This is a genomic window from Chryseobacterium sp. MHB01 (genome assembly GCF_034651565.1).
Lineage (GTDB): Bacteria > Bacteroidota > Bacteroidia > Flavobacteriales > Weeksellaceae > Chryseobacterium > Chryseobacterium nepalense.
Genome location: NZ_JAYEDA010000010.1, coordinates 57,672 through 173,014 on the forward strand (window position 1 = coordinate 57,672; position 115,343 = coordinate 173,014).

At 36.9% G+C, this 115,343-nt stretch carries 104 protein-coding genes and 2 tRNA genes (2 of these 106 cut by a window edge); 47 read left to right on the top strand and 59 right to left on the bottom strand.

The window, feature by feature from the left end; all coding sequences use genetic code 11:
- Window positions 1-102: the 3' end of a hypothetical protein gene (locus U9K52_RS15860; protein ID WP_322927326.1), read on the top strand. It extends 675 nt beyond the left edge of the window; only the last 102 of its 777 coding nucleotides appear in the window; the start codon falls outside the window, past its left edge; the stop codon is at window positions 100-102.
- Window positions 103-162: 60 nt separating this feature from the next.
- Here the strand turns inward: U9K52_RS15860 and U9K52_RS15865 are convergent, their stop codons facing one another.
- Complete coding sequence (locus tag U9K52_RS15865) at window positions 163-3,867, bottom strand: metallophosphoesterase (protein ID WP_322927327.1); 3,705 nt, start codon at window positions 3,865-3,867, stop codon at window positions 163-165.
- A 38-nt stretch (window positions 3,868-3,905) separates the two neighbouring features.
- On the opposite strand from U9K52_RS15865, the gene U9K52_RS15870 reads away from it, so the two are divergent.
- Window positions 3,906-5,078, top strand: coding sequence for a Pycsar system effector family protein (locus tag U9K52_RS15870; RefSeq protein ID WP_263601493.1), 1,173 nt, complete (start codon window positions 3,906-3,908; stop codon window positions 5,076-5,078).
- Window positions 5,079-5,125: 47 nt separating this feature from the next.
- Here the strand turns inward: U9K52_RS15870 and U9K52_RS15875 are convergent, their stop codons facing one another.
- The 18 genes from U9K52_RS15875 to U9K52_RS15960 form a co-directional block, all read right to left on the bottom strand.
- Window positions 5,126-7,426, bottom strand: coding sequence for a hypothetical protein (locus tag U9K52_RS15875; protein WP_322927328.1), 2,301 nt, complete (start codon window positions 7,424-7,426; stop codon window positions 5,126-5,128).
- 62 nt (window positions 7,427-7,488) lie between these two features.
- The gene (locus tag U9K52_RS15880) at window positions 7,489-8,874 is read right to left on the bottom strand and encodes an NADH-quinone oxidoreductase subunit N (protein WP_263601491.1); all 1,386 of its coding nucleotides are present in this window, start codon (window positions 8,872-8,874) and stop codon (window positions 7,489-7,491) included.
- A gap of 101 nt (window positions 8,875-8,975) precedes the next feature.
- Window positions 8,976-10,469, bottom strand: coding sequence for a complex I subunit 4 family protein (locus U9K52_RS15885; RefSeq protein WP_263601490.1), 1,494 nt, complete (start codon window positions 10,467-10,469; stop codon window positions 8,976-8,978).
- 2 nt (window positions 10,470-10,471) lie between these two features.
- Window positions 10,472-12,385 (bottom strand): NADH-quinone oxidoreductase subunit L, encoded by a 1,914-nt coding sequence (nuoL, locus tag U9K52_RS15890; RefSeq protein ID WP_248390899.1) that lies wholly within the window; start codon window positions 12,383-12,385, stop codon window positions 10,472-10,474.
- Window positions 12,386-12,387: 2 nt separating this feature from the next.
- Complete coding sequence (gene nuoK, locus U9K52_RS15895; RefSeq protein WP_029298757.1) at window positions 12,388-12,717, bottom strand: NADH-quinone oxidoreductase subunit NuoK; 330 nt, start codon at window positions 12,715-12,717, stop codon at window positions 12,388-12,390.
- Between the two features lie 3 nt (window positions 12,718-12,720).
- Window positions 12,721-13,218: an NADH-quinone oxidoreductase subunit J gene (locus tag U9K52_RS15900; RefSeq protein ID WP_029298759.1), complete on the bottom strand. Its 498-nt coding sequence runs from the start codon at window positions 13,216-13,218 to the stop codon at window positions 12,721-12,723.
- On the bottom strand, window positions 13,218-13,775 hold the full coding sequence (locus U9K52_RS15905) for a NuoI/complex I 23 kDa subunit family protein (protein WP_062160095.1): 558 nt from the start codon (window positions 13,773-13,775) through the stop codon (window positions 13,218-13,220). Before U9K52_RS15905 ends, U9K52_RS15900 begins: the two co-directional genes overlap by 1 nt.
- A gap of 161 nt (window positions 13,776-13,936) precedes the next feature.
- The gene (nuoH, locus tag U9K52_RS15910) at window positions 13,937-15,001 is read right to left on the bottom strand and encodes an NADH-quinone oxidoreductase subunit NuoH (protein WP_248390902.1); all 1,065 of its coding nucleotides are present in this window, start codon (window positions 14,999-15,001) and stop codon (window positions 13,937-13,939) included.
- A gap of 178 nt (window positions 15,002-15,179) precedes the next feature.
- Window positions 15,180-16,178 carry a 2Fe-2S iron-sulfur cluster-binding protein gene (locus U9K52_RS15915; RefSeq protein WP_248390905.1) on the bottom strand — a complete coding sequence of 333 codons (999 nt, stop codon included), beginning with the start codon at window positions 16,176-16,178 and terminating at the stop codon, window positions 15,180-15,182.
- A gap of 42 nt (window positions 16,179-16,220) precedes the next feature.
- On the bottom strand, window positions 16,221-16,997 hold the full coding sequence (locus tag U9K52_RS15920) for a hypothetical protein (RefSeq protein WP_263603837.1): 777 nt from the start codon (window positions 16,995-16,997) through the stop codon (window positions 16,221-16,223).
- 73 nt (window positions 16,998-17,070) lie between these two features.
- On the bottom strand, window positions 17,071-18,423 hold the full coding sequence (gene nuoF, locus U9K52_RS15925; protein ID WP_248390908.1) for an NADH-quinone oxidoreductase subunit NuoF: 1,353 nt from the start codon (window positions 18,421-18,423) through the stop codon (window positions 17,071-17,073).
- A gap of 68 nt (window positions 18,424-18,491) precedes the next feature.
- Window positions 18,492-19,001 (bottom strand): complex I 24 kDa subunit family protein, encoded by a 510-nt coding sequence (gene nuoE / locus U9K52_RS15930; protein WP_263601488.1) that lies wholly within the window; start codon window positions 18,999-19,001, stop codon window positions 18,492-18,494.
- Between the two features lie 121 nt (window positions 19,002-19,122).
- Entirely contained in the window at window positions 19,123-20,346 is a 1,224-nt protein-coding gene (nuoD, locus tag U9K52_RS15935; protein WP_066440999.1) for an NADH dehydrogenase (quinone) subunit D, read from the bottom strand.
- A 67-nt stretch (window positions 20,347-20,413) separates the two neighbouring features.
- On the bottom strand, window positions 20,414-20,908 hold the full coding sequence (locus U9K52_RS15940) for an NADH-quinone oxidoreductase subunit C (RefSeq protein WP_248390913.1): 495 nt from the start codon (window positions 20,906-20,908) through the stop codon (window positions 20,414-20,416).
- A gap of 5 nt (window positions 20,909-20,913) precedes the next feature.
- Window positions 20,914-21,474 (bottom strand): NADH-quinone oxidoreductase subunit B, encoded by a 561-nt coding sequence (locus U9K52_RS15945; RefSeq protein ID WP_066441001.1) that lies wholly within the window; start codon window positions 21,472-21,474, stop codon window positions 20,914-20,916.
- Between the two features lie 104 nt (window positions 21,475-21,578).
- Window positions 21,579-21,950 carry an NADH-quinone oxidoreductase subunit A gene (locus tag U9K52_RS15950; protein WP_029298774.1) on the bottom strand — a complete coding sequence of 124 codons (372 nt, stop codon included), beginning with the start codon at window positions 21,948-21,950 and terminating at the stop codon, window positions 21,579-21,581.
- 120 nt (window positions 21,951-22,070) lie between these two features.
- Entirely contained in the window at window positions 22,071-22,247 is a 177-nt protein-coding gene (locus tag U9K52_RS15955; RefSeq protein WP_322927332.1) for a hypothetical protein, read from the bottom strand.
- A gap of 34 nt (window positions 22,248-22,281) precedes the next feature.
- A complete protein-coding gene (locus U9K52_RS15960) occupies window positions 22,282-23,409 on the bottom strand; it encodes a GNAT family N-acetyltransferase (protein WP_248390917.1) in 1,128 nt (375 codons plus the stop codon).
- Window positions 23,410-23,512: 103 nt separating this feature from the next.
- Here U9K52_RS15960 and U9K52_RS15965 point away from each other — a divergent pair, with 103 nt between their 5' ends.
- Window positions 23,513-24,223, top strand: a complete 711-nt coding sequence (locus U9K52_RS15965; RefSeq protein ID WP_322927333.1) for a zinc metallopeptidase — start codon at window positions 23,513-23,515, stop codon at window positions 24,221-24,223.
- Here U9K52_RS15965 and U9K52_RS15970 read toward each other — a convergent pair.
- The 6 genes from U9K52_RS15970 to U9K52_RS15995 all read right to left on the bottom strand — a co-directional run bounded on the left by U9K52_RS15970 (window position 24,220) and on the right by U9K52_RS15995 (window position 30,313).
- Entirely contained in the window at window positions 24,220-24,825 is a 606-nt protein-coding gene (locus U9K52_RS15970; protein ID WP_322927334.1) for a YigZ family protein, read from the bottom strand. The two genes, U9K52_RS15965 and U9K52_RS15970, sit on opposite strands and share 4 nt — an antisense overlap.
- Window positions 24,815-25,846: a bifunctional diaminohydroxyphosphoribosylaminopyrimidine deaminase/5-amino-6-(5-phosphoribosylamino)uracil reductase RibD gene (gene ribD, locus U9K52_RS15975; RefSeq protein WP_322927335.1), complete on the bottom strand. Its 1,032-nt coding sequence runs from the start codon at window positions 25,844-25,846 to the stop codon at window positions 24,815-24,817. Before ribD ends, U9K52_RS15970 begins: the two co-directional genes overlap by 11 nt.
- A 60-nt stretch (window positions 25,847-25,906) precedes the next feature.
- Window positions 25,907-27,712 (bottom strand): DUF349 domain-containing protein, encoded by a 1,806-nt coding sequence (locus U9K52_RS15980; RefSeq protein ID WP_248390937.1) that lies wholly within the window; start codon window positions 27,710-27,712, stop codon window positions 25,907-25,909.
- Window positions 27,713-27,791: 79 nt separating this feature from the next.
- Window positions 27,792-28,529: a hypothetical protein gene (locus U9K52_RS15985; protein WP_322927336.1), complete on the bottom strand. Its 738-nt coding sequence runs from the start codon at window positions 28,527-28,529 to the stop codon at window positions 27,792-27,794.
- A gap of 215 nt (window positions 28,530-28,744) precedes the next feature.
- Complete coding sequence (locus U9K52_RS15990; protein ID WP_323673807.1) at window positions 28,745-29,950, bottom strand: ABC transporter permease; 1,206 nt, start codon at window positions 29,948-29,950, stop codon at window positions 28,745-28,747.
- Between the two features lie 3 nt (window positions 29,951-29,953).
- Complete coding sequence (locus U9K52_RS15995) at window positions 29,954-30,313, bottom strand: ribosome-binding factor A (protein WP_248390957.1); 360 nt, start codon at window positions 30,311-30,313, stop codon at window positions 29,954-29,956.
- An 85-nt stretch (window positions 30,314-30,398) separates the two neighbouring features.
- Here U9K52_RS15995 and mce point away from each other — a divergent pair, with 85 nt between their 5' ends.
- From mce to U9K52_RS16030, 7 genes are all read left to right on the top strand, one after another.
- Window positions 30,399-30,797 carry a methylmalonyl-CoA epimerase gene (gene mce, locus U9K52_RS16000; RefSeq protein WP_263601483.1) on the top strand — a complete coding sequence of 133 codons (399 nt, stop codon included), beginning with the start codon at window positions 30,399-30,401 and terminating at the stop codon, window positions 30,795-30,797.
- A gap of 61 nt (window positions 30,798-30,858) precedes the next feature.
- Window positions 30,859-30,932, top strand: a tRNA-Ile gene (locus tag U9K52_RS16005).
- Between the two features lie 539 nt (window positions 30,933-31,471).
- Window positions 31,472-32,551, top strand: coding sequence for an endonuclease (locus U9K52_RS16010; protein WP_322927338.1), 1,080 nt, complete (start codon window positions 31,472-31,474; stop codon window positions 32,549-32,551).
- Between the two features lie 400 nt (window positions 32,552-32,951).
- Entirely contained in the window at window positions 32,952-34,493 is a 1,542-nt protein-coding gene (locus tag U9K52_RS16015; protein ID WP_322927339.1) for a T9SS type A sorting domain-containing protein, read from the top strand.
- 9 nt (window positions 34,494-34,502) lie between these two features.
- Window positions 34,503-38,144: a DUF5977 domain-containing protein gene (locus U9K52_RS16020; RefSeq protein WP_322927340.1), complete on the top strand. Its 3,642-nt coding sequence runs from the start codon at window positions 34,503-34,505 to the stop codon at window positions 38,142-38,144.
- Window position 38,145: 1 nt separating this feature from the next.
- Window positions 38,146-41,640, top strand: a complete 3,495-nt coding sequence (locus tag U9K52_RS16025) for a DUF6443 domain-containing protein (protein ID WP_322927341.1) — start codon at window positions 38,146-38,148, stop codon at window positions 41,638-41,640.
- A 2-nt stretch (window positions 41,641-41,642) separates the two neighbouring features.
- Complete coding sequence (locus U9K52_RS16030; RefSeq protein ID WP_263601478.1) at window positions 41,643-42,158, top strand: hypothetical protein; 516 nt, start codon at window positions 41,643-41,645, stop codon at window positions 42,156-42,158.
- A gap of 151 nt (window positions 42,159-42,309) precedes the next feature.
- Here the strand turns inward: U9K52_RS16030 and U9K52_RS16035 are convergent, their stop codons facing one another.
- Entirely contained in the window at window positions 42,310-42,951 is a 642-nt protein-coding gene (locus U9K52_RS16035) for an MBL fold metallo-hydrolase (RefSeq protein ID WP_322927342.1), read from the bottom strand.
- A 143-nt stretch (window positions 42,952-43,094) separates the two neighbouring features.
- Between U9K52_RS16035 and U9K52_RS16040 the strand changes: the two genes are divergently transcribed.
- Window positions 43,095-44,306, top strand: coding sequence for a DUF5103 domain-containing protein (locus tag U9K52_RS16040; protein ID WP_263601476.1), 1,212 nt, complete (start codon window positions 43,095-43,097; stop codon window positions 44,304-44,306).
- A 147-nt stretch (window positions 44,307-44,453) separates the two neighbouring features.
- On the opposite strand, the gene U9K52_RS16045 is transcribed toward U9K52_RS16040, so the two are convergent.
- The 4 genes from U9K52_RS16045 to U9K52_RS16060 form a co-directional block, all read right to left on the bottom strand.
- The gene (locus U9K52_RS16045; RefSeq protein ID WP_263601475.1) at window positions 44,454-44,705 is read right to left on the bottom strand and encodes a hypothetical protein; all 252 of its coding nucleotides are present in this window, start codon (window positions 44,703-44,705) and stop codon (window positions 44,454-44,456) included.
- Complete coding sequence (locus tag U9K52_RS16050; protein WP_248391094.1) at window positions 44,706-44,936, bottom strand: hypothetical protein; 231 nt, start codon at window positions 44,934-44,936, stop codon at window positions 44,706-44,708.
- A 212-nt stretch (window positions 44,937-45,148) separates the two neighbouring features.
- Window positions 45,149-46,195 (bottom strand): ferrochelatase, encoded by a 1,047-nt coding sequence (gene hemH / locus U9K52_RS16055; protein WP_322927344.1) that lies wholly within the window; start codon window positions 46,193-46,195, stop codon window positions 45,149-45,151.
- A 56-nt stretch (window positions 46,196-46,251) separates the two neighbouring features.
- Window positions 46,252-47,130 (bottom strand): NifU family protein, encoded by an 879-nt coding sequence (locus U9K52_RS16060; RefSeq protein WP_248391097.1) that lies wholly within the window; start codon window positions 47,128-47,130, stop codon window positions 46,252-46,254.
- 144 nt (window positions 47,131-47,274) lie between these two features.
- On the opposite strand from U9K52_RS16060, the gene U9K52_RS16065 reads away from it, so the two are divergent.
- Window positions 47,275-47,811 carry a gamma carbonic anhydrase family protein gene (locus U9K52_RS16065; protein ID WP_248391100.1) on the top strand — a complete coding sequence of 179 codons (537 nt, stop codon included), beginning with the start codon at window positions 47,275-47,277 and terminating at the stop codon, window positions 47,809-47,811.
- A gap of 128 nt (window positions 47,812-47,939) precedes the next feature.
- On the opposite strand, the gene U9K52_RS16070 is transcribed toward U9K52_RS16065, so the two are convergent.
- Window positions 47,940-48,368 carry a hypothetical protein gene (locus U9K52_RS16070; protein ID WP_248391102.1) on the bottom strand — a complete coding sequence of 143 codons (429 nt, stop codon included), beginning with the start codon at window positions 48,366-48,368 and terminating at the stop codon, window positions 47,940-47,942.
- An 89-nt stretch (window positions 48,369-48,457) separates the two neighbouring features.
- Between U9K52_RS16070 and U9K52_RS16075 the strand changes: the two genes are divergently transcribed.
- The 4 genes from U9K52_RS16075 to ribB all read left to right on the top strand — a co-directional run bounded on the left by U9K52_RS16075 (window position 48,458) and on the right by ribB (window position 53,456).
- Window positions 48,458-50,587, top strand: a complete 2,130-nt coding sequence (locus tag U9K52_RS16075) for a helix-turn-helix domain-containing protein (RefSeq protein ID WP_322927345.1) — start codon at window positions 48,458-48,460, stop codon at window positions 50,585-50,587.
- A gap of 67 nt (window positions 50,588-50,654) precedes the next feature.
- A complete protein-coding gene (locus tag U9K52_RS16080) occupies window positions 50,655-51,026 on the top strand; it encodes a hypothetical protein (RefSeq protein WP_322927346.1) in 372 nt (123 codons plus the stop codon).
- Between the two features lie 238 nt (window positions 51,027-51,264).
- Complete coding sequence (locus U9K52_RS16085) at window positions 51,265-52,269, top strand: LLM class flavin-dependent oxidoreductase (protein ID WP_322927347.1); 1,005 nt, start codon at window positions 51,265-51,267, stop codon at window positions 52,267-52,269.
- Window positions 52,270-52,334: 65 nt separating this feature from the next.
- Entirely contained in the window at window positions 52,335-53,456 is a 1,122-nt protein-coding gene (gene ribB, locus U9K52_RS16090; RefSeq protein WP_322927348.1) for a 3,4-dihydroxy-2-butanone-4-phosphate synthase, read from the top strand.
- Window positions 53,457-53,570: 114 nt separating this feature from the next.
- On the opposite strand, the gene fmt is transcribed toward ribB, so the two are convergent.
- From fmt to folK, 5 genes are all read right to left on the bottom strand, one after another.
- Window positions 53,571-54,518, bottom strand: a complete 948-nt coding sequence (gene fmt, locus U9K52_RS16095) for a methionyl-tRNA formyltransferase (protein WP_322927349.1) — start codon at window positions 54,516-54,518, stop codon at window positions 53,571-53,573.
- Window positions 54,519-54,559: 41 nt separating this feature from the next.
- Window positions 54,560-56,461, bottom strand: a complete 1,902-nt coding sequence (locus U9K52_RS16100; RefSeq protein ID WP_322927350.1) for an ATP-dependent DNA helicase RecQ — start codon at window positions 56,459-56,461, stop codon at window positions 54,560-54,562.
- Window positions 56,462-56,541: 80 nt separating this feature from the next.
- Window positions 56,542-58,005: an OmpA family protein gene (locus U9K52_RS16105; protein ID WP_322927351.1), complete on the bottom strand. Its 1,464-nt coding sequence runs from the start codon at window positions 58,003-58,005 to the stop codon at window positions 56,542-56,544.
- Between the two features lie 29 nt (window positions 58,006-58,034).
- Window positions 58,035-59,147, bottom strand: a complete 1,113-nt coding sequence (locus U9K52_RS16110; RefSeq protein ID WP_322927352.1) for a hypothetical protein — start codon at window positions 59,145-59,147, stop codon at window positions 58,035-58,037.
- A gap of 19 nt (window positions 59,148-59,166) precedes the next feature.
- The gene (gene folK / locus U9K52_RS16115; protein ID WP_248391119.1) at window positions 59,167-59,583 is read right to left on the bottom strand and encodes a 2-amino-4-hydroxy-6-hydroxymethyldihydropteridine diphosphokinase; all 417 of its coding nucleotides are present in this window, start codon (window positions 59,581-59,583) and stop codon (window positions 59,167-59,169) included.
- 19 nt (window positions 59,584-59,602) lie between these two features.
- On the opposite strand from folK, the gene sppA reads away from it, so the two are divergent.
- Entirely contained in the window at window positions 59,603-61,360 is a 1,758-nt protein-coding gene (gene sppA / locus U9K52_RS16120) for a signal peptide peptidase SppA (RefSeq protein ID WP_322927353.1), read from the top strand.
- A gap of 64 nt (window positions 61,361-61,424) precedes the next feature.
- Here sppA and U9K52_RS16125 read toward each other — a convergent pair whose 3' ends face one another.
- From U9K52_RS16125 to U9K52_RS16165, 9 genes are all read right to left on the bottom strand, one after another.
- Window positions 61,425-61,691 carry a GlsB/YeaQ/YmgE family stress response membrane protein gene (locus U9K52_RS16125; RefSeq protein WP_248391128.1) on the bottom strand — a complete coding sequence of 89 codons (267 nt, stop codon included), beginning with the start codon at window positions 61,689-61,691 and terminating at the stop codon, window positions 61,425-61,427.
- Window positions 61,692-61,761: 70 nt separating this feature from the next.
- Complete coding sequence (gene ftsY / locus U9K52_RS16130) at window positions 61,762-62,715, bottom strand: signal recognition particle-docking protein FtsY (RefSeq protein ID WP_066440877.1); 954 nt, start codon at window positions 62,713-62,715, stop codon at window positions 61,762-61,764.
- Window positions 62,716-62,894: 179 nt separating this feature from the next.
- Window positions 62,895-63,047: a DUF4295 domain-containing protein gene (locus tag U9K52_RS16135; RefSeq protein WP_002976755.1), complete on the bottom strand. Its 153-nt coding sequence runs from the start codon at window positions 63,045-63,047 to the stop codon at window positions 62,895-62,897.
- A gap of 20 nt (window positions 63,048-63,067) precedes the next feature.
- Window positions 63,068-63,250: a 50S ribosomal protein L33 gene (rpmG, locus tag U9K52_RS16140; protein WP_027379950.1), complete on the bottom strand. Its 183-nt coding sequence runs from the start codon at window positions 63,248-63,250 to the stop codon at window positions 63,068-63,070.
- A gap of 7 nt (window positions 63,251-63,257) precedes the next feature.
- Window positions 63,258-63,497, bottom strand: a complete 240-nt coding sequence (gene rpmB / locus U9K52_RS16145) for a 50S ribosomal protein L28 (RefSeq protein WP_029294538.1) — start codon at window positions 63,495-63,497, stop codon at window positions 63,258-63,260.
- A 141-nt stretch (window positions 63,498-63,638) separates the two neighbouring features.
- Window positions 63,639-65,282, bottom strand: a complete 1,644-nt coding sequence (gene lnt / locus U9K52_RS16150) for an apolipoprotein N-acyltransferase (protein ID WP_322927356.1) — start codon at window positions 65,280-65,282, stop codon at window positions 63,639-63,641.
- Between the two features lie 127 nt (window positions 65,283-65,409).
- On the bottom strand, window positions 65,410-66,213 hold the full coding sequence (proC, locus tag U9K52_RS16155) for a pyrroline-5-carboxylate reductase (RefSeq protein ID WP_312171370.1): 804 nt from the start codon (window positions 66,211-66,213) through the stop codon (window positions 65,410-65,412).
- A gap of 72 nt (window positions 66,214-66,285) precedes the next feature.
- Window positions 66,286-67,305, bottom strand: a complete 1,020-nt coding sequence (gene murB, locus U9K52_RS16160) for a UDP-N-acetylmuramate dehydrogenase (protein WP_323673810.1) — start codon at window positions 67,303-67,305, stop codon at window positions 66,286-66,288.
- A gap of 105 nt (window positions 67,306-67,410) precedes the next feature.
- On the bottom strand, window positions 67,411-68,616 hold the full coding sequence (locus U9K52_RS16165; RefSeq protein WP_248391136.1) for a pyridoxal phosphate-dependent aminotransferase: 1,206 nt from the start codon (window positions 68,614-68,616) through the stop codon (window positions 67,411-67,413).
- Between the two features lie 176 nt (window positions 68,617-68,792).
- On the opposite strand from U9K52_RS16165, the gene U9K52_RS16170 reads away from it, so the two are divergent.
- The 5 genes from U9K52_RS16170 (at window position 68,793) to U9K52_RS16190 (ending at window position 73,140) form a co-directional block, all read left to right on the top strand.
- Entirely contained in the window at window positions 68,793-69,977 is a 1,185-nt protein-coding gene (locus U9K52_RS16170; RefSeq protein ID WP_263601462.1) for a hypothetical protein, read from the top strand.
- Between the two features lie 10 nt (window positions 69,978-69,987).
- On the top strand, window positions 69,988-71,412 hold the full coding sequence (locus U9K52_RS16175) for a hypothetical protein (protein ID WP_322927358.1): 1,425 nt from the start codon (window positions 69,988-69,990) through the stop codon (window positions 71,410-71,412).
- Window positions 71,413-71,531: 119 nt separating this feature from the next.
- Window positions 71,532-71,987 carry a DUF1801 domain-containing protein gene (locus U9K52_RS16180; protein WP_263601460.1) on the top strand — a complete coding sequence of 152 codons (456 nt, stop codon included), beginning with the start codon at window positions 71,532-71,534 and terminating at the stop codon, window positions 71,985-71,987.
- A gap of 91 nt (window positions 71,988-72,078) precedes the next feature.
- Window positions 72,079-72,621: a YiiX/YebB-like N1pC/P60 family cysteine hydrolase gene (locus U9K52_RS16185; protein ID WP_322927359.1), complete on the top strand. Its 543-nt coding sequence runs from the start codon at window positions 72,079-72,081 to the stop codon at window positions 72,619-72,621.
- 207 nt (window positions 72,622-72,828) lie between these two features.
- Window positions 72,829-73,140 carry an NIL domain-containing protein gene (locus U9K52_RS16190; protein WP_322927360.1) on the top strand — a complete coding sequence of 104 codons (312 nt, stop codon included), beginning with the start codon at window positions 72,829-72,831 and terminating at the stop codon, window positions 73,138-73,140.
- Window positions 73,141-73,213: 73 nt separating this feature from the next.
- Here U9K52_RS16190 and murA read toward each other — a convergent pair whose 3' ends face one another.
- Window positions 73,214-74,521, bottom strand: coding sequence for a UDP-N-acetylglucosamine 1-carboxyvinyltransferase (murA, locus tag U9K52_RS16195; RefSeq protein ID WP_248391146.1), 1,308 nt, complete (start codon window positions 74,519-74,521; stop codon window positions 73,214-73,216).
- Between the two features lie 2 nt (window positions 74,522-74,523).
- Entirely contained in the window at window positions 74,524-75,192 is a 669-nt protein-coding gene (locus U9K52_RS16200) for a DUF4290 domain-containing protein (RefSeq protein WP_322927361.1), read from the bottom strand.
- A 178-nt stretch (window positions 75,193-75,370) separates the two neighbouring features.
- On the opposite strand from U9K52_RS16200, the gene U9K52_RS16205 reads away from it, so the two are divergent.
- Window positions 75,371-76,801, top strand: coding sequence for an alpha-amylase (locus U9K52_RS16205; RefSeq protein WP_322927362.1), 1,431 nt, complete (start codon window positions 75,371-75,373; stop codon window positions 76,799-76,801).
- A gap of 69 nt (window positions 76,802-76,870) precedes the next feature.
- On the opposite strand, the gene U9K52_RS16210 is transcribed toward U9K52_RS16205, so the two are convergent.
- A complete protein-coding gene (locus U9K52_RS16210; protein WP_248391152.1) occupies window positions 76,871-77,284 on the bottom strand; it encodes a thiol-disulfide oxidoreductase DCC family protein in 414 nt (137 codons plus the stop codon).
- Between the two features lie 11 nt (window positions 77,285-77,295).
- Entirely contained in the window at window positions 77,296-77,757 is a 462-nt protein-coding gene (locus U9K52_RS16215) for a heme-binding domain-containing protein (protein ID WP_263601456.1), read from the bottom strand.
- A gap of 289 nt (window positions 77,758-78,046) precedes the next feature.
- On the opposite strand from U9K52_RS16215, the gene katG reads away from it, so the two are divergent.
- Entirely contained in the window at window positions 78,047-80,326 is a 2,280-nt protein-coding gene (gene katG / locus U9K52_RS16220; protein ID WP_322927363.1) for a catalase/peroxidase HPI, read from the top strand.
- 176 nt (window positions 80,327-80,502) lie between these two features.
- Here katG and U9K52_RS16225 read toward each other — a convergent pair.
- A tRNA-Gln gene (locus tag U9K52_RS16225) sits at window positions 80,503-80,573 on the bottom strand.
- A 253-nt stretch (window positions 80,574-80,826) separates the two neighbouring features.
- Between U9K52_RS16225 and der the strand changes: the two genes are divergently transcribed.
- A complete protein-coding gene (gene der, locus U9K52_RS16230) occupies window positions 80,827-82,137 on the top strand; it encodes a ribosome biogenesis GTPase Der (protein ID WP_248391157.1) in 1,311 nt (436 codons plus the stop codon).
- A 78-nt stretch (window positions 82,138-82,215) separates the two neighbouring features.
- The gene (gene upp, locus U9K52_RS16235; RefSeq protein WP_312171347.1) at window positions 82,216-82,869 is read left to right on the top strand and encodes a uracil phosphoribosyltransferase; all 654 of its coding nucleotides are present in this window, start codon (window positions 82,216-82,218) and stop codon (window positions 82,867-82,869) included.
- On the opposite strand, the gene U9K52_RS16240 is transcribed toward upp, so the two are convergent.
- The 3 genes from U9K52_RS16240 to U9K52_RS16250 all read right to left on the bottom strand — a co-directional run bounded on the left by U9K52_RS16240 (window position 82,858) and on the right by U9K52_RS16250 (window position 84,791).
- Entirely contained in the window at window positions 82,858-83,547 is a 690-nt protein-coding gene (locus tag U9K52_RS16240) for an alpha/beta hydrolase (RefSeq protein WP_322927364.1), read from the bottom strand. The two genes, upp and U9K52_RS16240, sit on opposite strands and share 12 nt — an antisense overlap.
- A gap of 83 nt (window positions 83,548-83,630) precedes the next feature.
- A complete protein-coding gene (locus tag U9K52_RS16245) occupies window positions 83,631-84,056 on the bottom strand; it encodes a hypothetical protein (protein WP_248391164.1) in 426 nt (141 codons plus the stop codon).
- An 81-nt stretch (window positions 84,057-84,137) separates the two neighbouring features.
- Window positions 84,138-84,791, bottom strand: a complete 654-nt coding sequence (locus U9K52_RS16250; protein ID WP_322927365.1) for a ComF family protein — start codon at window positions 84,789-84,791, stop codon at window positions 84,138-84,140.
- Window positions 84,792-84,895: 104 nt separating this feature from the next.
- Here U9K52_RS16250 and U9K52_RS16255 point away from each other — a divergent pair, with 104 nt between their 5' ends.
- From U9K52_RS16255 to U9K52_RS16275, 5 genes are all read left to right on the top strand, one after another.
- Window positions 84,896-85,279 carry an acyl-CoA thioesterase gene (locus U9K52_RS16255; RefSeq protein ID WP_322927366.1) on the top strand — a complete coding sequence of 128 codons (384 nt, stop codon included), beginning with the start codon at window positions 84,896-84,898 and terminating at the stop codon, window positions 85,277-85,279.
- Window positions 85,280-85,327: 48 nt separating this feature from the next.
- The gene (locus tag U9K52_RS16260; protein WP_066433447.1) at window positions 85,328-85,774 is read left to right on the top strand and encodes a 6-pyruvoyl trahydropterin synthase family protein; all 447 of its coding nucleotides are present in this window, start codon (window positions 85,328-85,330) and stop codon (window positions 85,772-85,774) included.
- A 23-nt stretch (window positions 85,775-85,797) separates the two neighbouring features.
- Window positions 85,798-86,589 (top strand): UDP-2,3-diacylglucosamine diphosphatase, encoded by a 792-nt coding sequence (locus U9K52_RS16265; protein ID WP_248391170.1) that lies wholly within the window; start codon window positions 85,798-85,800, stop codon window positions 86,587-86,589.
- 175 nt (window positions 86,590-86,764) lie between these two features.
- Complete coding sequence (locus U9K52_RS16270; RefSeq protein WP_322927367.1) at window positions 86,765-87,751, top strand: hypothetical protein; 987 nt, start codon at window positions 86,765-86,767, stop codon at window positions 87,749-87,751.
- A gap of 205 nt (window positions 87,752-87,956) precedes the next feature.
- Window positions 87,957-88,502: a hypothetical protein gene (locus U9K52_RS16275; protein ID WP_312171325.1), complete on the top strand. Its 546-nt coding sequence runs from the start codon at window positions 87,957-87,959 to the stop codon at window positions 88,500-88,502.
- Between the two features lie 56 nt (window positions 88,503-88,558).
- Here U9K52_RS16275 and aqpZ read toward each other — a convergent pair whose 3' ends face one another.
- Window positions 88,559-89,287, bottom strand: coding sequence for an aquaporin Z (gene aqpZ / locus U9K52_RS16280; RefSeq protein ID WP_323673811.1), 729 nt, complete (start codon window positions 89,285-89,287; stop codon window positions 88,559-88,561).
- Between the two features lie 216 nt (window positions 89,288-89,503).
- Here aqpZ and U9K52_RS16285 point away from each other — a divergent pair, with 216 nt between their 5' ends.
- The 13 genes from U9K52_RS16285 to U9K52_RS16345 all read left to right on the top strand — a co-directional run bounded on the left by U9K52_RS16285 (window position 89,504) and on the right by U9K52_RS16345 (window position 105,868).
- Entirely contained in the window at window positions 89,504-90,124 is a 621-nt protein-coding gene (locus U9K52_RS16285; RefSeq protein ID WP_263601449.1) for a DUF5715 family protein, read from the top strand.
- An 80-nt stretch (window positions 90,125-90,204) separates the two neighbouring features.
- A complete protein-coding gene (locus tag U9K52_RS16290) occupies window positions 90,205-90,945 on the top strand; it encodes a hypothetical protein (protein ID WP_248391183.1) in 741 nt (246 codons plus the stop codon).
- A 7-nt stretch (window positions 90,946-90,952) separates the two neighbouring features.
- Window positions 90,953-91,561, top strand: coding sequence for a hypothetical protein (locus tag U9K52_RS16295; protein ID WP_322927369.1), 609 nt, complete (start codon window positions 90,953-90,955; stop codon window positions 91,559-91,561).
- Between the two features lie 50 nt (window positions 91,562-91,611).
- A complete protein-coding gene (locus U9K52_RS16300) occupies window positions 91,612-92,340 on the top strand; it encodes a sensor histidine kinase (protein ID WP_322927370.1) in 729 nt (242 codons plus the stop codon).
- Window positions 92,309-92,986 (top strand): response regulator transcription factor, encoded by a 678-nt coding sequence (locus U9K52_RS16305; protein WP_322927371.1) that lies wholly within the window; start codon window positions 92,309-92,311, stop codon window positions 92,984-92,986. The genes U9K52_RS16300 and U9K52_RS16305 overlap by 32 nt, the downstream gene beginning before the upstream one ends.
- Window positions 92,987-93,121: 135 nt before the next feature.
- Entirely contained in the window at window positions 93,122-94,462 is a 1,341-nt protein-coding gene (locus U9K52_RS16310; RefSeq protein ID WP_322927373.1) for a DUF2235 domain-containing protein, read from the top strand.
- Between the two features lie 184 nt (window positions 94,463-94,646).
- Window positions 94,647-96,575 carry an ABC-F family ATP-binding cassette domain-containing protein gene (locus U9K52_RS16315; RefSeq protein WP_248391188.1) on the top strand — a complete coding sequence of 643 codons (1,929 nt, stop codon included), beginning with the start codon at window positions 94,647-94,649 and terminating at the stop codon, window positions 96,573-96,575.
- A gap of 156 nt (window positions 96,576-96,731) precedes the next feature.
- Entirely contained in the window at window positions 96,732-97,088 is a 357-nt protein-coding gene (locus U9K52_RS16320; RefSeq protein WP_263601444.1) for a hypothetical protein, read from the top strand.
- Window positions 97,089-97,312: 224 nt separating this feature from the next.
- Window positions 97,313-99,697, top strand: a complete 2,385-nt coding sequence (locus tag U9K52_RS16325) for a TonB-dependent receptor (protein WP_322927374.1) — start codon at window positions 97,313-97,315, stop codon at window positions 99,695-99,697.
- Between the two features lie 48 nt (window positions 99,698-99,745).
- Window positions 99,746-100,333 carry a hypothetical protein gene (locus tag U9K52_RS16330; RefSeq protein ID WP_263601442.1) on the top strand — a complete coding sequence of 196 codons (588 nt, stop codon included), beginning with the start codon at window positions 99,746-99,748 and terminating at the stop codon, window positions 100,331-100,333.
- 254 nt (window positions 100,334-100,587) lie between these two features.
- The gene (locus U9K52_RS16335) at window positions 100,588-101,922 is read left to right on the top strand and encodes a trigger factor (RefSeq protein WP_248391196.1); all 1,335 of its coding nucleotides are present in this window, start codon (window positions 100,588-100,590) and stop codon (window positions 101,920-101,922) included.
- A gap of 111 nt (window positions 101,923-102,033) precedes the next feature.
- Entirely contained in the window at window positions 102,034-102,717 is a 684-nt protein-coding gene (locus U9K52_RS16340; RefSeq protein ID WP_263601441.1) for a hypothetical protein, read from the top strand.
- A 289-nt stretch (window positions 102,718-103,006) separates the two neighbouring features.
- The gene (locus U9K52_RS16345) at window positions 103,007-105,868 is read left to right on the top strand and encodes an insulinase family protein (RefSeq protein ID WP_322927375.1); all 2,862 of its coding nucleotides are present in this window, start codon (window positions 103,007-103,009) and stop codon (window positions 105,866-105,868) included.
- A gap of 163 nt (window positions 105,869-106,031) precedes the next feature.
- Here the strand turns inward: U9K52_RS16345 and U9K52_RS16350 are convergent, their stop codons facing one another.
- Window positions 106,032-106,616 (bottom strand): DUF3109 family protein, encoded by a 585-nt coding sequence (locus tag U9K52_RS16350; RefSeq protein ID WP_248391202.1) that lies wholly within the window; start codon window positions 106,614-106,616, stop codon window positions 106,032-106,034.
- 5 nt (window positions 106,617-106,621) lie between these two features.
- Window positions 106,622-107,527, bottom strand: a complete 906-nt coding sequence (locus U9K52_RS16355) for a DUF6427 family protein (protein WP_263601439.1) — start codon at window positions 107,525-107,527, stop codon at window positions 106,622-106,624.
- Window positions 107,528-107,569: 42 nt separating this feature from the next.
- Between U9K52_RS16355 and U9K52_RS16360 the strand changes: the two genes are divergently transcribed.
- On the top strand, window positions 107,570-107,803 hold the full coding sequence (locus U9K52_RS16360) for a DUF6341 family protein (protein WP_248391206.1): 234 nt from the start codon (window positions 107,570-107,572) through the stop codon (window positions 107,801-107,803).
- Between the two features lie 78 nt (window positions 107,804-107,881).
- Here U9K52_RS16360 and U9K52_RS16365 read toward each other — a convergent pair whose 3' ends face one another.
- The 3 genes from U9K52_RS16365 to U9K52_RS16375 form a co-directional block, all read right to left on the bottom strand.
- The gene (locus U9K52_RS16365; protein WP_248391208.1) at window positions 107,882-108,319 is read right to left on the bottom strand and encodes a universal stress protein; all 438 of its coding nucleotides are present in this window, start codon (window positions 108,317-108,319) and stop codon (window positions 107,882-107,884) included.
- A gap of 60 nt (window positions 108,320-108,379) precedes the next feature.
- Window positions 108,380-108,985, bottom strand: a complete 606-nt coding sequence (locus tag U9K52_RS16370) for a fumarylacetoacetate hydrolase family protein (RefSeq protein WP_248391210.1) — start codon at window positions 108,983-108,985, stop codon at window positions 108,380-108,382.
- A 529-nt stretch (window positions 108,986-109,514) separates the two neighbouring features.
- Window positions 109,515-109,913, bottom strand: a complete 399-nt coding sequence (locus tag U9K52_RS16375; RefSeq protein ID WP_263601437.1) for a DUF2007 domain-containing protein — start codon at window positions 109,911-109,913, stop codon at window positions 109,515-109,517.
- Between the two features lie 239 nt (window positions 109,914-110,152).
- Between U9K52_RS16375 and U9K52_RS16380 the strand changes: the two genes are divergently transcribed.
- Both U9K52_RS16380 and U9K52_RS16385 read left to right on the top strand, forming a co-directional pair.
- Window positions 110,153-110,611, top strand: a complete 459-nt coding sequence (locus U9K52_RS16380; protein WP_263601436.1) for a hypothetical protein — start codon at window positions 110,153-110,155, stop codon at window positions 110,609-110,611.
- Between the two features lie 9 nt (window positions 110,612-110,620).
- On the top strand, window positions 110,621-115,343 hold the 5' portion of the coding sequence (locus U9K52_RS16385) for an RHS repeat-associated core domain-containing protein (RefSeq protein WP_322927378.1). 1,760 nt of this gene lie beyond the right edge of the window; the window shows 4,723 of its 6,483 coding nt (coding positions 1-4,723); it begins with the start codon at window positions 110,621-110,623; its stop codon lies beyond the right edge, outside the window.

Genomic DNA, 115,343 nt, shown 5'->3' on the forward strand with positions numbered 1-115,343 from the left:
GTTCAGGACCTTCAGAATCTACAGTTTCCTCCCGGAAGTGGTCATTCAGATTGGACCTATTTTTATGATTCGGACGGACAGGTAATCCTGACATGGCAATAAAACAGAAAACCGCAGATATCCTCTGCGGTTTTGTTATAATACAGTTTCTTAATCAATATTTTAAAACACCAATCCTACACCTCCTGAAATTCGTCCGCCGTCTTCACCGGTGAAATAGTCGATGCGGGCAGAGAACATTTCCAGAATATTCATCCAGAATCCTGCGCCCACGCCCTGGTGCCATTTGTCAGAAGATTCACGGTCTATCCATACTCTTCCAAGATCATAGCCTACCAAAATTCCCATATTAACAGGCACAATGTTGTTTTTAACACGGCCAAAATCCCATCGCACTTCGGCATTATTCACGAAATACGATTTTCCTGCAAACCGCTCATTTCTGTAAGCACGCATCGCGTTATTACCACCAATTGCCGCGGCCTGATAAAATTCAAAATTATTATTGTTGATGATCATCGCATTCGTGGAATTGGCAAATACGAAACGCCCTCTTTTATCGATTCTGTGGAAAACATTCAGTGTTCCCTGGAACGTTGCAAAATTTTGGTCAAATTCTGAGATGTTTGCTTTCCAGCCTGCGTTTAAGAGGAATTCCATTCCTAAAGTCGGAAATGCATTATTATCAACATTTTTGAAACTGAATGTATAATTGGCTCCTGCAAACTGCTGCCCATCAAAAACTTCAGGATTTACATCCGGGGAAACCGCTACAAAACGGTCGTCAGTCTGCTGCACTTTAGCATGCTCAAAACTCAGCTGAAACTGGTTTTTTATACCGCGCCAGCTTGTTGTTGATAAAGATGGTGCAAATTTAAATTGCGAAATTCTTACCCGGTTGTAGTCTCTCTCTACGGCTTCCTTGTCATATTGCGTTTCGTTACCCAGACCGAAGAATGTTCTTGCAAAAAACGGAGTGGTATACAATGCATCAATACCGGCGTCCCAATTTCCGACCACTTTTTTGAAAATCCCTTTATATCCTAGATTAAACCCTCCCGTAGCTGTATAAACATTAGCTCTCAAGCTGTGTTTCTGGGTAAAAGGATCACGGATAAAATTATTTACCGTATAGTTGGCAACAAATCCTAAAATTACCCCATCATCCGGATTGAAATTGGCATTCGGATAGCCTGCAATAAAGTTGTATTTCGGATGTTTGTAATTGTAGGTATTAATGTCGTAATCGTCTGAAATATTTTTTGAAGCACCATTTGTGTTGTAGGTATTGTTTTGTGATTTAAAATCATAAATTTTAACCTTCTTCCCGTCGGCAATAGTATAGGTGTCGTGGTTATACCCTCCGATCAGCCTGATGTTCATTTTAGGTCTTCCTTCTCCTGAAACTTCGTAAATATCATCATCTTCAAGTCCGTAGATCCATAGCTCTTTGGTTTTGGAATCATCATAGGTCTTTTCAAAAACCAGTTCAGGATTTTCTTTCTTTTTATCTAATTTATATTGTTTAACGTTAACTGAGTTTCCGGTTTTAGTAATAACGAATTTATCAGGATTTACCGTTCCTGCCAATGGAACTTTTTTCTGCAGTACATCGTAGTACTGTGAAGCATAGGTTTCCAGTTTCGTTTTTCTCAATTTCAGCTTTCTTTGTATATCTGCAATGGTTTCGTCCTGCACTTCCTTCGGAAGGTTGCTGAATGCATTGTCAATATCCTGATCCGTAAGATGCTCCTGGATGTATTTTGCCTGGGCAATCCATTGTTCTTCAGTAGCGCCTTTCAAAAAAACAAGATCAAGAGGGTAGGGTTCCATAGAAAGCCATTTTACGCTCTTGATGTCATCTTTAAACGTTTTCATGTGGCGGATCGCCGGAATATTCATAATAATTTTGAAAGCATTTCCGTCATACTTACTGAATGCCTGGTCCCTGTCCCGCGGAATGGGTTTGTAAAGTACTTTGTCACCTTGCTGATATTCGGCCCATTTCCACTGGTCGGAATGTCTGTCCCAGTCACCAATCAGCATATCAAAAAGCCTGGCCCTGATATACAGTTCCTGGTCTACGGAATATTTGTAGTTTTTATTAAAATTTTTCAGAACATCATCTGTTGAAACAATATCCTTTGCATTATCCAGAGAAGCAAGGGTTTTAGGATCTGCAGAAAACCGCTCTTCAATCATGTACATTTCATCTCCGTAGTTGATATTATATTCTCCCAGAGCCTTTTGTTTCGGGATATAAAATAATCTGGGATTGCTGTGATAAAGATCAATCTTATCCGCCATATTTCCCACCGCAAAAGGTGTAAAAGGATGATTGGTAGTATAAAAGTCCAAAAGGAACCTGTCAGGGAAAGTATTATTCAGCTCATTTCCGAAAGTGCTTTTCCGGAATGCCATATTGTTGAGAAAACGGACGGCACTTTTTTTAACACCTCTCATCACGAATTCCTGTCCGTCCTGCGCTCTCAGCCGGAGGCTGTTCGATTGATTTCCGCCGCCCTCCCTGAAAGGTGTATAGCCGCCATCCAGCGTTGAAATGTTCGCTGTAGGAGCTTCAACGGGCATTCTGTAATATTTTCGGTAATGCTCTCCCCAAAGCCACCTGTAAAATTTTCTTTTTTCTGTTAATTTTTTAGGATAAATGGTTGATGTTACTGTTGAAGGAAAAGAATCTGGGTAATTGTTTATGAAATCCACAGGCTTTTCAGTGACCTGAATATGCGAAAGTTGTTCTAAAGAATTATCTTTTGTAGAAAAATATTCTACGTCCGAACTTTTATCTTTTCTGATATTCAGTATAGCAAAGCCGCTTCCTCCGTAAGAAAAATCAGTTTTCTCCCTGATGGTAGCGGGATCAACTTTGGAGCCCGCGCCGCTGATAATCTGTCTGATATTTCTTAATTCGTGATATTGAAGATTATGATCGTGTCCCGAAACAAAAATAATATTTTCCTTTTCCTGGACAATACTTTTAATTCGGTTGGCCAGGTCTGCGTAATGCTTGTTTGTAATGTCTTCAGGGCTCGCTCCCGAAGAACTTCTTACAACATTAATGAGACTTGCAACGCCCGGAGCCGGAATTTTGCTTTTTAAAGGGAAAAGGTGGGATTTTGCAGAGGTAAATCCTGCATGTGTTCCGCTGCTGATAATAGGATGATGAAGCGCAACAATAATTCTTTTATCCTGATTTTTATTAATTAAATCTTTAAATTCGGTGAAAAGATCTTCACGGGTTTTGATGTCGCAGTTTTTGTTGATTCCCGGATGCTTGTCCCAGTTTAGCAATGCCCATTCCGAATCAATCACAATTAATTTGATATCTTTTGTGAGGCTGATATCATCAATAGGACAGGAATTTTTAGGAAGAAAAGCTTTTTTATCGTTCAAATAATTTTTTACGAAATCTTCCTGAGCTTTTAACCCGTCCAGTCCGCTGTACCAGTCGTGATTTCCGGGAATAACCAGTGTTTTACCTTTAAAGTTCTTTACAATGGCTAGCTGGTCTTCCAGTTTCTTTTTGGCTTGCGGATAATCTTTATCAGACTCTTTCGGCATTCCGTGCGGATAAATATTATCGCCCAGAAATAGGAGCATCGAGTTGCTTCCTGCAGATTCCAGCCGGTTTTTCAATAATTGTAAAGTTTGCTGTGACTGAGGCTCATCTGCATTGCCTGCATCTCCTACAAGAAATAGGGTAAAGTCATTTTCGGATTTTACATCAGAATTGCTGACTTCAGATAAGTTTTTACCCTTTTTTACGTTATATGTTGCGCAGGAATACAAAACTCCGGCGGACAATACGAATCTAAGAGCAAGAGAAGTATTTTTTAGATGAGTTTTCAAGTATAAATTCATAAATTTACATTAACAAAATTTCGGTGATGGACATTTTACAAAAAGCCAAAGATTATGTTGAAACCTTATTCAAAGATAAGCTATCTTCGGTATATTTTTATCATAATTTTATACATACAACATTTACGGTAAATAAGGCTGAAGAGATCCTGAAAAACACACCTGTTTCTGAAAAAGATCAGGAAAAGGTATTGCTTGCACTTTGGTTTCATGATACAGGATACATAGAATGTGCCAAAGACCATGAAGAAAACGGAGCCGAGATCGCAAAAAGCTTCCTTCAGAAAGAAAATTATCCCGAAAACGATATCAATGATATTGTACAGTTAATTTTGGCGACAAAAATTACGTATGTCCCCCAAAATCTTCTGGAGAAAATTGTAAAGGATGCGGACTGCAGCCATTTTGCAAGCCACGATTACAATGATATTTCTGATGCACTGCGAAAAGAGTGGGAGCTTACCAACGTAAGATGTTTTTCTAATGACGAGTGGAATGCCGGTAACCTGGATATGCTGAAAAACAAGCATCAGTTTTATACCGATTATGCAAAAAATGCGTGGCAGCCTTTGAAAGAGAAAAATATTAAGAAAATCGAAAAAAAATTAGAGAAAGAGGAAGGTAAAAAAGATAATTCCGAAAATAAAAAAGACAAGGATAAAGATCCGAAGCCGGACAGAAGTGTGGATACGCTTTTCAGGGTTACGCTGAGCAATCACACGAGATTAAGCGATATTGCAGACAGCAAGGCCAATATTCTTCTTTCCGTAAATGCGATTATTATTTCGGTTTGTCTTTCGGTATTGGTTCCGAAGCTTGACACCCCGAAAAATTCGCATCTGATTATTCCTAGTTTTATTTTGCTTTTATCGGCGGTACTAACCATTATTTTTGCCATTTTATCAACAAAACCAAACGTTACAAAAGCGAAATTCAGCATGCAGGATGTTGCCGACAGAAAAGTAAACCTGCTGTTCTTTGGGAATTTTAACAGGATGCTGTTCGATGATTACCAGAGTGCAATGAATATTCTCATCAAAGACCGGGATTATATTTATGATTCTATGGTAAAGGATTTATATTTCCTGGGAAAAGTACTGGACCGGAAATACAGGCTCTTATCCATTACTTACCAGATTTTTATGGCAGGAATCGTGATTTCCGTTTTGTCTTTCGGATATGCTTTTTTAAGTCTTTAAAAGATACAAATAAGAAAAAACTCATCCAGACAGGATGAGTTTTTATTTTAAGCTAATGAAACTCTCAGGGCAAGAAGTCCTGTAATTCCCTGCAGATCTTCCACACGAAGCAGCTCGACATCATTTTTCAGAACGCCTTTTTTCTGCAGTTTATTAACATAGTCAAGATATTCTCTCTGGTTTTCCATACCAAAATATACAATTGTTATTTTTCCGGGGCAGGTAATCCTGTCTGTAGAATCTTTTATATGTGCTTTGTCTAAACGCTTTTTAATAATTTCATAGTAAGAATTATAGGCTCCGTCTACATCAAATCTTTTTTCATCCATCCTGAAACGGATATCAATTTTTTCATTGTAGACAAAGATCAGTGAGGCAATGTCCAGGCAAATAGGAAGATCTTGTTTAAAATTCCGAAACTCATGTTCCATATTGCATATGGTTTTCAGCTGCCAGTATCTTAATTTATGAACTACTTTTGAATGGTAATGCAGATCCGGCGCAATATTGCGGCCGATGTACAGATTATGTTCTACACCGTCCGATTTAAACCTTTCATAATAATGAGGAAAAATCTGCTGGGCTTCTATTTGTGCCTCATCCAAAACGTCTGCCAATTTCCTGTTCACCAATGTTATTGAGTCGTCAAGGCTCTTTCTGTTGTTGTAAAAAAGGTCATTCTGATTTGATACCTGTGCAAAATAATCTTTAATTTTTGCCTTTACTTCACTGGAAGATTTGATTTCTAATTTAGCCTGTAAATATGGGTGAATTTCGTCCCTTAACAATCTCTGGAAACGCTGTTCGCTGTCTGCTTTAATTTCATTATTCAATTCATTCTCGAAAATCTCAAGTGCCAGAAGATATTTTTCTGACTCCGAATTGGTTAATGAAAAGATTTCATGAAGACATTCAATCTGCTGGTTGAGATCTTCCAGCATTAAGTTGAAACGTTTTTCAGATGATGAACGAATATCGGAAAATCCAAAAAGCGGCGTAAGGTTTTTAAATGAAATCTGCTTTAAGGTATATATTTTTTTTGCCAGTGATGCGTTGAAATATTTCTCGGCTTCATTTCTGAATTTCCAAACCACACTGTCGTGGATACTGGTGTATTCGCGCTGGATAATGGCTTCGATCTGATAATTCTTCTCAAAACTGAATCGGTTCAGGGAAAACAAAATCATATCTGAAAAAAACTCCATTTTTTTGAGTTTTAATCCGTTGAAACTGTTTATTATCGGTGAAGTAAATTCCATCATGGCCAATAATTCATTATCTTTTACGATAGGAATCACCATGAAACTGTTGATTTTGTTGTCTCTCAGTATTCTGAAAGAAGGCAGGGATTTCACTTCGTCATCCAGATTTTCAATGTTGGAAACAACAATGGGTTTAGAATTGTGATTTAAATTGGTAAAAGTGGTTTTCCTGGTTTCCTCATCAAAAGTATTGATCCAGAAGTCCAGGATATGATTGGTAAAAAGATTTTCATAAATCGGAAGCTTTTCCAGCCTCTGATCTTTTTTATTAAAAAGCATCAGTCCGAAATTTAACTCGGAAACATCAAAATACGATTTGAAAATTTCGATGAGGTTTTCATCCGGTGCAAGGTTTTCCGGATCAATACTGATCATGCTTGATTTCAGGTCGGACAATGCTACTTCAGAGGTGCAGTCAACCAGAGAGATGATGGTAAAACCTTTCAATACCCAAGATTCTGAAGGGAAGTATCTTTTCCACAGCTTAAAATCATCAAGGTTTTCAAGCAGCATATCGACGACCTCCTCAGAAGGGATCTTTGCATCTTCAGTAGGATATACTTCTGCAAAATCCGCGTTCACAATAATTTTGTAATGTTTCATGATTCCCTGTCTGTTCGGGATGTCATAGTAAAACGGAAGCGAACTTTTGATGTCTCTTTTGTAATAAGTCTGCAGAATAAGACAGCAGCAAAATACATAAAATTCGTCATCATCAATATTCCGGAGCTCTATTTCAAAATCTTTTCCTGCGTCTTTAAGAATATTTTTAAATCTTTCCGTATAGTTGAATGTGATATTGGAAAGTGGGATACTGGCAGCTTTTATTTCATTATTGGTAAGCCCTGTGGGAAATAGATCAGAAAGCAGGAGTTTGATCAGTTCTTCATGTTTTTCCAGCAGTGATACATCCTGAAAGCCGTTTCTCAGCTCCCGGAAATTTTTGGTTTTATCTAATAACGATTTGGCATAGTTCACACGATATTCAAGACGGTCGTTGTAGCGGATATGCTCCAGCACATCCAAATACTTTTTGAAAGATATGTAAACCTGAAATGGAGCGTCTTTTTTATAAAGATTTGCCATGAAGTAAAGTTATAAAAAAACCACAACTTTGAGGTTGTGGTCTTATATTTTTATGAGGACTTTTACAGTCCGAACTGTTTTGCAAAAAGATCAGGGAAAACACCTAGAACAATGATTGAAGCGATTACAAATACGGCAACAATATTATACGTTAAGGTTACTTTCTCTGAAGATTTGAATGTACTTTCCTTAAAGAAAAACATAGAGATAATTAATCTCAGATAATAGGCAATGGATAAAGCGGATCCTAATACGGCCACCAATACAAGGAAAACACCGTGGTCAGAATTCATCGCCTGGGAAAATAATGCAAATTTACCCATGAAACCAGCTGTTAAAGGAATTCCGGCCATAGAAAGCATAGAGATTGCAGCGGCCGTGGCCAATAAAGGTTCTGTTTTTGCCAAACCTTTGAATGCTCCGAAAGAAGTTTCTCTTTTTAATTTTTCAACATAAATCAGGCACATGAAAACACCTACCGTTGACAATGCATAGGCAAATAAATAGAATGCCAAATTATAAGTGGAAAGGCTTGTCATCCCGAAGAATACCAACCCGATATATCCTGCGTGAGAAACTGATGAATACGCCAACATTCTTTTCGCGTTGGTTTGTGCAAGACCCATAACGTTTGCCAAAAGCAAGGTAATGATCAGGAATACACCAAAAATATTGATCCATTCTTCCGTAACGCCACCAAACCCGATAGTCATTAGTCTGAATAACGCGAAAAAACCTGAAATTTTTACAACACTCGCCATGAAAGCCGTGATCAATGAAGGCGAACCGTAATATACATCAGGACTCCACATATGGAACGGTGCCAATGCTACCTTGAATGCCAATGCACAAAGAATCAAGAGAACTCCTAAAATAAACATGACATCTTTCGGGTTTGAAACTCCGAAATCCTGGATTTTATATAAATCGAAACTTCCGGCATTTCCATAAATAAATGCGATCCCGAACAGAAGGAAACCTGTTGCAAATGCACCCATCAGGAAATATTTAATAGAAGCCTCATTTGATCTTAAATCGGTTTTGTTTGCTCCCGCCATTACATACAATGGAATAGAGAGAATCTCAACTCCCAGGAACAATGTTACCAAATTCTGGAATCCGAAAAGGATAATTCCACCGCATAATGCAAAAAGCATCAAAGCGTATAATTCAGACTGGTGGGTTCTGTGATTGCTGAATGCAAAACCTCCCAAAAAGAATAATAATAATGTAGTTACGATTGATATTTTAGTAAATAACGCAGTATTGGCGGTATAGTCGTACATGTGTCTGTACTGGCCGAAGAATGAAGCTTCCGGCATAAAACTTACCCATAATGCGATGATTAATCCCAAAATTCCAATGTATCTTGCGAATTTCCCCTGTTCAAAAACTCCTGAAAATAACGCAACAACTGCCGTTAGGAAAACAATAATTAAAACACTCATAATTTATATTCGAGATTTGAAGTTTAAAGTTCAGAGTTTTGCCCTTTCACTTTATTCTTCTTCGATCTCCTAGTTTTTTAATTTTTAAATCTTTTAATTTTTTAACTGGCCATCGCCGTATAGATAAACTTCAGCGAACTATTTACCATTTCGATTATCGGTTGCGGGAAAATACCAAATACAATCACAAAAACCGCTAAACTTGCCAATACCGAAAATTCTACAGCAGAAAGATCTTTTGCTGTGCTCAGAACGGTCTCATCACCAGGACCAAACATTGCTTTTCCATAAAATCTCAATAAATATACTGCAGCAAGGATCACGGTAAGACCGGCAATTACTGCTGCCAACCCGTTAAAATCATATATTGATTTCAAAAGGATAAATTCTCCGATGAATCCGTTAGTTAATGGAACGCCCATTGAACCTAGTATAATAATCAGGAATAATACGGCAAACTTAGGAGCTACTTTTGCAAGTCCGCCCATTTGCCTGATATCTCTTGATTTGAATCTTTTGTATAAAATATCACAACAGTAGAACAAACCGGCCACGTTGATACCGTGAGCAAAAGTTTGTACCAACGCTCCTTCCGCACCTTCGATATTGAAAGTTCCTCTTAATGTAATGACTGCCGAAGCGAAGATACCTGCAACCATTAATCCAACGTGAGAGAATGAAGAATATGCGATAATCCTCTTCATATCCGTCTGAATAATTGCAATCAATGCTCCGTGAACAATTCCTACAATAGCAAGGATGATAACGATTTGCCCTGAGATTCCTGCAATCGGAAGCGGCGTAATCGGTAATAAATAACGCATTACCCCATAAATCGCCATTTTAAGCATAATTCCCGATAAAAGCATTGATCCTTGAGTCGGTGAATAGGTATACGTGTCGGGCTGCCATGTATGGAAAGGGAATACCGGTAATTTTACTGCAAAAGCAAAAAAGATAAACCAGAATACCACAGTTTGCTGGGTTTCGTTTAATTGAGCATTATATAAATCCGTCAGAGCAAATGATGCTGAATGATTGTAAACATAAATCAATCCTGCAAGCATAAATAATGATCCAACAAATGTATAGACGAAGAATTTCGTAGTAAACTCAAATCTTTTATTTTCCTGACCCCAAAGTCCGGCAATGAACCAGATCGGAATCAAGGTTACTTCCCAGAAAATGTAGAACAATAATCCGTCCAGTGAAGTGAAAACCCCTACCAAGCCGAATTGCATTAATAGTATTAAACCATAGAATGTATTTCTGTAACTTACATTTTCATTAAAAGAAGATAAAATAATGATTGGCGCTAAAATATTGGTCAGCAATAAAAGAAGAAGACTCATCCCGTCAATACCGAAGTGAAGAGAACTCTTGATGAATTGTGACCATGGGTAATTGATTTCGTGCTGCAGTACACTGTCTACCGTTGGGGCGTAATTAAAATCCGCCGCAATATAGAAAGTGATCAGCATTTGTACTAATGCAATTCCCAGTGCCAAATATTTGCTTGAATTGTTTTTCCATGCAAAAACTAATCCCGAACCTACCAGAGGTAATAGTAATAATGTTAATAACAACTCAGACATTATTATTGTAATAAAAAGTTAACAATTAATATAATTCCCACCGCCAAAGACATAATCAGAATGTAATTCTCTACATTTCCGTTTTGTACACGCTTCATGGCTTTTCCGCTGTCTTCAGCGCCATCCCCCACAAAGTCTACAAAACGATCAAGAATACCATTGTCAAACATCTTTCCTCCGCGTCCTAATCCTTCAACAGTTTTTACAATCAATGCATTGTAAAGTTCGTCAATATATAATTTTCTGGCAGACAGTTTTTCCCATCCTGTGTACTGCTCTTCCGGAAGAGCCTGTTTTTTCTTGTTAACATAAGTGTTTTTAACAAAAAACCATACACAAAAGAACATCAATACTGTTGCTCCTAAAAGTATCATTTCTGTACCAAACGGAACAGCTGAAAGCGTTGTTTCCATTTGATTAAAGCTTTCTTCAGTAAGAACCGGCTTCAGCCATTCCATCAGTTTTGCGTAGTGGCCGTGGCCGATGAAGTGAGGAAGGTTTATTAAACCGCCAACAACAGAAAGAATAGCCAGTACGATCAATGGTAAGGTCATATTGGTTGGGCTTTCGTGTAAGTGGTGTTTTTGTTCTTCAGTACCTCTGAACTCTCCGTGGAAAGTGAGATAATACAGTCTGAACATATAGGTTGCAGTAACTGCTGCCAAAATGAATAGAATCACCCAGTAAACAGGGTTTTTAGCAAAAGCAGCTACTAGAATTTCGTCTTTGGAAATCATCCCCGATAATAAAGGGAATCCTGAAATCGCCAATGTTCCAATCAGGAAAGTAGCGTGGGTAAGAGGAATATATTTCTTTAATCCTCCCATAAAACGCATATCCTGCTCGTTGCTCATCGCGTGGATTACAGAACCCGCTCCTAAGAACAATAATGCTTTGAAGAAAGCATGTGTCATTACGTGGAACATGGCTGTTGTATACGCTCCCAACCCTAAAGCAATGAACATAAATCCAAGCTGTGAAACGGTGGAGTAGGCCAGTACTTTTTTGATGTCGTTCTGACGAAGTGCATAGAATCCGGCTAAAGCTGCCGTTAAGAATCCAATGAATAAAATTCCGTCCTGAACGCTTGGGGCCAAAGTAAATAAGAAATTGGATCTTACTACAAGATAAATTCCCGCTGTTACCATCGTTGCCGCGTGAATTAGGGCAGAGACAGGAGTTGGTCCCGCCATCGCATCCGGTAACCATGTATATAATGGAACCTGAGCAGATTTACCAGTAGCACCGATAAATAAACTCGCCGTAATAAAGATAATTACACTTCCATCTAATTCAAATTTTCCGGCGTTCTCTCTGATGGTAAGATAATCGACAGCATTAGTCTGTGAAGCCAACATGAAAATACCGATCAATAAAGCAAGGTCACCAATTCTGTTCATGATAAATGCTTTTCTCGCTGCTTTACCATATTCTTCGTTGGTATACCAGAAACCAATAAGTAAATAAGAACATAATCCTACGCCTTCCCATCCGATAAAGAGGATCAGGTAGTTGCTTCCCATTACCAAAAGTAACATGGAGAAGATAAACAGGTTCAGATACGTGAAAAACTTATAGAAACCTTTATCATGGCTCATATATCCGATAGAGTAGAGGTGGATTAAAGATCCGATTCCCGTGATGATCATGACCATCATTAATGACAACTGATCAATCTGGAATCCGAAATTAATCTGAACTCCGTTTACTCTAAACCATTCAAAAGCTTTTACAATGACAGGCTGGCTTTCTGAGTCGAAATTCATGAAAATACTAACTGCGATGCAGAAAGATGCAAAAACCATTGCTGTAGCCAAACTACCAACAACAATTTTTGGAAGATTTTTCCCGAATAAACCGTTTATAAGAAAACCTAAAAGTGGTAAAAGTATTATTGCATACACTAAATTTTCCATTCTTATCCTCTTAATTTATTAAATATACTTACATCAACAGAACGGGTATTTCTATAAAGCATAGCAATAATTGCCAAACCTACCGCTACTTCCGCAGCAGCCACCACCATAATGAAGAAAACTAAAAGTTGTCCGTCGCCGTTACCTTTGTAGGCTGAAAATGCAGCCAGCAAAAGATTAACAGAATTGAGCATAAGCTCTACACAACCCAAAATAACAATAGCATTTTTTCTCAGCAATACGCCCAACACTCCCAGACTGAATAATACAGAAGAAAGAATGATGAAGTAATTCAGAGGGATGCTTTGTATAAATGTATTTACTTCTCCCATAATTTATAAATCTTTTTTACCGATTAATACCGCACCTACAATACCTGCCAAAATAAGGATGGATGCAAGCTCAAACGGTAAAACATATTCATTAAACAAAAGTCTTCCCAGATTTTTAGTAAGTCCGATGCTTCCATCTACATTTTCAACTGCAATCTGGTTTTGCTGAACTCCTCTGAATACCCCTAAAACTCCAATTAATAAAAGACCTGCCGTAAAAACTCCAACAAATTTTAAAGTATTGTTCTTCTTACTTTCGTCTTGTTTATTAAGGTTAAGCATCATCAGGATATAAAGGAATAATACCATGATCGCTCCGGCGTAAACAATAATCTGAATAATCGCAAGGAACTGTGCATTCAGAAGGATGTACATGCCCGCAATAGAAAACATCGTAACAATTAATGACAAAATAGCATATAAAGGATTTCTCGCAAATACAAAATATACCGCACTTGCGACTGCTAAAAACGCCACCAAGAAAAATAAAAACTGATCCATTATTTTACCGCATTTTTTTGTTTCTCGGATTGTCTTTCTGTGATATCAATCCTTTCGTTTATTTTTTCAACCAATTTATCTTTTCCGTAAATGAAAGAACCTCTGTTGGTTTCCACGTCTACCAGACGATCTGTAAGATAGATTGCGGATTTCGGACAGGCTTCTTCGCACATACCGCAGAAAATACATCTCAGCATATTGATTTCATATACCGATGCATATTTTTCTTCTCTGTAAAGATGCTTTTCCTCTTTTGTTCTTTCAGCTGAAGTCATGGTAATGGCCTCTGCAGGGCATGCTACTGCACAAAGTCCGCAGGCGGTACATCTTTCCCGGCCTTCTTCGTCTCTTTTTAAAACGTGTTGACCTCTCCAGATATCTGCTCTCGGCTTTTGTACTTCCGGATAAGAATATACTGCAGGTGCACCTTTCAGCACGGTTCTTACAGCATGCTTAAAAGTAATCCCCATTCCCGTAAAAATAGCAGGAAGGTAGATTTTTTCAGCAAGGGTCATTTCTTTATTGGAAACAACTTTTGATCTGTTCGTAAGTTTCATTATTTTTATTATTAAATGTTAGAAGATGGAAGCCGGTAGATGGAAGTTTAACATCATCACCTTTTCACATCAGCTCATTTTCAAATTTATATCTTGTTGGAAGTTGAAAGCAGGAAAAATATTCCATTTTCAAACTCTCAAATTAACTCATTTCAAATTAATTAATTTCCAAATGCTAAAATTACAGCTCCTGTAATCAGCAGGTTTACCAATGCCATTGGAATTAAAGTTTTCCAACCTAAGTGCATTAACTGGTCGTATCTGAATCTCGGAAGTGTCCATCTGATCCACATAAAGATCAAGATTCCGATGATCGTTTTCATTAAAAATGCTACGATACTCAAAATTCCGGCTGTATTTTCTCCCCAGTTCTGAGTTACCCATTCTATTCCCGGATAGTTATACCCTCCGAAGAAAAGAACCACCATGAATGCGTTTGATATAAACATATTTACATATTCACCAAACATATACAATCCTAATTTCATGGATGAATATTCGGTAGAATATCCTGTTACCAATTCAGATTCACATTCCGGTAAATCGAAAGGGTGTCTGTTGGTTTCTGCCAAAGCTGCCACGATAAAAACAAGGAAAGCAACCGGCTGGTAAAATATATTCCAGTTTAGTCCGGAAACCCATGGAATAACTCCCCATAATTTTCCGTTGGTCTGACTTTCTGTGATTTCCTTTAAATCTAAACTTCCCGTCATCATAATGATAGAAAGTAAGGCTAATCCCATTGCCAGTTCGTAAGAGATCATCTGGGAAGATGCACGGATGGCACCTAATAATGAATATTTATTGTTGGAAGCCCAGCCTCCGATCATGATTCCGTAAACACCGATAGAAGCCATCCCAATGATGAAAAGTACACCAACATCGATGTTGGCAACCTGTAGATCGTAAGAAGTACCGGCAATATTTAAACTTTTACCCCAAGGAATAACTGCTCCCGTGATCAATGATATAAACATTACCAAAGCCGGCCCTAATACGAAAAGAAACTTTTCCGCATTGGCAGGGGTAAAATCTTCTTTAAAGAAAAACTTTCCACCATCGGCAAGCGGTTGCAGCAATCCGAATGGTCCCGCTCTGTTAGGCCCGATTCTGTCCTGCATAATGGCGGCAACTTTTCTTTCAGCCCATGTAGAATAGGCTGCAATCGTAAGCGAAAGAAGGAAAAGTGCCAGTACAAGTATAAGTTTAAATGTAAGTAAATCCATTTTTTATTTTAAATGTTTTGAAGATGGGAGCTGGAAGCTGGAAGTATATCACTTTGTGCATCAACTCTTCATCACATTACCAATTTATTTTATTTTTAACAAAATTAAAATTAAACGTAGAAGTGAAAAATTTTACGGTTACAAACCTCCATCTTTCATCTTCAAGCATCCAACTTTTTTATTTTTCGTCTTTTTCACTGATTTCTTTAGCCATTGGATTGTCTAAAATTCTTAGCTCATCTTTAGGCTTTTCATAATGATTCAATGAAATAACAGAGTGTCTGTCGATATGTCTCGGACCTTCGATATTCCAGTCAGAAAGTTCTTTTCTCCCGAAACGACACGTATCACAGATGAATTCTTCAACTTCTCCCCACTGATCCTTTCTTGCGGTAACTCTTATAATTTCATCACCTTTCATCCAAACGGTAGCTTTTCCTGAACATTTTTCGCAGTTACAGGTAGCGTTCATTGGTTTTGTGAACCATACTCTGCTGGCAAAACGAGCTGTTCTGTCGGTTAGTGCTCCTACCGGACAAACATCAATTACGTTTCCGATAAAATCATTGTCTAATGCTTTATTTAAATAAGTGGAAATTTCTGCGTGATCTCCTCTGAAAAGAATTCCGTGTTCTCTTTGACCTGTTAACTGGTTTGCAGCCAATACACATCTTGCGCACAGGATGCAACGGTCCATATTCAGTTTGATATGTGGGCCAAGATCATCTGCATCATAGGTATTTCTTTCAAACTCAGTTCTTGTTTCAGGGTTTCCGTATTCATAACCCAAATCCTGAAGGTGGCATTCTCCTGCCTGATCACAAACAGGGCAATCCAGCGGGTGATTTACCAGCAAGAATTCGGTAACTGCTTTTCTTCCTTCCTGAGCCTTTTCCGAGGTAAGGTTTTTTACTTCCATACCATCCATTACATTTGTTCTGCAGCTTGCAACCAATTTCGGCATAGGACGCGGATCTGCTTCAGACCCTTTAGAAACTTCCACAAGGCAGGTTCTGCATCTTCCCCCACTGGTTTCCAATTTGCTGTAGTAGCACATTGCAGGAGGTACAGATTTTCCGCCGATTTGTCTTGCCGCTTCCAGGATGGAAGTTCCGGGCAACACTTCGGTAGTTTGTCCGTCTATAGTTATTTTAAATTTTTTAACCTCTTCGCTCATATTCTATGCTTTTCGCTTTTACTGTTCGAGCAGTAAGCTTTATTAATTATACTTTTTTGTATTAAATGTATATCCAATACCAAAATCTACTTCTCCGTACACAAAGTCCTGTGAAGCCTTATCCGGCTTATTATTCAGAGTTGTTTTAATATCCGGCATATTAATGTAACCCAATTTACCTTCTACCTGAAAAACAACGTGTCTTATGGCAACCAGGCTTATCGCTCCTCTGATATCAGCACCGAATCCTGCAAGATGGAATCTGTCACTTCTTTCATTTCCCATCAGCTTTACATTCGATTTTGGCAGCAGGGCACCGATTCCGGCACCATAGCTCAGAAAAAGATCAATATTTTTTTTGTTCAAAACATTATGATACTTCTGAGCACCAATATTAATATAATTAAGACCGTCTGTGTGTTCAAATGTTAATAATTTGGCATCACTTAAATCTACTTTTCCGTTATGTACCAGTTCAGCATATTCAGGATTATTGATATATCCTTTAAAATCAACTGACTGATTCTGATCCATCACATATTTCATATGATCCATTCCTAACGTAATCCCCAGATTATCTTTAGGAAAATACGTGATTCTATAGTTCACCTGCGGAATTGTGATTGAGTTAGGTTTAAAATACACTCCCCAATCAAATTTCGTTTGTCTATCGTGGGCAACAACATTATTCAGTTGAAAATCATATCCATCTCCTTTAAAATGAATATCCGATTTTGAATATACCGAATTGTTCCACCCCCAAAATACCATTACTGATCCTTTTTTAAACGGATCCACATGATTTTCCTGGGCTTTCATACCCAGCGTTACTGCTAACCCAAGCAGTAATACACACTTTTTTATCACCCTAATTTATTGTCTTAAAACAGGCCTAAACCGTCGGCGTCGGAATTGGATCCGCATAGTGAGCCAATCCGTAATTTTGTGTTAGACACAATTCAGGATTTTTCACGTGCCATTCAAATTCATCTCTGAAATGACGTATTGCCGCCGCTACAGGCCATGCTGCCGCATCTCCCAATGGGCAGATTGTGTTACCTTCTATTTTTCTCTGAATATCCCAAAGCAAGTCGATGTCTTCCATCTTGCCTTGTCCATTTTCAATTTTCTTTAATATTTTATACATCCATCCCGTACCCTCTCGGCATGGTGTACATTGTCCGCAACTTTCGTGATTATAAAATCTCGCTAAAGTCATGGTATGTTCTACGATACACTGGTCTTCATCCAATACGATGAAACCTCCTGAACCCATCATGGTACCGGTAGCGAAGCCTCCGTCTGCCAAAGATTCGTAGTTCATATATCTCGGTTCTCCGTTTACGGTTTTTAATAATAAATTGGCAGGAACAATTGGAACTGAGCTTCCTCCAGGAATACAAGCTTTTAATTTTTTACCATCTTTAATCCCTCCACAATATTCGTCTGAATAAATGAATTCTTCAACGGTAATGGTCATGTCGATTTCATAAACTCCCGGCTTATTGATGTTTCCACAAGCTGAAATCAGTTTTGTACCTGTAGATCTGCCAACACCAATTTTAGCATATTCGGCTCCGGTTATATCAATAATCGGAACAATTGCAGCAATAGATTCAACGTTATTGACTACGGTTGGTCTTTCCCAAAGCCCTTTTACAGCAGGGAATGGCGGTTTCAGTCTTGGATTTCCTCTTTTCCCTTCAAGAGATTCCAGCAAAGCAGTTTCTTCACCACAGATATATGCTCCGGCACCTCTCTGAACATAGATTTCAAGATCGAACCCCGTTCCAAGAATATTTTTACCTAAAAATCCGGCAGCTTTTGCTTCTTCAATGGCTTCCTCTAAAATATCAGGAATCCACGAATATTCTCCTCTGATGTAGATGTAAGAAACATTAGAACCCAAACAATACGATGAGATCAGCATTCCTTCAATCAATACATGGGGAAGGAATTCCATCAGATATCTGTCTTTGAATGTTCCCGGTTCAGACTCATCGGCATTTACTACCAGGTGTCTAGGGACACCTTCCGGTTTCGCCAAAAAGCTCCATTTCATTCCTGTTGGAAATCCTGCTCCACCACGGCCACGAAGTCCTGAAGCTTTTACTTCTTCCAGAATTTCGTCCGGGGTCATTTTCAAGGCTTTTTCAGCTGCTGTGTAGCCTCCCTGTTTACGGTAGGTTTCAAAGTAGCGGATTCCTTCTATATGTGCGTCTTTAAGTAAAAGTTTTTTACTCATTTTTTATTATGCTTTTAGCTATTGGCTTATGGCTTTTAGCTTTTATAATTATTTAAAAATTAACTCAATTAGCCTAAATCAACCTGTCCTTCTCTGCAAAGGTCAAGAATTTCGTCTACTTTTTCTATTGTTAAATTTTCATGAAAGAATTTTCCAAGCTGCATCATCGGAGCATATCCACAAGCACCTAAACATTCAGCAGGCTTTAATGTGAACATTCCGTCTTCTGTAGTTTCTCCATCCTTAATATTCAGTTTTGTTCTGATGTGATTAAGGATTTTTTCACTTCCCGACACCATGCAGGGTCCCGTTCTGCAAACTTCCAAAACATATTTACCAACCGGTTTCATATTGAACATCGTATAGAAAGTTGCAACTTCATATACTTCGATTGGTTTAATACTCAATAATTCTGCAACATAATCCATTACTGGAACGTCTAACCACCCACCGAATTCTTTCTGTGCCAAATGCAGTACAGGAATAAGCGCAGATTTTTGTCTCCCTTCTGGATATCTTGCGATCATTTTGTGTACCTGTGCTAAACTTTCCGGTTTAAAAGCTATTGTTTCGCTCATATTTTATCTAAGATTAAAGAACATAGAAAAAAGAGAAAGACTCTGAGATTCGTGTTCTAAATTCAATTTTATATTGGGTGATGAAAGTCTTTTATCTTTCATCTATTTTCTAAATTCTGATTTATGCATCTAATTCTCCCGCAATAATATTCATACTACACATGGTTACAATCGCATCAGAAATTACAGAGCCTGTAATCATTTCAGGATAAGCCTGATAATAAATGAAGCATGGTCTTCTGAAATGCAGTCTGTAAGGGCTTCTTCCACCATCACTTACCAGATAGAAACCTAATTCTCCGTTTCCTCCTTCTACAGCGTGGTAAACTTCACCTTTAGGGACATCCGTTTCTCCCATTACAATTTTGAAATGGTAGATTAAAGCTTCCATTTTCTGATAGACATCAGCTTTTTCAGGAAGATAGAAATCAGGCACATCGGCGTGGAACGGACCTTCAGGAAGATTTTCGTATGCTTGTTTGATGATTTTAATGGATTCCCAGATCTCTTGTTGACGAACCATAAAACGGTCGTAAGTGTCTCCTGATGTTCCCACAGGGATAATGAAGTCGAAATCCTGATAAGATGAATAAGGCTGTGCAACTCTTACATCATAGTCTACGCCTGTAGCCCTTAAATTTGGACCTGTGAAACCATAGCTTAAAGCTCTCTCTGCAGAAATTGCTCCTGCTCCGATGGTTCTGTCCATAAAGATTCTGTTTCTTTCTAACAATGTACAGAATTCCTTGAATCTTGGTGGAAAAGTTTTAAGGAAATCCTTAATTAACTCATGGAATTTAGGGGTGAAATCTCTTTCAAAACCTCCGATTCTTCCCATATTGGTTGTCATCCTTGCCCCGCAGATCTGTTCATACATATCATAGATTCTCTCTCTTTCGATGAACATATAGGTAAGACCTGTGATTGCTCCCGAATCCATTCCCGTTACACCATTACAGATCAGGTGATCTCCGATTCTTGCCAATTCCATTAAAATAACACGCATATAATCTACACGCTTTGGAACCTCAACGCCAATCAGTTTTTCTACGGTCATGTGCCAACCTAAATTATTGATCGGGGCTGAACAGTAGTTCATACGGTCGGTAAGAGTTGTGATCTGAGAATAGTTTCTTCTTTCGGAAATTTTCTCAAATGCTCGGTGGATGTATCCAACGGTTTGTTCTGCGTGAAGAATCCTTTCTCCATCCATAGTAAGGATGTTCTGGAAAATCCCGTGTGTCGCAGGGTGCGTAGGACCTAAATTGAGGGTGTACAATTGCCCGTCAATCTGCTCTTTGCTTTCGTATTGGTTGAGTATATTGGATAATGAGTTATCTTTCATAATATATAATTGATAATTGATAGGTGATAATTGATCATTAATCAATCATCATTAATCATTTATATTTTTATCTTCCGAACATTGCGTCGTCCTTATCGGTTCTTGTACCATCTTCCAGACGATATTCTTTCAGCATAGGGTGGTATCCAAGATCTTCCATATTAAGAATAGGTCTGAGATCCGGATGGCCTTTAAATTTAATTCCGAAGAAATCATAGGTTTCTCTTTCCATCCAGTTGGCTCCTGCGTAAAGGTCCACTAAGGAATCTACTTCTATATTTTCTCTGGACATAAAGATTTTTAGACGCAGTCTGAAGTTGGTCATCATGTTGTGAAGGTGATATACTACTCCTATTTCTTTTTCAGGAAATTCCGGGTAATGGATTCCACAAACATCGGTGAGGAAATTGATTTCCAATGTTGAGTCCTTCAGATAGTGAACTATTTTTTTCAGGTCTTCTTTTTTTACCTCAATTGTCAACATCCCATAAGGCTCTGAACTTGAGATTACAGATTCCGGAAATTCCCTTGTGATTGCTTCTAATACAAATTCGTTTGTCATTTCCGTTAATTGCTTATGTTGTAAGAATCTAATAGTTTTTGATATTCAGGCATATCTCTTCTTCTGATGCTTTCACTTTCTGCAAGAGCCTGAACCTGCATTACCCCTTCAATGATCTGTTCCGGTCTTGGAGGACATCCCGGAACGTATACATCCACAGGAATGATTTTGTCGATCCCCTGCAATACGGAATAGGTATCGAAAATACCTCCGCTGCACGCACAGGCACCAACGGATACTACCCATTTCGGCTCTGCCATTTGAGTATACACTTCTTTAAGCACGGGGCCTAATTTTTTTGATATCGTTCCGCAAACCATCAACAAATCTGCCTGTCTTGGTGAGAAAGAGTTTCTTTCCATACCAAATCTTGAGGCATCATATGTTGGGTTGAGGGTAGCCATAAACTCGATACCACAACAAGAGGTTGCAAAAGGCAGCGGCCATAGAGAAAACTTTCTGGCCATCCCGATTACACTGCTCAGTTTCGTTGCGAAAAACCCTTCTCCTTCAAATCCTTCCGGAGCAGGTGCATCTGTTCTTATTATTGGTTTGTTATCTGACATTTTTTTAGATTTAAGATTTAATTTTAGATTCAAAATTACTGTTAATGTTAGTTTTAAAGTAAACTGAATTGTCTAAAACTGTCATTTAAAATTTCTATTCCTTTTTATTTATCCCAATCTAATGCACCGCGTTTCCAGACATAAAAAAATGCCATAAAGAAAATCGCCACGAACATGAGTACTGCTAAGAACCCTTCCATTCCGAATTCTCTGAAGTTGACTGCATACGGATAAAAAAATACGATTTCAATATCGAATAATACAAACAGTACTGCTGTTAAAAAGTATTTAATTGAAAACGGTGTTCTTGCATTTCCTTCTACCGGGACTCCACATTCCCAGCTTTGGTTTTTCACAGAATTTCCTTTTTTCTGTTTCGGACCTAAAAAATGTGCTCCAAGCAAAGAAATGGCTACGAAACCTATCGCAACACCTGCTTGTATAAGGATTGGAATATAACTTTCAGGTAAATTCATTTTTGCATTATTATCTCAATTTGCAAATTTAGGGAATAAACAAGAAAGCATGAAATTTATACCATTAAAAGTCTCATGAAAATGGATAAAACTTACAATTTAGAATCAATAAAAATAACGTTATTTCTTCATTTTTTTGATGAGAGAAAATGCCATGAAGGAAATGTACCCGAATAGAATGCTGGCATAGATGATATTTACGGCTGTGTCGGTTTTTTCATTTCCTGTTTGAAGAAAAAGATTGAAAACAACGAATCCTGCAATTAAAACTCCAAAAATAATAAGACGGATTTTCATAATCTAATGGTGAGTAATCTGGTTTTTAAATAAATTAAATAATGTCTAAAGAATATGTTCGTCTTCTTTTGTGATTCACGGGATTATAATCCTGCCAAAGCAGCTGGATGCTTTTATTTTCTTCGAGCTCGGGATTGGTTTCAAGGTATTTTACTCCTTTTTTTCTGAAAAGTTTCCAGATTTCTTTAAAAATAATGGAAGTAACACCTCTTCGCTGATAATCAGGGTGAATTCCTATTAAATAAAAATTAGCCCGGTCGTTTTTCTTTCCTGCTTTCAGAAAATGCCACCAACCGAAAGGCAAAAGTTTCCCTCCTGATTTTTGTAAAGCTGTGGAATAGGAAGGCATTGTAATAGCAAAAGCAATGAGCTGATCTGCATCATCCGCAACACATACAATATAATCTTTATCAATCAGCTTAAAATATTTTTCCTTGTATGTTTTGCGCTGTTCATCGGAAATGGGAGTGTAGGTGGACAGATGTTTATAGGTCTCGTCGAGAAGGTCAAACATAGGGTCCACATATTCAATGATTTCTTCTTTTGATTTGAAATTCAGGACTTTAAGTTTGTATTTTTGGGATATTAATTCATTGAATTTGTGAATTTTATCCGGGAGTATTTCCGGAAATTGAAGTTCAAATTCTACCCATTCCTTTTCTTTTGTTAAGCCTAATTTTTCAAGATGTTTTGGATAATATTCATGATTGTAAATTCCGATCATCGTTGCCAGCTTGTCAAATCCTAAAGTCAGCATTCCTGCTTTATCCAGGTTGGTAAAGCCCATAGGACCTTCTATCTTGTTGATTTTTTTTTCTTTAGCGTAGTTTATAGTAGTGTCTATTAGTGCTTTAGATACTTCAGGGTCGTCAATGAAATCTATCCATCCGAAACGGACTTTTCTGATGCCCAGTTCTTTTTCTTCTTTATGATTGATCATTACGGCAATCCTGCCAACAATTTTATTGTCTTTAAAAGCCAGAAACTGCTTCGCTTCAGAATACTGCATGGCGGGATTTTCGTTCGGATTCCAAATATTGATCTCATCATTGATAAATGATGGGACATAATAAGGATTGTTTTTATACAGATCCATTGGAAATTTCACGAATTGCTTTAACTGATCCGGTGTTTTTACTTCAATTACTGAAATTGTAGACATAGTTTTAAAGGCAAATTAATAAGCAAATATAACCAAATAAATGCTAAACTTTGGCACAGTTTTTACATCATATCGGGTGAAAATATATTATAAAGTTACTAAGATGATAGGGTATTATATAATCATTGGGATTTCAATGCTTGTAAGCTGGTGGGTTTCATCAAGGCTCAAGTCGAAATTCGAATATTATTCAAAAGTGCATCTCCGGAACGGGCTTTCCGGTAAGGAGGTGGCAGAAAAGATGCTGAGAGATAACGGAATTAATGATGTTCAGGTAATATCGGTTCCGGGACAATTAACAGACCACTACAATCCTGAAAATAAAACGGTAAATCTTTCAGAAGCTGTTTATATGCAGAGAAATGCTGCGGCAGCTGCAGTGGCAGCACACGAATGCGGACATGCTGTACAACACAAAGTAGAATATTCTATGTTGCAGCTTCGTTCGAAACTGGTACCTGTGGTACAGATAAGCTCAAATCTTATGCAGTTTGTGCTTATTGCGGGAATTATGATCATGGCTGCTACGCAGTCTATTGAAAACCCGACAGGAAACCGTTTGGTTTTGGCCATAGGAGTGATCATGTTTGCATGTACAACGCTGTTTGCTTTTATTACACTTCCTGTAGAATACGATGCGAGTAACAGGGCAATGAAATGGTTGAGAGATACGGGTACAGTAACCGCTGAAGAGTATGTAGGCGTAAAAGACAGTTTAAACTGGGCGGCCAGAACCTATGTGGTAGCTGCTGTTGGATCACTAGCTCAGCTTTTATACTGGGCATCACTGCTTATGGGAGGCAGAAGAGATTAATTTTTAAAATTAAAAGTTATATGCTGCATTTCGGACAATTTGTCCGAAATGCTTTCTTTTTGTGATAGTTTTAGAGATGCGGTAACTATACATTTTTCATCGGCAGCAAAATCGATCACTTTTGCATCATATTTTGAAAGAAGTGTAAAGATGATGTTTTGCTGATCAAAATTGAAACTTATTTCTAACGTTGTTTCCAGTTCTTTTGTAATGATATGAGATTCTTCCAAAGTGAGTTTAGCTGACTCCTTATATGTTTTTACCAAGCCGGAAACCCCTAATTTTGTCCCACCGTAATAGCGTACAACAATAACGATTACATTGGTGATTTCATTAGCAAGAAGCTGGTTGTAAATAGGAAGTCCGGCACTTCCCGAAGGCTCTCCGTCATCATTGGCCCGATAATTTTCTCCATTGAGTCCTATTCTGAAAGCATAACAATGGTGGGTTGCTTTCGGATGTTCAGATTTTATTTGTTCTAAAGCATGTTTGAGCTCTTCTTCATTGTTTACCGGATAGGCAAATCCTATAAATTTACTTCCTTTTTCTTTTAATAAAATATTTTCTACGGGTTTTTCTATCGTTTTGTACTCAAACAACATTTTTTTTCTTGTAAAATTGTATTAAATTATCCCTGAATATTTCTTCTTTTTCAGGTTTTGCGTCAAAATGCGGAGCTTTTGTACCGTTTTCAAGTTTTAAATTTTCATTTTCAATGATTATCGCTTCATCCCAAAGGTTTTTATCAATAAATTGCTGAAGGGTAAAACTCCCTCCTTCTATGATCACCGACTGAATCTGTTCTTTATATAAAGCATCCATCAGTTCATGGAGAAAATTCTCTTTATTGATTTTTATGAAATGGATATTTTCTCCTTCTTCATCTTTAACAGCGTTAATAACCAATGTTTTTGATTCTCCGTTATATATATTGAAATCCTGCGGAACTTTCAAATTAAAATCAATCAGAATTCTCACTGGATTTACACCTTCAACGTTTCGTACTGTGAGGGCAGGATTGTCATTCAAAGCGGTCTGTGTTCCTACAAGAATGGCGTGTTCGTCTGCCCTCAGTTGATGAACAAACTGATTGACCAAAGAATTTGAAATGGAAACCGGTTTAAAATCTTTATCCATAAAGCCGTCACCGGACTGTGCCCATTTCAGAATAATATATGGTCTTTTCTTTTCATGACAAGTGAAAAATCTCTTGTTTAATTCGGTGCACTCTTTCTCAAGAATTCCTGAAACGACTTCTATTCCTGCATCCTGGATAATTTTTTTTCCTTTCCCGTTTACTTTGTCATGAGAATCCATAGCACCAATGACAACTTTTTTAAAGCCCAATTCTTTGATTTTTAACGCACATGGTGGGGTTTTTCCATAATGCGCACAGGGTTCCAGTGATACATAAATAGTAGATTCCGGAATCAATGATTTGTCCTGAACCGAATTAATAGCGTTGATTTCCGCATGGTTTTCACCGGCTTTATGATGATAACCTTCACCGATAATCTTGTCGTTGTGCACAATTACACTTCCAACCAGCGGATTAGGATAAGTTTTTCCTAATGCTTTATTGGCGAGCTCAATACATCTTTTAATATAAAATTCGTCCTGCATACTGAATGAAAAAAGCGAAGACAAATTACTTTGCTTCGCCTTTCTTTATTTTAAATTATACTATTCTCCTGCAATAATGCTGTGAAGATTTTGTTTTAATGTTTCCAGATGAGTTTTTTTCTCTTCAATAGAATCAAATGTTTCCTTTAAAAGCGGGTTTTCTCTGGATGGATTCTTGAAGAAGGCAAGGTTGTTTTCCAGTTTCACAATTTCAGCTTCCAGATCCGAGATCTGGCTCTTCATTTTTCTTGCCTTATCGGTTAGCTGGTTTTCAGATAAACCTTCTTCTTTAAGCTCAAGCTCGTTGATTTTATTAAGTTTAAGCTTTTCTCTTAATGTTTTGTTGAATTCTGTATTAATTGAAATCTTATCTCTGGGAACTTTTCCGATATTGTTCCATGCAGTTTTTATCGCTTCAATTTTTTCAATGCTTCCTTCCTCATTGGTCACTGTTTTCAGCTCATCGAGAAGTGCTTTTTTATTTTTGTAATTTTCTTTCCAGTTATCGGTTGACGCATTACTTTTTTCTCTGTAATTATTGAAAAACGCATTGCAGGCATCACGGAATTCGTCCCAGATTTTATTGGTCATGCTTTTCGGAACGTGCCCAATTTTCTTCCAGTCTTCCTGAAGCTTTTTAAATAAAGGTACCGCGATATCCCACTCTTCATTGTTCTGATTATCTTGGGCTGTCTGGATCAGCTTTAATTTTTCCTCAAGATTGGCTTGCTGAGAACCTTTTAATGATTTGTAATAAGAATTCTTTGTTGTGTTGAAAGCCCTTAAAGTAGTTTTAAAGTCATTCCAGTTCTGATTAGACAACTTTCTTGGTACACTTCCGGTTTTCAGGAATTCCGATCTTAATTCTTCTACTCTTTTAATAGCATTTTGCCAGTAATTATGGTTCGGGTTTTCAGATGGCTCCGAAAGTTTTTTTATTTCAGCAATAATCTGATTTTTCTTTTCAAGATTTTCATTTTGTTCTGTTTCGATGGCAGCAGAAAGTTCGGATTTTCTTTCATGGATTTTATTGGAAATTTCTTTAAATTCCTCCCATGTTTTTTCGCGGAACTCTTCTGCTACCGGCTCAGCTTCTTCTTTCCATAATTTATGAAGGTACTGAAGCTCATTCAGTGCTTTTTGAATGACAGGTTCCTGTTCCAGCTGTTTTGCACGCTCAATGATGTGCTGTCTTTTTTCAAGATTATGGCTGTATTCCTGTTCAAGAAATTCTTTATTGAGATCCAGCATCTGGTAAAACTGATTCAGATGGTGGAAATAATTGTTGTTAAGAATTTTAAATTCAGACTTCGCTACCTGTCCTGCCTTAGACCAGTCTTCCTTAATCTCTCTTATGGATTTGAAAAGATTGGTTCCGGGTTCGGAATTGGTATATAGATTTTTAAGTCTTTCAATGATATTCTGACGGTGTTCCAGGTTTTTTTTCTGCTCCTCTTCCTGCCCTTTCTGGTAAGCATCATGCTTTTCCCTGAAAATATTTACCAGTGCTGAAAATCTAGCCTGCGAAGGATGTTCAAAGCTGAAATTTTCGGGAGCATTTCCGGCATCAATGTATTCGTGTTTTTTGTCCTCCACTTCATCATGGATGTAATGACTTGCTTTTTCTTTAAGCTGATTAAATTTTTTGAAATCTTCACCGGCGTTGGGAGCATTGATAATTTTCTCCATTTCCTTCAGCGTATCACTAAGGGAAAGCTCTACCTCTTCCTGTTCTTCATCATGTTCATGTTCTTCAACGTGAACGCTTTCATCTTTTGGGGTAACGTCTTCTGAAGTTTCTTCCGGAGATTCCGGAGTAAAATTTTTGTTTTCCTCGTTTTCAGAAAGATTGTTTTCTGTAATCATAGCAAATCGTTTATTGTGAGTGGCATTAATATAGCTTCTAAATATATAGCAAAAAAGCCAAATATAGCACTAATTTATGTTATTTTTTTTGAAAGTTCCAAATTTCCCAGGCTTTTTCTGCCTGTTGTTCAAGCATGTAATATCCATTCACTGTTTTTGCCCCTTTTTCTGAAGCTTTGATAATGAATTGCGTATAGTTTGGGTTGTAGATTAAATCAATAATCAGATGGTCTTTTGTGATGCCTTCAAAAGGAAAATCCAAGCATTCTTCAACATTCGGAAAAGTTCCCACCGGAGTACACTGAATGATGATTTTATGATCTTGAACCGTTTTTCTCTGCAGGTTTCTATAATTTATTTCCGTATTTCTGGATACCGTAACAGATGGGATATTATTTTTGTCCAGAATATATTTCACGGCTTTTGCAGCTCCGCCGTTTCCTAATATAATTGCCGATTTCTGATGAGGCTTTTTGTGAAGCAGCAATGTTTTTTCAAACCCGAAAGCATCTGTGTTGTAACCAGTCTTTCTTCCGTTTTCAATCAGAACACAATTCACGGCACCAATTTTTTTTGCCTCATCACTGAGATCATCCAGATAGTCGATGATTTTTTCTTTGTAAGGAATTGTTACGTTAAATCCTATGAGATCAGGAACAGAGAAAAGTTCGTTCACTTCGTGAATTTCTGTTAAATCAAAAATAGTATAAGAATAGCCTTTTAACATCAGTTTCTGAAATTTATCTTCAAAAAACTTTTTAGAAAAAGAATATGATATATTTCTTCCGATGAGGCCTAATTTTTTATTGGAATCCATAGTATAAAAATAAAAAAAAGACTGGAAAAAACCGGTCTTCTACATAAATATTTTTATAGATTGTTCTATCAAATTTTGTGGAGAAAGAATCTGTTGAAGGATGATTTCTTTATTATCCTTATTTAAATTTTAAAAGATTTTCTATAGTTTGGATCTCCTTTCCTGAAAATCAAAAAACTGAACTATGAAATTTACTAAGATTTTGTCTTACGGAATTAACTTTTAGTAATATAATCTTTACTTATTTTAGAAAATACCCATGAAATACCAAACCCGAAAAGTGCTGCGGTAACCGAAACAATCAGATAATTTTTGCCTACGATCTCTACCGGAAATGGCAGTGTTTCATTGGCTTTGAAGAACTCGGTATACTGCTGGAAAAAGCAAAGTACAGTTCCCAGGATGAGTCCGGAAATGATTCCCAAAACAACGATAAGAATTCCGGTATAAAAATAAATCTGACGAAGATGACTTAATGGCAATCCTAGTGATACCAAAGATTTTGCCTGCTGCTTCTTGTCAAGTTGTAAAATAATGATGGCTCCTGCAAGGTTAAAGGTTGTAATAAAAATGACCAGCGCAAAAATTAAATAAATAAATAATTTTTCGGTGTTGATCATTTTCCAGAATGCAGCATTTTCTTCTTCTTTTGTTTTAATATCCACATTTTTTCCTAAAGATGACGCAAGCTGCTGTTTTACTGAATTTGTGTTATCAGGGTTTTTCAGTTTGATAACAATCTGATAAGCGGAATGTTTTGGAAGGTTCAACAACTCTTCGGTAAGTTCAATGGGTGCGATAATGTAGTTGTCCAATTGGTCTTTACCGGGAAAAACCCCTGTCACAAGAATATCTTTTTTGTTATAAATATCCTCTTCTTTATTGATAATTCCGGTTCCAGGTTTAGGCATAAATACCGTTGCATAGTCAGAATTGGAAGATACCGGAATGGAAAGCCTGTTGTCCAGGGAATTTTCCATTAAAACCTCATTGGAATATTTAAAACCCGGATAGGCTCCGTAAAAAATATCTTTATCAATAGGATTTACCTTGGTGTAGGCGGAATCTACGCCTCTCAGATAGGCAATGTCGCCTTTTCCGTTATAGCTGATGTAAACTTTTTCTTCAATGACCCTTGAAAAATTACTGATTTCTTTGTTGTTTTTAAGAACAGTATTTATTTTATCAAAATCTTTCAGGGTTTTTCCGGAATTGCTTTTAATGGTAAGATCTGCATGGAGGTTGGAAATGAGCTCCTTGTTGAGGTCTTCCAGTCCTGAGAAAACCGAAATAATGACAAACATTGCAGTAACGGCAACCGTCATAGCACCTACTGCAAGCCACGTAATAAACGTAACCGCGGTGCTTCCTTTTTTTGACAAAAGGTACCTGGACGCTATATAAAATGCAATATTTTTCAAAGGTTACAGAATAGGATTATCACCTTCACCTCTTAATTCCCGGTCTAATTTTTCAACGTCATCAAGAGTAGTATCTAAATAAAAGTTTAGATTAGGAATGACACGGACCTGTTTGGCCATTTTCTGACCGATGAAATTTCTGTACTGCGCTTTGCTTTCTTCTATTTCTTTCATCACGGCAGCACGGAATTCCTGAGGAAATATACTAAGGTAGATTTTAGCGATCCCTAGATCTGCGGTCACTTTCACATCAGAAACCGATACCAAAATTCCTTGTCCGCTTTCTGCAGCCTGTTTGCGGAAAAGCTCCGCGAAGTCTTCCTGTATAATCTGTGCTACTTTTCGTTGTCTGTTGCTTTCCATAAGTTGTGCAAATTTAGTACTTTTGTTTGAATTGATACTTTGAAAATTTGAACGTTTATCAAATTTACAACTTAATATATAATTTATGAAATTAGAACATATTGGTATTGCGGTAAAATCTTTGGGAGTTTCTGACGAGCTTTTTTCCAAACTTCTGGGAAAAGAATCTTATAAAAAAGAAACTGTGGAAAGAGAGGGAGTTGTTACGTCATTCTATGAGGCAGGAGAAAGTAAAATCGAACTTCTGGAAGCCAGTAAAGAAGAAAGTCCAATCTCTAAATTTATTGATAAAAAAGGGGAGGGTATTCATCATTTGGCTTTTGGGGTTGAAAATATTCTGCATGAAATTGAACGGTTAAAAAAAGAAGGATTTGAATTTATTTCCGAAGAACTCAAGGAAGGAGCTGATAATAAATTAATTGTCTTTCTGCATCCGAAATGTACGAATGGGGTACTGGTAGAACTTTGTCAAGAAAAGCAATAAAAAATTTTGTAGTGCCAGAAATTTTATTATTTTTGCAGTCACAAAATTCAACCAATTTTGCGGTCCTATAGCTCAGTTGGTTAGAGCACCTGACTCATAATCAGGTGGTCCCTGGTTCGAGTCCAGGTGGGACCACGGTTTTGAAGAATAAATTCTTCAAAAAAATTATAAAGCCCCTGTTTAGGGGCTTTTTTTTGTATATTAATTTGTAAGGTTGATATCTTTCATCAGAAAAATTATACCTTTTTTCACGAAATAAATACATTTTGTAACTAATTAAATATTAAAAGAATATGCTGCTGCTGATAGATCGACAAAAAAGTATTATAAATAATTGACCATCGATTAATAGCTGAAAATCTGGCTACAAGATTACTTATTTTAGAATTTTTCATACAAGATTGGTTTAATCTCAATACGTCATGCATAAAATAATAATGATTTGGTATTGAAAAAACATATATTAATTAAAATTAAAATTGAAAAATAATTTTCATAATAAAATATTAATGGTGATATCATTATGCTGATTGGTTTTAAATGTGTTTTTTAGGAAAATTATTTATTATTAATGTATTAAACGCGAATAAGATTCATTTAAAAAATTGGACTGGCAGACTTACTTTTTAAATTGAGCTTTTTATATCTTTGCATCAAATTAAATACTAAGATTTATGAAACTAAAATCTATATTTTTTGTAGGAGTCTTTTTATGTAGTGTAGGACTCATGACTGCGCAGGCTCCCGCTAATTATTATAATGGAACAACAGGACTTACTGGAAGTGCTTTAAAAACTAAATTATCTCAAATTATTGATGTTGCACTAGATAAAGGTTATAGTGGTTTATGGACTGCATATCAGACAACCGATAGAGACTATTATTATGAAAACAATGGAAAAGTTCTGGATATGTATTCAGAAAGGCCCACTGCTGCAGACCCTTATGAATATACTATTGTTACCAATCAATGTGGAAATTATCAAACTGAAGGAGATTGCTATAATAGAGAACATTTAGTGCCTCAAAGTTTATTTAATTCGGCTAATCCAATGCATAATGATGTACATTTCATTCCGCCTACAGACGGAAAAGTAAATGGAATGAGGTCTGATTGGCCGTTCGGAAAGGTTTCTAATCCAACCTGGACTTCATTGAATGGTTCCAAGCTTGGACAGAGTGCTACTTCAGGATATTCGGGTACTGTTTTTGAGCCAATTGATGAATTTAAGGGAGATATCGCAAGAATGATTTTCTATTTTGTTACCAGATATGAGAACAAGCTTGCCAACTTCTCGTCAGGTAATATGTTAGGAAACACGGCTTTTCCAGGGCTTCAAACCTGGGAGCTAAATGTTTTGCTCTTATGGAATGATATGGATCCCGTTTCTCAGAGAGAAATTGACCGTAACAACGCTGCCTACACCTGGCAAAATAACCGAAATCCTTATATCGATAATCCTCAGTGGGTGCATGATGTATGGGGATATTCTACATTATCTGCCAATGATGTGGTAAAAGATACTGCTGTCTTGTATTCTCTTTACCCCAATCCGGCAAAAGATATAATTTCACTTTCAGGAAGGGATATTGCGAAAATAGAGAAATTAGAAATTTATAATTCATTAGGTCAATTGATCAAAAGAAATAATCTGCCTTTTAAAAATACAAATACAGTTGATGTTAAAGATTTAAAGCCAGGGGTATATTATTTTGTCACTGAACGTTTTTCTACCAAGTTTATTAAAGAATAGACGTGTTGATATATATTGAATTATTAACATTTTTCTGCTAATAGCAAACATCATAGTAAAAAAAGGCATTCCTTCAGGAATGCCTTTTTACTATGATGAAATGAAAAGTGAACGATATTTCTTATGTAATTTGATTATTTTACATATTTGCTTTTCAGGCACTCAGGCTTAAATCTTTTGAGATATTTCTATAACAATTGTCAAGTTTACAATAATACTATCTTAGAATACTCTATGATTTATAAAATAAATTATTGGTTTTTAGCTTTTTATAGAATCAAAATAATTTTGATATAAATTCTTTATGATATTATTCACAAAATATATCTTTTAAAGGAGAAATAAAAAGGATACTTTTGCACGGTAAAATTGATAATCAATAATTCGAAATAAACTTAGAATGATCAAAATCTACTCAGGAGCATTATTCTTATGCTCCGTTCTGGGTCTTTCTGCTCAGGAAGTAATATGGCAGAAAAACATTAAGTCCTCCTCACAGGATTTCTTAAGCCAGATTACAACAACAATAGATGGGCAATATCTTATATCAGGAAGCTCCATTCAGCAAAAAAAAATGTCTGCCGAGAACCAACAGAATGATGGATACGATTTTCATCTTATAAAACTCAATCAACAAGGGAATGAAGTTTGGGAAAAGTACTTTTCGGGTCAGGATCATGATTTTTTGTCTGCTACGGTCAATACTCAGGAAGGTGGATTTTTGCTTGCAGGTACATCTTTTTCAGGAAAAGGCTTGGATAAAAAAGATGATTCCAAAGGAGGATCTGACGTGTGGTTGATCAGAATCAATGAAAATGGCGATGAGATATGGCAGAAAACGTTAGGCAGCAGAAGGGATGAAGAAGCAAAAGCTGTAATCCAGGCAACAGACCTGGGATTCTTTGTTTCAGGAACGGTTGAAACCACGGGAGCCGGCTTTGGTTCGAAAGATATTTGGATCATAAAGCTTGATAAAAGTGGTAAAGAATTATCCCAGGTCACTATTGGAGGAAAAGGTTTGGATGTTGTTGAAAAGATGATTCCGACGAAAGATGGCGGAGCGTTAATTGGTGCATATTCAAGAAGCAAAGCAGGAGGATCTAAAAAGACAGATAATTTTGGAGAGGGAGATTATTGGATCCTTAAGTTTGATAAAGATGGAAAACTAGAGTGGGAGAAAAATTTTGGAGGTAAAGAGGATGATCACCTGAGAACAATTTCAGTAACCTCTTCCGGATTTTTTATAGCAGGTGAATCGCGTTCGGATATTTCAGGAAATAAATCTGTAGGGGTTAAAGATGGAACAGATTTATGGATGATCATGCTTAATGAAAAAGGAGAGGAAATCTGGCAGAAATCATATAATTTCAAAAACAGAGATGTATTGATGGGCGCAAGTGTTTTACATACTTCAGACGATAAATTATCAAAAGGAATTCTTCTTGGAGGATATAGTCAGGCGGAAGGAGCTATTGGCGATGAGGAGGAAACTTTCTGGATTTTATATCTGGATTACGCTGGGAATGAGATGTGGCGCAAATATGTTAAAGGTGAATCAAGAAAGAAAATTGAAAGGCTTGCAGATCTGAAATTAAACAGAGATGGATCTATATTACTTGCAGGTACCAGTGCAGAGGAGCTAGGGAAGGAAAACTGGAAAATCATAAAACTTGGTGACAAGGAGGTTAGCAAACTTATTGAGAAATCTGATATTAAAATATATCCTAACCCAGTTACAGATTATGCTTACGTTGAAATTGGCTTTGAGTTTAAAGAAGCTGATATTTCATTGTATGATATGGGAGGAAGACAGATTCAGACCATCAAAACAAGGAATTCTGTTACAAAAATAAATACTCAATCTCTGCTTCAGGCTGTGTATCTGGTTCATATAAAAACAGACGAAGGTAAAGTGGCAAGCGCCAAACTAATAAAAAAATAATAACTATTAATGAAAAACTTAAAAAGATACCTGACTTGTATTTTATACATTTCTTGTCAGATTATTTATGCGCAGGGTAAAACTGTGGAAGATTATAATCTTGGGAAAAAGATAAACGTCAGCAATAATTACAATGTTGGTAAGCTTAGCTTGTCTGTACCTTTATATGACATCAATCTGGGAAGACTTTCTTTAAAGGGTACCGTAGATTACCAGCAGGAGATTCCTAAAACCGAACCATCCATGGTGGGAGCAAACTGGTACTTTAACATGTTCGGCAAAATAACAGTGGCATATAAAAAGCCGGGAGATTTGCTTTCTCCTCAGCTACTTGGAGCTAATACGCCCAGTGGATTCCACAGTATGGGAAAAAATAATTGTCTCATTTCAACACCAGGTAATGGCGCTACAAAAAAGCAACTTTTAACAAATCCAAATACGGACACCAGTTTTTACACGTATGAACCCAATACTTTTTATTTTGATTTCCTCGGATATACAGGGTATATGGTGTATGACAACGTTGGAAAGTTTCTGGTGTATTCTGAGAATGGAAACCTGACGGCATCATGGTCAGGAGAAAAATGCCATAATATTTTTCAGCCGATTTTGTCATTCCCGGAAATTGTAATGAAAGATGATAAAGGAAATGAGTTTTATTTCGGTGGCGATTATAATTCTATGGACATCTATTACGGAAAGACCAAGTACAACTATAGCTCTTTTAGCGATGATGGAACTTTTAGCTATTTTACTGATTTTTATACAAACAGACAAACCAATTATATTTCTGCGTTTTACTTGAAAAAGGTAAAATTATCAAATGGAAGGCTGCTAGAGGCATATTATAAAAATAGTAACAGAACAATTCTTGATCCTTTTACTAATGGGGGAGAATATGTTAACGGGGATTATCCTAATGGAATTCCTGCTAACAATATCTTGTTGAACAATAATATTTTTCTGGGGCAAGGCAATGGCCAGGATTTTAATAACTATACAGATACTTCTTCAATGAACTCATGGGCGATGAGTCAGACCAGAGTTAATATCTTTCAGAAATTAGCAGTCATTGATTCCGTAAAAATATCGGATTACGGAACATTAAGCTTTAATTATGTTCAGGGTAATAATACTTACACGAAGCCTTTTCTGAAAAAAATTCAGTTAAAAAGCTATAGCAAAAAGATAAAGGATATTGATTTTAATTATAATAACGCTCAGTTACAAGAGATTAATAATAATAATGAAAAATATAGCTTTACCTATTATACCGGTTCTGGAAACAATTACCAAACGGATCCTTCAGGAATCAGTTATTTAAGTGGCTATATAGGTTATCTCAAAAGTGTTGTATATCCCACAAAAGGAAGAGAAGAATTTATTTATGAGCAAAATGATGTTTCGAAGATAAATTTTTTCACAAGAAGCAGTTACGGAACGGAGAATAACGTGTTTATGAATAAAGATTCTAAAATTGATGGTCAACGATTATCAATGATACAGACTTTTGACAACACCAATACTCAGATAGGCCTGAAAAAGTATGAATATAAAAATGATGATGGAACGTCGTCCGGTATTCTTATCTATAAAGATCAAACCAGCGTTTTTGTAGACGATTTGAATTGGTTTAATTCCGGTACTACGACAACATCCAATTCGTTTAAAGGATATTATGATGAATATGTACGATATAGCAGGGTAAGGGAAGAAATTACAGGTAAGGAAAAAAATGATTATTATTTTACGGATCTTATTACGAATCCAGATTCTATTGCCACTAAAGTCCACTCTAGTAACAATAATCCTAGTGCACCACAGATCGCACAAAGCAAATTGCCGTTAAAAGTCAATAAAAATAACGAGAGAGGAAAACTGTATAAGATGGTTAAGCATAATAATGATATGCTTGGAGTCTTGGTGAAAAATATAAGATATACGAATTTCTTAAAAAATGCTTATCCGCTCAATGAACTATCTGATAACTGTACAGATTGTAGAATATCAGACAGCAGATATTTCGTGGAAGCAAAAGCTGCGTTATGGGCACCAAATCTGAATAATCCATCACAGCTTGAATATATCGGATATTATCAATATCAACCTGTTTTGCCATATCTGCCGATAGCTATAGAGACTACGGAACAGATTCCATATCAGACTGTTGCTGGCAATCCTGTCGGGAGTAAATTATTTAATAGTGAGAAGTATATTAAATATAACACCAAATATTTATACTGGCATCCATATGAAATAGAAACAACAGAAAATTTATCTCATGATTGGAACCTGCCGGGAAATCCTCCTGTCTACAATGGAAAAATAGCATCAAGAACATATTATCCACAAGATATTATCAGAGCCAATACAGCTTGCATAACAGGAAATTGTCCTCCTGATAACAATGCGGTGGGAGGGAAGTTCTCGATTTATAAATACATGGCAAATCAAAATCTGGTAATGCCAGTTATTGAGGCAAGAGTGAATGCTTCTAACAAAACGGCTTTGGAAGAGGAAATTTATTCTAAAGATGCGGCAACAGGAAATTTAGTTATGCCAACCCGAAGAAGAACCTCCCTGCTTGATTCTAACTTCTCCTTAGATAATGTGGCGGCAGCAACTGTAGAAGATAAAGAGACTATGGAATTGTATGATAATTTAGGAAATCTTCTGCAATCAAGAAGCAGTAATGGTATTCCAAATACTACGATCTATGGTTATAATCAAACCCTTCCCATTGCAGAAGTCAAGGGGGCCACTTATTCACAGGTTATGCAGGCTTTTAATCTTGATCCTGTTAATAACACTTCATACCTTGATCTGGAGATTGTAAAAAAATCCAATCTGGATAAAAATGAAACTGCGGAAGCTGATCTACATTTAGAGCTGGATAAATTCAGAACAAAGCCTGAATTAAAAGACTTTCAGATTGAAACATTTGCTTATGATCCCCTAATAGGAGTTAAATCGGTGACTGATGCGAATGGTGTAAAAAGTTCTTATCAATATGACGCACTGAACAGGCCTAAAAAAGTATTTGATGCCAATGGGGATCCTATTAAGACATTTGATTATAATTTCGCACCGACAAGATATTACAATAGCTATCTTATTAAAACTTTATATAGAAACAATTGTGGATCTAATGCCCACGGAGGTCTTCATTTGTACTTTGTACCTGAAAACAAATATTTTTCAACGGTTAGCCAGGCGGACGCAGAACAGATGGCAGAGAATGAAGCTGCAACTGTAGGGCAAGTCGAAGCTAATACGTATGGCTTATGTTATCCTAAATCTCAATGTTCCCTGACGATGGCTAACAATTTTGTTTCATTAGGTTCAGAAATATATAGTTATATGAATAATTATAATGTTGTAATTAAACTTTCCTTCAGAAATTATCCTATAAATGCAAGTTATTGGAATAATGAAATTCAAATCGCACAAATTGGCGGAAGTTGTGTTCCTTCTGTGGAAAGGACAATAAGCAATTATGTTGAACCACCGGGCGGATATTTCGGAGATACTCCGGCTAACAGAACCTGGAGGGTCAGAATAGATAATGCAGGAAGAGTTTATGTAAAACTATTATCAGGGTCCGTTGGAAATAACTCAGCTAACCCATTAAAATTTGAATTCGAATACTAATATGAAAAGCTATAAAATATTATTTATAATTCTTTTCTCATGGGCAAACGTCTATTATGCACAGAGTTTAGGATTATCAAATGCCGAAAACTACATTTCAGTAAAGAATTATGTGTCTAAAGGATCAGACACTTTAACAAAACCACCTTTACAAACTGTACAATATTTTGATGGTATTGGAAGAGTAAAGCAGAGCGTTAAAGTAAAATATACACCGCAAGGAAATGACCTGGTAAGTCACAAGGTCTATGATGAGTTCGGAAGAGAGGCTAGAGAATATCTTCCCGTTCCTCAGCCAGGTACACAAAATGGGGCTTTTTATACCAATCCTTTAACAAATGCAACAAATCCTGCCATATATGGTAACGAAAAAATCTATTCCGAAAAAATATTTGAAAGTTCTCCTTTCGACAATATTCAGAAACAATTTCAGGTAGGCAATGACTGGTCTGGCAGTCCTGTTCAATTCGGTTACGACAGGAATATCGCCGGAGAGGTAAAAAAATATGTAACGGTAACAAGCTGGTCTAATGGAGCAACATCTTCTTTATTAAATATAAGCGGCAGCTACGGCAATAGTGAGTTATATAAAAAAATAAGGGTAGATGAAGATAATATTCAGGTTATTGAATTTATTGATGCACAAGGGAAATTAGTGTTAAACAGAAAAGTTATCAGTAGCTCGGAAAATGCTGATACATATTATGTATATAATGAGTATGACCAACTGGCTTTTGTTATTCCTCCATCAGCTGCCAGCTTAACCAATATTGATACTACAAATCTAAATACTTTATGTTATCAGTATCGTTATGATAATAAAGGTCGTTTGGTTGAAAAGAGACAACCCGGAAAAGAAGGATGGGAATTCATCGTATATGATAAACAGGACAGGATTGTTCTTACACAAGATCCCATGCTGGCTTCAGTGAATAATAATTTTAATAAGAAAGGCTGGATTTTTACTAAATACGATCAGTTCGGCAGAATAGTCTATACGGGATTTTTTGCAAATACTGCAAGTAGATTGTCAATGCAGACTGCCTTAAATAACATGGCTGCTAATGCCGCAAACAATGAAGTACGGACTAATACACCATTTTCACTCAATGGTTTGGATATTTGGTATACAAAAAATGCATTCCCCACAGGAAGTATGACCATACTAAGTGTTAACTATTATGATACATACCCTTTTGCATCACCACTCTTTCCTACACAAATCTTAGGACAAACAGTACTTTCAGATGGACAGAGCTCATCTGTTAATACTAAAAATTTGCCGCTTGCATCCTTTGTCAAAAACATTGATGATGATAACTGGACCAAAGGTTATAATTCGTATGATCTTAAAGGAAGGCTTATTGCAACTTACTCAATTAATTATTTAGGAGGATATACAAAAAGAGAGCAGTTGCTGGATTTCTCAGGTTTAATCAAGGAATCTTATGTATATCATAAAAGAACGATTAATGATGAAGAAGTCCGCACAAAAGAAACGATTGAGTATGATAAACAAAATAGAATATTAGCTCAAAAGCATAAGGTTAATAATCAGCAGGAGGAACCTCTAAGCTTAAATTCTTATAATGAACTAGGCCAATTAACACAAAAAAAAGTAGGACAGGATGATGATCATCTTGTGCCTTTACAGACAATTACCTATAAATATAACATCAGAGGATGGGTTACGCAGGTTAATGATCCGGAAAATTTAGGATCAAGCTTTTTTGCAATGAAGCTGAAATATCAAAACCCGCAAGATGTTCAAAATGGAGTAGCTAAGTATAACGGAAGTGTTTCAGAAATGGATTGGAAAACATCTGTTGACGGATTATACAGAAGATATGCATATAAATATGATCAGTTAAACAGACTTACAGAAGGGATATTTCTAACGCCATATTTAACATCTGAGACGCAAAACCACTTTTATGATGAAATTCTAACGTATGATAAAAATAGCAATATTAAGACGCTCAATAGATTTCAGGCACCTTCATTGGGATTAAACACACCGATGAAAATCGATGAATTAACTTATGAATACGCAAATAATAACCTTTCTAACAGGCTCTCTAAGGTAACAGATGGTGTTCCTAATGATTCAGGATATCCAACCGGTGGAAATATAATTGATTATGATTTAAATGGTAATATGACCAATCAAAAAGATAAAGGCATATCTGCGATTGTATATAATTATCTTAATCTTCCCAGACAATTTACAACCAGCCAAGGGAATATATCTTATCTATACAGAGCTGACGGAACAAAACTCAGGAAAACCCTTACTGCCATAACGACTGATTATTTAGATGGATTTCAGTATGAAAACGGAATTTTAAAGGTGATTCCTACTACTGAGGGAATTTATGCATATGACAGAACACAGTACATCTATAATTATAAAGACCATTTGGGAAATATTAGATTTACATATGGGTCAGTAGACGGTGGAGGAATTATTTTCTGGAAAGAAAATAACTATTATCCTTTCGGGTTAATGCATAAAGGCTACAATGGATCTGATAATTTGCAGGAGTATTCGGTGCCTTATTATGATCGATATAATGGAAAAGAGTTACAGGAAACAGGAATGTATGATTTCGGGGCGAGATTTTATATGCCTGATTTAGGGAGATGGGGAGCCATCGACCCCTTATCTGAAAAATATCATGGCTTTAGTCCATACAATTATACCTTAAATAATCCGCTTAATATGATTGATCCGGACGGAAGAGCTGTTTATCCTCCCAGAAAAGGATTGGCTTATTGGGCTGATAATGATGGAATCTTTAGATGGAATGCTCAAAATAAAATGTATGAGCATTATGGAAATACTCCGGAAAATCCAACAGTTTCGAATGGCTTTTTAGGATATTATGAAGTGCCGGAATCCGCTACGGCTGAAGTAACTGCTAATGCCCCTTCCGGTGAGGGTGTTATTGCAAAAGGAGATATGCCAAAGGTTAGCTCCGCGCCAAGTAATACAACGCAGCCGGCTCGTAAAGGTATAATACCAAGATATCAGAAGCTGGATGAAATAGTTAATAACCCTGCAACTTCTCCTGCAATGGCAAGATTGGGACAGGTAACGGCCTCTAGTTCAGCAAGAATTATGCGATCTGTAGAAAGTGTAGGAAAAATAGGAAGAGAAGTTTGGTGGGGACCAAAATCTATTGGTACCTTTAGAACACCAACCAGATTGGCGGGCGGTCTCGCGAATACTTTGGAAGCCGGAGGAACTGCTTTAGGTTATTTTGGTTTGGGCTTTACGTCCTATCAATATCTATCGGGGCAAATCACAGGTACAGAAGCCTTTTTTGATGCCGGAGCTGGAATCCTGAGTTTTTGGTGTCCTTTATGCGGAATGTTTTATTTCGGTGGAAAAACATTATGGGAACAAACCACAGGAACACCTGTATTTAAAAAACCTGAAGGTATTTCAAACGAGATTACTCCGTTGTTTGGTCAACCATTTATCTTTAAATAAAAATGAAAGTATATAACTATTTCGCTTTTTCAACGTATAAACTCCTTGAAAGTATTTTCAAAAAAGATAATGAAAGGCTTTTAGTACTCAAAACATCCTTTATTATTTCACTGCTAATATTACTTGTATTGTACTCTATAAAGGGAATTTTTGAACTGAATGGTTATAATGATACCGTAATTCCTCCGTTGTATATCTTTTTGCTGATTGTAATAATATGGCTGCCAAATTATATTTACCTTAACAAAAAGAATTTTCTTATGGATAATAATGTTTTTTCTCTAAAAAACGTTATTCAGGTTCTGTTGCTTATAATCGCAGTTGTTACTGGATTTATAATAATTGCCAATAAAAATAGAGAAAGAATATTCAAAGAAAGAGGATATTCAGAAAAAATGATTAATAATGGAGGCAAAGAAGCATTTGATCCCCAAAAAAAACCAGAGTCATTGGAAGAAGAGATCAGATTATGGTATTATAATACATTTGAAAAAAAGGATAGTAATGACAAAAAATAAAAAAGGTCGTCTCAATTTTGAGACGACCTTTTTTATGTACAATAATATTATATCTAAATTATTTCTTTATATCTAAATAAACGGTATTGATTCTTAGCAAAATGTTATAACGTTTTATAAGTATATCCTTGAGATAACAGGTTTTACAATTTTAACTACTGAAAAACGGATTATACGCTTTCTCAAAACCAATAGTCGTAGGATTTCCGTGACCTGAGAAAACCTTTGTTTCAGGATCAAGAATAAAAAGTTTCGTTGTGATTCCTTCAATCAGCTGTTCATAGTTTCCTTTAAACAGATCAGTTCTGCCAATACTTCCCTCAAAAAGAACATCTCCGGAAATCATGAATTTTTGCTTCTCATGATGATAGACAACACTTCCCGGCGAATGTCCGGGAACATGGTAAATTTTGAATTTTTCGCCATCCAGTTCCAGTTCGTCATTTTCGCTGATATATCGAATGTCTGCATGGATATGCTCAAGCGCCATCCCGAAACGCATTCCGCTGATCTGGAACATATCAAGCACTTCTTGGTCATCCTTGTGCATAAAAACAGGTACTTTAAAAGTATCGGAAGCCCACTGAAGCCCTAAGATGTGATCAATGTGGGCGTGGGTTAAAAGGATTTTATTAATTTTTAATTCTTTTTCCCTGATAAAATTTTCTAGTGTTTGGGTTTCCGCGTCACTCATATTTCCCGGATCAATCAGCCATGCATTTTTGTTTTCATTATAAATGATGTAGGTGTTTTCGCTGGCGAAATTAAATACGAAACCTTGTATCTGAAGCATATGATATATATTTTTATAAGTAACAAATGTAATCACAAAAGTTTGGGTTTAAAATAGTCAGGTCTAAATATTTCCCAATTAAAATATCATTAAAACCTGCGAATCGGATGAAAAATCTCGCATTTTTCTTTATCTTCGTCATAATGAAAACTTTGCGAATATTTTTACTTACCCTGGGCGGACTTGTTTTTGGACAAAATATCCAGAGCATTCAGCTGTTTAATCCGCAGACCAATGATGAAACGCCGGTTATTTACTTTAACCAGCAGTTGGTTTTAAGCTTCGACGACCTTACTAATGCCAGCGAAATTTACAGATATACCATCAAACATTATAACAGAAACTGGGAAGATGATAATCTCTTCTTTACCGAATACGCTACAGGAAGTTTAAATGCTCTGCTGGACAGGTTTCAGTATTCCTTCAATACGCTACAGTCATACACTCATTATAAACTTACGTTCCCGAATGATAAAATGCAGCTTAAAATTTCAGGGAATTATGAAATTATCGTTTACAAAAATTCTGCAGATCAGCCTTTATTCAAGCGAAGATTCTATCTTGTAGAAGATGCTGCGACACTGGCGGTAGGTGTTTCAAGATTTGCTGATGCCAGAAATCCGGAAGCCAATCAGAGAATTGAGGTGAAGGCTGTTTCCAAAGGTGGGGATCTTTCGTCCAACGTCAATTCAATGACGCTGAATGTCATGCAGAATAATAACCCTAATATTGCGATAAACAATTTAAAGCCAAGCGCAACACTTGGGAACCAATTGCTGTTTCAGCAGTTGTCTCTTGTATTTCCCGGAAATAATGAGTTTTATTATTTTGATAATAAAAACATGAATATGGCTGCAGATATGGTTCGTGCAACGGAAGTGAAAGACGGTGTTAATAATACCTATCTTCATCCGGTGTGGGCTTTTCCGCTGAATTACCAATATCAGCCTGATGTTAACGGGGCTTGGTACTACAGAAGAAATGATCTGGGAAGGGAAAGGGATGCAGAAAGAGAAGCGGATTATTCCTGGGTGTATTTTTCACTTGATTCGGATCCTGTAGATAAAGAAATTTATGTATTAGGAGGCTTTAATGATTTCAAGCCGGGTAAAGAGAACCTTATGCAATACGATTCGGAAAACAAAAAATATGTCGCCAGAATATATCTTAAACAAGGTTTCTACAACTATATTCTCGCTACAAAAAACCCGGGTGGCTCCCTTAATTTCGGTGAAGTCAACGGGAACTTCTGGCAGACAGAAAACTTATATCAGGCATTTTTGTACTATGCTCCGTTTGGAAGAAACTATGATGGTTTAATAGGTTATGGTGAATTCAGAACTCCGGTGAGGTAAAGTATTTATTGCTAATTTTAGCTGTAAATATTAAAGCAACCTAAAGCAAACCTTTAAGGTTTTCAAAAAACTGGTTTAAAATCGCAAAAAACAAAAAACCTCACCGACAAACCGGCGGCAAGGCTTAATATAATAATAGTCTGGAAATCAGTTTAATTTAAATATAGCTGTTACAAACAGTGTTTCTTCATTTTCAAAAATATAATGAACAGAAACAGGAAAGTCTTCCATTGAGCAGACGTTAATTCCGTCAGATCTTTCGTGATGCTGTGAGATGTTATTGATAGTGGCTTTAAGGCCTTCCAGAAAATCGATTCCTTTTTGTTTGTTTTCTGCACTAAAAACCCTCATAAGAAGCCTTATGTCATTTTTTGCAATAGAAGAAAGAAGAATTTTCATTTAAGCACAATACTTTTTCAGCTCCGAAATATTTTCGTAAAAATCCAGTTTGGTAGAAGGGTTTTCATTATGAAACTGAATCCTGTATAAAATTTCATCCATATGAAACGGAGAAACCGGAGGAGTCTTCTTCTCTTCAAAGCTTTCCATCATTTTTGCAAAAGCTTCTAAAGCATCAGGACCAAAGTTCTCAATCTTTCTTTTTAAAATTTCTGCAGTTGCACTCATCATTTTTATTTTTAAAGGTTAATGAGGTTGTTTTGATGGGGTAAAGGTAAGAAAAATATTTAAATTTTTAATATTTAGTTTAAAATTTTAGGGGTATAATAAAATAAAATGTAAATATTTGATACTGTTTCTCGTAATTAGGGGGGGGGTAGTGGTATTTTTTTATAAAATTAAATGGTAAATAAAAAGGCCTTCAAAAACTGAAGGCTGATATTTTAAACTAAATAAAATTCATTGAGCTTTTCCTCACATAGGGTTTTAACAACTTCAATCCATCGGTCTTCGTCATTCAGGCACGGAATATAATGGAAATTTTCGCCGCCGGCTTCTGTAAACTGATGTTTCCCTTCAACCGATATTTCCTCAAGTGTTTCCAGGCAGTCTGAAACAAACGCCGGACAAACAACTGCAAGGTTTTTAATTCCTTTTTTAGGAATGGTTTCAAAGGTTTCATCTGTATAAGGTTCGATCCACTTATCTTTTCCAAGCCTGGACTGAAACGATACAATAACCTTTTCCTTGGGCAGATTCAGTTTTTCAATAACGGTTTCTGTAGTTTTAAAGCACTGGTGGCGATAGCAGAATTGGTGACTCGGGTTATTCTCCCTTGTGCAGCAATCGTTGAGGTTGCAGGTTTTGGTGGGATCTGTTTTAAAGATATGCCTTTCCGGAACCCCATGATATGAGAACTGCAGCGCATCGAAATTTTCAGGAAGTTTCTCGCGAATGCTTTCGGCAAGGCAGTTGATATAGATTTCACGGTTGTAGAATGGTTGAATATAATTGATTTTTACTCCCGGAAATTTCTGTTTCCTTACTTCTTCAGCTTTTTCAATAACGGTTTCTGTGGTGCTCATCGCATATTGAGGATACAGGGGAAAAAGGACGATTTCGGTGACTCCTTTTTCAGCAAGAGCACGAATTCCCGTTTCAATGCTGGGTTCGGCATACCTCATCCCGATTTCTACAGGAACATCAACCAGTTTCTGTAATTTCTTCCGGATTTTCTCGGTAATAACGATCAAAGGTGATCCTTCATCCGTCCAGACGGTTTTATAGGCTTCAGCGGATTTTGGCGGACGTGTTTTCAGGATGATTCCCTGTACAAGAAGTGCACGGAAGATCCATCTGTAATCAATTACTTTTTCGTCCATCAGGAACTCGTCAAGATATTTCTTTACATCCTTTACATCCGTAGATTTTGGCGAACCGAGATTTACCAATAAAATTCCTTTTTTTGAATTGGAAGATTCTTTCTGCAAGATTTTTTAATTTATAGTTTACTATTCTTCTTCGGATTCTTAGTTTGGTTTTTAAATTATCCGTTAACGGCTTCTACACGTTCTACCAGATCGGGAACGAATTGTTTTAAGATATTTTCAATTCCGTTTTTTAATGTAGCGGTAGAACTTGGACAACCGGAGCATGCTCCCTGCAGAAGCATTTTTGCGGTTTTATTTTCCTGATCATATTCCATTAAAGATATTTTTCCGCCATCGTTTTCTACGGCAGGAGCAACGTATTCATTCAGGATGTCAGAAATTTTCTGCTCGTCTTCTGTGTAGTCTCTGTTGATGATCTTTTCTACAGGGTTTTCATGTTTTTGAGCTTCAATATTTGAAATTTGCCCACCATTCTGAAGATATTCTGCAATCAGCGCCCGTACTGTCATCATAACCTGATGCCACTCTACGGAATTGTCTCTTGTTACGGCAACAAAGTTGTCAGAAATAAATACTTCTTTAGCAAAATCGAATTCTTTAAAAATCGCCTCCGCCAAAGGAACTCCGTCTGCAGCGTCTCTTGATTTCACTTCCACAAATCCTTCCAGAAGCAATCTGTTGGAAACGAATTTCATCACATTGGGGTTCGGGGTCATTTCAGCATAAATCTGGTAAAGCTCCTTTTTCTTCTGAAGATAAATTCTCGGATTGGCCAGAAGCTCATCCTCAATTACATTTTTCAGGCTTTCCGCAACATGTTCCCATGCTACCGTATCTTGTTTTGCAACTGCTACAAAATTAGCCGTAATAAAAATTCTTTCCACAAACGGATAGTTGAAAAGCTCCTGTGCCATGGGAATTTCTGAAATATCCGAATCTCTGTCCAGTTCAAGAGAACCGGGAATCAGGTTGTAATCCGCCACAAATTTCATCACTTTCGGGTTTTCAGTAGGCTCTATAAGTATAGTATGCATTTTTTCTTTAAATTTGAGATACAAAAATACGCAATTAGAAATTAGAAGAGGGAGGGAAGAAGTTAGATTTTTGCTATCGGTATGATTTAAAAATCATCAATGATAAAACCCAATTCAATCACAATATTAAAATTCAAATTAAATATGGCACTTATCAAAGAACTTTTAGGAAAAGCACCGCAGATAGGAGAGAATACCTTTTTGGCAGAAACGGCCACCATCATCGGTGATGTTACCATGGGACGGGATTGTAGTATATGGTACAATGCGGTAATCAGGGGAGATGTTCATTATATAAAGATGGGAAATAAAGTGAATGTTCAGGACAATGCGATGCTGCACTGCACCTATCAGAAACATCCTTTGAATATCGGAAATAATGTTTCTATCGGGCATAATGCCATTGTACATGGTTGTACCATTAAAGATAATGTATTGATCGGAATGGGTGCAATTGTTATGGATGATTGTCTTGTGGAGGAAAATTCTATTGTAGGTGCAGGCTCTGTTGTGACCCAAGGAACGCACATCAAATCAGGTGAAGTCTGGGGTGGAGTTCCGGCCAGAAAGATCAAAGATATTAATTCCCTGCTGCTTGAGGGAGAAGTAAACAGAATTGCTGATAATTATGTAAAATATTCTTCCTGGTACAAAGAAAACGTAAAACATGTGGAAGGATAATTGGTCAATAACGAATTGTGAAAGGTAAATTTTTATTTATTTTCATGAATTAACATTCACAATTCATCATTGATTTAAAAGTTTATCACAAAAAAAATCTTGCCTATAGAGCAAGATTTTATTTTTTCTTAAGAATTCACCAATTCGGCTTTTCCATTAACACATTTTATTGATGAAGGCGGCATTACCATCATACAATCAGATACTACACTGTATTTCTGATTAAATGCTTTTACCTTCTCGGTATAATCATTGATTTTTGGTAATATGGAAGTTTCCATTTTTTTAGGATAAGCGATATACAGCTGAGGTCCGCCGCATCCTTTTGCTCCCATGGGTGCAAAGGTCCATTCTGCAGCATCCGTACATTTTTCTTTTGAAATTTCAGATTCTATGGAAGCTTTTAATTTATCCAGTTGTGCCTGATCATACTTCTGGCTGTTTTCGTCAGCAGGTCTCTCCGAAATATCTTTAGGAAGACTGGCATCCGTATTTTTTGTTGAAGAGCACGAAGCCGTAAAAAGCATCACGCACAAGGCTAATACAGGGATTTTCATAAGTTGTTTTTCTCTCGTTATGTTGAAGATTTTTCAAAAGTTATGCCAAGGTAAGGATTTAAATTTCATTTTCCGTAATTTTGAAGGCGATGAACAATCATTTTTTTGACTTAATAGAACATACCAACCGGAGTGTATTTTTAACGGGAAAAGCAGGAACAGGGAAAACCACTTTTCTTAATGAATTTGTAAAACGCACCCGAAAAAAACATATTGTCGTTGCACCTACAGGAATTGCGGCGATCAATGCAGGAGGCGTTACCATTCACTCGATGTTTGGGCTTCCGCTGCGGACTTTTCTTCCCACTACCGAAAGAATTGATACCAGTCTGGCAAACAATATTGCTGACCTGATGCCGCATTTCAAATACCGGAAAGATAAGCTGAAACTTTTGCGGGAAGTGGAAATCATCATCATCGATGAGGTTTCCATGCTTCGTGCTGATGTTCTGGATATGATGGACTTTTCCCTGCGGTTTATCCGGAGAAATAACCAGCGTTTCGGAGGAGTTCAGATGTTATTTATCGGGGATTTGTATCAGCTTCCGCCGGTGGTGAGAGACGAACATATTTTAAAAATGTATTACCACTCTCCGTTTTTCTTCGACAGCCACGCTATTAAAGAAATACCTTTAATTACGATAGAACTGACGAAAGTGTACAGGCAGTCTGATGAAAATTTCCTTGCCATACTGAATGCGATCCGTGACGGTGATGTCGCCAATATCGATTTTGAGCATTTAAATGAAAGATACGACCCCAATTTTGAAATGGGTGACGAGCCTTATGTTTATCTCTGTTCCCATAATAAAATGGCAGACGATATCAACCAGGAAAAGCTGGATGAATTAAAGGTAAGTTCTAAAACCTATGAAGCCAAACTTTTCGGGGAATTCAGGGAAAACCAGTTTCCGAACGAACAGTTTTTAGATTTGAAAATAGGCGCTCAGATTATGTTTATCCGTAATGATATTTCAGGAGAGAAAAAATATTTTAATGGAAAACTGGGCGAAATTTCTGCGCTGGATGAGAACGAAATCAAAGTAATTCTTGACGGCAGCGAAAGAGAAATTACGGTAAAAAGAGAGGTTTGGGAACAGAAAAAATACTTCCTTGATACCGATAAAAATATCAAAGAGGAAGTTTTGGGAAGCTTCGAGCAGTTTCCGATAAAGCTTGCCTGGGCAGTTACCATTCATAAAAGCCAGGGACTTACTTTCGACAAAGTGATTATTGATGCCGGAAAAAGCTTTACGGCAGGGCAGGTTTATGTGGCATTATCACGATGCAGAACGCTGGAGGGTATTGTTTTAAAATCCAGAATTACCCCGGAAGTTATTTTTAAAGATAACCGAATTCTTCATTTTCACAGTGACACGGTAGCCAATGATAAGGTTGAGGCTATTTTAAATAATGAAAAGTATGATTACAGCATCCGAAAAGTGCTTCGTACCGTAGATTCTCAATGGTTGCTGAAAGAAGTGGAAGAATGGAATAAACTTTCCGTGGCTACGAAAAGTATAGATCATGTAAAGACAAATCAGCTTTATTTGCAGCTGAAACATGAGATTGTTAACCTCGGTAAAATATTTGAAAAACTGGAAAGAGTAATTTCCCAGAAGGTTAATAATTTTATCGAGCAGAAAGAAGAATGGTCTGAAATTGAAAATAAAACAAAAGGAGCGGTTAATTTCTTTTTTACGGAGATCAGGGATAAAATTTTCAGTCCGCTGAAAGATTTTTATGCTGAAATTAAAGGTACTAAAGGTTTAAAACAATATAACGAAGAATTCAGGGTGTGGCTGGAAGATATTGAAGAATATCTGAACAGTTTAAAAGAAATCCATCTGTTGGAAACGAAGCTTCTGGATGAAAAAAATAATCAGGAAGTAAGCCTGAAGATAGCGAAAGTGCCTTCTCAGGTTCTTACCTTTCAGTTGTTTGAGCAGGGAAAAACCATTTCGGAAATTGCTTTGGAAAGAGGATTGGTCAAAGAAACGGTAATCGGGCATCTGGCAAAATTTGCGGAGCAGGGATTATTGGATATTTCAAGGGTGATCACTTCGGATAAAATTAAAGCTTTTGAAGACATGTTTAAAGCTGATCCTAAAGAGACGTTGACAGAATGGAAAAATGCACTTCCTAGTCATTTTGAATTTAATGAAATCAGGATTCTGATCAATCATTTTAATTATCTTAAGGAGAAGGGAAGGATTTAAGTTATCTTAAATTAATATGATGCCAATTGAAGTAATTTTGTATTTTTAATGATAAATAGCAATTATTATGAAATATTTAATTATTTTTTTTCTTTTATTATTTCTTAATTCCGATAAAAAGGATGATTACGATTATAATCTTTTAATTGGTTCTTGGTATCAGGATTCTTTTGCAAATACCACTGCCACCGGGGTTTTTACTTTTGATAAGGATAGTACTGCCACGTTGGAAATGAAAGATGGCAAAACCAAAGCAATGATTGGAGGGATGACAGGGCCTTATAAGATCGAAAGATCAAAGAAAATTCTCAAAATAACCATGGTGGGAAAGGAAAAAACATTTGAAATTCATGAGCTTACTGATGATGTGCTTGTTATGCAGAACCAGGAAAAAGGAAAATCTAAACAGACTTATAAGCGATATAAGAATATAAAATAAATAGATTAATCTTAAACATATATAATTAAGGCTGGTAAAATTGTATTATCAGCCTTTTTATATTTATTGAAATACTTCATAATGCAACTGGCAGCTTACTTAAGACAAAAACTAATAAAAATTTTTCCAATAGTTTTTCCCTGAATTCACCGATCAGTCTTATCAATTACAAAAAGTAACTAATGCAAAATATTAGTTTTAAATTTGCCAAGGTTTTAAGAACCTAAAATTTGAAATTATGCAAAACTTCGAAATATCCGTGCTGGATCTTGCTCCGGTAAAACAGGAAAAGACCATTCACGATACCTTTCAGGATAGTTTGTCTTTGGCAAACCATGCTGAAAATTTAAACTATAAAAGATTCTGGCTTGCAGAACATCACAATATGGAAAGCATTGCCAGTTCGGCAACTTCCGTCCTGATTGGTTTTATTGCCAACGGAACCAAAAAAATAAGAGTGGGTTCAGGAGGCATTATGCTTCCGAACCACAGTTCCCTGGTCATCGCAGAACAATTCGGAACCCTGGAATCTCTTTTCCCGGGAAGAATTGATCTGGGACTGGGCAGGGCGCCCGGAACAGATGGATTCACGGCGCAGGCTTTAGGAAGAAATCCGGCCATTATCAATCAGCAGTTTCCAAGACAAATTCTTGAATTACAGAGATATTTTTCCAAAGACAATTCCGAGGCACTTGTAAGGGCTATTCCGGGGGAAGGTCTTGATATTCCTTTGTATATTCTGGGTTCGAGTACAGATAGTGCTTTTTTAGCAGCAGAACTCGGACTTCCTTATGCGTTTGCAGGACATTTTGCTCCGGAACAGATGGAAATGGCTTTCAATATCTACAGACAAAATTTTGAGCCGTCAGAATATTGTGATCAACCTTATGTAATTGCCTGTATCAATGGGGTGGCTGCAGAAACTTCCGAAGAAGCCCACAAAATTTCCACCACTTTATTCCAGGCATTTATTAATATCATCCGAAATGACAGAAAACCTTTTGCTCCGCCGGTTGATGATATGGATAACATTTGGTCGCCGATGGAAAAAAACATGGTTTTACAGAAACTTCGTTATACGCTGATAGGTAATCAGGAAGAAATTGAAGAACAGCTTAAAACCTTTCAAGAGAAATTTAATGTCAATGAACTGATGATTAATTCTCATATTTATGATCATCAGAAAAGATTAGATTCCTATTCGATTTTCAGAAAAGCTAAAGACGCTATATTAAAAATATAACAAACCCTTATCATAATTGGGAGATGCTTATTTTATGAGTATCTTTGCGAAAATTTAAAGTAAAAATGTCTGATATTAAATTAAATACTATTCCGGAGGCTATTGAAGACCTTAAAAATGGTAAAATAATCATAGTAGTAGATGATGAAGACAGAGAGAATGAAGGAGATTTTCTTTGTGCCGCCGAACTGACGACACCGGAAATCATTAATTTTATGGCTCTTCACGGAAGAGGATTGATCTGTATGCCCCTGCCTGAAAAAAGATGTGATGAACTCGGGCTGGAAGTGATGGTAAGCCGAAGCAGTGATCCGAAGGAAACGGCTTTTACCGTATCTGTAGATCTTCTCGGAAACGGAACTTCAACGGGTATTTCTGCAGCCGACAGAGCCAAAACCATTCTTGCTTTGATGGATGAAAAGTCAAAACCTACAGACTTTATGCGTCCCGGACATATTTTCCCGCTTCGTGCCAAAAAAGGAGGTGTTCTGAAAAGAGCCGGCCACACAGAAGCTGCGATTGATCTTACCTGTTTGGCAGGATTAAAAGAAGGAGGTGTGATCTGTGAAATTATGAACGAAGACGGTTCGATGTCGCGCTTGCCTGAATTGTATGCTTTTGCTCAGAAACATGATATGAAGATTGTTTCAATTGAAGATTTGATCCATTATCAGCTTAAAAAAGGAAATCTTATTGAAAGAATTGAAGAAAGGAAAGTGAAAACGGCTTATGGAGATTATGATTTCTTTGCTTTCAGGGAAACTTCAAATGATCAGATTCATTTTGCTTTAACAAAAGGAGCATGGACAGTTGATGAGCCTGTTTTGGTAAGAGTACAGTCTTCAGATTCTTATTTTGACGTGCTTACAAGATTAAATAACGGTGAAAAACCTTTGCTGGAAAAAGTAACCAATATGGTCAATGAAGCAGGAAAAGGTGCTATTATTTTTATTAATAATGTTTCCAATTCAGAAAATACACTAAGAAAACTTCAACAGTTCCTGAATTATCAGGATGGGCAGGTTCAACATCCGACATTAGCTTACAATTACAGAGATTACGGGATCGGAACGCAGATCCTGAAAAATCTTGGAATCAATAAATTTAAGGTGATCACTCAGAATCCTAATATCAGGCCTCAGGTTGGAGGGTATGATGTTGAGGTAACCGAGATGGTACAACTTTAAAAGTGAATGGTAAATGGTCAATTTGCTGCTTGTGAATTTTTTTTAGGGCAAAATTGACTATTCACTTGCAAAGCAAAATTCACGACCGACAACATATAAAATGGCTTGAGGAAATCAAGCCATTTTTATTTGTTCAAAGCTTCTGAATCCGTTCAGAAAGTCTTTAATATTCATTCTTTTCTTTCCTTCCAGCTGCAGTTCTAAAGGGGAATATGTTCCGTCCGCAGTATAGATTTTAAACTCATTTTTTGAAATATCCAGAGTTCCGGCAGGCTTATCATGATTTTCAACTTTAAATTCACCCCCGAAAATTTTCAATCCTTTTTCTTCATCTCCGATTTTTAATGTCGTGAAAGAAGCAGGATAAGGAGACATTCCCAAGATAAACTGATGAATCTCCCTGGATTTTTTTGTCCAGTCTATTTTAGTATCTTCTTTAAATATTTTATAAGCATTTTTAGGATGCTCCACCTGTGGCTGGGGTCTTTCCGTAATGGTATTTTCGGCCAGTCCGTCAAGTGTTTTTACGACCAGTTTGGCACCCATTTCCATAAGCCTGTCGTGGAGGCTTCCTGCGTTTTCATTAGGTAGAATCGGTAATTCTTCCTGAAGAAGAATATTTCCTTCATCAATTTTTTCATTGATAAAAAAAGTCGTAGCTCCTGTTTTTTCTTCGCCATTAATCACAGCGTAATTAATGGGTGCTGCCCCTCTGTAATCCGGAAGCAGCGATGCATGAAGGTTAAAAGTTCCCATTCTTGGCATTTCAAAAAGTACCTTCGGCATCATCCTGAATGCAACGACTACAAAAACATCGGCATTCAGTTTTTTCAACTCTTCCAGAAATTCAGGATTTCTTAATTTTTCAGGCTGAAAAACAGGAATATTGTTTTCCACCGCAAAAATTTTTACAGGTGACTGATTAACTTTTTGTCCGCGACCGCTTGCTTTATCCGCCACGGTTACAACACCTGCTACTTCATGATGAGAATGATGGATGGCTTCTAAAGAAGTCTTCGCAAACTCCGGGGTGCCCAAAAAAACGACTTTCAATGATTTCATGATGCAAAGATAAGCTGTTTATTGATAAAATCTGATATAACTTAGGCTAAAGCATATGTTCTGAAATTAAGCATTTTTACCTTACCGGAATCCAAAAGATAAATAAGAGTCTCAAGAATGTTTTCTTTAGGATGATAATTCAGCTGGATGGAAATTTCCTCTATTGTACAGGCCTTTTTAGCAAGAACCTGAATGATTTCACCAGAAATATTTTTCCCAAAAATAGACTGTCTGTTTTTCTCACAAACAGAACACGTTCCGCAGTTTTTAGATTTCTTTTCACCAAAATAGGTAAGGATCAGTTTCATTTTGCAATAGCGGTTATCTTCAATGTAAAACTTCATTTCTTCCCATTTCTGGATTTTATTTTTCTGAATGTGTTCAAAAAGCTTCCAGTACTGAGAATTATTCAATCGTTCGTCTCTGGGTTTTAAAAATTTAATGCTGGAAAGTGCTCCGTCTACGTATTCAACATATCCTTTCTGTTGAAGTTCTTTAAGTCTTTCTTTAATTAAATGAATACTCACCCCGATTTTATTGCTCACCTGCTGCTCACTGAACATGACTTTGTGTGTTGTAATTCCCGAGATTGTACGAAGCATGAGTTCAATAAAATAAGCATCTTTATGCGGAAGCTGTTCAATTTCATCGGCCTGCATTAAAAGCTGAAGAGATGAAAGACTTTTATGATCATTGAAATAAATAATTTCCTGATTATGAAGGAAATTCAGAACATTTTTAATTTTGGCTGAAGAAAGTTTTGTAAAATTTTGAATTCCGTTTAAATTAAGCTCAAAAACTTTTTCAGGCATTTCAAATTCTGCTACCTGAAAAATGGAATAGAGGTATGTGAGGATTTTTAAGAATTCAGCTTTGTTGGGAATCTGGTTTTTTAATATATCGTCAAAATTAGAAAGTTCCTGCCTGTTCCAAAGTAAGAAGGCAAAGCTTTCTTCACCATCTCTTCCGGCTCTTCCGATTTCCTGATAATAATTTTCAATGGAAGGAGCAGGGGAGTAGTGAATCACGAAACGAACATTGTCCTTGTCAATTCCCATTCCAAAAGCATTCGTGGAGATGAGAACCTGATTATCGCTGTTGTTCCAGATGGTTTGTTTGGCATTTTTCTCCTTTGTTGTAAGGCCTGCATGAAAAAAATCAACGTTTTTTAACTGGTTTTTCTGTAAAAACTCGCTCAGCAGCTCTGCTTCTTTTCTTGTTCTTACATAAATAATTCCGGACTGTTTGGTAAACTTCAGGATATCATAGATTTTCTGGAATTTATCGGAAACTTCTTCTGTAAGAATTCTGATATTTTCCCTCTTAAAACTCCTTTGGAAAATCTGGGGATTTTTAAGTTCAAGCTTTGCTCTTATTTCATCCAAAACTTTCGGTGTTGCCGTTGCCGTTAAGGCCAGACAGGATATTTTAGGATTATTTCTTCTAAATTCCTTGATGTTCTGATAGCTTGGCCTGAAATCCTGCCCCCACTCTGAAATACAGTGTGCCTCATCCACTGCAATAAAAGACAATTGAATTTCTTCAATATTTTGAAGAAACTGTTTATTGGTAAGTCTTTCAGGAGAGATATAAAGCAATTTGGTCAACCCTTCCTTGCAACGGTTATAGATGCCTTCTGCATCATATTCATCCAGTTCAGAAGACAAATATTCAGCTTCAATCCCTCTTGATTTCAGTTGGCTTACCTGGTCTTTCATTAATGCCAGAAGTGGTGAAATTACCAGGCAGGTTCCTTCTTTTAATAATGAAGGAAGCTGATAGCAGAGTGATTTTCCTGCACCTGTTGGTAAAAGGACAAGTGTGTCTTTTTCATTAATAGCAGAATCAATAACGGCTTCCTGGGAATCCCGGAAGTTATCATAACCCCAAAAATATTTTAAGGTTTTGAATTTTAATTCTTGAAAATCTTGTTGGGAAATCATGGGATAAAAATAGTGAAACTAAGCTGACAAAAAAAGCCACGCTTTGCGTGACTTTAATATTATTTTATAAAATTTAAATATTATTTAGCCTCAAAATAAACCCTTCTGTTGGCTCTGTTTTTCCATTCAGGGCATTTTGTAGCTGGATTACATTCAGGATATTTAAGATCTTTTTCACCTCTTCCTACAGCATTTAATTTGTCCGACTGTACACCGTTTTGGATTAAATAATCTTTAACGTTATTTGCTCTTCTTTCAGATAATTTTTGGTTATATGCTTCAGAAGCTCTTGTATCCGTTGCTCCGATCACGGTATAAGTTCCGCTTGAAGAATTAATATAATTAACGGCATTGTTCAGGATAGGAGTGTTTGAAGGTAAGATTCTGTCTGAATTTAATTCAAATTCAATTCCTTCTAATGATGTGGTGCTATCTACTACAGTCTTTCCATCTGAATTTGGAGCTGCAATAGGACATCCATTGTTTTCAACAGGTCCTGGAACTGTTACACATTTATCGTAGAGATCAATTATCCCATCAAGATCAGTGTCAAGTGCAACACCGGCACCATCTACCCTTGCTCCTGCAGGAGTGTCAAGTTGTCTGTCCCAATCATCACAAACGCCGTCGTTATCAAGATCTCCTTTTTTACATACTTCAATATCCTGGTTTTTACTGGCCAGAACATCCAGTTTATAATACATTTCCTGAAGCGGATCATGCCACATCAAATGAGATTCATGTTTTCCTAATTTCAATGAAACTCCTAATGTTGCATTAAAGAAATTATCGGATACCTGTTCTTCTCTTTGGTTGATAGCACTGTATTTATCACCTCCACCATCGAACTCATCATCACCTGTGATTGCATACATTACTCTTCCTTCAAGATCAATTCTTCGGTTTACTTTGAATTTGAGACCTGCACCAGCCTGTGCGAACATAGATCCTAATTTAAATGGCTTAACTTCAGCTACCATTCTGTCTCCTGTTTCATCTTTCTGATAGGCGCGGTATGCTAAAGTTCCCAAACCTGCATATCCGTGAAAAGCCCATCTGTATGGCGAATGGTTATCCACTCTTCTGAACAGGTTGGAGAGATTGATGTCTCCAAGCAATGAAATGGCATCATATTGCGTTCTGGCACCTACCTGCTGATATGTTGAGGCATTTGAGGGTGCATCTTTTTTCGTATTGAACCAACCTTGTCTGGTTTCTCCTCTGTCATATTGTAAGTTAATACCAAAAGCATGAGTAATTGCTTTGTCGATACTTACATATGCCGAGTAACCAAATAAGTCTTTACCGTTTCCATTTTTTATGGATGTTAAATCTGCAGATTGAACCAATGGTACACCTACCCCAAATGAAATTGCCCAATCATTGAATCTTTTTGATTTATTTGTAAATGGGGAAATATTTGCAGAACCTGAAGAGAATGTATTTGGATATTCTCTGCTTGAAGAGACTGCTGTTGAGTCTTGTGCAAAGCCTGTTGCGGGAACAGCCAGCGCTAATGCAACAATTGCTAAACTTAATTTCATATGTATTTTTTTTAGTTATTTAATAATAGTTATTTATTTGTTGGGCAACCTTGGTTCTCAACGGTTCCGGGAACGGTAACACATTTATCATTCAGGTCTATAACGCCGTCCATATCGATATCCAAAGCAACGCCTGCTCCATCTACCCTTGCTCCTGCAGGAGTGTCAGGCTGTCTGTCCCAATCGTCGCACACACCGTCATTATCTGCATCTCCTTTTTCGCATACGATAAGCTCCGGACTTTTATTTTCCAGAATATAGGCTCTGTAGTACGCTTCCTGCAGAGGATCATGCCATGCGAGATGAGTCATATGTTTTCCTAATTTGAAAGAGAGTCCGAGATTTACGGTCCATGCATTGTCTGATCTTCTTTTATTGATCATGTTGTATTTAGAAACTTTAGAACTCGGGTCATAGTCTGCCGGTCCTGCATTTCCTCCGCCGTCAAACTCATCGTCACCACTAATGACATACATGGTTCTTGCTTCAAGATCAATAAGCCTGGAGACATTATATTTTATACCAAGCCCCAATTGATAGTAAATGGAATTTATATCCAGTTTCTGATTGATAAATAAAGGAATTCTTGCGGGGACGGTACTCCATCTGAATTCATTATTATCATGCAGGGAAGTATTGTAGCTCATGATACCGATACCTGCATATCCATGCATAGCCCATCTGTAGGGAGAATGATTGTCTACTCTTCTTAAAAGATTTGAAAAATTAACATCACCCATTAAAGCAATCTGATTATATTTCGTTTTTGCTTCCCCTATTCCCGCAGCGATACCTGCGGCTCCTTCCAGTTGTGCTTTCTGCGTGGTTTCACCTTTTTGGTAAATAAGACTTATTCCGAAAGCATGAGAGATCTGTTTGTCCAGGCTTATATACGAATTATAGCCCCAGTTAATCTTTTGATCTGTAATAGATTTAAGGTCTGAGTGAACCATAAATGCAGCACCTCCACCAATTGATACAGACCAGTCATTAAATCGTCTGGATGCATTGTTGAAGGGTTGTACATGAGCAGAACCCGAAGTAAATGTATTAGGATACATATCATTTGATGTGACAGCAATACTATCCTGCGCATACATTGCAACAGGCATTGCAGCCAATAACAATAAACTTAATTTCATACAATATGTTTTTATGTTTTTAGATAAAATCTTTTAATAATATTCTTGAAAATTCTCTTTCAGAAAGATGTTTTTGATGAGGGATTTTTAACCTTTCTGATATAAACTTTATCTCATTGAACGTAACGATGTCAATATCAATAACTCTGTCGGTATGACCGCCGGTTACAGCAGAATCGTCTGTTCGCCCCATTTCCGCTTCAATACTTTTTACAAGAGTAAGGAGCTGAAATGGTGAAAGATGTGTGAATATTATTGATGCAATATTACAAAAAATATTGGAACTGGCAAATTCCACGGCTTCGGATGTTAAAAAATCACTTACTTTAAATATTTCATTTCCTGCCTGTTTTATTTTGTCCAGGGCAGTCTGCAGATTTTTTTTTTGATCCCCGAGATTACTTCCAAGTAACAAAACGACTTTATGTTGCGACATATTGAAAAAATGATTGTTTATGAAAAGCTTTTTTAAAAATGTACTGGCAAATATAGTGGCTATCGTCATATTATGTGTCGTGTTTTTCTTCTTTTTCATCATAATGCTGGTCTTTAGCGCTATGGGTAGTGAAAAGTCTGTAGTTGTAAAAAAGAATTCCGTACTTACAATTAATCTGAAAACCAATATTATTGACAGTCCTACTGAAGAACAGACGGGATTGTTTAATATCAGCGAACAGAACAAAAATGTTTTGATTTATGATGCAGTTGAGGCGATTCATAAAGCCAAAACAGATGATAATATTAAAGGAATCAGTATTGAAGCGGATAATCTGAACGCCGGTGTCACCCAGATCGATGATCTGAGAGATGCTATCGCAGATTTTAAGAAAAGCGGGAAGTTTGTGTATGCGTATGGAAATGCTGTTTCCCAGGCTTCTTATTATTTAGGGTCTGTTGCAGATCAGTACTATCTGAATCCGGCAGGTATGATCGAACTTAAAGGTCTGGCTACCGAAGTAACCTTTTTTAAAGATTTTGCAGATAAATACGGTATCGGTATTGAGGTAATCCGCCACGGAAAATTCAAATCTGCTGTTGAACCATTCCTGAGAAATGATATTTCTCCTGAGAATAAAGAGCAGCTCAGTACTCTTTTGAACGATATATGGAAAAATACATCTTCCAAGATGGCTGCTTCCAGAAAAATTGATACGGCTGCCTTCAGAATGGTAGTAGACAGCCTTTATGGAATGATTCCTGAATTGGGACTTCGATACAAGCTTGCAGATAAGCTGATCCAGAAAACTGAATATGATCAGTTAATCAAATCAAAATTAAACGTAAAAGATGATGAAAAATTAAATAAAATTTCCTTAGGAAAATATATTGCTTCATATTCCGATAATGAAAAGTCTGGAGATAAAGTTGCCGTTTTATATGCTTCGGGATCAATTTATGGAGGAGACGAATATAATGATATCCATTCTGAAAAATATATTAAATACATTAAAGATCTTCAGAATAATGATAAAGTGAAAGCTGTGGTGTTTAGAATTAACTCTCCGGGAGGAAGTGCAAATGCTTCTGATGAAATTCTTTTTGAGCTTCAGCAGTTAAAAAAGAAAAAACCGCTTATTGTTTCTTTTGGGGATTATGCAGCTTCCGGTGGTTATTACATCGCGATGGCGGCGGATAAAATTTATTCTGAACCTAATACATTGACGGGATCAATAGGTGTTTTCGGTGTTATTCCTTATTTTAAAGATATTGCTAATAAAAACGGGATACGTTCTGATATTGTTTCAACGAATGCCAATTCTCAGTATTATTCTTCTTTAAATGGAGTCACCCCTTACGGAGTAAATCTTATTACAAGAAGTGTTGAGGGTACCTATAAAAGATTTGTATATTTTGTAACGCAGAACAGAAAACAAACTTTTGAACAGATTGATAATATTGGAGGAGGAAGAGTGTGGAGCGGAACAAGGGCTAAACAAATAGGACTTGTAGATGAATTGGGAACATTAAATGATGCGGTAAAATTTGCCGCACAGAAAGCGGGATTGAAATCGTATGGTATTGCTTCATATCCTAAAAGCATGACTCCTTTTGAACAGATATTTAATGATCTGAATCAAGATGAAATTTCGGCAAGAGTGATCAAAAATAAGATTGGAAAATCAAACTATGAAATCCTTCAGCAGGTTACAGAAAAGAGAAAACTGCAGTCCGAAATAAAAATGGAAATGCCTTATCAGATTAAAATTAACTAAATTATATTATACAAAGAAACGGCGGATTTGAATTTCAAATCCGCCGTTTTTAGTTTTTTATTAGCTAAGCCCTGGTTTCCCGTGTAAGCATTGCGTAAATCCAGAGAACAATTAAAGCGCCTCCGATGGCTAAGATCCAGCTTCTGAAATTCCAGAAAGAATCTACATCTCCCCAATGAAGCACATATACGCCTATTGCTCCTCCTATAAAAGCTCCAATAATACCCAGAATCATTGTAATAAGCATTCCGCCTCCCTGTTTCCCTGGCATTATCGCTTTAGCTAGTGCTCCGGCCAGTAGTCCGAAAATAATCCATGTTAAAAATCCCATAGTTGCATTTTTTAATGTTAATATTTATAGTTTGGTTTATTGCTGTTTTGGGAAAACATGATTTTTTACATCATCTCTTCTTGAAAAATGAATCTACAAACTCTGTACCATTAAATAATTGCAGGTCCTGCATCTTTTCACCGACCCCTATATATTTCACCGGAATCTGGAACTGATCCGAAATACCAATTACAACTCCTCCTTTTGCCGTTCCGTCCAATTTGGTTACTGCTAAAGCATTTACTTCTGTAGCAGCAGTGAATTGTTTGGCCTGCTCAAAAGCGTTCTGTCCCGTAGAGCCGTCAAGAACGAGTAAAACCTCGTGTGGCGCATCAGGAATAACTTTTTGCATTACTCGTTTAATTTTGGAAAGTTCATTCATCAGGTTGATTTTGTTATGAAGCCTTCCCGCTGTATCAATGATTACAACGTCCGCATTTTGGGCAACGGCACTTTGTACGGTGTCAAAGGCCACGGAAGCTGGATCTGATCCCATTTCCTGCTTTACAATAGGAACGCCCACTCGCTGACTCCAGATCACCAGCTGATCTACTGCGGCAGCGCGGAATGTATCTGCAGCTCCCAATACCACTTTCTTACCTTCTGATGTGAATTGATGAGCCAGTTTACCTATAGTGGTTGTTTTTCCTACACCATTTACTCCCACCACCATTATTACGTAAGGTTTTTTAGAAGTATCTATATTTCCTGTTCCTGCATGAGGGTTTTCCAGCAGTAATCCTGAAATTTCTTCACGGAGAATTTTGTCCAGTTCATTTACGCTTACGTATTTGTCTCTTGCGACACGCTCTTCAATTCTTTCTATGATTTTGATGGTGGTGGATGCGCCGACATCAGAGGCAATAAGTATTTCTTCAAGGTCATCCAGAACCTCATCGTCTACTTTGCTTTTACCGACTACGGCTTTCGTCATTTTTTCGAAAAAGCCCTGGCTGGATTTTTCCAATCCTTTGTCTAAGGTTTCTTTCTCTTCTTTTTTAAAAATTTTTTTAAACCAACTCATCTTTATGAATTACGGAATTTTATTAATTAAAGATAGAAGCTGAGGATGGAAGTCTGAAGTTCTGCAATTTTGTACCGACTTCAGCCTCCAGCTTCTGACTTCCAGCTAGATTAAAGCAAAGATAACAAAAAAACTACCCAAAAGCTGAGTAGTTTTTTATATTGTAAATAAAGTGTAGATTATTTTTTCAAATAACCGTCTACTTCGTCTGCATTCATTACTTTTTCTTCGAAAACGTAAGCTCCTGACTTGGAAGACTTAACCATTTTCACCACTTTGGTCATTTTTTTAGACTGACCGCTTTGTAGGGTTGCTACTACTTTCTTTGCCATGGTAAATTATATTTTAATAATTACTTGATTTCTTTGTGAACAGTTACTTTCTTAAGAACCGGGTTGTATTTTTTCAACTCCAGTCTTTCAGTGGTGTTCTTTTTATTCTTTGTAGAAATGTATCTCGACATTCCTGGCATACCGCTTTCTTTATGCTCTGTACATTCAAGGATTACTTGAACTCTGTTTCCTTTTTTTGCCATGATTCAATTACTTTTTAATCAATCCGTTTCTAGTTGCTCTTTCAAGAGCTTCCTCGATTCCAATCTTGTTAATCACTCTCAATCCATGAGCTGATACTTTCAGTGTTACGTGCTTATCTTGCTCCGGAAGGTAAAACTTCTTCTCCAATAAGTTAATTTCAAAACGACGCTTCGTTTTGTTATTAGCGTGAGAAACGTTGTTACCAACCATTGCACGCTTTCCTGTTATTTGGCAAATTCTTGACATATCTCGATGTTCTTATTTGTACTATAATATTTGAGAGTGCAAAATAACGAAGAATTTTTTAGATAGACAAATCTTTTGAAAATTATTTGCAAATAAGTTGCTGATATTTACTTCAGATAATTGCTGTTTTTCTATCCTGCTTTACGCTGCTCGACCTTTCCTGGTTTTTTCCTGAAATCGTGTTATTAAAAAATAAAATAACAAAAAGCCCAGGGCAAAAATTGAAAACCGGGAAAGCAAATCTCCCGCTCTAGTATAGAAAGACATCTCATCATACAGTTGTATTTTTGCAAATAAGGCTGTTTTGTCTCCGTAAAAAGTATCTTCAATAATCTCTCCTCTGGCGTCAATATGAGCCGAAATTCCGCTGTTGGCAGCTCTTGCAATTTCTCTTCTGGTTTCTATCGCACGAAGTTTTGCATAAGATAAAAGTTGACGGTGTCCTTCTGAAACACCCCACCATGAATCATTCGTCATAATCCCTAAGAAGTTGGCTCCTTTTTTTACATATTCTCCGGTAAACTCTCCATAAATACTTTCATAGCAGATGATAGGCGCCATTTTGCCTTTATTGAAAGGATTGGCAAATGCCATTCTTTCTTTGTCTGTGCCAAGGGAAGCAACAGTTCCTCCCAGATTAAGCATCGCATCACCTAAAATAGGCTTCAGATAGCTCATATAAGGGAAAATCTCAACGCCGGGAACCAGCTTTCCTTTGTGATATACTTCAACTTTTCGGTTAGGAATAACCTGAACGGCAGAATTAAAACTTTCAACCCAAAGCCCGGGATTTAGCTGATATGCTTCTTTTGGAAGATTTTCTTCGGAAGTATAAAATTTGTGTGAAGAAATTCCTGTGGCAAATACAGACCCTGGATGTTTAGATAAAAACGTTTTAAGATTGTTCAGGATAACACTTTTCTCAAAACCACGCTCGGAAATTGAACCTCTGCCCGGAAGTGCGGTTTCGGGAGCAATATAATAATCTATTTTCCCTTTTGAATTTTTTTCGGCCAGATCCAAAAGATCATTTTCTATAACAAGGCTGTCTTTGGAATATTTTTCAGCATAAGGATCAAGGTCGGGCTGAAGCATTAATACATTTACGCTGCCGGTTGGTTTTTTATTAAAATTATTATACTGTACAACCGAAATAATCATCGGTACGATAATCAGAACCGCAACAATTGAAGTATTTTTAATAAGGTCTTTTCTTTTTCTTCCGGCTTGCCAGATTCTCACTGTATAAAAGATCAAAACATTGATCAGTAAGATCCAGAAGCTTCCACCGGTAGCACCCAGTGTATCATACCATTGAATCACCTTGGGATACTCTGAAAATACGTTGCCGAGATTCAGCCAGGGCCAGGTAAATTCCCATCCCAAGTGGAATTTTTCGAAACTCATCCAGATGGCTACCAGAAAGGCCAGTCCCCAATATGTCCCCTGTGCATTTTTATACCAGTGATAACACTGAAATACCAAAGAATAAAGAAGCGAATTAACCAATACCGGGAATAAAACAGCCAATATCGAATGGCTTCCATCCGGATTTTTTGCTCCGTACAGCCAGCCGGTAGTCACCGCATTCCAGATAATAAAACATACATAAGACAGTCCGAAAACTACCCAGCTTTTTCTCTTAAAGTCTGAAAATTTAGAAACACCATGCTCCATCATCAGAAGCGGTACCAATGCGAAAAATATAAAAAAAGGAACTCCGTAAGTAGGCCACGAAATGGATAATAGCATCGCTGAAATGAGCGTAAGTAAAACGTATTTCATTCAATTTATTTAATACACAAATTTAATGTTTTTGAAATGAATAAATTTGCATACGATGTTAAAGAATATTATAAAATACCAGATCGTAATCTTGACGTGACCTCAACTTCAGATTTTAATGGCAGGATTAGCCATTCAGCTCCTTAGCACGTTTTTCCGCGTTCAGAATGCCTGTTTTCAGGATTTGCTTTAAGTTATTTTCGTTAAAAGTTTTCAAGGCAGCTTCTGTTGTGCCGCCTTTTGATGCGACATCTTTAATGAGTTCTTCTAAATTTTTATCAGAATTATTAATCAGGTGATAAGCTCCGAGCATAGTTTGGTTTACGAAAAGTTTTGACAGGTTTTCATCAATTCCCATTTCAACTCCCGCTTTAATCATCGCATCTACAATGTAATAAAAATAGGCGGGGCCACTTCCGGAAAGTGCAGTTACGGCGTCAAGCAATTCTTCATTTTCCAGGTAAACGGATCTTCCAGTTGAGTTTAGCAGTCTTTCAATAGCAATAAGCTGGCTGAAGGAAATTCCTGCCGCTGCGGTATAACCGGTAATTCCCATTCCGAGCAGGGTAGGGGAATTGGGCATTGCTCTTACTATCAGAGGATGATTAAGTAATTGTTGGATTTTTTCGATTTTAATTCCTGCCATAATCGATAAAACCATCTGATTTTCCACGAGTTTAAATCTGATATTTTCGGCAACATGCTTGAAATCCTGAGGTTTTACAGCAATGATAATTAAATCTGCATTCAATTCTGTGACTTCATCAAAAGTCGAAATCTTAGATTTTGGAAATTCTTCCGATATTTTTGAGAACTTTGAGTTGTCTCTTGTGATTAAATGAAGACTTTCCGGCTTTATCAATTCATATTTCAGAAACGATTTTGAAAAGGAGAGCCCCATGTTTCCGGCCCCGAGAATAGCAATTTTCATATTGTGTGTTTGTTTTATGCGTAGTTAACTTTGTCAAAGTTCAAAACTTTGACAAAGCTTTTAAAGTTTATTTTAAATAATATTTACTTCTCTTTCCAATTCAATCCCGAATTTTTCGTTCACGGAATTAATAATTTCCGTTGAAAAATCGAAGATTTCCTGTCCGGTCGCTTTTCCGGTTGCGTTGATAATCACAAGAGCCTGCAGTTGATGAGAAGCCACATTACCTATCTGTTTTCCTTTCCATCCGCATTGCTCAATAAGCCATCCAGCAGGAACTTTAACGAAATCTCCGTTTGCATACCCCGGAATTTGTGGGAAATTTTCCTTTAACTGTTCAAATTGTGATAAAGAAATGGTAGGGTTTTTAAAGAAACTTCCGGCGTTGCCGATTTTTTTCGGATCCGGGAGTTTACTTTGCCTGATATTGATTACCGCGCGGGAAATATCCTGAATGGTCGGTTTTTCAATTCCTAAATGTTCCAACTCAGCCTGTATCGCGCCGTATTCTGTTTTGATATGATGATTTTTTCGGGTCAGTCTAAAAGCAACTTCCAGGATTACATATTTTCCTTTTCCTTCCTGTTTGAAAACAGAATCTCTGTATCCGAATCTGCATTGCTCCAGGTTGAAAGTTTCAAGCTGCAGGTTTTCAAGGTTTAGAACGGTACAGTTTACAAAAATATCTTTGATTTCCGTGCCGTAAGCTCCGATGTTCTGCATGGGTGATGTTCCTACATTACCGGGAATCAGGGAAAGATTTTCCAGTCCGCCATAATTCTTTTCAAGGCAGAAAATCACGAATTCGTGCCAGTTTTCACCTGCTTTTGCCGTAACCAATACTTCATCCTCATTGAGGATATCTTCGTGAATACCTTTTAGATTAAGCTTAATGGCTAATCCTTCAAAATCTTTTGTCAGAAGAATATTGCTTCCTCCACCTAAAAATAGAAGAGGTAGAGTACCTGTTTTGGAATAGTTCAACGCTTCAATTAATTCTTCGGTAGAATGTACTTCCGTGAAATATCTCGCTTTTGCATCCACGCCAAATGTGTTGTGTGCCTTGAGTGAAAAATTTTCCTGCATTTGGATTATTTAAACAAATTCGTTGATCTTATTAAAAAAAATATCAGCAATAAAAGCTTGGAAGGTATTTCTAATCCAGGTTTTTATTGCTGATAACTATATTGTTTAAGATTAAAGACTGAACTCTAATTTATATTGATCAAGTGCATCTTTTAAAATAGCTGCACTTCTTTTCAGATCTTCTTCTTTTAAAACATAAGCAATTCTTACCTGCTTTTTTCCCAGTTCCGGATTGCTGTAGAAACCTCCTGCCGGAGCTACCATAATCGTTTCGTTCTGGTTGGAATATTTTTCAAGAAGCCATTGCGCGAATTTCTCGGTATCGTCTACAGGAAGCTCTGCAACGCAATAGAAAGCCCCTTTCGGTTTCGGGCAGATTACCCCCGGAATAGCGTTTAAAGCATCAACCAATACATTTCTTCGGTGGGTATATTCTTCCCTTACGGCTCTGATATACGCTCCGTCATTCTGGTGTGCTGCAGTGGCTGCAATTTGTCCTAATAGAACAGGGCTTAATCTGGCCTGTGCAAAAAGCATGGCCGCGTCGTGGATTTTCTTTGAACGGGTAATCATACACCCGATTCTCACACCGCACATAGAATAACGTTTCGATTCGGAATCAATAATAATACAGTTTTCTGCCAGTTCAGGAAAAGCAAACATAGAAACCTGCTGCTTCCCGTCATATACATATTCTCTGTACACTTCATCTGAAATCACCACGATATCATATTTAAGAGCAATTTCTGCCAATTTCTGAAGTTCCTCACGGGTATACAGATAACCGGTAGGATTTCCAGGGTTGCAAATAACGATGGCTCTTGTTTTTTCTGTAATTTTTTTCTCAAATTCTTCAATCGGAGGAAGTGCAAATCCTGTATCTATAGTAGAAGGAACGGCAACAACATTTACATTGAAAGTACTTGTAAATCCATTGTAATTAGCATAATACGGTTCAGGAATAATCACCTCATCACCGTCGTCACACAAAGTTGAAATGGCGAAATTCAAAGCTTCCGATCCTCCGTTGGTAACAATGAAATTATCTGTTGTAAGGTCATTAAATCCCAATGAATGATAATAATCTGTTAAGGCTTTTCTATACTCTAAATTACCTTCTGAAAGAGCATATTCCAAAACTTTGAGATCAATATTTTTTAAAGCATTCAGTGCTGTTTCCGGGGTTTCGATGTCAGGTTGCCCGATATTCAGGTGATAGACTTTTATTCCTTTCTGCTTTGCTTTCAGGGCAAATGGAACCAGTTTTCTTACCGGCGAAGGCGGCATGTGCAGTGCTCTGTTTGAAATATTCGGCATTGTTGAAAAATTTGTATGGCAAAAATAAGATATAATTTCTCAATAATACAATAAAGCAGGCAAAGAAAGACTTTATCCAAATGATATTAATGATTTGTAAAAAGTTAATTATTAATACTGCGACAGGTGTTTTATTGATAAATTATTTTACTTTTGCCCGGAATTAACTATTTTATATGAAGAAAATAAATTTATTTATTCCTGTTGTTTTATTTTCAGTTCAATCTGTTTTGGGGCAGAGGATTGATAAAGAGACCATCAGCTTTCAATTATTGAAAGAACCTGTTTTTACTACAGAGGCTGCCAACAGAAATTATACGATTACTGTAAAATCTCCTTATAATATTACAAAAGATGACGTTTTGAGGATCTCAAAAGAAGATTACCAGAATCAGGTAAATAATTATAAGGCCAATGTAGAAACAGCTAAGATAGAACATCAGGAAAGACTCAAAGATTATGAGGCTGAAGTTAAAAAGCTTCAGGAAAAATTTAAACTCGAATCTGCAGAATACAGCAAGTTGTCTGCTGTTGAAAAAATTGCCACTACAAACGGCGCTCCGGTTTTAACGCTTCCTTCAAGGCCTGTTCTTAATATCCCGCCAATGCCGGTTTACAGACAGCCCGACCTGAGGGATGCGTTAATTGTGGACAACAAAATTCTTGCTTCACAAATAGATGTTGCAGGCTTTTCAAAAGGCGGAAATTATCTTGACCTGCAGATTGAAATGGAAAGAACAAATTTTCAGGACAATCAGGGAAAAACATTTGCCAACCAGCCGGTAAGAATTATCGGTAAACAAAACGGAGTGGTGAAACTGGATAAAACCTATTTTTCCGACTTTGCAGAAATTGCAAGTGTGCCTACAAACGAGATCAACCTAAACGGACACGAAAAATCATATCTCCAGAGAACAATGGACCGTACCAGAAATATTATTAATGATCATTTCGGATACCAGACGATCAATTCTTCGGTAACTTTAGAAACGGTAAAAAATAAAGGAGATTATGATGATCTGGAAAAAGCATATATCTATGTAACGACTAATCTTAAAAAGCTGCAGGCAAAGTCGGACTACGCTCCGAATAAAGTGGCCATGGAAAATATGCAGAAAGGAATCGATATGTGGAAGACTGCGCTTAGTAAAGTAAATTACAGTGATAAAAAAGCTTTATACAACCAGAAAATAGGAGAGTATCTTTATTTTAATCTGATAAGGCTGAATCTTGCTTTAGGAAATTCTAAAGAAGCGGAAAAATATTTAAATGAACTTCAGGAACATTTAGTAGACATCAAATTATCCTATGATGCCAATCTTGAATTAAAAAAATTAGAACAAAAAATTTATAATAACTAAAGAAAATTACATGATTAAACAGATTATTGCCTCAGTGATGATCACAGCTTCTATATGTGCATTTGCTCAGGTAAAGGTTGTGGAGGGGACAAAATTTACAACGGATGACAATCTTGAAACAGATGAAAAGCTGGTTCTGGCAGACGATTACAATTCTTATATGTTCAGTGCGATCAATATCGACGGGCTGATGAGAAATGTCTTTCCGCACAAAAAACTGCTGATGAGAAAACTGGATCAGAACGGAAGTCTTGTAGATACGTATATTCAGGATTATGCAAATAAAACCAACGGCGTACTTCACAATTATCTGGGATCTCAACAGATTGATGAAGACAGATTGGTGGCATTTACAGAAGAATATTTCGGTAAGGAAAACAGGAAAGAAGTTTTTCAGCATGTTTTCAGTAAAAAAACGGGAAGTTTTACGACAAAAAGCATCGCAAAATATACGATTGAATCCACAAACAGATCGGGGACAACTTATGTAGTTTTTTCTGAGAACGGGAAATATGCGGCCGTGTTCAACGACAGATATGCAACGAAGAAAACGGATAACGTTAATGATGCTCTGGTAATCGATTTAAGAACATTAACACCGCTTTGGAATAAAGAAATTACGTTAAGCAGTGATTATGTGGAAAAATCTTTAACCCTAACAAATTCCGGGAAGATCGTTTTGCTGCGTAAAGCTGCCGGCTGGAAAGAATCTTACAAAATGGAAATGGTTTCTAATACAGAAGATAAAGATTTACCTTTTGATGATAAATATATTCCTGAAAAATTATACGCAATCAGCAAAAATGACAATGATTATCTGGTAACTTTCGGAAGAAAAAACCAGGCGGTTACAATGGGCGGAAGTACTTTCGGAACGGTAATGTTTTATGATATTAAATCTGGAAAAGCGGTAATCAGCAATACCAATCTTGCAGGAGCCAAAGACATGAGCGACGTAAAAGTAATTAAGACCATCATAAAAGGCGATGAGGTTTTAATGGCGGTTCAGCAGGAAACGGTTTCGAGACCGATGCCTACAGCAATGAATCGTTTTCCGGATCCTGTTTATACACTTGATGTAGGCGTTTTAATGAAATTCAATAAAGAAGGGGAGGTAAAACAGTTTGTACCACTGGGAAGCAATCCTTCAGGAAGAAGAGTTCAGGTGATTGAATCCGGAGACAATCTGTATGTTTCCGCATTTTATCCAAAAGGTGCATTCGGAAATACAGGTTTTTCAATGAAAGCTTTCGATTTCGGCAGTCTGGCTCCAAAAGAACTTACGTTAGATTATAAGGGAAGAAATTTCTTCCAGAATTACGGCTTTACGGACGGGAATCTGGTGCAGTTTGTTCCGGCTACCAATAAATTACTGTTCCTGGACAAAGACGGTAAAAATGTTCAGATGTTCAGCATTTACAATTTTGTGAAATAATTTTTTCATCAGAGAAATATTGATAGATCAGCTTTAAATTTTAAAGCTGATTTTTTATTGATTTAAAATCCGGTTCCATTAAATTTTCGTTATTTTGAAAAAATTATAAAACTGAAAAAATGCAGATAGAATCCATTTCAATAGATGATTATATTTCAAAGATCCCTGAAGAAAGACAGGAGGTTTTCAGAAAGCTTTTTAACACCATTAGCGACAATTTACCGGAAGGTTTTTCGCAAAGCAGCAGCTACGGAATGATTGGATGGGGAGTTCCACTGGAAACATATCCGGCAGGGTATCATTGTGCTCCGGGAACACCTTTGCCTTTCATCAGTATTGCTTCACAGAAGAATTTTATTGCATTTTACCATATGGGAATGTATGCAAAACCTGATCTGTTGGATTGGTTCGTGGAAGAATTTCCCAAATATTCTAAAAGAAAACTGGATATGGGAAAATCTTGTGTGCGTTTCAAAAAAATGGATGATATTCCCTTTGAATTAATCGCTGAAGTAAGTAAAAAAATGACGGTTCAGGACTGGATCGATTGTTATGAAGCAAATTTTAAAAAGTAAATTTCTCTGTGCTCTTTTAGCGGCACTATATATTTTCACTTGTATTCTAAGCTGCCGGAGTTACAGGACTTCTGACCTGCTAAACGGGGATTTGCTTTTTATAACGGCGAAAAGTACCGGGCTTTCCGGAGCAATTAATAATGTTACCCAGAAACAGGAAAATGCCTCTTTCGATCACATCGGAATTCTGGAGATAGCAAATGGAAGTGCCTATGTTTTGCATGCAGCTCCGAAAGGCGGTTCCCAAAAGCAAAAGCTGGAAGATTTTCTGGAAGATCAGTCCGAAGACGGGCAAACGGTTGTTGTTTATCGCTTAAAATCTCAGTATCAGTATGCAATACCTTCAGCTGTTGAAAAAGCAAATGCCATGTTGGGGAAACCGTATAATTTTGATTATATTCTGAATGAAAATTCTTACTACTGCTCAGACTATATTGAAAGAGCATTCAGGAAAAATCATATTTTCAAGCTTGAACCAATGACTTTTATTGATCCTGCGACAGGGAAAACCAATGCTTTCTGGGAGGATTTTTACGATAAGAAAGGTCTTAAAGTTCCGGAAGGCGAACCCGGCTGTAATCCTAACGGACTGGCTGCTTCAGAAAAGCTTGAAAGGATAAAGCTGCTTAAATAAAATAACGGTAAAAAAGAAATAATAACGGATTCATAAGAGTCCGTTTTTTTATGGAATTTCAACTGAAAAGAAAGAGTTAAAATAATATTCAAATAAATTTTAAAAATAATACTCTACTAATTTGGTAGACTAATATTTTTTTATATTTTTGTCTAAGCTTAACCAACAGAAAAATGAGCATTAGTTTTTAACCTAAAAAGTTTTGTTATGATAACACCTAATCCAAGCCTGCAGGTTGTAAATGGTAAAATAAACCTGCCTAAAAAAGAATTGATCCTGGAAATTGAACTGAACGGTAAAATGAAGTTTGAACAGCTGATGAATACTATATATAATCAGTTTGGGATCTGTCACAAGGTGTTATCAGCCAATGTTGAATATGTAAATGGGAGAAGCTTCGGATCTGTTCAGCTGTATATCAATGTAAGTTCGGAGGACTACGACGCACTGGAAGTGTATCTTAATAAAAATAAACTTCTGAGTACTACTGTAGAATATATCTGCAGAAAGTATTTATAAGATAGGTTCATATAGTTTTAATTACAAAAAGCGTCCGGTGAAAACCGGACGCTTTTATATATTAATTGCAGTGCTAAATTCTTTCGATATCTGCTCCAATAGCTTTTAATCTTCCATCAATATTTTCGTAGCCTCTGTCGATCTGTTCAATATTGTGGATGATTGATTTTCCTTCTGCAGAAAGCGCCGCAATCAGAAGAGCATTTCCAGCTCTGATATCAGGAGAAACCATGGTTGTTCCTCTTAGCGGAGTTTCCTGATTCAGCCCGATTACCGTTGCACGGTGCGGATCGCAAAGAATGATCTGAGCGCCCATGTCAATCAGTTTATCCACGAAAAATAATCTTGATTCGAACATTTTCTGGTGAACCAAAAGACTTCCTTTCGCCTGTGTTGCTACCACAAGAATGATAGATAGAAGGTCTGGTGTGAATCCCGGCCATGGAGCATCAGAAACAGTAAGAATAGAGCCATCAATAAATTTCTGGATTTTATAATTTTCCTGAGTCGGGATGAAAATATCATCGTTGCTCTGCTCCAGCTGAATACCCAGCTTTCTGAATGTATTCGGGATAACGCCAAGCTGGTTCCAGTTGACGTTTTTAATGGTAATTTCAGATTTGGTCATGGCTGCAAGACCGATCCAAGATCCGATTTCCACCATATCCGGAAGCATGGTATGTTCTGTTCCGTGAAGATGGGAAACGCCTTCGATTGTTAATAAATTTGAACCAATTCCTGAAATATTTGCTCCCATTCTGTTCAGCATTTTACATAATTGCTGAAGATATGGTTCGCAGGCTGCGTTATAGATTCTTGTTTTTCCTTTCGCTAATGCTGCAGCCATCACAATATTGGCAGTCCCTGTTACGGAAGCTTCCTCCAATAAAATAAATTTACCGTTAAGCTCTTTTGCTGTTAAAGAATAAAAGAATTCTTCTTCGTCATAATGAAATTCAGCGCCAAGTTCTACTAATCCCTGGAAATGGGTATCTAATCTTCTTCTTCCAATCTTGTCACCTCCCGGGGTCGGCATATATGCCTCGCCATATCTTGCCAGCATAGGACCCATAAGCATGATGGAACCTCTTAGCTTTGCCCCGTCTTTTTTAAATTCATCGGATTTGATGTAATCAAAATTAACTTTGTCTGCTTTGAAAGTATAATCGCCGTGTCCGTTCTTGGTAACTTTCACTCCAAAATCACCGAGAATTTCAATTAATCGATTAACGTCGTGGATATCGGGAATATTTTTAATTCTTACCTCCTCATCAGTTAATAAGACGGCACAAAGAATTTGTAGAGCTTCATTTTTTGCTCCTTGTGGAGTAATTTCACCTTGCAGTCTTTTTCCTCCTCTTATCTGAAATGTTCCACTCATGTTTACTTTCTGTTTTTATTATGATTGTTGTTGTTATTGTTGTGTCTTCTTTTGTTGTTAGATTGGTTTCTGTTGTTAGTCTGGTTTCGGTTGTTATTATTACGGTTGTTGTTATTGCTTGTATAATAGATTTTACTTTTTTCCAGTGTATCTATTCCCGTAAGATCCAGTCTGTTTTCAGAAAGTTCTTTCAGGTGGCGGAAAATAACATCATCGGTAACGTGTTCTTTGTTATATACGTTATAAGACTTCTTCATATTATTGGCAATCACCTCAATCAGGGCTTCTTTTTCGTCTCCCTGTTCCAGTCCGATTGCTTTTTCTATTAATTGAAGAATACTTTTCCCGTAGAATTTGAAATCACCCTGAAGTTTAGGGTATTCCATTCTTTTAGGCCGCTCTGCCAGCTGTTCCCTTGTAGGGAAAGGGTATGGCGAATCTACGTCAAGGTCGTAATCGGCAAGAATGAAAAGATGATCCCAAAGTTTATGCTTATAGTTTTCTTCGTCGCGAAGCTGTGGGTTTCTCTGACCCATAAAATCAATGATGCCCATTGCCATCTCGCTTCTCTCTTCTTTTGAAGGAAGCTCTTTGCAACGTTCAACCAACAGTTGTATGATTCTGCCATATTCCGGCAGTTGAAGCTTATTTTTTTGGGTGTTGTATTCCATAGTATGCAAATATATGGATTAATAGAAAAATTGTACCGAAAATCTTTAAAGTTTATCAATTTTTAATGATGTTTTAAATAAGAATTTATGATGATAATAAAAATTATTTCACAATCACTTGAAATTATTTTAATAAAATTGTAATTTAGGTAACACTTTAATAATCAAAAAATAAGATATGAAAAAAACTCAATTTTTACTTTTAGCACTGGCCTTAGGCTTTGTTTTTTCATGCCGGGAGAATAATGGAATTGCAGATGATACTTCGGTTCAGAAAGAAGTTCACAATAAAACCGTACATGTAACCCATCATGACGGACGGCCTTTCAGTACCGGAAATTCTCCCTATGCAAAATTTGTTGCCGGTCCGGGCGGAAGTGTTCTCATGCAGGGATTTTATTGGGATGTACCGGATGGAGGAAACTGGTGGAATACCGTAAAAGGAAAACTGACCGATTGGTCGAATGCCGGAATTGGTGCCGTATGGCTTCCTCCCGCATCAAAAGCACAGAATGGTGCATATTCAATGGGATATGATCCTACTGATTATTATGATTTCGGAAATTACAATCAAAACGGAAGTATTGAAACGCGTTTTGGATCCAGGACAGAGCTCGAAGCGTTGATCACAAAAGCCCACGCAGAAAATATGCAGGTATATGCGGATATTGTCATTAACCATAACAGCGGCGGCCAGTCGGAGTATAATCCCTATGTAGGTTCAAATACCTGGACCAATTTTTCGGGTGTTGCTTCAGGAAAGTTTCCAAGAAGCTATAACGATTTTTATAAAAATTCTTACGGAAATAATGATGAAGGTGCTTTCGGAGGCTTCCCAGACTTATGCCACGCCAATCCGTATGTTCAGGACTGGCTTTGGGGAAGGGATGATTCTATCGGAAAATATTATAAAAATATTATGAAATTTGATGGCTGGAGATTCGATTATGTGAAAGGTTTCGGACCTTGGGTGGTTAATACATGGAATTCCAATGTCGGCGGATTTTCTGTAGGTGAGCTGTGGGACTCTAATGTGAATACACTTGAATGGTGGGCTAATAATGCTAATAGTTCAGTGTTTGATTTTGCCGCCTATTATAAAATGGATGATGCATTCGACAATGGGAATCTGAATGTTTTGAATGATGATATGATGTGGAAACGAAATCCTTTTAAAGCAGTGACGTTCGTTGCCAATCATGATACGGATATTATCTACAATAAAATGCTGGCTTATGCTTATATTTTAACGCATGAAGGATATCCTACAATCTTCTACAGAGATTATGAAGAATGGCTGAATAAAGAAAGATTAAACAATCTCATCTGGATTCACAATAATAAAGCAACGGGAACAACATCTATTCTGTATACCGATAATGATGAATATATCGCAAGGAGAAACGGGTATAACGGAAATCCGGGACTGGTAGTGTACATCAATAATTCTTCAAGCTGGCAGGAACGCTGGATACAGACCAACTGGGCCAGTCAGCAGATTAAAGATTTTACCGGCAGCTCAAGCTGGTACCCGACAACGCAGTCTGATAAATGGGTGAAAATCCAATGTGCACCGAAGTCGTATTCCGTTTGGTCTTTGAATCAATAATATCTAAAAAATGAAGACTGTTTCACAGGAAGCAGTCTTTATTTTTAAGCTTATATTTATTCTAAAACTTTAAACCTGAATAAATTTGGCCCGCTGATGCGGAGTCGGTAAATAACATTTCTGATTGGCAAGTTTCATTCTGTTTTTAGAAACGATATCATACATTTTATCGCTTAAAAAGGAAGGAATAATTTTTCCTAAAACCGAAAATCTGTAAATACCCCCCAGAAGATTAGCAATTTTTAAAACAGCTTTGGATTTCTCAAGATAATATTGGCCGGGTTTCCATAGATACATAGTATTGAAAACTTTTGTATTCAGCCCTCTTTCAGATAGGAATTTTTGGCCAAAATCAGATTGAAGGGAAGCAAACATGAACTGGTCTTTTTTATCTCGTTCCAGAATCCATTGTACCCAGAAATTGCATACTCCGCAATCGCCGTCAAAAAATACGATGTGTTTGTTTTCCCAGTTTTCTTCCATGATGTTAAGATTTAATAAAACATTTTCCTTTCCGTTTCCGTTTTCTCTCTTTTAAAATAATCTATCAGAATCTTTCTCTGTTCATCACTTAACTTTGCATTTTGATGTCCTATAAAATAGGAATCAAGTGGCATCTCTTTGCTTTCAACCATTTCTATGCATTCCTGCAATTTATGTGCCTGATCTTTTTGCTCATACATCGCAAACGTAGAAAAATTAAGTTCTTTCCGTCCTTCATCAATATGATTTTTCATAATCCAGGAAGCCGGCGCTATATTGGAATACCAAGGATACGTGGTTTCATTAGAATGACAGTCATAGCACGAAACTTTAATCAGTTTGGCAATTTCGGGCTGTGTATTTTTTATTTTTAAAAAATCCATTCCGGGAGTAGGTGCAGGATTGGTCTTGTCGATAGGAAAGAACTGGATAATAATAAATGCTACCAGGATAACAGTTAAAACTTTTTTCATATTTCAATGTTTAAGAATAAATAAATGTACCATAAAATTTTTAATTTTATGCGTAATCAATCTTTGAAATATTTAAATTTAAAAAGTAATTTATTTTTCTTCTGTCTGAATTTAAACCTATTATAAATATATTTCTGATTAATTCTTAAATTTAACAGTAATCAAAATAAATACTTATATAATCGCTTTTAACTATCATAAAAATATTATTAATAGATTATATTGATTGAAAAACTTGCGTAAGTTTGTTTCAGCGATAATTAATAAATCAACATAAAATTAAACGACAATGGAAAAAGATTTGAATGACATCAGTAAATGCCCGTTTCACAACGGATCTATGAAAAAAGAAAACGTTGCCGGCGGAGGCACTAAAAATTCAGACTGGTGGCCGGATCAGCTGAAAGTAGATATTCTTCGACAGCATTCATCATTATCCAATCCGATGGATAAAGATTTTGATTATGCAGCAGAATTTAATAGTCTGGATCTTGAAGCAGTAAAAAAAGACCTTCATGATTTAATGACGGATTCGCAGGAATGGTGGCCTGCGGATTTTGGACATTACGGTCCTTTGTTTATCCGTATGGCATGGCACAGTGCCGGGACATATCGTGTAGGAGACGGAAGAGGGGGTGCCGGCGCAGGGCAGCAACGTTTTGCACCGCTGAACAGCTGGCCGGATAATGTGAATTTAGATAAAGCAAGAAGGCTGCTTTGGCCGATCAAACAAAAATATGGTAAGAAAATTTCCTGGGCAGATCTTATGATTCTTACGGGAAATGTAGCCCTGGAATCTATGGGCTTTAAAACGTTTGGGTTTGCGGGCGGTCGTGAAGATGTTTGGGAACCGGATATGGATGTTTACTGGGGGGCTGAAAAAACATGGCTCGGCGGTGATCTTCGGTATGCCCACGGTTCAGACGGGGTGGTTGAAAGTCGCGGAGTACTGCCCACCGATGACGATGCAGACGGTGATATCCACACAAGAAATCTGGAAAAGCCTCTGGCTGCAGTACAAATGGGACTCATTTATGTAAATCCTGAAGGTCCGGACGGAAACCCGGATCCTATAGCAGCGGCAAAAGATATCCGTGATACTTTTGGAAGAATGGCAATGAATGATGAAGAGACGGTAGCCCTCATCGCCGGAGGTCATACTTTCGGAAAAACACACGGGGCAGGACCGGCAGATCATGTAGGAAAAGAGCCGGAAGCAGAAAGTATTGAAGCACAGGGATTCGGATGGAACAGTACTTACAATTCCGGAAAGGGAAGAGATGCAATCTCCAGCGGCCTTGAAGTTACCTGGACTGAAACCCCTACCCAATGGAGCAATAACTTTTTCAAAAACCTTTTTGAAAACGAATGGGAGCTCACCAAAAGTCCTGCCGGTGCTCATCAGTGGGTTGCGAAAAACGGCAGCGAAACCATCCCGGATGCTTTTGATCCTGATAAAAAGCACAGACCAACCATGCTTACAACAGATCTTTCCCTGAAATTTGATCCGGAATATGAAAAAATTTCAAGAAGATTTTACGAAAACCCTGACGCTTTTGCTGATGCATTCGCAAGAGCATGGTTTAAACTTACTCATAGAGATATGGGCCCGAGAGCCCGTTATCTCGGACCTGATGTTCCTTCTGAAGAACTCATCTGGCAAGATCCAATCCCTGCAGTAGATCATGTACTTATTCATAATTCTGACGTTGAAGCATTGAAATCTAAAATCCTTAATTCCGGATTAAATATTTCAGAACTGGTGTCAACAGCCTGGGCTTCCGCATCAACGTTCAGAGGGAGCGATAAAAGAGGAGGGGCCAATGGGGCGAGAATTCGTCTGGCGCCTCAGAAAGACTGGGAAGTCAATAATCCTGCTCGGTTGCAAAAAGTTTTAAGTACTTTGGAAAATATTCAGAAAGAATTTAATGAAAATCAGACCGGAGGCAAAAAAGTTTCATTAGCAGATCTCATTGTCCTTGCAGGAAGTGCAGCGGTTGAAAAAGCAGCAAAAGATGCAGGATATACGATCATTGTTCCGTTTTCACCGGGAAGAGCCGATGCTTCACAGGAACAGACTGACGTAGAATCCATGCAGTTTTTGGAACCTTTGGCTGATGGATTCAGAAATTATTTAAAGAAAAAATTCTCCGTTTCCACAGAATCTTTATTGATTGATAAGGCACAATTATTAACGCTTACTGCTCCTGAGCTTACAGTTTTAATAGGAGGAATGCGTGCTCTGAATACTAATTTTGACGGTTCTCAACATGGCGTTTTCACCCAAAGACCGGGAACACTTACCAATGATTTCTTTGTCAATCTTCTGGACATGAATACGAAGTGGAAATCGGTTTCCGATGATAATGAGCTGTATCAGGGGACAGATCGCAAAACAGGAGAGAATAAATGGACGGCGACACGGGCAGATCTTGTTTTCGGATCTAATTCTGAGCTAAGAGCTATTGCTGAAGTGTACGCAAGTTCAGATACTCATGAAAAATTTGTAAATGATTTTGTTTCCGCATGGGTGAAAGTAATGAACCTGGATCGCTTTGATCTTTTTTAATTTAACATCATTATAAAATTGATAAAAGACAGTTAAGAAATGAACTGTCTTTTTTTATTGATTACAATAATTATTTTATTTCCAACAACTGTTTCGGCTTGATCAATCAGTTTTAAATTGGAAATTTACTTTAATAAAAAAAGCCTTGTAATTTAAATAATTAACAAGGCTTTCCGTAGACCCACAGGGATTCGAACCCCAGATGACTGAACCAAAATCAGTAGTGTTACCGCTACACCATGGGTCTGTATTTCTATGTCGCGAAATTATATAAATTATTTTAAAAATAAAAATGAAATGGTGAATATTTCCGGGAAACAGTCGTTTTTTTACTGATATTCAAAGAATTATTTTTCCTAAAATTTACATAGATGTATTGCAATAAAACCTTCATTTAAATTAAAACTGTATCTTTGCAAAAAAAAATTGGGCTCCAAAGGTTGGAGAAACCCATTAATAACCTGTCCTGAGCCTATCTCAGGATTATTAAACATTTTTTTATGTCGAATATAGTCGCGATCGTTGGGCGCCCCAACGTAGGAAAATCCACGTTATTTAATCGTTTATTAGAAAGAAGGGAAGCTATTGTAGATTCTACTGCAGGGGTTACCAGAGACCGTCATTACGGAAAATCCGACTGGAATGGGGTGGATTTTACCGTAATCGATACCGGTGGGTATGATGTAGGAACCGATGATATCTTTGAAGAAGAAATCCGTAAACAGGTACAGCTGGCTGTGGATGAAGCTACTTCTATTATTTTTATGATGAACGTGGAAGACGGGCTTACTGATACAGACTACGAAATTTACAGGCTTTTAAGAAGATCAAACAAGCCCATTTATATTGTCATCAATAAAGTAGATTCTTCAAAAGAAGAACTTCCGGCAACGGAATTTTATCAGCTGGGAATCGATAAATATTATACCTTGTCTTCTGCAACAGGTTCCGGAACGGGAGATTTGCTGGATGATGTTGTAAGAGATTTTCCGACTACAGAATACAAAGACCCTTTTGAAGGCCTTCCTAAAATTACCATCGCAGGACGTCCGAATGTAGGGAAATCTACCCTTACGAATGCCTTGCTGGATGTGGAAAGAAATATCGTTACTGATATTGCAGGAACAACAAGAGACAGTATCCAGACGCTTTACAATAAATTCGGACACGAATTTGTACTGGTAGATACCGCAGGAATGCGTAAAAAATCTAAAGTAAATGAAGACCTGGAGTTTTATTCTGTAATGCGTTCCATCCGTTCCATAGAATTTTCAGATGTGGTGATTATCATGGTGGATGCTACCCAGGGTTGGGAATCTCAGGATATGAACATCTTCAGTCTTGCGCAGAAAAACAGGAAAGGAATTGTGATTCTGGTGAATAAATGGGATCTTATTGAAGATAAGCAGACCAACACCATGCGTGATTTTGAAAAACAAATCAAAGATAAGATCGGTCAGTTTCAGGACATTCCAATTTTGTTTACATCGGCATTAACCAAGCAGCGAATCCTGAAAGCGGTTGAAGTAGCCATGCAGGTGTACGAAGACCGTAAGAAAAAGATCAAAACTTCAAAATTAAACGAAGTTATGCTTCCGATTTTTGAGGGAACACCTCCACCGGCAAATAAAGGAAAATATATCAAGATCAAATATTGTGTGCAGCTTCCTACGCCGTCACCGCAGTTTGTTTTCTTCTGCAACCTGCCACAGTATGTAAAAGAACCATACAAGAGATTTACTGAAAATCAGCTGAGAAAAGAATTCGGGTTTACCGGAGTTCCTATTGAAGTGTATTTCAGACAAAAATAAATGACCATCCCTTTCAGATTTTTTTGAAAGGGATTTTATTCTTAATTATTCATATTTTAGATAAAATTTTCCCCGATAATGAATACAGTTGTACTATCAGAACAGTTTTCTTTGGTTAATTCATGGATTAACGAGCTCAGGAATGTCAATATTCAGCATGACAGGATGAGGTTTCGCAGGAATATGGAAAGGATTGGAGAAATCGCAGCCTTTGAAATTAGTAAAAACCTGGAACAGAAGGAAATTGAAATTCAGACGCCACTGGATACAATCAGGGTTAAAGAAATTGCTGTTCAGCCGGTTATTACAACAATCTTGAGAGCCGGAGTTCCTCTGTTTGAAGGAATGCTGAATTATTTTGATAAAGCCGACTGCGGTTTTGTGGCGGCTTACAGAAAACACGATGCCAATGATTATTTCTCTATCAAACAGGATTATTTAACATGTCCTGATATCGAAGGCAGGCCTTTGATTGTCGGCGATCCTATGCTGGCTACCGGAGCGTCTTTAATTGAAGCGATCAAAGATTTGTTGACTCACGGAAATCCCAGTCAGTTGCATATTGTAGCAGCAATTGCTTCAAAACAGGGAGTTGAAACCATAGAAAAAGCTTATCCTGAAGCAAAAATTTGGGTTGGCGCTATTGATGAACATCTTACTTCAAAGGGATATATTACACCGGGTTTGGGGGATGCCGGAGATCTTAGCTACGGAGAAAAATTACAGAGATAAAGTCCAGAAATCTTTCATAATGGTAAGTAAAAGGTCGATTCTTATTTTATCCAGCGGATGTTTTGTGTCCGGAAGTACGACCAGTCTTGCATCTGGGATGCTTCTGTAAACCTCTATACTTTCTTCAAGTGTTATCATGTTATCCTGATCTCCTACCATAATCTGCACGGGAATATTTATCATTGAAAGGTTATTTTTTAAAGGAGGGTTCTTGCCTAAAAAAACCATCAGATCGGCGATGGAATGCAATAGCTGTTTCCATTTTTTTCCGTGCTGTGCTTCCAGAAGTCCTGCGTATTTGGGAACCTTTTCGGCAATGGTTTCAGGATCTAACATTTTACTTTCCCGTAATGCCTGTTCTTCCGTCCAGTTGAATTTTGTTCCCATTGTTATCACAGAATTCAGTCTTTCAGGGTACTGTGCAGCGTAGCAAAGGGCTACGTAACCGCCCATGCTGTGTCCGAAAATATAAATATCATGAAGATTATTTTTTTCGATGAATTCTTTCAGCTCATGCGTGTATTTTTCAATGCTGATTCCGTCTTCCGGAATTTCAGAAGTTCCGTGCCCCGAGAACAGAGGGGTATGAATGGAAAAATATTTTGAAAGCTCCGGTTTGAAAGGCTCAAAGATTTGGCTATGTCCTAAAGCGCCGTGAAGTAAAATAAGATTCAGCATGGTGATTGTTTTTCGGAAAATTACTAAATTTATTGTATTGATTATATGAAAAATTCCATGTTGAAAGAAAATTTCAATGTAATTTATTCATCATTTAATCTCTTTACATTTCCGATAAGCCCGGGTCGTAGACGCCAAAACAATCTCTTACCGTTTATCCAGATCGAGTCGTTGTCATCAATTTTCCAGTCTGCAAAGTCAGCCCAATAAAAAAGTCCGTTAACTTTCATTAACGTTACATCATGAATAACTGCATTTGTATCTTTATCAAAAGGTTTGAAATTAAAATGTACAATATCCTCAAATTTTAATTCTAAAACTGTTATTGGAGAAAATTGTCGCTGAAATAGTAATGATGCAGTGAGTTTATTTTCAAAGTGCATCGCGAGTTTTTCGTCGATATATTCCTTTGTAGTAATATAAATATCACGCAGACAGCTATCATGAAAATAACCATAGCTCTCCAAAAGTGTATTGATGTCTTTCTGATCTTTTATTTCTTTCCACATAAGTTTTGTTATATACAGTTACTATTAGCTCAAATATACGAAGTTTCATACTGCAACAATTTGGAAACTTAAATCATACCGCTACACATCCATCGCCATCACCAGTACGTTTACCGTATTATTACCCGCTTTGAGAATTTCCCATGCGATAGAAGCAATCGTATTTCCCGTTGTGTATACGTCATCAATAAGAAGTATATTTTTTTGAGTTATGCTTTTTGTAACAGAAAATACATTTTCCGACTTTAACCGGTTCTGTTTATCTTTTAGGGCCTGTGCTTTTGAGTACTGATTTCTTCTGATTACATCATGATCAAATGGAATTCCGTAAAATGCAGAAAGTTTTTCAGTAAATACATGAAGCTGGTTGTACCCTCGTTCTTTCAACTTTTTGGGATGCAGCGGAACGGAAACCATCAAATCTGGCTTTTGATCTTTAAAATCAAGTCGGGTAGTGGTCCATTCTGCCAATATTTCTCCTGCTTTTTCCCTGCTTTTGTATTTTAATTCATGAATGATTTTTCTGCTGAGATTTTCTTTTCCAAACTGCATCAAAGCAAAGGTATTTTCAACAGGAAAAAGAAGCCTGCATCTTTCTTTAATTAAATTATCATCAAAATAACCGGAATGGATAAAGTCAATACGGCCGAAACACAGCTCACAAACCAGAAGATCAGCCGATATAATACAATTGCAGCCCAGACAACGGTTAGGAAATAAAATATCTAAAATCATTTGTGTAATTTTCTGCTAATATACTAACTTCGGAAATTTGTTTATTTAACTAAATTTCGGCAGATTCCGTAATTTTATATTTTATTTGAATAAATACTAAAGAAATGGGTTTGATTTATGAAAAACAGGTTGTGATAACAGAAGAGCATATCGACAGGAATAACCATGTCAATAATGTTCAGTATGTAAAATGGGTGGAGGAGATAGCCGGTGAACACTGGGATTTCGTAAAGCATAAAACCAACAATCCCGAGGATATATGGATGCTCCTGGATCATCATATTCGATATAAAAAGCAGGTGTATCTCGGGGAGTTGCTTACCATAAAGACCTATCCTAAAGCCCCTGAAGGAATCAGGCAGCCCAGAAAAGTGGAATTCTACTGCAACGATCAGCTGGTGGTAGACTCATTGACGCTCTGGGTTTTCATTGATAAAGAAACGCAACGGATTATAAGACTGGAAAGTGACTGGCTGGATATTTTGTAGTTGTTCTTACAAAACCGAAACTCAAAGCAAATTCCTTATCTTTGCCCTATGATACGAATTACAAAAATTTTTACATTCGAAACAGCCCACGTGCTGTACAATTACGATGGAAAATGTAAAAATATGCATGGACATTCCTATAAACTGTTTGTAACGGTAAAAGGAAAACCAATCAATGATTTGGAACACCCTAAAAATGGGATGGTAGTAGATTTTGGAGACATTAAAAGTATCGTAAAATCTGAAATTGTAGACGTCTGGGATCATGCGGTGCTGATTAACGGACTGTCGCCGCATAAAGAACTGGGAGAAGACCTTGAAGGAAAAGGACATAAAGTAATTTACTGTACCTTCCAGCCGACCTGCGAAAACATGCTGTATGCTATTGCGGCAAAAATAAAGTCAAAACTTCCGGAAGGGATTTCTCTGGCTTATCTTAAGCTCCACGAAACGGAAAACTCCTATGGAGAATGGTTTGCGGAAGATAATCAGTAATTTAGATCAATAAATATTCAGAAGTGTTAAAGACTACCATTAACTTAGAACCTGGAAAAAAAGTATATTTTGCTTCCGATCAGCATTTCGGAGCACCGGATCCGAAGGCAAGCAAAGTGCGTGAAGAGCACTTTATCCGCTGGATGGATGAAATCAAGCATGATGCTCAGGTCTTATTTTTAATGGGAGATCTTTTTGATTTCTGGCATGAATGGAAACACGTAATTCCTAAAGGTTATGTCCGTGTGCTGGGTAAAATTGCCGAACTGAAAGACCGTGGGATTCATATTTATTTTTTTGTTGGTAACCATGACCTCTGGATGAAAGACTATCTGGAGGAAGAAATAGGATGTACCGTTTTCTATACGAAACAATATTTTGAGATGGGAGGGAAGCAGTTTCTGCTTGCTCACGGCGATGGCCTCGGGCCGGGAGATAAAGGATATAAAAGGATGAAAAAAGTTTTTACCAATCCTTTTGCACAGTGGGTTTTCAGGTGGCTTCATCCGGATATAGCCATGAAAATTGCGTTGTATATGTCTCAGAAAAATAAAATGATTTCCGGTGATGAGGATAAAGAGTTTTTAGGCGAGGATAAAGAATTTCTGATTATTTATTCTAAAGAAAAACTTAAAACACAGAAAATAGATTATTTTATTTACGGACACCGCCATCTTCCTATGGTTATGGAGCTGGACGGAAAAGCAAAATATGTCAATCTGGGAGACTGGATTTCTTACTTTACCTACGGAGTATTCGAACATGATTTTCAGCTGAAAACGTTTGAGATGAACAAAAAAAGAATTACCCCATAAAGAGGTAATTCTTTGAGCGAAACAATGTTCACTCTTGTTTTTAATCCATATTCCGGTTTTGTAATTGCAATAATCTGACCAAAATTTAAATTTTATATTAAAAAAATATTAAAAAGCTGAAATTGTTTCGTTAATCGGCTTATAGTGAAACAATAAAGTGAAAAACTTCTTTGCAGTGGATACAATATTTAACATAAAAACCGAACAGGAATTTCTGTCGGAAACGCTTAGGACTTTTCGTTATCAATATGAGAATGTTGAAATTTACAGACGTTTTGTAGATTATCTGAATATTAATCCTGATGAAGTGGATGAGCTGGCGAAAATACCGTTTCTTCCCATAGAAATGTTTAAAAATCACCAGGTTATCGATAAGAATAGTAAGGCTGATCTTTTCTTTCAAAGCTCGGGAACCACACAGATGAACCTTTCAAAACATTTTATTGCGGACGAAGGCCTGTATAAAGAGAGTATTTACAAAAGCTTTGCACAGTTTATAGGAACACCGGAAGATTATATTTTCCTCGGATTGCTGCCAAGCTATCTGGAGCGTCAGAATTCTTCCCTGATTTATATGGTTGATTATTTAATGAAAAAATCCGGAAAATCTGAAAATGGATATTTTCTTTACAATCATGAAGAGCTGTTTAAACTTTTGGATAAATTAAAAAATAAAAAAGTCATTCTTTTTGGAGTTTCCTTTGCATTGCTGGATTTTATCGACTATTGTCATTCTGAACGTAGTGAAGAATCTCTGAATTTTATGGAGAATCTCATGGTAATCGAGACCGGGGGAATGAAGGGGAGAAAAGAAGAAATGACCAAAGATGAACTCCTGAAAATTTTACAGGAAGGCTTTAAGACAGAAAAAATTTATTCCGAATATTCCATGACAGAACTTCTTTCCCAGGCCTATTCACTGGGAAATAATGAATACCGGTGTCCAAACTGGATGAAAATCATGATCAGAAATGCGGAAGATCCGTTTAATTATGAAAAGGAAGGAAGAACTGGTGCTATTAATATTATCGACCTGGCAAATGTTCATTCCTGCGCATTTATTGCAACACAGGATTTGGGAAAAATGACGGGAGATCAATTTCAGGTTCTGGGCAGAATTGATCATTCTGATATTCGTGGCTGCAGCCTGCTGGTAAGTTAGGTTTGAGCGTTTTAGGATAAGAGCTTTTAAGTATGATAAATAATAGTTGCTTATTCTGATTTATCGCAGATGATCATTGGAAAATAAAAAATAGAGTCCCGAAGGGACGGCCTATAAAAGAATAGGATGCAAATCCTATTAAAATAAATTTAAATATAATTCCGAAAGATGTACAGGGCGAAATAATCCTGTCAAATTAAAAAACATGTTAAAAATAGAAGAATTGGTACATGCATTTATTTATTCTCAATGTGATTTTGAGAAAGAAATTGTATTAACCAATCATTTTCAGGCGGATTGGGAAGCTGATATTCTGATTGTAGATCCGGAAGGTTTCAGTCATGAAATTGAGATTAAACTTTCGAAAAGCGATTTTAAAAATGATTTTAAAAAATCGTACACCAATTCCAATACCGGCGAAAAATTCCTGAAGCACGATAAAATTTCCTGCGGCGATTATGTCTGCAATGCATTCAGTTTCCTGCTTCCGATGGGAATGGTAGATCATGTTCTTATTCCGGAGCACTGTGGGATCATTGAGTTTTACCATAATGTGGATTCCTGGATTACGGAGTTTTATACCATCAGAAAACCGAAAAAAGTTCATGAAGATTCTTACTGGGCACTGAATGACAAGGATTTGTTTATTCGGAAAATGGCTCTTAATTTACTGCATCGGAAAATGGAAATTAAGGGAAAGCATGAAGAATTGATCTTTAGAAATCCTTTTGATCTTAAAAAATTAAAATAAAAATACATGTATAGAAAAATCCTGTTGTTTAGACAGGATTTTTTTGTTTGATTGAATTATTCGGGAATTACAGATTCTTTTTGAAGTAAAAATTTATAAATCAGTCCGCCGGAAACAGCTCCTGAAATCGGCGCGGCCCAGAACAGCCAAAGCTGGGAAAGTGCATTGCCCTGTACAAAGATTGCCTGAGACAGCGATCTGGCCGGATTTACCGATGTATTGGTAATTGGTATTGAAATAAGATGAATTAAGGTGAGAGCCAGTCCGATTGCGATCCCTGCAAATTTTCCGTTTGCATATTTATCGGTTGCTCCCATAATAATGATCAGGAAAAAAGCGGTCAGTAAAAATTCGGTGAGGAATGCAGCACTCATAGAGTAGCTTTTCTCAAAATAAACCGGAGCATCATAAAAGTTGGTAGCAAAAGCACCAGGTGCGGAAAAATCTGCGCCTCCTGAGCCGTTTATAATCATATACAAAGCACCGGCAGCTGCTATTGCTCCGAAACATTGGGCTAAAATGTACGGCGCAAGGTCACGGGCTGAGAATCTTCCTCCGGCCATCAATCCGAAACTTACAGCCGGATTAAAATGTCCACCCGAAATATGCCCTACCGAATAAGCCATTGTAAGAACGGTAAGTCCGAAAGCAAGAGATACTCCTAAAAGTAAAATCCCCACTTGCCCGTTAGCAGAAGGTGCAATTTGGGAAGCAAATACTGCACTGCCACAACCTCCGAATACGAGCCAGAATGTGCCGAAAAATTCAGCGAAAATTTTTTTCATCATATCTGTTTTTTTTTAATGTAATCAAATGTATAATTTATATATCGAAATAAAAAGTAATTTTAAGTAGGATTAATTTGATAAATAATTGAAATAAAAACAAATTTTACACTTTTTATTTAATTTTTTTGAGGTATTTGAAATGTAAAATTATTATGGGATTTTAATAATAAAGGATAATTCATTATTTTTAGTTTGATAATTAAAACATTTTTAATGAAAAAGTTTTTATACCTGGCAATTGCTTTCTTTATTCAGGGGATTTATTATGCTCAGGAAATCAAAAAAAAATTACCATGCTATGATCTTACGGAAGTTTTGAAAGTAGAGCCTACTTTACTTTATAAACCTCATTTGGATGCTTCTAAAAGTTTCGGAATTAAGATTCTGAATGATTCAAAAGCGGTTCAGAAATACATCAACAATGGGAAATTTCACAAAATCAACAAATCAGGAAAGGGGTACCGGGTGCAAAAACTTGATTACAGCAGGGCCTGGATGGTCTCCAAAGGAAAGCTGATGCTGGAAAGAATAGGGTCGCGGTTCAGCAAAGAAACAAAAGGAAATGCATTTACGGTTTCATCCATTACAAGAACGCTCGAAGATCAGTGCAGATTAAGAAAAGTTAATACAAATGCCTCTTTGGGGATTAGTTCTCACAATTACGGTAACTCTTTTGATATCTCTTATGTCCGTTTTAATGGGGTTTTACGGAGTAATCCCACCCTTGAAGCGTCTCTGGAAAAGGTTTTGAAATATTATTATAATGCAGGACGAATTTACTATATTAAAGAAAGACAGCAAAGTTGTTTTCATATTACGGTTAAGAATTATTAATTAGTTTTCTAATATATGTGATATACTTGCACAGATAATTTAGTTTCTATAATTTTATGGCACTTTAAAAACCGTGAAATATGAATATATTCAACAGAGATCAATTTGATGTAGCCGTTGCAGAATGGACAAACTGCTGCGCAGATTATCAGAAAATCCAAAGCCTTATTCCACCCAATTATGTGTTTACTTTTGATTCGGAGCAGGTAACCTGGCTGAAGAACTATAATGATTACAACGAATTTTGCGCGGAAATAGGGGTTTTCAATGGCCAGCTGGTAGCTATTTTATGCCCTATGGATGCAAATGGGCAGAAGCTTATTGTAGACGCATTCCCTTATAGTATCCTGAGTGAACTTGACGGAGATCTGAGATTGGTAGAAACTGAGCAGTACAAGGTTATTAAAAATGCCGTCCTGTCAAAGGACCTGCAGAGAATTGATTATGATTCTGATACCTATTTCCCGATTTCCAACAAGCCTATGCTGGAGCAGGATGTGGCTCTTGAAGCAATAGAATCATGGAGAAATGACTCAATGACGTGGTTTTACAGAGAATGTTCTGAGTTTAAAGGAAGCAGGATTTTCAGAAAGTTCTATGTGCCGTCAGAAGATCTTATTGCTTCCAAGCCGGGACTTTATAAAATCGTATGCTCATTCGGACTGAAATTCTCACAAGTGTATCAGAGAGTACTGCCAACCCTTATTTTTATTTCATTTTATCAGGATCTGCAAAATTCGGGAAGTATAGACAGTACTGCTAATACATACGACTGGTCTCAGCCTTGTCCGCCTCTGTGCCCTTTTAATTATAATAACTAAACTTACTGTGGATACCTACAAAGTAATACTTTATCTTAATAATAGTTTACTTTTCATTTGTGCTGTTATAGGACTTGTCCGGTACAAATTTTTTAAAAATACAGAAAAATGGTATGCTTACTATATCATTTTTCTTTTTTTGATAGAAGCTGTTGTTAAACTCTGCCTTTATGTTTTTAACCTGAGAGACGTTAATTTTGTCTTTCCTTTCTATGTTGCGGGAGAGCTGTTGCTATTGGGGATTTTATATATAAGAAAGCTTAATATGTCGGTCTACTGGTATATTCCCGTAGTTCTTCTTGCGGCTTTATTCTTTACAGATTCTCAAATGCTCACCTCAGACGTAAAAAAAGTGATCTCCAATATAGTTGTCATCTGCTTTGCAGGTTATGCTTTACTTACTGAAATTAAGAGCAGTAAAATTAATGGCAGGTTTATGATTGCAGATAGTTTCATCTTCCTCTATTATGCATTGTCTGTTTTTTTATTTTTCCTTTTAAGACAGCTTTCAGATCTCGGAAAAGAAGAAGCCAATATGATCTGGAGTATTAATAACATACTCAGCAGTTTTTTATATATATCAATAATTTATACCTTTTTAAGATTAAAGAAATAACGCTCAATATTACCTTTTTTATTACGTTAATTGTCGTCCTGGTAATTATCATGTCCTTTATTTTGCTTGCATACAGAAGCTTTATTAAAAGAATAATTGAAGAAAAAAACGTACAGCATGAAGCTGAAGTTCTGCATCAGAAAAACCTTGTCCTCGAAAATATAAAAGCCCAGGAATCTGAAAGAAAAAGAATTGCGGTAATGATTCATGATGATATCGGAAACAGGCTTAATATTTTATCATTATGGCTTAATAATCTTGATACGAAAGGAGATGAGCTTATCAGGAAAAACATCACTACCCAGATGTCCTCGCTTATAGATTCTGCGCGAAGCATCTCACATTCATTATATCCGGTAAACCTGGAAACTGTAGGACTGGTTTTATATATCGAAGAATTGATTGCCAATTTATCAGGAAGAATAAATATTTCCCTGAATGTAAGCCCGAAATTTCAGAAAAAAGATATTTTCATAGAAGTTCAGCTTTACAGAATCATTCAGGAATTTACCACCAATGTTCTCAAACATTCGGAAGCATCAAGAGTCTGGATCTATATCAAAGATAATCAGAACAATCTTGCAGTAGTAATTTCTGATAACGGCGAAAGTTTTGAATATGAAGATGTTAAAAAAGGAATGGGGATTAAAAATATAGAATCCAGAATAAAATCCATGAACGCGGTTCACAAATGGAAAAACGTGTTAGGTAAAGGAAGCCGGCTAATTATTAAAATTCCGTACACCAATGAATTCTCAAATCAAAGTAGCATTAATTGACGACGAACAGCTCATCCTGGAAGGGGTGAAAATGCTGCTCTCTTCCGAACAGAATATTTCCGTAGGATTTACTTCCAACAACGGACCGGATTTTCTCGATTTGCTGGAAAAAACTTCAGAAGAAGACTTTCCGGATATCGCTTTGGTAGATGTTCAGATGCAGCCCATGAACGGCTTTGAGCTCGTAGAAATTCTTAAAGAAAAATATCCCGGCTTAAAGATCATTATCCTCTCCTCCCACTATAAAACAACAATTCTGGGATACATGGTAAAACTGGGAGTTTCTGCTTTTTTACCTAAAAATTCAAACCGGGAAGCTTTTATAGAAGCCATTACCATGGTATATAGAAATGGAATCTTTTTTACACCGGAAGATCATCAGATGATCTTTTCCTACATGAACAGTCCTACCAAAAAAAGAACACTTTTTGAAATGGATGATGAATTATCCGACCGTGAAAAAGATGTGGTGAAACTCATCTGTCAGGAATGTACAAATAATGAGATTGCCGAAAAACTATTCATCAGCCCGAGAACCGTAGAAAGCCACAGACAGAGAATTGTAGAAAAAATAGGCGCAAAAAACACCGTTGGAATTGTTATTTATGCCATTATTAATAATATTCACCCTTTAGAAAGAATATGATTCCGTAGAAATACGGAATTTTTTATTTGGTATTTTATACTCTATAATGCCGGTTTATTTCATCGTTACTTTGATGAATTCACTTTGCCAAAGTTGAAAATCTTTGCCAAAGTTTAAATAAAACTACAAAGTGACATGAAAAGCAACATCATCTCCGTTGGAATTTTTTTTGACGGAACCGGAAACAACGGGATTAATGCAACCTCTCCCGAAAAACCTCCGAAAAACAATGAAAGCTATTACGGAAATAGGACCAATATTTATAAATTATTTCAACTCTTTAACGGGGAGGAGAAAATTTACATAGAAGGCATCGGAACAGTTACGCAGAAGGAAGACAGTGATTTTGCCATGGCAATCTGTAAAAATCCTGCAGGACAGAACGGCTATTCGTCTGATGACAAGCTGCAGAAAGCATTCGCTTATTTCAGAAATATAATCTCTGATCGTAATCATCATTATGAATTGTATGTTTACGGATTTAGCAGAGGAGCCATGCTCGCCAGAAATTTCTGCCACGAGCTGCTGAAAGCCGATACTGAATTCGTAGAAAATATCAGTGTGAAATTTCTAGGCATTTTCGATACGGTAGAATCTGCACCCTTTAATGATTATAATGTCATGGTGCATCCCGCCGTGCAACGTGCGTTTCAAATCTGCGCCGTCAATGAATGTCGTTTTTTCTTTCCTTTAACTGGTTTTTTTGAAGATTCCGGGTTAATGGAAGATAAAATATGCGAAAATACAATCTGGAAAGAAATATTTGTTCCCGGTGCTCATGCAGATATCGGAGGAGGATATCTGGAAGGTCCCCAGTCTGTTTACATATCTCCGAATTTTTTACTTGAAGGGGAATTGAACAGCTATATTCAGAATATCAGAACAACGGCAGCTGACGCTGAAGGAAATAAAATATGGGATCATATTCTCGGAGATTATAAAGTAGATCCGGGAGAAGTTTTTTGCCAGGCTTACATTTCAAGGGATCTTGTTTTTAATGAGCTTTCTAAAGTATACGGTAAACTTATGCTGAAAGAATCGAATGCTGAAAAAAAGGTTTTTAATACTGAATTTGATGATTCCGATTTTTTAATTAACCCCGAAAAGCATCCTTACCTGATCCGGCTTTCAGAAGAACTGGAGAGCTACACAGAAAAACTTTCGCCGGAATTGAAACCCGTTTACAATTATAGAACACTTGCAGACTATACTCATATTTCAGCCAATTTCGGATTATATCATCCTGCAATTCCAAGAAATTCATCAAAAGAAGACCTTACGGAATTCATTAACAACGGTTTGAATGTACCGGGGAATTCAGATGATCAGTTTACCGCAAACCCGTCAAAACTCCAGGTAGAAATACATCATATCGAAGATTCTGTTGTGGATTACGCATACGGTACCAATATTCCTAATAATGACAATTGGAACCGGACTATATTGATTAAGGAAAATTTATACAATAAATGTTAGTACTTTTTCAGTTTTAAATTTAGGTGTGGAGCTGTCCTGGTAAGGCAGCTCTTTTTTATTCCTGCCCTTAAGAAGTCTTTTTAAGATTCAGATTCATAAGAAGTTATTTTTCTTACCCCAGTTCTTTTATTTTCCGTATTTTTGCACCCGGAAATTTATTATTCACTATTAATCATTATTTAGCATGCTTTCGGTTCAAGGTTTAGGATTACATCATTCGGGAACATATTTGTTTCAAAACGTCAATTTCACGATTAAAAAGGATGATAAAATCGGTTTGGTTGGTAAAAATGGAGCGGGAAAATCCACTTTATTGAAGATGCTTTCAGGCGAAATCAATTTCTATGAAGGAAATGTAGTGCCTGAAGGAAATGTCACAATCGGTTTTCTGAAGCAGGATCTTGATTTTGTGAAAGGAAGAACCGTTTGGGCAGAAACCATGCAGGCTTTTGAGCAGATCAATGCCTGGAAGAATGAACTTGAAGAAGTGAATCATCAGATGGCTACAAGAACCGACTACGAAAGCGATTCTTACACCGATCTGATCAATAAAATGACCGAACTGAATGATCTTCTGATGAACCATGATGCCTATAATTTGGAAGGTGACATGGAGAAAGTATTGTTCGGGCTTGGTTTTAAAGCAGATGATTTTCAGAAAATTACCGATGAATTTTCCGGAGGATGGAGAATGAGAATCGAGCTGGCAAAACTGCTTCTGCAAAAGAATGACATTATGCTTCTCGATGAGCCTACCAACCACCTTGATATGGAATCCATCATGTGGCTGGAAAACTTCTTAAAAGATTATCCGGGAGCCATCGTTCTGGTAAGTCACGATAAACAGTTTATGACCGCAGTCTGCAACCGTACTTTTGATATCAACAATAAAAAGGTTGATGATTATAAAGCCAATTATTCCAAATACTTGGTAATGCGTGAAGACCGCCGTGAAAAATTGATTCAGGCTAAAAAGAATCAGGATGCAGAGATCAAGCAGATGGAAGACAATATTAATAAGTTCCGTGCAAGTGCTACGAAGGCATCTTTCGCACAGTCGCTTATCAAAAAATTAGACAAAATCGAGCGAATCGAAGTGGATAATGAAGACGTCTCTAAATTCAACATTCGCTTCGTACAATCCGTAGTTCCCGGAAAAGTAATTTTTGAAGCTCAAAAACTCGGAAAAGCTTATGGTGAGAAGCAGATTTTTGATGATGTGGATTTTATTGTTCAGAGAGGAGACAGAATTGCACTTCTTGGACAGAACGGACAGGGAAAAACAACGCTGGCAAAAATTCTTGCCGGAGATATCAAAGATTATTCAGGAACGTGGAATCTCGGGCATAATGTAAATATTGGTTATTTCGCCCAGAATCAGGAGGAAGTTTTAACCCCGAATAAAACCGTTCAGGAAGAAGCGGAAGACGCTGCCACAGAAGAAACCAGACCAAGAGTCCGCGATTTATTAGGATCTTTCCTTTTCCAGGGGGAAGCGGTGAATAAAAAAACGAAAGTACTTTCCGGAGGGGAAAGAAACCGTCTGGCTCTTTGTAAATTATTGTTGCGTCCGTTCAATACACTGATCATGGACGAACCTACGAACCACCTTGATATTCAGTCTAAAGAAATTATTAAACTGGCGCTTCAGAAATTTGAAGGAACGTTAATTGTAATCTCTCACGACCGGGAATTCCTGCAGGGACTTTGTGATAAAATTTATGAATTCCGCGATGGTAAAATGAAAGAATTCTTAGGAGATATCAATGAATATCTTGAATTCAGACAAAAAGAATCGATCCGCGAAATTTCTGCAGAAAAAGCAAAACTTCACAACGAAGTTCCTAAAGTTGAGGAAAAAAAGCCTGAAGAAAAACCAGCTTCCAATAATCAATCAAATGTAATCGTAAGCAAAGAGCAGAAAAATATTCAGAATAAGCTGAAAAAAGTGGAAGATAAAATTACCGAGCTTGAAACTAAAGTTGAAGAATTTGAAGCTTCATTTACCAAAGAAAATCCTTCTGAAGAAACACTGGAACAATATAATAAAACAAAAGAAGATCTCGATCTTGCACTCCAGGAGTGGGAATATTTGGGTACGCAGCTGAACTGATTTCCAAGAGTTATATTAGATACACCTTATAGGTTTCAAAACCTATAAGGTTTTAATACAGTTTGTAACAAAATTTCAATTCACTCTACTTATCAATCAGAATATTTTAAGAAAACTTTAATCCTACTTTTTAATTTATTTTTATAATTTTGAAGCATGATTTTTAAAGAAAGCAGAAATCTCAGGAATTTTCTTTCCAAACTGTTGTTTGGGATTTACTTTCTTGCGCTGTTTTCTCAGAATTTTCACAGCCACAGCTCTGAAGATGTTTTTAAAAATTTCAACTTTAAAAAATCAGAAAATACCATTACCAAAAATATAGCGAAGGAAAAAGCAGCAGACTGTCTTGCCTGTCATTTCTTAGCCACCGGACATACTTTAGTTCCTGAAGAATTTAATTTCTTTTTTGAAAATTACACGCATGAAGTAAAGCAGATTATTGCGGTTCAGGAAAAAATATGGTCTCAGACTAAATTTACCTTTCAGCTTCGCGGTCCGCCCGCAATTTCATAATTCATAGATTCTTTCCGGATTTTTTTACCTTAAATTTTAGAATTTAAATATTTCTTAATGAAAATATAATCATTAAGAGATAGTTAGGTTATTAATAATATCAGGTTTAATACATTGATTAATAATCGGCTAACATGATTAATTAATCTCATTTAAAAAGATCCTATCAACAAATTTTTTACGAAAAAAGTACCTGAAAAAGTACGCAATCAATCTATTTAACAATGAAATTGATCTATAGTTTTATGCTTATCCTTTGCGGATTTGCATTAACGAACGCACAGCAGACTTACTCGGTAGAGGGAACTGTTCAGGATTTTCATGATAAAACCATGCTGGAAAATGCAGTAGTGAAAATCGGTGAATTTTCTGCCAAAACGGATAAAAACGGCAAATTTTCATTCAGTAAAATTCCTGCCGGGAAATATATACTCATTGCTAAACATCCTGATTGTAATGATTATACTGAAAATGTAGGAGTTACACAGGATTTGCATATAACGATTACTCTTGAACATCACGTTCAGGATATCGAAACGGTAACCATCCACGGAAGCCATAAAAGCAATGGATCCCTGGTCATTAAAACATTGGACAAGTCTGAAATTGAGAAAAATTCTTCGGATAATCTCGGAAATTTGCTCACAAAGATTTCAGGAGTAAGTGCTTTAAAAACAGGAAATAATATTTCAAAACCTATTATTCACGGACTTTACGGAAGCAGGATTTCCATTCTGAATAACGGCGTGAAACTTGCCGAGCAGGAATGGGGAGTAGAGCACGCCCCGAATGTTGATATTAATAATTTTCAGCATATTGACGTTATTAAAGGCGCCTCAGCATTAAAATACGGAAGTGATGCCATTGGCGGTGTTGTGATTATGGAGCCTGAAGTCTTTCCTAAAAAAGATACCATTAAAGGATCGGTAGGTCTTACAGGAATTTCGAACGGAAGAGGAATGGCCCTGGAAGCCGATGTTGCTAAAATCTGGAAAAACGGATGGGCGGTAAAAACCGGCGGTAGCATCAAAAAGCTGGGAGATCAGAATGCTCCTGATTATAATCTGATGAATACGGGAATGGATTTTTCTTCATTCAACTTTACCGTTCAGCATAATACGTATGAAAAAGGAATTTCATTCGATTATTATCTTACCAACCAGAATATAGGAATTTACAGAGGTTCCCACGTGGGAAACAACGAAGATTTCTATAACGCCACAGCATCAAAAATTCCTGTATATACGGGGAATTTCAGTTACGATATTGACAATCCGAGACAGGTAATTGAGCATCATATTGCAAAAGTTTCCGCGTTCAAAAGATTTGAAAATATCGGAAAGGTTTCTGCAACATACAGTTATCAGTACAATCACAGGCAGGAATACGATATCAGGAGAGGAGATCTCAAAGATATCCCTTCCCTGGATCTTGAACTGATGACCCACCAGTTTAATCTTAATGATTTGCTGGAAAGAGGAAAGTTCTCTCTGGAAACCGGAATTGATGCAAGTTTTCAGAATAATTATTCGGATCCTGCTACTAAAGCCAGACGTCTGATTCCGAATTATGATAAATATGCTGCCGGAGTATATTCTATTTTTAAATATAAAATTTCAGGCAATTTCAATGTGGAAGCGGGAGCACGTTACGATTTTACACGGTATGACGTCACAAAATGGTACGACAAAGCCGACTGGGAAAAATTGTATGCGGATATTTACCCGCAGTTTTATGTGAAAACGAATCAGAACAGGATTCTTACACGTCCCCAATTGAATTATAACAATGTTTCTTTCAATGCAGGACTGGAATATCACCCGAATTCAAGTATTAACCTGAAATTTAATTATGCTAAAGTAGGAAGGACCCCGAATATTGCAGAGCTATTTTCAGACGGCCTCCATCATTCGGCTTCGGTGATCGAAATCGGAAATATGGGTTTGAAGAATGAGCAGGGACATCAGTTTAATGTCATCGCTGATTCAAAGTTCAATGTCTTAAACGGACTTAATATTTCGGTAAATCCTTATTTTTTTATCACTAAAAATTTTATCAACCAGGTTCCTACGGGAGTGCAGAATACCATCAGGGGAGTATTTCCGGTATGGTCTTATCAGCAGATCGATGCCAAAATGTACGGGATAGATCTGGATGTAAATTTCAGGCTTACGGATGATCTTACATATGTGGGAAGAGGTAGCTATGTTTACGGACAGGACGAAACCCATCATGTTCCTTTGATTCTAATGATGCCTCCGAATTTTTCCAATGCTTTACAGTTCAGTAAAGAAAACTGGAATCATTTCTATTTTACTCTGGAAAATCATACATTCCTGAAACAAAACAGGTTTCCGGTGTATAACGCAACCATTCCTGTTTATACAAATGGGGAAGAGGTTGAAAAAACAGTGGATCTGAGTACACCGCCCAACGGATATTCTCTGTGGAATGTCCAGACCGGTGTCAATATCAGCAAAAATCTTTCTGCAGGGCTTATTGTAAATAATCTTTTCAATGTAACGTACAGGGATTACCTGAACAGGATGAGATTTTTCTCCGATGAGGCAGGAAGAAACTTTATTGTCAACTTTAGATACAGATTCTAAAGCGTTAAAAACAAATCAAACAAATCAACAACTTTAAAATTTAGAAAAATGAAATTATTCAATACTAAAAATATCATCAAATTATTAGCTGTTTTATTCATTGCCATTACGGTAGTTTCTTGTCAAAGAGACGGCTCTGCTGCGGAAGACGATTTGCCGCAGGAAGACCTTACCAATATTATATTGAATGTAAAAGATGTTGCGGCAGGAACTACTCAAACCTACAATTACAGCATGGGAGCAGGAGGTGCACAGGCTATTCAGCTTACCGACGGGAAAACATATGAGGTAAGCGCAGAATTTAAAAACGGAAATGAAGATGCAACTCAGGAAATTAAAGATGCAAAAGATGAACATTTCTTAATTTTTAATTTCCCGAATTCTGATATTACGTTAACACGTACAGATGACGCATCCTCAACAAGAGCAGACGGAAAGCGTGTTGGTTTAAAAACACAATGGGTGGTAACAAAAGCAGTTAAAAATCCTTCCGTAACAAGCCAGCTGATCTTTACGCTCTACCATGAGCCGGCAAGTGTGACAGAAGATGCTCAGGTAAGCGGAAACGGAGTGGTGTACGGAACTCAGACAGGAGGCGAGACCGATGCTCAGGCAAACTATACAATCACAAATTAAAAATCACTTTTTAATATCCTTAATCTTGTTATGAAAACCACCGGAAATTTTCCGGTGGTTTTTTTATTGATAAAATTCTAAGACTACAGATTAGATTGTCTAAATTTTAACTATTCATAGAACTTCCGTCGCCCATCTTCCAGTCTTCCGCCTCAGGAAATTTATATTTAACATTATTTAGCTTTTATGTTTGTTTTAAATGAGTGATTTTCATAAAATTTTCCTATTTTTGCAACCTAAAATTTTAATCAATAATGAAGGTTACCGCACAAAACCATGATGATGTAAGTGCATTGCTTACAGTGACATTGGAAAAATCTGACTATAAAGAAAGAGTTGAAAAGCAATTGATTAATTATGCTAAAAATGCGCAAGTTCCTGGTTTCAGAAAAGGAAAAGTGCCTTTAAGTATGGTTAGAAGACAATACGAAGCAGGTATTGCATTCGAAGAAATCAACAAACAGGTTTCTGATGCTTTAAACAACTACGTAAACGAAAACAAACTAAGATTAGTAGGTCAGCCTGTTCCTCAGCCTGTAAACGAATTTGATTACAATGCTGATCAGTTGGAAGTGGCTTTTGAAGTAGGTTTCGAGCCTGAATTTACCATAGACCTTTCTAAATATGAAGCGCCTCACTACAAAGTGGAAGCCTCTGAAAAAGAAATCAACAAGAGCATTGAAAACATGCAGAAGCGTTTCGCTGAGCAGGTTCCTCAGGATAAAATCACTAAAGATTCTTATATCGCTTTAGAAATTTCTCAGGTTGTGGAAGATGATGCGGAAGGTGAGCACCACCACCATCCAAAGAACGCTACCATTACTGCTGAAAATAAAGAAGCTTTCAAATTGGTAAAAGGTTTGAAAATGGACGGATCTGTGAAAGTTTCTAAAGAAACGCTTGCTGAAAACGAAGAATTGGCTAAAGAATTAGGATTCTCCAAAGAAGAAGCTGAACACTTACACCACAATGAAGTGGAAGTAAAAGTAAAAGATTTCTATTCATTAAACCTTGCGGAACTTAACCAGGATCTTTTCGATAAAGTATATGGTGAAGGAAACATCAAGTCTGAAGAAGAATTAAAAGAAAAAGTGAAAGCTGAACTGGATGAATATTTCCAGCAAAATGCAGACGTACACTTTGTAAATAAAGTATTGGAGCAGGTTTCTGAAAAAGAAGAAGTAAAACTTCCTGAAGAATTCCTCGTTAAATGGTTACTATTCTCTAATCAGAATATTCAGTCTGAAGAGCAGGCTAAGCAAATCCTGGAATCTGAGAAAAACCAGTTGAAATACCAGATCATCGAAGGTAAACTAATGTCGGAAAACGAAATCCAGTTAGATTACGCAGATGTATTGGCTCAGGCAGAGCAGTTGGTAAGAAACCAGTTGGCAATCTACGGAATCCACCATTTAGGAGACGAAGAAATCCAGAAATATGCTGTGGAAATGCTGAAAGATCAGGAGCAAGTAAGACAGATCTCTTCTGAAGTTGCCATGACAAAACTAAAAGATATCATTCTTGAAAAAGCAACTAAAAAAGAAACAGCCATCTCTCACGATGAGTTTTTAGAAGAGCTTAAAAAATAATTTATTGTATTATAAATATTTTAAAACCACCAATTTGGTGGTTTTTTTTTATGAAAATATCCTGAAAATTTATCAGTCAATATTCATATATTTACAATCTAAAATTTATATATGAAAAAGATCATCATTCCGTTTTTTTGTGCCGTGCTTTATGCTGCGCCTGTAGTTGCACAGACATCATCCGCTCCCGCTAAAACGGAGACCGTAAAATCGAAATTAACACCCAAAGAAGTTATCGATAATTATCTGAAAGCTTTAGGAGGAAAAGATAAACTCGAAGGTATTAAAACAACACTTATCGAAAACACCCTTACCGTTCAGGGAATGGATGTGATGATGACTACGAAGAAAATGGGAAACAAATTCAAGTCCGAACAATCTGTGATGGGCCAGAAAATGGTTCAGTTCTTTGATGGTGAAAAAGGATACTTTGAACAGGGAGGTCAGAAAATGGACATTCCGGCTGATAAAATCCCGGATTTAAAGAAAAGCAAAGTGATTGACGCATTGTCTTATGATCCTGCAACTTTCTCAACTGTTACCGTGGAAAAAATTGATGGAAAAGATTATAATGTATTGACTTCAAGTAAAGGGACGTTCTATTTTGATGCTTCTACAGGATTGCTTTACAAATCTTCTGCAGAAGAAGGAACAGCAGTTGTAAAAAGCTATATGACCGTAGACGGTATAAAATTCCCACAGGAAATTGAAGCGGAAGGAAATGGCCAGAAAGTGGTTATTAAAACTACAAAAGTTACCCTTAATTCCGGAGTTTCGGATGCAGATTTTAAATAGAATTGCTATTAAATAAAAATTAAGCCGGGTTTGTCCCGGTTTTTTTTATGCAATTTAAAATATAATTAAAAGTGTAGTCCTACTTTATATTTGAATCAATATTTTACTTAACAATAAAAGTTTAGTAATAATTAATTACTAAACATGATTACTTCTTCTCACTGTTTCTAAGGAAATCGTTTAAAATTAACGGTATTTAACGCTATTTAACTTTAAATAATATTTTTATTATTTCTTCGTTCTGTGAATAAATGATATTTTTGAACCATAAAAATTAATAATCAAACATATGAAGAAAATGCTATCATCATTTGCCGTGGTTTTTTTGATCTCTGCAAATGCATTCGCACAGAATATGCCTACAGATCCTTCTGTAAGAATCGGTACTCTTTCAAACGGAATGAAGTACTATATCAAAAAAAATACGTTACCCGAAAAGAAAGTGGATTTCAGATTGGCCATCAACGCAGGATCTATTCTTGAAGATGATAACCAGAGGGGACTCGCACACTTTATGGAACACATGAACTTCAACGGAACAAAAAATTTTCCTGACAATAAACTGGTAGATTTCCTGCAGTCGATTGGAGTGAAATTCGGACAGCACCTTAATGCCTATACAAGTTTCGATGAAACCGTTTATATGCTTCCTGTTCCTCTTGATAAGCCGGGAAACCTGGATGCAGGCCTGAAAGTAATGGAAGACTGGGCGTTCAATGCTACACTTTCCGATGAGCAAATCAATAAAGAAAGAGGCGTAGTACTGGAAGAACTGCGATTAGGTCTTGGTGCCGATAAAAGAATGGCTGACAAGTATCTTCCTAAATTGTTGTATAATTCTCAATATGCCAATCGTCTTCCGATAGGTAAAAAAGAAGTGCTGGAAAACTTTAAACCTGAAGTAATAAGACAGTTCCACAAAGATTGGTACAGACCGGATCTTATGGCTATTGTTGTTGTGGGAGACATTAATGTAGACGAGGTTGAAAAGAAAATCAAAGATAATTTCAGCAAATATAAAAATCCTGCGCAACCCAGAGAAAGAAAAATATTTGATTTGCCAAATCACAAAGAAACGTTAGTAGCTGTTGAAACGGATCCGGACGCAACAAGCTCAATGGTTCAGTTCATTATGAAGGATTCCGATGCATATCAGCCGGATGTTACTATTGAGCAGTACAACCAGAGTATCATCGAAAACCTTACTTCAACAATGCTGAATAACAGATTGAGAGAGCTTGTGAACTCTAATAATCCTCCTTTTACATACGGATCTGTTTACCACGGCGGAACGTATGCAAGAACGAAGGAAGGCTTCCAGGGATTTGCAATGGTAAAAGACGGCGGCCAGCTTAACGCTCTCAAAGTTCTTCTTGAGGAAACGGAAAGGGCAAAAAGATTCGGCTTTACACAAACGGAGCTGGACAGAGCAAAAGCGCAGATTTTATCTAATCTCGAAAGAGCATACAATAACCGTGATAAAACGGAAAGTGACATGCTGGTGGGTGAATATGTAAGTAACTTCCTGGAAAAAGAACCGATCCCCGGAATTGCATGGGAATATGAGGACACCAGAAAATTTTTACCTTCCGTAACCTTGGCTCAGACGAATGAAGTCATTAAAAAATTCGTGAAAGATGACAGCAGGGTAGTAGTGATCACAGGTCCTAAAAAAGAAAATGTGACTATGCCTTCACAGGCTATGGTTTTGGATATGTTCGAAAGTGTGAAAATGGCAGATCTTAAGCCTTATGAAGAAAAAGAAACGATTAAAAATCTGGTAAAGCCATTCAAAGCTGAAGGTAAAATTGCCAAAACGGAAACCGATGCAAAACTGGGAACAACAACCTGGACCTTAAGCAACGGTGCAAAAGTAACATTCAAAAAAACTGATTTTAAAGATGATGAAATTGTTTTCTCAGCAAGAAGTATGGGGGGAAGTTCATTAATTAACGACGCAGATTATAACAAAACACAGTTTGCTTTTCCTGCACTGTCAGAAGCCGGGGTAAACGGTTTTTCAAAATCTGATCTTACCAATTATTTAGCCGGAAAACAGGTGAGTGTAAATCCTATGGTAAGTTCTTTGTTTGAAGGGATTTCAGGACGTACCACGCAAAAAGATCTAAGTACGGCTATGGAACTCATGTATGCTTATTTCACAGGGCTGAATTATAATCCTGACGCTTTCAATGCTTATAAGACAAAACAATCTGCCATGTTGGACAATTTATTGTCGAACCCACAGTTTTATTTCTCTAATGAGCATGCAAAATTCATGAACCAGAAAAATCCGAGGTTTATAGGCATTGTTCCTTTAGAAAAAGAATGGGCGAATACGGATTATAAAAAGGCGTATGATATCTATAAAGAAAAATTCGGTAATGCAGGAAACTTCCATTTTTATTTCGTAGGAAATATTGATGAAGCAAAATTTAAAAATGAAGTACTGCAGTATATTGCAAGTCTTCCTTCAACAGGAAAATCTACCAACTTCAAAGATACAGGTTACAGACAAATGACCGGCGATTTTACCAAAATATATAAAAAAGGAAAAGATCCTAAAAGTATGGTAACCATTTCTTATGCCGGGGAAACGCCTTATAATGAAAAAGAAGCATTAGCTCTGGAAGCATTGGGAGAGGTGGCAACCATTAAAGTAATTGAAAAACTTCGTGAAGATGAAAGTGGAATCTATGGTGGTGGAGCAAGAGGCGGAATGGTAAAAGTTCCTTATGGAAATTACTATTTCAGCATCAGTTTCCCTTGTGGTCCTGAAAATGCTGAAAAACTTACCAAAAGTGCATTGACAGAACTTCAGAAGCTTATTGATAAAGGTCCCGAACAGAAAGATCTTGACAAATATAAAGAAGGAGAATACAACGATCATAAAACCAGCATGAAAGATAATATGTACTGGATGAATGCGCTTACCAAAAATCAGATGAGCGGAAGCGACAAATACGAAATCCTGAACTATGAAGAGAAAGTGAAAGCTTTAACCGCAAAAGATCTTCAGGAGGTAGGCAAAAAGTATCTTACAAAAGGAAAAGTTGTGGCTACATTAATGCCGGAAGATGGCTGGGAAAATACTAAAAAGGATGAAGCAAAACCTGAAACGGCGGTAATCAAAACCGGAGCAGCGCAGTAATTTTTCGATATAATATTTAAACAAAGCCCGTCCGAAACTTGTTCCGGACGGGCTTTTTATATTGTTCCATTAATTACTAAAGATCAAGGTTTTTCCATTATTTGAACATACACATAATCCTCAAACTCTCAAGCCCTCAAACGCATATACTCTCAAACATCTATCACGAGCCGTACTCTTTCTTCCATTCCTCCGCCGCTCCGCTCAGTACCTCATAAAATTCTTCGCCATATTTTCTGATTAAAGGTGTTTTCAGAAATTTATACACCGGGACCTGAAGCTCTCTTCCTAATGTACATGCATCGCTGCAGACACTCCATTCATGATAATTTAAAGCGGTAAAAGAAGAATATTCGGTAATACGAATTGGGTAGAGATGGCATGAAATCGGCTTTTGCCAGTCTACGGCGCCGTCTTCATATGCTTTTTCGATACCGCATTTGGTAATACCTTTTTCATCAAAAGTCACATAAGCACATTCGCGACCTTCCACCATTGGGGTCACATACATTCCGTCCATAGGATCAGTGGTCCATGTTCCCTGTTCTTCCAGAGCTTTAATGCCTTCTGCAGTAAGATAAGGCTTTATTTTATCAAAAATAGCATCTAAAATTTCCAGTTCATCCTTATCCAGAGGAGCTCCAACATCCCCTTCCACACAACAGGCACCCTTACATTTGGTAAGGTTGCAGACAAACTCTTCGGAAAAAATTTCCTCGGAGATCAATTTATCGTCAATCTGAATCATAATCTTTAAAATAAATCAAAATAAGTTCCGGCTTTAAAACCGATTAAACTAAAAATAATCAGCCAAAGGCTCACTTCCTGCATCCAGTATTTCGGGAGAAATCTTAACATCCTGCTGAGAATAATGGTGGAGGGAAAGGCGAGCAGCAGCAGATATTCATACGTTGTATTCATGTACAATATAATGGTGATTAGTTGGGCAAACGAAAAAACCAGTAAAAAAGTATATTTGTACCTGCTGACAGGGCTTTTCTTGTTGTAATTCCTGAAATGATCATATACCGCGTAAATGAGCATCAATACAATGGGGATTAATGGCAGTAATTGTTCATAATCCGTAACCAGCTTCATTTTTCCGAAAGGAAAATAATCCGTATTCCAGGAATTGTAATCAAGGAAAAACATTACCGAAAAATAACTCAGAACAATCAGGAGAATTCCTAAGAGGAACCTGAAAATATTCAGACTGATTCTTTCAGAAGTAGCAATCACATGGATGATTACAAAAACAGCCATAGGCCATGTAGTGGGAAGAAAAATAAAATTCAGCGCTACAATAGAGCCTACGAGAACATATGATTTTTTTCTGATGTCCTCATTCGTACTGGTAAGCAGCAACAGCAGAAAAGAATTCGTAAGCAGTGCAACGGCCAGACCGATGTCCAGTTTCCCGGGATATAAACCAAAAATAAAAAATGTATACAAAAATAATGGCAGATGCGTCTGGTAATTCAGCGCAATACTGTGAAAACAAAAATATCCCAGTGCAATCCCCAGAAAAGTAATTCCGGCAACAATGGCTTCATAAGTGTTGAAATTCAGGAAATTAAAAGTTATTACTATTAAAAGAAGGAAACCAATATAAACCGGGATTGAAAAAATATTGCTTTCTTTTGAAAGTAATTTAAACATTTTTTATAAATTTGTACAAAGTTAATTTAAAAAAGGAAAATAATGACGTCTTTCTTTCTATTCTTAAGCAAAGTTTTCAAATGGTCGTTTGGTTTTTTTGACACATTCGGAAACGTATTAAACTGGGTTTTATTTATTGTTTGCTGCGCATTGTTTACCTACTGGTGCTATGTTTTGGTAAAAACCCTTGGTAACAATAAAGACAAAGACTACTATTCTCCAACGGAAGGTAAGTTCCCTTACTATGATCCGAACATCTATAAAAAAGAAGGTTAATTAATTGGTTATATAGTAAAAAGCCGATCAAATTCTGTTTGGTCGGCTTTTTTATTACTAACGATTAAAATGTATTCTTTATTCGTGAACAGGCAGTACCAGTACGGGAATGTTTGAATCCTTGGTGATCCCTTTGGTTAAACTTCCTACAAAAACATCGTAAATTCCGCTTCTTCCGTGGGAACCCATTACGATAAAGTCCGCTTTTTTATCCACGGCATGTTCCAGGATGATATCTTTGGCAATACCCTGTTTCAGGATGTGTTCACACTCTACATTATGAGCCAGAATCCTTTGCTGGATTTTATTTAGCTGCACCAGTTCCTCTCTGATCTCGTTTTCCTCAACTTCCGGGAAATACTGGAATCCCATATCACCGATAGCAAAACCAATATCCGACGGTGCTACGTGGATCAGAAAAATTCTTCCGTTGATTTGCTTTGCAAATTTTACCGCACCTTCTACAAGCTGCTCTGTTTTGTCCCCAAAATCTACGGGCAATACAATATTTACCATAACCTTTAATTTTGTCTACTAAAGTTAAGAAAAATATGGCAGAAAACAGCGTTAAATTATCTACAATATTCTGATATCAATCACTTTTTTATCCTCAAGATAGGCTTCCAGAATATCATTTTCATCAACTTTTCCCACGCCTTTCGGAGTACCCGTGAAAATAAGGTCGCCCACTCTTAAAGTAAAATACTGTGATACGAAAGTGACAATATCATCAATCGTAAACATCATGTCTTTCGTATTTCCGTCCTGAACTTTCTCGTTGTTCTTTAACAATGAAAAATTCAAAGATTCAAGATTAAAATCCTCTTTCTTAAAGAAATTTCCAACCACTGCAGAGCCGTCAAACCCTTTGGCAAGCTCCCACGGAAGACCTTTTGACTTTAGCTCGCTTTGCAGATCCCTCGCTGTAAAATCAATTCCTAAACCGATTTCCTCATAATGTTTATGAGCCGTTTCTTTTTGGATGTATTTTCCTCCTTTTGAAATTTTCACCACTACTTCCAGTTCATAATGAACATCATTTGAAAATTCCGGAATATAAAAATCATTTCCTTTCAGAACAGCCGTATCAGGTTTCATGAAAATGACCGGCCTTTCCGGGATTTCATTTCCCAGTTCTTTTGCATGTTCGCTGTAATTTCTTCCTATACAGATTATTTTCATAACTTTTTATTTTGTCATTGCGAGAAGCTCATGCGAAGAAGCAATTTCATCTCACATTATTTAATTAGTTTTATTTTTCAATGATAGTAAATTTCCTTCCTCCATCTTCCAGCTTCCTCTCTTTTTTTAAGAGCTTTTTCCCGCTTTCCACTGTATCTTTTTGGCTACGGGCTCCGCTTTGCTCCGCCCGCAGCCAAAAAGGATGCCGTTGCAATCGGGGCTAGGAGAGTGAATCGTCAATTTCTGCGAATCAATAACGAATTTTATCATTCACAGTATTCACTTGCGAAGAAAATTCATAATTTACTATTTAAAAACCAACCCGTCAAAAATTCTTCGAATTTTCGCTACCCGCCAGAGGAGGGGAATGGTAAATCTTATTTTGATGTAATTTTTTAAAGTAACAAACCAAAGTCCCCGCTGATTTGCTGAGTGAAATCGAAGATTCGACATAGTCAAACGCCTTTGCGAACGAAAGATATCCACAATAAATTAAAAAAATCTTTGCAGCTTTGCGTTGAAATTCTTATCAATGCATAAACTCATTTCCACAATAATAACACACAAACTTATGGCTCGTTAAAATCGAAATTCCAAAAAAGCTTGTAGCGCTGTCATCTCTGTAAATATGGTTAGATCCGCATTTCGGACAAACAAAATCAAATTCAGGATCTGAAATCGTATGCTCTACTTCCAGGGAAAACTGTTCATTTTCCTTATAATTTTCCAAAGCCTTGTGCGCTTTCTCAAGATTTTCTTCAAAAACCTGCAGCTGAATTCCGCCAACAGCCTGCGACAAAAGCCAGTCCGACTGGATCAGCTGTTCGTTCGCAATAAAGCTGTTGATACCGCTTTCCGCCAGGATCTGCTTATCCCTGTTAGCCTGAAGTGCCGTTTCGTAGAATTTGAATTTAACAAGTTCGCTCATTTTTATTATTTAATTCCTCTATTGTATTGATAAATATGCTTTTAATTCTACGGCATCATATGTAAAAAATTCTTCCTATTTTTTTTGCTAAAATAATAAATATCACACCATGCTGTAAAAAAAATATTACAAAACTATATCGTGTATTCTACAATTTTATTTGCATATTTGTCCACACAAATATTGCTAAGATAAAGGAAATAATCCTTTAATCAATTTTTTAAACACAAATGATCAACATGAGAAAAAGTATTTCTACTGCTGTATTCTTCCTTTTCTTTGGAAGCAGCTTGTACGCACAAAGCGTAATTTTTGAATATGATGAAGCAGGCAACCAGATATTCCGGGGAATATGTAACGGCTGCAAAAATTCTAATTCAGATTTATTTTCTAAAACATGGCCACAGGCATCTCAGCCCAAAACTATTGCTCAAAAAGTCGCGAATAGTGTACGTGCAACTCCTGTCCCTGTAAAAACAGATTTAACTGTATTATGGGATAAGGAGGTGAATGACTATATCACAAAAATAGAACTTCTGCCTTACAATAGCTTTAAGATTCTGAGTTTTATAGATGTAAGAACACTTACTAATACCTCTTATATTTTCCGCATGGAAAGTTATCCTTATGGGGTTTATTACCTAAAGTTTTATCTCTCAGACGGTAGTGTTTATACCAGAACAGTAACAAAAAATTAGAAGCACATTATGAAAAAAATTATATTACTTACTGTCCTATTCGTGTTTTACAATCTATATGGGCAGAACAATTTCCATGATACACAGGGGAAAGTAGAAGTAAATGCCGGAGGGCAGCTGCAATATACACTTCCTATTACTCTTCCTCCGGGGGTGAAAAGTGTCTCGCCTAATATTAGCCTTATGTATTTAAGTAACTCCAGCAATGGTATTGCTGGATATGGATGGACAATCTCAGGCATTACTTCTATCACCAGAACAGGGAAAAGCATTGAACGGGATGGTGACATTAAAGCAATTCAGCTGGGTTATTCGGATTCTTACAGCTTTAACGGGCAAAGGCTTATTCTTACTCCTGATAGTCCTGCTGCTTATGGAGAAGATGGTGCTACCTATATAACTGAGAAATTTTCCAATATAAAAATAAAATCTTTGGGAACATATCCTGTTAATGGGCAATTGGCCGGACCCGCAGAATTTGAAGTGACATTTGAAGATGGTTCGCAGGCGTGGTACGGAGTTTATAAAGCCGGTACCAGAAATAATGTTACAGTAACATCGCCTTCAGAATACAATATTGTAAAATGGAAGGATGCACAGGGGAATTATATCTCATACAATTATGAATATACAGCTCATTCGGGAGGGTTTAATTTTCCCGGGACACTTAGAATATCCTCTATTTTTTGGGGAGGAAATGAACTCCTGAACAAACCCCACTATAATTCGGTCGAATTTACTTATACGGAAAGAAATTTAAAAGAACAGGCCTATATTCAGGGATTAAGATTTATACAAGATAAAATTTTATCAGGTATTATCGTAAACACGAACGGCTCACAATTTAGGAAGTATCTGGTTGAATATACAAATAATAGCACCAATTACCAGTTTCTGAATAAGATTACCGAATATAATGCGAATAATGAAGCAGCAAATCCTGTGACCTTTACATATCCGGACAGAACAGGAACCAGTATTGCCGGAGAAAATTTTGGCTCTTCAACATTAGAAGACGTAAAACTGACGGGTGACTTTAACGGAGATTCATACATAGATTTCATAATGTCTAATGGTACGGTAAAATTAGGTGCATTTAACGATAATTATACTGAGGTTGCTACTAATAAGGTTTTTAACACGGAGGCAAAAGTAGTGACCACGATGCTTGATGAAGAAGGACAAATCTACAATGGAAATGGAATTGTTCAATATGAATCCGGAAAAGTTGTAGGGTATATTTTCAGAGCTAATAATTTTGTCAAAGTATTTGAAAAACTGGTATATGCTGATCCTAGCTGTATAAATCAAGGGAATAACAGTTGTAATTTACAAATGGCTTCATTTAACGAAGGCGATATTAACGGAGATGGTATTTCGGATGTATTTGTAACGATTAATAAAAGGATTGGGGAATGGGTTGAGATGCCTTGCAATGGCACAACACCTGTTATTGGAGTAGGAATAGATGACGGAGGGCCATGTTACGGATTTCAACAATATACTCAATTAGCAGGCAATTTTATAGTTGATTTAAAAAATGCTAACAATCCATTGTATTCTTATACTCTTGATGCAGGAATTAGCGACAGTCAATATACCGATCAAAAATATTTTGATGTAGACGGTGATGGAAAAGTTGATATAATTAATATTTCAAATATTTCTTATACAGTATTTGAATTTGCAAAAATATCGGCTACCGAATACCTTAAAAAAATAAAGTTCACAGGCAATTTAGCTGAAACCAAAGGAACGGGCTTTCCGGTACTTTTCGGTGATTTTAATGGTGATTCAAAACTGGATTTCACACTGCCGCTTACCGAAGGAAAAACAGGAAAAGATGACTGGAGGTTTTATATAGGTACGGGAACAGGATTTAACAGCTTCCGAAGAAATGATTTCTTAGTATATAAAAATGTTTCCACTACAAATAACGGATACTGGTTACAATTCAGTAAAACATTTTATTCGATATCAGACCTTAATTCTGATGGAAAATCAGATATAGTGCAGGTGTATTCGTATTCAAACTCATCCGGAAGCAGTTACAGGTCAATTGGTGTTACCGTCAATTCAATTACTTCTAATGGCACCAATATGACGGATGGAAGCATTAATTTTGATTTTGAAAATATTTATTCTTTTCCTTCATCTGGAACTTACACCTTAACCCAGCCTTATGACGACCTGTCCATATATCAGCCTATTACCAATACAATCAGATCAAATAATAATTATTACAATGTTTTCCTGTTTAGAAAAGATGTTTTGCTTAAAGTCAAAGCACCTACTTCTCTTGCAGAATTAGCCAGAATAAAATCTATTTCACAGGCAGGACTTACTACTTCTGTTACTTATGCAGAACTAAATCCGGATACAAATTCTAATTATTATAAAAAGGAAAAGAAAGAATACTATCCTTTCTTTTCTATGCAGCGTGCAGACCAGTCATACGCTGTGGTACAGCTAAAGCAGGCGGGCAGAAAACAGAATTTCCGATACAGGGGTATGACTGGGCATTTGCAGGGAAGAGGAATGTTAGGGTTTAACCGGTCGGCACGCTCTTCTTGGTACGCAGATGGCTTTGAGAATACCAAAATATGGTCTGGTGTAGAAACAGATCCGCAAAATGAAAGTGTTCCCGTAAAAGAATGGTCGATAAGAACCAATGATGAAAGCAAAATATTCCCGGCAGATATTTCTGAAAATAACACTCAGCTTCTTGCTTATAAAGGAACAACTTATCAAACGGATAAGCTTTTAAACGGGCAGGTGGTAACTACAGTTCCGGATGCCGATAAGCCAAAAGTAGTAACGGCTATTGTTCCTAAAACCACAAAGACAAAAGATTTTATTACCAATACCCTTGCAGTAAGTTCTATTTCTTATGGCAGCTATTATCTTCCATCGCAAATAGTATCCAATATCAATAACGGATATGCCATCAATACGACGACTTATGAATATCTCCATAATCTGGCGGGGGTTGGAAGCAATTATTTTACCGGGCGGCCGCTCTCCAAAACAGAACAGGTTACAGCGTACGGAGACACTCAATCTGCCAAAGAAGGGTACACCTATGATAATAATCTGCTAAAAACAGTTAAGAAATGGAATAAGAATAATACAGGCTATATCTTAGAAACCTACTCATATGACGATTTTGGAAACATCACTCAGAAAATAAGCACCAATTCTGTAGATGGCCAAAGCATTACTGAAAAATCGCAGTACGAAGACAAAGGGCGTTTTGTTAACAAAAAAACGGATAATCTGGGGCTGGAAACATCGTTTACGTACAACAATTGGGGGCAGACCCTTACCCAGAAAGATCCTTTTGGGAATATGCTTACGAATGCATATGATAACTGGGGTAAGCTAATTTCCTCTACGAGTACGCTCGGGGGTACAACTTCCTATACTTACGAAAGGCTTTCCGGTAATGCAGGTACGAAAGTATCAGAGTTTTTGCCGGACGGGGATGTGAAGATCGTATATACCAATACGCTGGGACAGAACTATAAAACAACCACAAAAGCATTTGTACAGGGGAAATATATTTCCGCAGAAATACAATATGATATATTGGGAAGAAAACTGAAAGAATCCGAACCCTATTTTGAAGGGCAGTCTACATCTCAATGGAATACTATTGCTTATGACGATACGGTGTACCCTGCCAAAGTAACGGCGACTTCTTTTAACGGTAAAAAGATACAAACCACTATCTCGGGCTATACCACAACTGTAAAAGAGCTGAACGGTTATAACAGAACCACCAGCAAAACAACCGATGCTTTAGGAAACGTAATGAGCGCTACAGACAAAGGTGGAACCATTGTATTTTCTTACAATGCAGCAGGGCAGCAGATAAAAGCAAAATATGATGATAATACAGTAGTTACAGGGTACGATGATTGGGGAAGGAAAATGAGCTTTCATGATCCTGCTAACGGTCTGTACAACTATGAATATACGGGCCTCGGAGCCATTAAAAAAGAGATCAGCCCGAAAGGATATAAGGAATACACTTACGCATCCAACGGATTACCTGTGCACGTAAAAGAAATTTCTAACGATGGTGTTTCTACTCAAAAAAATTATGAATTTGAGTACAATCCTTACGGGCAGATCGCAAAAAAATATGGCGAAGCCAATGGCAGGTATTTTGCGCAGAACTTTACTTATGCTACAGACGGAAGGCTTACGGCGCATACAGAACAGTTTGAGGGGAAAACATTCTTTAAAGATGATATACAGTATGATGCACTGGGCAGGGTTTCGCAGTTTCATCAAGGCCTGCAATCTCAGGGTGGTACAACTCAAGTAACCTTACAGAATAACTACAGCAGCTGGAACGGAGACCTGGAAAACCTATCTGATGCCAACAGCGGAAAAACCCTTTACCAATTGCAGGAAACCAATGCCAAAGGGCAGGTGCTGAATGCATCACTGGGAAATACCCAGATCAGCAATCAGTATGACAGCTTTGGTTTCTTGTCCCAGGTGTCTCATGTTTCCGGAGGTGCGGATTTGATGACACTGGATTATAGCTTTAATGCCATAAAGAATGAGCTGAACCATCGTTACCACAAGAATTTCGACATCGACGAAGTTTTCGAATATGATGATAACAACAGACTGGTTAACTGGACAAATCCTAAAACAGGGCAATTGTCTTTTAACGAATATGATGAGACAGGAAGAATAAGATACAACGACCAGCTGG

Bases quoted from the DNA above. Each gene is read 5' to 3' on its own strand.
- U9K52_RS15870 (WP_263601493.1), top strand. From the start codon at position 3,906: ATGGACATTTTACAAAAAGCCAAAGATTATGTTGAAACCTTATTCAAA.
- U9K52_RS15875 (WP_322927328.1), bottom strand. From the start codon at position 7,426: ATGGCAAATCTTTATAAAAAAGACGCTCCATTTCAGGTTTACATATCT.
- U9K52_RS15880 (WP_263601491.1), bottom strand. From the start codon at position 8,874: ATGAGTGTTTTAATTATTGTTTTCCTAACGGCAGTTGTTGCGTTATTT.
- U9K52_RS15885 (WP_263601490.1), bottom strand. From the start codon at position 10,469: ATGTCTGAGTTGTTATTAACATTATTACTATTACCTCTGGTAGGTTCG.
- nuoL (WP_248390899.1), bottom strand. From the start codon at position 12,385: ATGGAAAATTTAGTGTATGCAATAATACTTTTACCACTTTTAGGTTTT.
- nuoK (WP_029298757.1), bottom strand. From the start codon at position 12,717: ATGGGAGAAGTAAATACATTTATACAAAGCATCCCTCTGAATTACTTC.
- U9K52_RS15900 (WP_029298759.1), bottom strand. From the start codon at position 13,218: ATGGATCAGTTTTTATTTTTCTTGGTGGCGTTTTTAGCAGTCGCAAGT.
- U9K52_RS15905 (WP_062160095.1), bottom strand. From the start codon at position 13,775: ATGAAACTTACGAACAGATCAAAAGTTGTTTCCAATAAAGAAATGACC.
- nuoH (WP_248390902.1), bottom strand. From the start codon at position 15,001: ATGGATTTACTTACATTTAAACTTATACTTGTACTGGCACTTTTCCTT.
- U9K52_RS15915 (WP_248390905.1), bottom strand. From the start codon at position 16,178: ATGAGCGAAGAGGTTAAAAAATTTAAAATAACTATAGACGGACAAACT.
- U9K52_RS15920 (WP_263603837.1), bottom strand. From the start codon at position 16,997: ATGAAAGCCCAGGAAAATCATGTGGATCCGTTTAAAAAAGGATCAGTA.
- nuoF (WP_248390908.1), bottom strand. From the start codon at position 18,423: ATGAGTAAAAAACTTTTACTTAAAGACGCACATATAGAAGGAATCCGC.
- nuoE (WP_263601488.1), bottom strand. From the start codon at position 19,001: ATGAGCGAAACAATAGCTTTTAAACCGGAAAGTTTAGCACAGGTACAC.
- nuoD (WP_066440999.1), bottom strand. From the start codon at position 20,346: ATGAAAGATAACTCATTATCCAATATACTCAACCAATACGAAAGCAAA.
- U9K52_RS15940 (WP_248390913.1), bottom strand. From the start codon at position 20,908: ATGACAAACGAATTTGTATTAGAAGCAATCACAAGGGAATTTCCGGAA.
- U9K52_RS15945 (WP_066441001.1), bottom strand. From the start codon at position 21,474: ATGTCAGATAACAAACCAATAATAAGAACAGATGCACCTGCTCCGGAA.
- U9K52_RS15950 (WP_029298774.1), bottom strand. From the start codon at position 21,950: ATGAATTTACCTGAAAGTTATATTCCAATCCTTATACAAGCAGGTGTT.
- U9K52_RS15955 (WP_322927332.1), bottom strand. From the start codon at position 22,247: ATGAAAATCCGTCTTATTATTTTTGGAGTTTTAATTGCAGGATTCGTT.
- U9K52_RS15960 (WP_248390917.1), bottom strand. From the start codon at position 23,409: ATGTCTACAATTTCAGTAATTGAAGTAAAAACACCGGATCAGTTAAAG.
- U9K52_RS15965 (WP_322927333.1), top strand. From the start codon at position 23,513: ATGATAGGGTATTATATAATCATTGGGATTTCAATGCTTGTAAGCTGG.
- U9K52_RS15970 (WP_322927334.1), bottom strand. From the start codon at position 24,825: ATGTTGTTTGAGTACAAAACGATAGAAAAACCCGTAGAAAATATTTTA.
- ribD (WP_322927335.1), bottom strand. From the start codon at position 25,846: ATGCAGGACGAATTTTATATTAAAAGATGTATTGAGCTCGCCAATAAA.
- U9K52_RS15980 (WP_248390937.1), bottom strand. From the start codon at position 27,712: ATGATTACAGAAAACAATCTTTCTGAAAACGAGGAAAACAAAAATTTT.
- U9K52_RS15985 (WP_322927336.1), bottom strand. From the start codon at position 28,529: ATGGATTCCAATAAAAAATTAGGCCTCATCGGAAGAAATATATCATAT.
- U9K52_RS15995 (WP_248390957.1), bottom strand. From the start codon at position 30,313: ATGGAAAGCAACAGACAACGAAAAGTAGCACAGATTATACAGGAAGAC.
- mce (WP_263601483.1), top strand. From the start codon at position 30,399: ATGAAATTAGAACATATTGGTATTGCGGTAAAATCTTTGGGAGTTTCT.
- U9K52_RS16010 (WP_322927338.1), top strand. From the start codon at position 31,472: ATGAAACTAAAATCTATATTTTTTGTAGGAGTCTTTTTATGTAGTGTA.
- U9K52_RS16015 (WP_322927339.1), top strand. From the start codon at position 32,952: ATGATCAAAATCTACTCAGGAGCATTATTCTTATGCTCCGTTCTGGGT.
- U9K52_RS16020 (WP_322927340.1), top strand. From the start codon at position 34,503: ATGAAAAACTTAAAAAGATACCTGACTTGTATTTTATACATTTCTTGT.
- U9K52_RS16025 (WP_322927341.1), top strand. From the start codon at position 38,146: ATGAAAAGCTATAAAATATTATTTATAATTCTTTTCTCATGGGCAAAC.
- U9K52_RS16030 (WP_263601478.1), top strand. From the start codon at position 41,643: ATGAAAGTATATAACTATTTCGCTTTTTCAACGTATAAACTCCTTGAA.
- U9K52_RS16035 (WP_322927342.1), bottom strand. From the start codon at position 42,951: ATGCTTCAGATACAAGGTTTCGTATTTAATTTCGCCAGCGAAAACACC.
- U9K52_RS16040 (WP_263601476.1), top strand. From the start codon at position 43,095: ATGAAAACTTTGCGAATATTTTTACTTACCCTGGGCGGACTTGTTTTT.
- U9K52_RS16045 (WP_263601475.1), bottom strand. From the start codon at position 44,705: ATGAAAATTCTTCTTTCTTCTATTGCAAAAAATGACATAAGGCTTCTT.
- U9K52_RS16050 (WP_248391094.1), bottom strand. From the start codon at position 44,936: ATGATGAGTGCAACTGCAGAAATTTTAAAAAGAAAGATTGAGAACTTT.
- U9K52_RS16060 (WP_248391097.1), bottom strand. From the start codon at position 47,130: ATGCATACTATACTTATAGAGCCTACTGAAAACCCGAAAGTGATGAAA.
- U9K52_RS16065 (WP_248391100.1), top strand. From the start codon at position 47,275: ATGGCACTTATCAAAGAACTTTTAGGAAAAGCACCGCAGATAGGAGAG.
- U9K52_RS16070 (WP_248391102.1), bottom strand. From the start codon at position 48,368: ATGAAAATCCCTGTATTAGCCTTGTGCGTGATGCTTTTTACGGCTTCG.
- U9K52_RS16075 (WP_322927345.1), top strand. From the start codon at position 48,458: ATGAACAATCATTTTTTTGACTTAATAGAACATACCAACCGGAGTGTA.
- U9K52_RS16080 (WP_322927346.1), top strand. From the start codon at position 50,655: ATGAAATATTTAATTATTTTTTTTCTTTTATTATTTCTTAATTCCGAT.
- U9K52_RS16085 (WP_322927347.1), top strand. From the start codon at position 51,265: ATGCAAAACTTCGAAATATCCGTGCTGGATCTTGCTCCGGTAAAACAG.
- ribB (WP_322927348.1), top strand. From the start codon at position 52,335: ATGTCTGATATTAAATTAAATACTATTCCGGAGGCTATTGAAGACCTT.
- fmt (WP_322927349.1), bottom strand. From the start codon at position 54,518: ATGAAATCATTGAAAGTCGTTTTTTTGGGCACCCCGGAGTTTGCGAAG.
- U9K52_RS16100 (WP_322927350.1), bottom strand. From the start codon at position 56,461: ATGATTTCCCAACAAGATTTTCAAGAATTAAAATTCAAAACCTTAAAA.
- U9K52_RS16105 (WP_322927351.1), bottom strand. From the start codon at position 58,005: ATGAAATTAAGTTTAGCAATTGTTGCATTAGCGCTGGCTGTTCCCGCA.
- U9K52_RS16110 (WP_322927352.1), bottom strand. From the start codon at position 59,147: ATGAAATTAAGTTTATTGTTATTGGCTGCAATGCCTGTTGCAATGTAT.
- folK (WP_248391119.1), bottom strand. From the start codon at position 59,583: ATGTCGCAACATAAAGTCGTTTTGTTACTTGGAAGTAATCTCGGGGAT.
- sppA (WP_322927353.1), top strand. From the start codon at position 59,603: ATGAAAAGCTTTTTTAAAAATGTACTGGCAAATATAGTGGCTATCGTC.
- U9K52_RS16125 (WP_248391128.1), bottom strand. From the start codon at position 61,691: ATGGGATTTTTAACATGGATTATTTTCGGACTACTGGCCGGAGCACTA.
- ftsY (WP_066440877.1), bottom strand. From the start codon at position 62,715: ATGAGTTGGTTTAAAAAAATTTTTAAAAAAGAAGAGAAAGAAACCTTA.
- U9K52_RS16135 (WP_002976755.1), bottom strand. From the start codon at position 63,047: ATGGCAAAGAAAGTAGTAGCAACCCTACAAAGCGGTCAGTCTAAAAAA.
- rpmG (WP_027379950.1), bottom strand. From the start codon at position 63,250: ATGGCAAAAAAAGGAAACAGAGTTCAAGTAATCCTTGAATGTACAGAG.
- rpmB (WP_029294538.1), bottom strand. From the start codon at position 63,497: ATGTCAAGAATTTGCCAAATAACAGGAAAGCGTGCAATGGTTGGTAAC.
- lnt (WP_322927356.1), bottom strand. From the start codon at position 65,282: ATGAAATACGTTTTACTTACGCTCATTTCAGCGATGCTATTATCCATT.
- proC (WP_312171370.1), bottom strand. From the start codon at position 66,213: ATGAAAATTGCTATTCTCGGGGCCGGAAACATGGGGCTCTCCTTTTCA.
- U9K52_RS16165 (WP_248391136.1), bottom strand. From the start codon at position 68,616: ATGCCGAATATTTCAAACAGAGCACTGCACATGCCGCCTTCGCCGGTA.
- U9K52_RS16170 (WP_263601462.1), top strand. From the start codon at position 68,793: ATGAAGAAAATAAATTTATTTATTCCTGTTGTTTTATTTTCAGTTCAA.
- U9K52_RS16175 (WP_322927358.1), top strand. From the start codon at position 69,988: ATGATTAAACAGATTATTGCCTCAGTGATGATCACAGCTTCTATATGT.
- U9K52_RS16180 (WP_263601460.1), top strand. From the start codon at position 71,532: ATGCAGATAGAATCCATTTCAATAGATGATTATATTTCAAAGATCCCT.
- U9K52_RS16190 (WP_322927360.1), top strand. From the start codon at position 72,829: ATGATAACACCTAATCCAAGCCTGCAGGTTGTAAATGGTAAAATAAAC.
- murA (WP_248391146.1), bottom strand. From the start codon at position 74,521: ATGAGTGGAACATTTCAGATAAGAGGAGGAAAAAGACTGCAAGGTGAA.
- U9K52_RS16200 (WP_322927361.1), bottom strand. From the start codon at position 75,192: ATGGAATACAACACCCAAAAAAATAAGCTTCAACTGCCGGAATATGGC.
- U9K52_RS16205 (WP_322927362.1), top strand. From the start codon at position 75,371: ATGAAAAAAACTCAATTTTTACTTTTAGCACTGGCCTTAGGCTTTGTT.
- U9K52_RS16210 (WP_248391152.1), bottom strand. From the start codon at position 77,284: ATGGAAGAAAACTGGGAAAACAAACACATCGTATTTTTTGACGGCGAT.
- U9K52_RS16215 (WP_263601456.1), bottom strand. From the start codon at position 77,757: ATGAAAAAAGTTTTAACTGTTATCCTGGTAGCATTTATTATTATCCAG.
- katG (WP_322927363.1), top strand. From the start codon at position 78,047: ATGGAAAAAGATTTGAATGACATCAGTAAATGCCCGTTTCACAACGGA.
- der (WP_248391157.1), top strand. From the start codon at position 80,827: ATGTCGAATATAGTCGCGATCGTTGGGCGCCCCAACGTAGGAAAATCC.
- upp (WP_312171347.1), top strand. From the start codon at position 82,216: ATGAATACAGTTGTACTATCAGAACAGTTTTCTTTGGTTAATTCATGG.
- U9K52_RS16240 (WP_322927364.1), bottom strand. From the start codon at position 83,547: ATGCTGAATCTTATTTTACTTCACGGCGCTTTAGGACATAGCCAAATC.
- U9K52_RS16245 (WP_248391164.1), bottom strand. From the start codon at position 84,056: ATGTGGAAAGAAATAAAAGATCAGAAAGACATCAATACACTTTTGGAG.
- U9K52_RS16250 (WP_322927365.1), bottom strand. From the start codon at position 84,791: ATGATTTTAGATATTTTATTTCCTAACCGTTGTCTGGGCTGCAATTGT.
- U9K52_RS16255 (WP_322927366.1), top strand. From the start codon at position 84,896: ATGGGTTTGATTTATGAAAAACAGGTTGTGATAACAGAAGAGCATATC.
- U9K52_RS16260 (WP_066433447.1), top strand. From the start codon at position 85,328: ATGATACGAATTACAAAAATTTTTACATTCGAAACAGCCCACGTGCTG.
- U9K52_RS16275 (WP_312171325.1), top strand. From the start codon at position 87,957: ATGTTAAAAATAGAAGAATTGGTACATGCATTTATTTATTCTCAATGT.
- aqpZ (WP_323673811.1), bottom strand. From the start codon at position 89,287: ATGAAAAAAATTTTCGCTGAATTTTTCGGCACATTCTGGCTCGTATTC.
- U9K52_RS16285 (WP_263601449.1), top strand. From the start codon at position 89,504: ATGAAAAAGTTTTTATACCTGGCAATTGCTTTCTTTATTCAGGGGATT.
- U9K52_RS16290 (WP_248391183.1), top strand. From the start codon at position 90,205: ATGAATATATTCAACAGAGATCAATTTGATGTAGCCGTTGCAGAATGG.
- U9K52_RS16300 (WP_322927370.1), top strand. From the start codon at position 91,612: ATGTCCTTTATTTTGCTTGCATACAGAAGCTTTATTAAAAGAATAATT.
- U9K52_RS16305 (WP_322927371.1), top strand. From the start codon at position 92,309: ATGAATTCTCAAATCAAAGTAGCATTAATTGACGACGAACAGCTCATC.
- U9K52_RS16310 (WP_322927373.1), top strand. From the start codon at position 93,122: ATGAAAAGCAACATCATCTCCGTTGGAATTTTTTTTGACGGAACCGGA.
- U9K52_RS16315 (WP_248391188.1), top strand. From the start codon at position 94,647: ATGCTTTCGGTTCAAGGTTTAGGATTACATCATTCGGGAACATATTTG.
- U9K52_RS16320 (WP_263601444.1), top strand. From the start codon at position 96,732: ATGATTTTTAAAGAAAGCAGAAATCTCAGGAATTTTCTTTCCAAACTG.
- U9K52_RS16325 (WP_322927374.1), top strand. From the start codon at position 97,313: ATGAAATTGATCTATAGTTTTATGCTTATCCTTTGCGGATTTGCATTA.
- U9K52_RS16330 (WP_263601442.1), top strand. From the start codon at position 99,746: ATGAAATTATTCAATACTAAAAATATCATCAAATTATTAGCTGTTTTA.
- U9K52_RS16335 (WP_248391196.1), top strand. From the start codon at position 100,588: ATGAAGGTTACCGCACAAAACCATGATGATGTAAGTGCATTGCTTACA.
- U9K52_RS16340 (WP_263601441.1), top strand. From the start codon at position 102,034: ATGAAAAAGATCATCATTCCGTTTTTTTGTGCCGTGCTTTATGCTGCG.
- U9K52_RS16345 (WP_322927375.1), top strand. From the start codon at position 103,007: ATGAAGAAAATGCTATCATCATTTGCCGTGGTTTTTTTGATCTCTGCA.
- U9K52_RS16350 (WP_248391202.1), bottom strand. From the start codon at position 106,616: ATGATTCAGATTGACGATAAATTGATCTCCGAGGAAATTTTTTCCGAA.
- U9K52_RS16355 (WP_263601439.1), bottom strand. From the start codon at position 107,527: ATGTTTAAATTACTTTCAAAAGAAAGCAATATTTTTTCAATCCCGGTT.
- U9K52_RS16360 (WP_248391206.1), top strand. From the start codon at position 107,570: ATGACGTCTTTCTTTCTATTCTTAAGCAAAGTTTTCAAATGGTCGTTT.
- U9K52_RS16365 (WP_248391208.1), bottom strand. From the start codon at position 108,319: ATGGTAAATATTGTATTGCCCGTAGATTTTGGGGACAAAACAGAGCAG.
- U9K52_RS16370 (WP_248391210.1), bottom strand. From the start codon at position 108,985: ATGAAAATAATCTGTATAGGAAGAAATTACAGCGAACATGCAAAAGAA.
- U9K52_RS16375 (WP_263601437.1), bottom strand. From the start codon at position 109,913: ATGAGCGAACTTGTTAAATTCAAATTCTACGAAACGGCACTTCAGGCT.
- U9K52_RS16380 (WP_263601436.1), top strand. From the start codon at position 110,153: ATGAGAAAAAGTATTTCTACTGCTGTATTCTTCCTTTTCTTTGGAAGC.